This window comes from Rubripirellula tenax, assembly GCF_007860125.1.
GTDB classification, from domain to species: Bacteria; Planctomycetota; Planctomycetia; order Pirellulales; family Pirellulaceae; genus Rubripirellula; species Rubripirellula tenax.
This window is the reverse complement of the sequence record NZ_SJPW01000003.1, coordinates 866,793-982,135: the sequence shown is the minus strand read 5'-3', so window position 1 is coordinate 982,135 and position 115,343 is coordinate 866,793. Positions and strand designations below refer to the sequence as shown.

Below are 115,343 nucleotides of genomic sequence, written 5' to 3'. Positions count from 1 at the left end.
GCAATTTGTTGGTCACCGACGACAGCGGCAACTTCGCCGAGAACATCACGATTGCGTCGGACACCGAAAACCAGTTGTTTGTCATCACCGGCGTCGACCAAATCGTCACGTCCAACATCCCTACCGCGGTCGGAAGCGGAACAGACCGCGTGACGGTTCCGTTCGCAGACGTGATCGGAAGCGAAATCATTGTCAATTCGCTTGGCGGCAACGACTCGATCACGATCGATTTCGCGCCTGGTGAATTTGACAAGTCGATCACCGTCAACGGTGGCGACCCGGCAACCAGTGACACCCTGCGGATGGTTGGCGGTCAATTTACCGAGGCAACATACGACTTTGTGGACTCGTCCAACGGCAACATTTCGTTGGCGGGTGGGCCTGCGATCGCGTACTCGGACACCAGCAGCGTGGTCAGCACGCTGGTCCATGATCGTTTGCTGCTGCGGTACTCGGATGCGACCGAAACGATCACGCCGAGCGGCAATAACGCCGGCGAGCTCTTGATCGGATCGTCGTTCGGCGCAAGCGTGTCGGTCTTGATCCCCGCGGTCCAATTGACGATCGACGGAGGACAGGTTGGGTCCGACACAATCAACTTCCGAGGCACGATCGATCTGGCGGGCGCGGATTTGAACGTCGTTGGTGATGAAGTGACGCTTGATGGCGCGACCCTATCTACCACGGGTGACGGCAACCTCTCGATCATCGCTGACCGTAACTTCTTTGCGTCGAAAAACGCCGGTTTGTCGACCCAGAACGGCGACATCACCGTCGTCGGCAATCGCACGGCGGATGCGGCGGCGGGTGACTTTTCGGGAATCGAACTGCAACAGACCGTTGTCACGTCGATCACCGGCGACATCCGATTGGACGGGCGTGGCGGCGACGAAGTCGACGGCCAAGGAAACGCCGGCGTGCGAATTGCCGCCGACAGCCAAGTGACATCGACAGGTTTCGGCCCCTCGGCCGGCACGTTGACGATCGCTGGAACGGGCGGCGATGGCGCACGCATCAACGCAGGCGTCGAAATCGCGGATGCAGGTACTCGGATCAGCTCCATCGATGGCGACATCGCAATCACCGGAACCGGTGGCATTGGAACAGAGGACTTCAATCACGGCATTCGGTTGGTCGGCGGTACAGTCGAGTCAACGGGCACCGGTATCGAAGCGGCCAAGATCACCATCAATGGAGCGGCCGGCAACGGCGTTAGTTTCAATTGGGGAACGTTGATCCAAGGCGTCGACGCTCACGTTCAATCGGTGGTCGGCGACATCACGATCACCGGCACGGCAAGCGGAACCGGCGACTCGAATTCGGGCGTCGTGTTCAACGACGGCTCTTCGGTATCGTCAACGGGAACCGGATCTGCAGCGGCCGAAATTGTCGTCCGAGGTGTCGGCACCGATACGGCACTATCCGGTCGCGGCATCCAGTTCTCGGGAACGCCTGCGTCGATCCAAACTGTCGACGGAGTCGTCCAGTTGTTTGGCACCGCCGGCAATGCGACGAGCCAATCCAACGAAGGGGTCCTGATGCTGTCGGGATCGATCCTATCATCAGGCAACGGAGACATATTGGTCACCGGCCGCGGGAGTGGACAAGGCGGAACGGGGATCGGGTTACAGAATGGCGCGATCATTGAAGCCACCGACCGGGCCAACATTCGGCTCGACGGCCAAGGCGCTCTCGACACCGACAACGATGTTATTGTCGGTGTCGACGCCACGATCGGCTCGGCAACAGGAACCGGACGGCTGGACATCATCGCCGACGTGATCGACATCAGCGCTGCCAACTCGATCAACGGCGCCGGAAACTTGAACCTAACCTCACAAACCTCCGGTGCAACCATTGGCCTCGGCGGCGGTGTAGGCACCCTTTCGCTTGACGATACCGAACTGGCAAAATTGGCCGACGGATTTGCGTTGATCACGATTGGCAATGCGACGAGCGGCGCCGTTGACATCGACTCGGCGGCGTTTACCGATGCGATCACGATCACGGGTCAATCGATTCACATCAACGTGCTGGATGCGGTCGACAATCCCGTTACGCTTCGAGCCACAACCGGACCGATCACCAATTCGTCGGCTGGTGTCGACATCATTGGCGGCGATGTCACGTTGTCGGGAAATATCACGCCTGGCAGCTCCCCAGGAGTTCTGGACATCGATGGCCGTCTGATTCTCACCAACGACAGCTCCGTTGGGCTGGAACTTGAGGGACTCGTCGCGGGCACTGCCGTTGATCAACATGACCAGATTCGTGCCTCGCAAGGTGTCACGTTCGGTGCCCGAGTCAGCTTGGCGACCGCGTCGACCACTGGTTTTTTTCCGATCGCCGGTGATCAGTTTGTCGTGTTGGATCTAGCCGGAACCGAGTCCATCGTTGGTACGTTTGCGGGCTTGGCCGAAGGCGCGCTTTTGTCGAACTTCCTGGGCTCTGGAATGACGGCAGTCGTCTCCTACACGGGCGGCGATGGTAACGATCTGGTGATCAGCGTGCTTCCCAACGTGACACTCGCCATCGATCAAACATCGATCAGCGAAGCCGGCGGAATCGCAAACGTTTCGGCAACGATTGCCAATCCCGTCAGTGCCGACGTCGTCATTGACCTTCGATTCACCGGGTCCGCATCGAATCCTGCGGACTACGTTCTCTCGGGCACTCAAATCTTGATTCCCGCCGGTGAAGTCACCGCGTCGGTGGTCGTGACGGCGATTGACGACGGACTTGTTGAGTCGAATGAAACTTTGGTGGTCGATATTGTCGGCGTGACCGGTGGCGGGTTGCTGGGAATCCAACAGGTCGTCGCAGTCATCGCCGACGATGATTTCGTACAACCCGTGATCACATCCACCGTCGCGAACCCGACGCGTTTGTCGACCGTGCCAACCACCGTTGACTTCGGCCAATCCGTCACGGGCTTCACCCAAAGCGACTTGGTGCTCGCGGGCGCCGCCGTTTCTGATTTCACCGATCTGGGTTCGGGACGTTATTCGTTCAATCTGAATCCAACCGCGGATGGCGTCGTATCGGTCAACATTCGAAGCGGTGCTGCATTGGATTCCGGCAACAAAGTCACGTTGCCGTCCAATTTGTTTAGCTTGATCGTCGATCGAGTACCGCCGACGCCGATCATCAGCGGGCCGAGTCTGCGAACCAACTTGAACCCGATCGACGTGACGGTTGATTTTGGTCAACCCGTGATCGGTTTTGACAGCTCCGACGTGACGCTGGTCGGTGCAACGATCGGGCAAATGACGGACAACGGTAACGGACGCTTCACATTGACGGTCGACATCGTGTCCGATGGACTGGTTTCCATCGATGTTGCCGCGGATGTCGCCACGGACTTGGCCGGCAATCCGAATCGGGTGGCAACCCCTTACTCGGTTACCTACGACGCAACGCCGCCGACTCCGGTCGTTGCCGGCCCGAACTCGCCGAATCGAACCAACCCGTTCGAAGTGAGCGTCGTTTTTGGTGAACCGGTAACCAATTTGACAACCAACGATTTGGCGGTCACCGGCGGAACGGTACTCGACTTGGTCGACGATGGCGATGGTAACTTCACCGCAACAGTCCTTGCGACCAACGATGGAGACGTTACCGTCGCGGTCCCCGCGGCGGTAACGACCGACCTGACCGGTAACGCGAACGTTGCATCCTCGACTTTTATACTGCTGGTGGACACGACACCGCCTCAACCCTTGCTCAGTTCGGCCGAAGCGATCACAAACGCGGATCCGTTTACGGTTTCGATTGCCTTCGGCGAGCCCGTCAACGGATTCGATGCTTCGGATATCAGCGTCGTTGGTGGCAGCGTTGCCTTGCTTGAATCGCTTGGCGGTGGCAACTACACCGCAACGATTGATGCGGATGCTGATGGGATCATCGTGATCAATGTTCCTGGGGCTGCGTCCACGGACGACGCGGGAAATGAAAGCCTCGCTTCGGCGTCGATCAGCGTAACCGTGGATACAACGCCGCCGACGCCCGTCATCACGGGCCCCGCCGGCCCCATCGGTGATCCCACGTTTACCGTCACGGTCCAGATGGGCGAGACCGTCAGCGGGTTGGCGTTTCCCGATTTCAATGTCGGCAACGGGCGGGTGACTCGCATTCAAAATACCGGCAGCGGCAACTTCACCGTGTCGGTCGTTGCGCTCGCCGACGGCCCGGTGACCGTCGATCTTCCCGCCGCGGCCGTTGTCGACGGAGCAGGAAATCCCAGCAACGCAGCGGAGTCGTTCTCCATCATTGTCGACACGGCCGGGCCCGACTTGAGTATCCCCGCGTCGATTTCGGTCGAAGCGGATCAGTTCGACGGTGCCGCCGGCGACGGCGAAGCGATCGCCGCCTTCCTATCGGCCGCCATCGCCACGGATGTCGTCGACACGAATCCCACGATCACGCACAACGCCCCCGAAGTGTTCTTCCTGGGCGATACAATGGTGACGTTTACGGCGACAGATTCGCTGGGCAATACGACGTCCCAAGCAGCCATTGTTACCGTCGTCGACACGACCGCGCCCACGTTGACGTTGGTCGACGGTCCCGCGATCGAAGCCGATTCGCGAGACGGATTGACACCATCCAACGTCGTACTTCAACAACGGTTACGGTCCACTTCGGCAACCGATATCGCTGACCGCCAAGTCACGTTGACCAACGATGTAACCGAAACATTGTCGATCGGTGACAATACCGTCACATTCACGGCAACCGATGACGCGGGCAACGTGACGGTGGGATCGATCGTGGTAACCGTCGTCGACACGGAATCGCCCACCGTGTTCGCGCCGGCAGGTATTTCGATCGAGGGGAATGTGATCGGTGGCGTCGATGCAACCGATGCACAAATTACAGACTTGATTGCACTAGCGACGACAACGGACATTGTGGATGCCACGCCGACGCTGGCGAACGACGCGCCGACGATTTTCCCAGTCGGCGATACCGTCATCACGTTCACTGCCACCGACCAATCCGGAAACATCGGCACATCAACCACCACGGTCACGGTGACGGACACCACGGCGCCGACGCTGACGCCTCCGACGGACACGACGATCGAAGCGGACGCCGTCGGCGGCCTGGCCACCGACGGTGAAGCGTTGTCCACGTTCTTAAATTCGATTGGGGTCACGGACATTGTTGATCCCAGTCCGACGCTGACCCATGATGCCGACGGAGTTCTTTCGCTCGGCGTTCACACCGTCACCTTCACGGCGACCGACGCGGCGGGCAATATCGCGACGGCGGACATCACGATCTCGATCGTCGACACGACGGCGCCGATTCTGACAGCGCCGTCGACAGTGACGGCAACCGCGGCGAACGTCGATGGTGTCGATGCAAGCGAAGCCACGATCGCGGACTTCCTTTCACAAGCACTTGCCACCGACGTCGTTGACGCCGACATCACGATCGTAAGCGACGCACCGACCGTGTTCCCGATCGGCTCCACCTTGGTCACGTTCACGGCGATCGACGATGCTGGAAACCGCTCGACCGCGACGGGCAGCGTGAATGTGACCGCATCATTCGACTTCGGCGACGCACCGACGGCCGCGGGATCGGGTCTAGCAGCGTCGTATCCAGTTACGTTGGAACAAGATGGCGCTCGTCACATCACCGGACCGTTGTTCTTGGGAACATCAGTGGATGCCGAACCCGACGGATTGGCGTCCACGGGCCTGGACGCAGCCGGTGATGACGACAGCGGCGAAGACGACGAGGGCGGGATCATCTTCAACGCCTCGATCGTCACCGAGCAAGCGACCGACACAACAACAAGTTTGATCGTGACGTCTTCCTTGGATGCCGTCTTGGATGGCTGGATCGATTTCAATCGCGACGGTGATTGGGACGATCCGGCCGAACAAATCGTGACCAGCACGTCCGTCATTGCCGGCCGCAACGTGATCAGTTTCACCGTACCCGCCGGATCATCGATCGGATCGACGGCGGCTCGATTCCGAATCAGCAGCTTGGGTGGGTTATCGCCAATCGGCGCAGCCAATGACGGCGAGGTCGAAGACTATTTGATCTCCATCATCGACGGCGACCAATCGACGTCGGTCACGGCGGGAACAGCGGGCGTCAATCCGATCGTTCGATCGGACTCCAGTGGCGCGACCGTTCGCAGCGAATCCGTCACTCTGTTTGCCGTGTCGTCGACAAGCGTCGACACGCTTGACGTGATCGGCGACGACAATGATGACGTCGTCACGGTCGACACCTCCGACGGATTCGCAATCCCGGCGGGCGGGATTCGGCTGAACGGAAACAACGGCTTCAATCGACTTTCCATCGTCGGCGAAGGTGGCGTGTTCGATGCGACGAACGAGAAGTTGACGATCGAGAACTTCGGTACGTTTGATTTGGCCGACGAACTGCCTTCCACTTTGAAAATCGACGCGGCCGCCGTCGCACGGACGGCGCCGACATCAAGAACTTTGGTCGTGAAAGCGGACGTATCGGACACGCTTGAAGTTTTGGAAGCGAACAAGTGGCGACTGACCGGATCCGAGATCATTGACGGCACGTTCTTCTTGACAGCCGATACAACGGCGTCGGGTGGCGACGAGTATCTGAAGGTCAGCATCGCACGCGGATGGCAAAATTTCTTGCAACCGGCCGACATCAACAACGACGGCGAAGTCACCGCATCGGACGCGTTGCGAATCATCAACGAACTAGGGCGACGTCAATTCTCGGACGGCGTGTCCCAGGATCTCGTTGACCCCGGTTCGGTCGCCGAGTTCCCGGACGTGTACTTCGACCACAATGGGGATAACCGTGCGACCGCGATCGATGCGTTGCGAGTGATCAACCAACTGGCGCGGCAAGCGAATAGCGATTCGTCACCAGCCGATTTGGAATTGATTCCGATCCGCGAACTGATCCAGCGACTGGAAACGACTTCGCCCAGATCCGCCGACGATCCGCTGGCCGTATCGACGGGATCCGACAACGGCGTGGTCGGCGAGTTTGGGACACGCTTGGGCAATGGAAATCCGACGGCGGAACCGACGGGAATGGACAACGAATCGGCATCCTCGGAAGCGTCCGAGGACGCGGTGGATCAACTTCTATCGGACAACGCGTTCTTGTCGAGTATGTTTGGTTAACTGCCACACGACCGGTCGCGTGGCTTGATCCGAATCTTTCCCTTCATCCCACGCGACTTTGATGTCCCAGCCGGAACCAACGCCTCAACCCCTTCGCAGCATCCACACTTCGAACCTGCCCGAGATCCTTGATCACTTGGGCATTTCGGTGATGGTGACGACGTACCAAGCCGGACGCTTGGTGATGCTGCGTTCCCAGCACGGTTTGCTAAATACACATTTTCGGTCGTTCGACAAACCGATGGGGTTGGCGATTCGGGGGAATCGTTTGGCGGTGGGGGCAGCGACCAGCATTTGGGAGTTCCATGATTTACCCGCCGTGTGCACCAAGGTCGATGCCAAGGCAAATGAATCGGCGGAAACGCCTGTCACGCATGATGCCTGCTTTCTGCCGCGGACGACGCACTGGACCGGTGATATCCAAATCCATGAGATGGCGTGGGTGGATGAAGAACTATGGGTGGTCAATACACGTTTCAGTTGCCTTTGTCGTCGCAGCGATACGTATTGCTTCGATCCGGTTTGGCGACCGAAGTTCATCGATCGATACTTGCCGGCGGACTGCTGTCACTTGAACGGCTTGGCGATGCGAGATGACAGAGTCCGTTACGTCACCGCGCTGGGTGAAACCAATGAGCCCGGTGGATGGCGTGCCAACAAGCGAGACGGAGGTCTGTTGATCGACGTCGACACCGATGAAGTGATCACGCGAGGTTTGTCGATGCCACATTCGCCGCGCTGGTATCGAGATCGATTGTGGGTGCTGCAATCCGGTGAAGGCGGTTTCGGATTCATCGACGCGGCCACCGGGCGATACGAATCCGTCGCGACGTTGCCGGGATTCACGCGAGGTCTATCGTTCGCAGGGCCGCTCGCATTCATCGGTCTTTCCCAAGTCCGCGAGTCGGCGGTCTTCGGCGGCATCCCGATTGCCGAACGCGAATTAGAACAACGCACGTGCGGCGTGTGGGTGGTCAATATCGAAAGCGGCGAGACCGTCGCCTACATAAAATTCGAAGACGCCGTGCAAGAGATCTTTGCCGTCGAGGTGCTTTCGGCGCGTTATCCCGAACTAGTAAACGATGATCGCGACCTGCTGGCCGGTTCGTTCGAGCTGCCTGATTCGGCGCTCGCCGACGTGCCGCCCGAATTGAAAGACGAACGGTGTTAAGAGAAGTGCATTCATGAAACGATGAAGGCCGAGACGCGTCCCGGCCTTCATCGTTTCGAATCGCTTATTCAGCCGATACTTTTTTGAATGCTTTTGCGAATGCCTTGTCGGCAAATACCAACTTCAGCTTGGCTTCGTCGTCTTCGGCTTTCTCAACAGTACCTTTGCAACCATCGCAGCAGAACGCGACCTTCGTGCCGGCAACCGTGGTTGCGGTTTCCGGATTCAGATCGCGGCCGCTCATCGGACACGCTTTTTGTTCGTACTGCTTGGTGGCAACCAGTTGATGATTCGCCTTGGTCGCGAACTTCTTTGTGTTGGCAGCAAACTTGCCGGCACATCCGCCACAGCAAAAGTAGACTTTGCCGTCTTTGTAATCAGCCGACTTGCCCTCGGTCGCAGGTTTGGGCGCGACGACGCAGGTGACGCCTTCCAGATCGACGTCGCCTGCAACAACGGTCGCACCAGCGACCAAAAGGATTGCAAAGCAGCTCAAAATTTTCTTCATCATGTTTTTTTCTTCCGTAGGGTGGGTAGCAGTCGATGAGTGATTGTCCAACGAAGTCAAAACCGGCTTGCGAATTTCACCAAGCCAGCCCAGTGATGCACGACTTTTTTTGCCCTATCACCGACCGCGCAGCATAGGCGATTCAGGCCATTCACGCAAATTTATCCGTTGACTTCTAACAACATCCTCAAATAGCTCCGGGGTTCGGTTTGGTGCAACCCCAGCGTGTTTCCGAGCGTTTCCACCCTGTTTCTCGCTTCCTCCACGCCATTTTCATCGGCCGCTACCACCTCGATCTCCGCGAAATGGCCGACTTCATCGACATGATCGACCACGACGACGATGCCAGCTAAATCGGCGGAATGAGTGTCTGTGGCCGGTGGATCAAAACTCAGGCGGACTTTGCAAACGGTGGCGACACTGCGAAACCCCAAAAGAACGAGCAGTTCCTCCATGTTCGATCCGTCGATGTCGCCGGGGTCCAATCGCCATTCCAGTTCGCGGCGAGCCTTCACCGCACCGGGCAACTTGACGCCTTTGTAAGTCACCATCGGGACACCATCGACTCGCCGAACACGCAACGCTTCTCGCGTTTCGCCGAAATCACGACTCGGGTGGTTGTAGTACGTATCGCGATGCTGCTGGGTCGACGCCAACCGCCACCCCAAATCGTTCAACCGACCGATCAGTCCCTCGCGATCGTCGATGTGAAACTTCTGCTCGACTTCAAACACTGCACAGACTCCGTGTATCGGTTTTAAGGCTTGGCCGTCGGTACTTTCGTGACCCACGTCGGATTTCCTTCACTCGTGATCCACAACCTGGACGACTGGTCAACAGCGACGGCTTCGATCTGTCGCAGTTTCGGCAAGTCGGTCGCCGTGGGCAGCGCGGACAACTGATCGAGCAACGGCCTCGATTCGACGGCTGCATATCGAAACGCTTGAAAGTAATTGACGATCCAAAAGTCACCCGTCGCATCATCGAAGTCGGCTCCCGTCACCATGGGCACATTCAAGGTGGTCACTCGAGTTGCCACGACATCCATGGACGATGCAGGGTCGGCCGAAATGCGATCGGGCAGCGGGATGGTGTACACACCACAGTACGGCAAAGCGGACTTCGTCACCATCACAATCAAGCGCCGCTGTCGATCGACGGCAACAGCTTCGCAGTCTCGAGGACCGTCGGTATAGGTGACCCGCAACGATTGCAGAATCACATCGCTTCCGTCGCTGTCGAGTGACGGTTCGTCGAACAGGTAAAGCATGACAGACGACCGATTCTCACCGTTATCACCACAGTCGGCAACCAACAGTCGCGGCACCTCGTTGTCGACGTAGGAAACCATATCTTCCCAGTCGACGGCGGTTCGGATACCGGGAAAACGCAAATGGCCGACACTCTGTCCCGTCAAATCAAACGCGAACAATTCGGCTTTCCCGCCCGAATCGTTGTGCGTCCAAAAGACGCCGTGAGTGCGACGCGAGATCGCCAAACCACTGCTTTCGACCAACCGAGGTTCAACGACTCGGATCGGATCATGGAGGGTCGCCGGATTTTGCGCAGCGGATGGGAGCCCCCAAAGGGACATTACTGGCAAGACGGTTCCAACCAACCGTACGACCAAACTGCAATTCTGTTTCGACGGCATTCGCTGTACTATGAATTCGCACCTTGAAGCATAACCGAGCGTTGCGACCCTACGTCGCGATCCTGGTTACGGACTCTTACCCCGCAACGATACCTTGTCAGCATCCGATTCGCATCCGCATGATCAATCATCACCGAAAACGCGTTCGGCAGTCCGCAAGGGACTATGGATCGCGTTGGCGATCGCGTTTTTGGGCACGATTTTTGTAACACGGTTGAATCGATCAACGAATTCGTCGGCGACCGATCATGTAGCGGTCGGCAAGGAATTGCCGCAATTGGATTTGGTCGCCCTGGATTCGGGCAAAGCGATGAACGCGGATGAGATTGCGCCCGAGGGCACCGTCCGTTTATTGCATTTTTGGGGAACGTGGTGCCCGCCATGTCGAATGGAGTATCCGCACTTGGCCGAAACGGCGACCCAGCTTTCCGCGAATTCGAATTTTCGTTTCGTACCCGTGTCGTGCGAGTCGGGCGGCGGAGAAACGATGGGAGGGCTCGCACAGAAGACTCGCGAGTACTTCGCTAGCGAAAACATCAACAGCCCGGCATTGGCCGATCCTCGTGGACTGACCCGCCAAAGTGCGGTCGATCGGCTGGAACAACCGTCGCTCTATTACCCGACATCGATGTTGATCAGCCCCGCCGGAAAAATCGTCGGCGTTTGGGAAGGCTATACACCCGATGCGGTGGACGAGATCGCAGCCGCCGCGACTCAGCTTTTGACGGGACTGCAATCGCGGGAAGTCACGTCGCCCGAATGAACTCGGACTTACCCTCCCGTTTTTCGGAACGCGGACTTATCGTCCAGGTAAATTGTGGCCCATCTTGTCGCGTTTGGTGTCGAGATACTTTTGGTTGTGTTCGTTCACGTCCGAAACGATCGGGACCTGATCGACGACGCGAAGATCGAAACCTCTTAGGTTGAACGCTTCGGTTTTCTTGGGGTTGTTGGTCAGCAGGCGTACTTCGCTCAGTCCGAGATCCTTCAAAATCTGCAAACCGATGCCGTAGTCTCGCATGTCGGCTTTGAACCCAAGTGCATGATTGGCCTCGACGGTATCCATTCCCTTGTCCTGTAACGCGTAGGCGCGAATCTTTTGGGCCAACCCGATGCCACGGCCTTCTTGGGGAAGGTAGATCAGCGCGCCACGTCCTTCGCTGGAAATCATCTGCAGCGCCATGTGCAATTGGTCGCCACAGTCACATCGCAGCGATGCCACCAAGTCGCCCGTGAAGCAACTGCTGTGCATCCGAACCAACGCCGGCATTCCTTCGGCCGATAGATCTCCGAAGACCAACGCAATCGGTTCTTGAGCCTCGTAGTCGACCGCGTAGACAACGACGGTGAAGTTCCCGTACTTCGTCGGCAATTGAGCTTCGGCGCTTCTTGTGATCAGCTTTTCGCTGACTCGACGGTGGGCGATCAACTGTTCGATGCTGATGATCTTGAGGTTGTGTTTTTGAGCGATCGCACCCAACCCTTCCCGCGTCGCCCGTTCGCCCGATTCGTCCAAAATTTCACACAGCGCCGCGACGGGTGCGAGACCCGCCATGCGAGCCAAATCCATTGCGGCTTCGGTATGTCCGGCGCGTCGCAATACGCCGCCCTGCTTGGCCAGCAGCGGATACACATGCCCGGGCCGCACAAAGTCGTCGGCTTTGCAGTCGCCCGATGCCAGTGTGCGAATGGTTTCCGCACGTTCCGATGCCGTGATTCCTGTTTTCGCAGTGCGAATGTCGATCGGTGTCAGAAATGCGGTTTTTAACGGCGCGTCGTTCTGGACCACGACCGGATTCAATTCCAACCGCTTTGCGACGTCGGGCAAGATCGAGACGCACAACTGTCCACGTCCGGACAACATGAAATTGATTGCTTCGGGCGTCGCTTTCTCAGCAGCGCAAATGTAGTCGCCCTCGTTCTCGCGATCTTCGGCATCGACGACGATAACCACCTCTCCGGCGCGAATCGCTTCAACGGCTTCGGGGACGGTATTGAGTTCGACTGTCATAGTGGCTTTCCAGATTGAGAATTGACGACCGAGGTCGCCGACGGGCTATTATACGTCGGAAGTCCATTCATCCCACCGGACCACTTGTCGATCTATGTGTGTAACCCGAACTCAACATTGGTTGTTGGGCATAATGCTGCTTTCCGCGACATTGGCGCTAGCGAGCCGGATTGCCGTCGCAGACGAAGCCGCATTACCCGCCGCACCGAACCGTCCGATTGAGTCTACGGCCGACCAACGGTACTGCGACAACGACGGCAAAGCAGGCTTGTGCGACGTCCTTTCGCCGACTGGCCCGCCGCCCGCCGAAGGCTATCCGGCGATCATTGTGGTCCACGGCGGGGGATGGATGAGCGGCGACAAATGGACTGTCGAAGGCTACGCGAAGTTGCTTGCCAAGCAAGGCTTTGTGGTCATCAACATGAACTATCGGCTGGCGCCGGCGTTTAAGTTCCCGTCCCAGGTCGACGACGTTCGCGCAGCGATGCTGTGGGTCAAATCAAGTGCAAAGCGATGGTCGATCGATCTGAGTCGGCTGGGCGTGTTCGGGTATTCGGCGGGCGGTCACTTGACGGCGCTTGTGGCGTCATTGGCGGACGAACCGATCGAGCGGCAAACGGCGGCAAGCGATTGGCCGGCAAGCGACGAACGATGGAAGGACTTGCCCAAGATCCGCGCGATTTGCGTGGGCGGCCCACCGTGTGATTTTCGCACGCTGCCGGTCGACAACACGACGCTGGCATACTTTCTGGGCGGTTCACGTCGCGAGAAACCCGGCACCTATGTTGCCGCGTCGCCCACGGCACACGCATCACCCGATGATCCGGTCACTCAAATCATTCACGGCGACAACGATATCATCGTGCCGATAAAAACCAGCAAAGAATTTCACGCCGCGCAAATCGCGGCCGGCGTGGACAGCCGCATGCAGGTCATGCCCGGACAAGGCCACATGCTGACGTTCTTGAACCCAAAGACCAGCGAGAAGGTGGTCGAGTTCTTCTGCGACGTATTGAAATGAAGCTGGCCGTCGACTTCGTTAACGGCCATCCCCCATTGATCCAAACGCCTATTCCAGAATCATGTCGTCGACGGTTTGACCACCGGGAATCATCGGCAGCACGTGCTCTTGGTAAGGCACTTGGACGTCCAACAGATACGGACCTTTGTGCTCGATCATTTCGCGGATCGCGCCTTCCAGGTCCGCTTTCTTGCGCACCGTTGACGCGCCGCAACCGTAGCCGTGCGCGATCTTGACGAAGTCGGGATAGCGATCTTCGGCGTATTGATACCGATCGGCGCTGCTTTTACCCTTCGCTTCTTCGTGATGAATCGGGCCCAAGTAAGTGTGGGCGCGGTTGCGTTCCATGAAACGGTCTTCCCACTGGACGACCATTCCCAAGTGTTGGTTGTTCAACAGGAACACCTTGACCGGCAACTCTTCACAGAAGCACGTCGCCAATTCTTGGATATTCATTTGGAAGCTGCCGTCACCGTCGATATCGATCGACAGCGCGCCCGGGTGAGCCGCTTGGACTCCCATCGCCGACGGCAAACCGAAGCCCATCGTTCCCAAGCCGCTGCTGCTCATCCACGTGCGTGGACGACGGAACTTGAAGAACTGCGCCGCCCACATTTGATGCTGGCCGACGCCGACGCTGACATAGGTGTCCATGTCGGCGGTCATGTCGCTAAGCGTTTTGATCGCGTGTTGCTGCAAGATGCCGTCGAACTTCTCGTCATACTTCAGCGGATACTTCGCTTTCAAGTCGACACAATGTTTACGCCAATCGTCGATCTCGGGCTTTTGAACGATCTTGTTGACTTCCGTCAACACTTGTTTCACATCGCCGCGAACCGGGATGTGCGCCGTCTTTATTTTGTTCAGTTCCGAAGCATCGATGTCGACGTGAATAATCTTGGCGTCTTTGGCAAACGCTTCGATTTTTCCAGTGACGCGATCGTCGAATCGAACGCCCAGCGCGATCAACAAGTCGCAATCGCGAACGGCATAGTTCGCGTAGGCTGCGCCGTGCATGCCCAACCAATCCATCGAGAACTCATTCTCAGGCGGAACCGCACCGATGCCCATGACGGTGGTCACGGTCGGGATACCGGTCTTGTTGATGAATTCGCGTAGCTCTTCGCTGGCACTGCCGATGATGACACCGCCGCCGGCATAGATGACCGGACGCCGCGCCAATTTGACGGCCGCTGCAATTTGACGAACCGCTTCGGTCGCGACTTGTGGCGGTGCCGATTGGTATCCGGGCAGATTCATCGGTGGATCCATGTCGATGTCCGACAAGTCCGCCATCTGAACGTCCTTGGGCATATCCACGATCACCGGACCGGGACGTCCGCTTTGGCAAAGGTGGAACGCTTCCTTCATGATCCGCGGCAAGTCGCTGACTTTGGTGACCAAGTAGTGGTGCTTGGTGATGCCGCGACAAACTTCGACCATCGGCGTTTCTTGAAACGCGTCGCTGCCGATCGCCTTGGTCGGCACTTGGCCGGTGATGCACAGCAACGGAATGCTGTCCAGCTTGGCGTCGGCGATCGCCGTTACCAAGTTGGTGGCACCGGGACCGCTGGTCGCCATCACGACACCGACTTTGCCGGTGCTGCGTGAATAACCTTGGGCCGCGAAGGCGCCGCCCTGCTCGTGGCGGGGCAAAATCGTGCGGATCGAGCTACCGAAACGGGTCAGCGCCTGGTGCATCGGCATGCTGCATCCGCCCGGATAGGCGAAAAGTACGTCGACGCCGTGGTCTACCAACGATTTGACCAAAATATCGGCACCGGTGGTCACTTTGGGTTGGATAGCGGCTTTCGCAGTACTCATGTGCTCTTTTGAACAGAAAAATGCGTTGTGGTGGGGGAAAGTCGGTAAAAACCGACAAACAAGGGCTCGTCAAAACGGGAGACCGAAAAAACTGGCGTTTACGCGGCTGGCCGAAACTCCGAACCTACTCGCTAACGTAAGTTCGTGCCGAAACTTAGGCAATGGTTAAAACGGTTCTCGTCGATGACTACTTGGTTCAATTTGATCGCGATCGCCGGGGGGGGAGCCCTCGGATCGGTGGCTCGTTACCTGATCACCCTGGCCGCCATCGCGGTTCCCGGCGGGTCATCCATGATCGGCACAACGATCGCAAACGTGCTGGGTTGTGCGGCGATCGGGGGACTGATCGAGTACACGGCTGTTGAGGGGATGATGGCAGAGCGGGTTCGATTAGCACTTCAAGTCGGCTTTCTGGGCGGGCTAACCACCTTTTCGACATTTTCGTCCGAGTCGGCTTCGCTGGCGATCGACGGCCGTTTGACTGCTTCGACGGCGTATGTCGCGGCCAATATGGTGCTCGGATGGATCGTCTTGATCGGGGCCGCAGAGATGGTCAAAGGATGGAACGCATGATCGCCAAAACGCCCCAAAACCCCAGCCGCAACGTCACGACGGATTCTGGTGGATTTTGCCGATTTTACGGCTGCTTTCTGATCTCGGCAGCCTTGGTGATCGGAAATTGCCGGATCGTCGATGCCGCGACCCCCGAACCGACACCCACCTACTCGCAAACCAGACTGCTGCGCCCCGATGCGGCCCTCCGCGCCGTTGCCTTCGATGGCGGGTCGTCTGGGATCGCCGTGGGTGATCGCGGATCGATCCTTTTCACAACCGACGGCGGCGCAAGCTGGACTGCTGCGGAAAGCAACGCCGAGTGCCGCTTGGACGATGTCGTTTGGATTGGCCAGGATCGCGCGATTGCTGTCGGAGGCCACTATGACGCCATCACTCGGATCAGTCGCGGTGTCGTCTTGGTCACCGATGACCGCGGCGCTACGTGGCGACGGAGTCTTAACAATGACTTGCCGAGACTGCGCCACATCGAAATTCAAGAAGACCGAGCCCTTTCGGTCTCCGGCGACTGGTCGCATCCATCGCTAACCCGCCGCTTTGAAAGCCGAAACGGTGGCCGCGACTGGAACGCGACGGGAAGCGAATTTGCAGACTTACCCGTTGCTCCCGAACTGAATTCATCCGATCAATGGCTGGCTTGGGTACGAGCCACCACCGTTCACGCGCCGATTCGCGATGCGTGTCGCTTCGGTGACCACGCGGTTTGCGCGGTGGGTGACCACGGCGTGATCTTGACCAGCGATGATGACGGCAAGAACTGGACGATACGACACGGACAGGGACGCCGACCGGCGGTGTTGCTGGTTGCCGCCGATGCTCGCTCGGTGCCCTGGGCGCTGCTGGGCAGCGAATCGCTGGAGTCACGTCACCGAACGTCGTTGCTATTGGATGTATCGGATGCGAAACTTTCGGATCCCGCAAACGATTTCACCGAGATCGACTTGGCCGGACAAGCCGCCGTGATGCTGGGCGGTGCCGGCGCAGACCGATTCGCCACCGACGCCGACGACCGATTCCAGTCGGCGATGAAATGGATCGCCATCCATCGTCCTTCGGCTGTTGTTCTGGATCAAACGCTTGCACCGGAGACTCGAGACGCCTTTTTTGAAGCCGCGACTGCGGCCGGTGTCGATCGAGTAGCCGTCTACAGCACCGGGCAATCGATGTCGACAACGCTGCACCGCGACGCGCTGTTGCCCAAGTCGGGTGTGCTTGCCAGCGACTTGGCGAGCGATGCTTTGCAATTGGTGTCGCCCCAGCGGACCGTGACCGAATCGATCTCCATTCGCTTTCTCTACGACGCGAGTCCGTCCCGAAAAACGGGTGAATCCGTAGCATCGGGATTGCGACTTCATCCTGGACAACGAATCACCGACCGAGATTCACCGGCGTCTCGCCGACAATTGCAAATCGTGCAAGCCAGAATGAAGCAGTCCAAACGGATCGAACAATTACTGGCGCGATCACGATCGGATGATTCGCTTGCCAAGACTCTGGCGATGGCGCTAGACCAAACGGCCAAAGAAGATCAGTTTCGGTTCGCGTGGGCGGTCTTGTCCGAGACATCCACCGACGCGTCGGAGATCGTCGAAGCTCACAAGACCGTGCTGCGTGAAATCGCGACGCGATTCCCCCATCGATCGGCGGGCCAGTGGGCCAGATTGCGACTGGAATCGCTGAACCTAAGCCAAGAATGGAAACGACTGTCGTCGACAATGTTGGCCACGCAAGCGTTGACGCTCAACGCTTCGACCCAGAAGTCACAATCGGTTGCCGTATCGCCGTTTCAGTCCTTACCCGATCCGACATTCACCGCGGAAAATTCGATCGTCGACGCAGCCTCGATCGGCGCTTCATCGTTGGGCCAGGTTCGCCAAGTCTCGGCGACCACGCCGGTGTTCGTGCCTCAACCATCGCAAATCGATTATGCCCCCAACCCGGTGAAGAGTTCTATTGGCGAAGTGGATTTGGCTTGGGAGTTTCACCCGGCGGTCCTGTTAGGCGTCGAAGCGGCGCGGCGGCGAGGCGACGAGGCACCGTTGCAAGCCACCGACGATCAACCGGCCAGCATGCGATTGTTGGCTGATTCCAACGGCAGTTCCTGGTCGCCGCTGCTTCGCCAACGCGGGCCGCAAGTCATCACGGCATTCCGCACCGCCACGCCGCCGCACCTGGACGGCATCCTGGACGACACATGTTGGCGACAAGGCGATGCCTCGCGGCATTCATCGGTATCGGTGCGAATGTCCTACGACGATGATTACGTTTATTTCGCCGTCGAGTGTCCATCGGACGCGCTGCGTGACGACACGAGGGACGGCACACGGGACGGCGGAACATCGACATCGCGCGATCATGATTTGACGGGTTCGGATCGAGTGCGAATTTGCATCGACACCGACAAAGACCTGTTCACATCGATGCAACTGCAATCCACGCTGACGCGACGAACCCACGATTCGATCGACGGCAACCCCGCCTGGCAACCGACGTGGTACTTGGACGTTGCACGACAAGACGAGCGAACAACAATGGAGATCGCCATTCAGCGCCGCGATATCGTCGACTTGCCGATCGCAACCGATTCGCCCTTCGGCGAAAACAGTTGGTTCGTTTCAGCAAAGATCCTGGCCGCGATGAGCGTCGCCAAGGACGAACTGATCCCGGTACCGACGGATTGGATCCGCGTCGTGTTCCGCTGATCCGGCGCAGCGACAACTTGCCTGACTCGCTTGGACAACTCCCGCAGGAAAGACGAAAACGCCTGCTTACGCAAACAGGCTCAGCGGCGTGAGCCCGCTAAAGTTACTGAGGTTGGGCAGCACGTCAGCTAGATCGCTGTTTGAAACACCAAACCATGTGGCCAGTTCGGCGTTGTATTGGTCAACCGACGTCGTCGGGATCAACCGACCGCGACCCAAATCGATCGTTGATCCGTTGAAGGTCGGCGTCTTCAAGTTCGTTGGATAGTCGCCTCGGATGTTTCCACCGGCGATCTCGCCGCCCATCACGATATGGTTGCCGCCCCAAGCGTGGTCCGATCCGCTTCCGTTGCTCGATAATGTTCTCGCGAAATCCGAAGCCGTGAATGTCACGACATTGTCTTCGACACCCAACTCGACCGTGGCTTGATAGAAAGAACTCAGCCCGTTGCTCAGAATCTCCATGTAATTGTCATGATTGGTCAGCAAGCTGGCATGATGATCAAAGCTGCCAAGGTCGACGAAGAACACTTGGCGACGCTGCCCCAACCCAGTCCCACTTTCACGAGCACCAATGACCTGGGCAACTCGTTTCATCCTTTGGCTGAACGAGTCGGTATCGAATACCGTGTTGACCGTAACCGCGCTGACCGCATTGTTGAAATCCAACGCCGACTGCATCGAAAGCAAGTGCGACTGAGCCAACGTTTTCGACAACAGATCGTCGTACGTCTGACCCAACAAGCCGCTACGCATCACATTGAACGCCCGGTTTCGATTATTTGACGCATTTGCCGGGTTTGGCGAGTAATTGAAGACGCCCGTTGCACCGCCCGCCGAACCCGTATCGATCGAGTAGGGATTCACCGTGCTGCCGGTTTGAAACTTATTCACGCCGGACAACGAAATGTTCATCGAAATCGACGAGGGGTCATTCATCGAATACAGCAGGTCGGCCATCTTGCCGCCCCAACCCTTCAAGTGCGATCGGTCCTGGGGAACACTCGACATCCAGTGCCGTTGAAGATCCGAATGAGAAAACAGACCCACCGGCAAGTTCGACCGGGCCTGATAACTGGCGTAGTCGGTGGGCTCGATCAGCGACCCAACATTGGCAATGAACGACAATTTCCCGTTGTTGTAAAGGCCGCGGATTCCGTTGCCGCCGGTTGCTGCCGAATTCAGGTTACTGACCTCGTCGCCCAACCGAGGGTGAACCCCGAACGTTCGTCCCGATGGCCCGGCGATATCGAGCAACGAATCGGCACCCTGTTCAGGAATCGCAATGCCGTCGCCTGTGGGAACGCCATTGAGCGAACTACCACGGGCTTCGCTATAGCTTAGGTATTCGCTGCCCTTGGGAGCGAGCATATTGAACGAGTCGTTGCCGCCCTTGAGGAACACGCAAACGAGCGCCTTGTGGTCGGATGGTCCACTACCAGCGGCAAGCGTTTGCGTCGCTTGCAAATTCAGGAATGCCGAAACCAGCGACAGATTGCTCATCATGCCGCAGCCAACCGCCGCGGTTTTCAGAACGTTTCGTCGAGAAGTGCCGTCGTCTGATTTTCGATTGAATTGCATGGTCATCAAACCAGGAATGGATGTGCTGAAAATTGATTGAGTTGTCTACGATCGAGCTTCTACTTTTACCCCGACATCGCGGACTCACGTCGTCGGCCGTCGGCCGTTGCCGATGCCTTGCACCTTGCACCTTGCACCTTGAACCTTGCGAACATCGACTACTCTTCGATCATGCAGTTCGGCGACGTCAACACAGCGATCAATGTCTCTTCCAAACGAACCTCGGCATCCGATGCCGTACTTGCGTTTGCATACGTTTGCAGCGCACCGATGATGATGGACTTGGAATCCTCGTTTAGCGTTCCGTTGCACAATCGCAAGTCCAGATCTTGCAGCAAATCCCGCATCCCGGCGGGCGTGGCAACCATCGCCATCTCGTCGGCCAGATCGAAGGTGATCTTGTTAGTGAAGGTGTAGCCGTTGCCGTTGTACAACGTGTTGGAGATATTCCCGGCTCGCAACCAACTGATGAACTTGTTGGTTGCCCTGTTGGCAACCACCGCGTCCATGATCTGGAACTCGGGCGCATAGAGTCCTGAAGATGGGATCAGCCGCGAAGGTTGAAAGTCAGTGATATCGCCCGGCGGTTGAAAATCAGGCAGATAGAAGTTGAAGACGCTAGGCGACAGGTAGGGCTCCTGCCCAAAGTCGCTGTTGCTATACCGGATCATCATCGAACCAACGGGGCTGTCACTGGTCGGATTCAAGGCGCGAATCATGGCCGTCACACGCAACAAAGGTTCTCGCAGACGCGTAAACTCGGTTCCCCGTTCGGTGACTTCGACACGGTCGGGCAAGCGTTTTCGCGAGATGCGTTGGCCGCGTGAAAGTTCCGGATCCAACAAAATCGCCTTCAGCACCGCACGGAAATCGCCCTTTACGCCCGATCCATTGTCATTGAACGTCGTCGCCACGCGGCGAATGTAACTTCGCGTCGGATTCGACTTGACCATTCGCTGGATCAACAAGCGACTGATGAATGGCCCAACATTCGGGTGATTAAAAATCACGTCCAAGCCCTCGTCCACCTCCTGTTTTACCAAAATGACGTTGGCCGCCGTGTTGCTTAGCGTTGAGGGCATTTGGGTTGTCAGCGTTGACCCTAAAAACGTTTTTGCTTCTGGCGCACCGGGCGTTTCGCTGTAATTTCGATTGTTGTCGTGTTCGGGCGGGAAAATCAGCATCGGCTGATTGTGATTCCACATGCCGTAGAAGTTCGTGTTGGTGTTATTGTTCTTGAACCCCGTGAACAAACGTGCGAGCGACTTGATGTCTTCGTTGTCATACGTCGGAATCAATTCGCCTTGGCTCGTCAAAACGGGACGGCCGTCAACGTGCAGTTTGTACAGCCCGATCGAAAACAGCTGCATGATTTCGCGAGCATAGTTCTCGTCGGGAAAACGCTGGCCCGCGACGTTTGCCTTGCGATTGCCGATATGGCTGAGGTAGTTGCCCATGATCGGCGAATACGTCATCGTCGAAAGCAAATCGCGGTAGTTTCCGAACGCGTTGTCGACCAAAACTTCGTCGTAGTAGCGGACCGTCCCCAACCAGGTTCCGTCACCACTGAAATCAGCCGTCGTATTCGTAAACGAATCGCCAGCGGTCACGAAAATCTGTGATAGGGCCCAAGCAAAACGCTGGCGAAGCTGGTCGTCGCTTCGCAGGGCGATGTCCCACCACGCTTGGTTTCGATAACGGGGGACGTAGGCGTTGGTTTGCGTATTGGTAAGACCGTCTTGGCTTAGCATTTGTGAAACGGTTTCGACATGGCTGCGGACAAAGTTGCCCGACGAGGGGTTGTCGACCATATCGAACTGATCATCAATCCATTCTTCGCACGCGCGGCGGTAACCGACCTGTCGAATCCGACTCGCCAATTGGTCGATCCCTGATTCGGTCGGCCCAAAGGTTGCCTTGGACAAAAAATGGGCCGCTTTGATCTTGGCTTCGATCAACCGGGCTTCCGAAGCATTGGCGGCAACGAAGGTGCCTGCCTGGGATGCTGGCGAGAAGATCGCGACAGCCAGAACGAAAATGAAAGCCGCGGTGCAGAACCTAACCGAGAGACGCAACTGAGACATCGTGACTCCCATGCAATGCATGGCCTGGGCGAACGAGGATTCGGCCAGAATGACCGAAGCCAGAAAACTTTATTCGCCAGTCCTCGCTTAGGGTTCCCACAGAACCCATGTCGGGATGTGACGATCAGAATAGCGGCGAAATGATAAGTTCCCTCCCCAGCGAATACTATTACGAATCCCATGATTTTTTCGGAATTCGCCAAACGCCTTCAAAGGGAAAAACAAAGATAGTCTCTGCAGACTTCTATCCATTTCTCCCCCTCCCCAAACCGCTTAGCCACCATGCATCACGATGTCGAACCGTGGATCCTTGAAATGACGGGGGCTTCTCGCATCAGCCGATGGGAAAAACTGCAAACGCTTTGGAGCGGTTATGGACAAATTTGGCGAGTTTCATTGCAAGGTGGGCGGGCCGAATCGATGATCGTCAAACACGTTCGGCCACCGGTGGTGGAAAACCTACCCACGGAAGCGGACGGTGACGTGTCGCATCAACGAAAGTTGCGAAGCTATGAAGTTGAAGCGAACTGGTACGAACATTGGAGCGGAAAACTGACCGACGGCTGCCGGATCGCTGGCTGTGATGGAATCTCGCGTGCCGATGGCGGCATCGTCTTTTTGCTCGAAGACTTGGATGCGGCCGGCTTTGCGTCGCGTTTTTCGTCCGCCGACGCCAACACGGTAAAAGCCGGCTTGGAATGGTTGGCTCGGTTTCATATGCGTTTCCTCCACTGCCAGCCGGCGGGTTTGTGGGAAACGGGCAGCTACTGGCATCTGGCCACTCGTCGGCAAGAATGGCATGTGATGGCGGACCACCATCCGCTCAAACCGTTGGCAACCGCCATCGACGAACAACTAAGTCGGTGCCGCTTTCCCACTATTATTCATGGCGACGCGAAGACCGATAATTTCTGCGTCGCGCCGGATGGCAGGTCCGTCGCCGCGGTTGATTTTCAATACGTTGGCGGCGGCTGTGCAATGAAGGACGTCGTCTACTTTTTGGAAAGCGCAACGGGCGATTCGGATCGGCAATCTCAAGGCGATTCGCTGCTGGATCGATACTTTGCAGAATGCCGACGGCATTGGCCCGGCAATGGAGGTGAGTCCAGCGACGCAGGTGACTTCGACGACTTCGAATCGGAATGCCGCCGGCTTTATGTCTTTGCGTGGGCTGACTTCGAGCGATTTTTGGCGGGTTGGTGCCGCCAACCGATCGCGACACGTGGCTATCGATTCTCGATGATGCAGCGAGTGATGAATGAACTTCGCTGAGGTGAATCGCCTTGCACAGCCCGTTGCTACGGATGGACCAGCTTGATGGCTTCGATAACCGCTGCCGTGTCCACGTCTTCGACTTGGCCGCTGAGGGTTCCCAGAATTTGGATCGCTTCCTCGCGATAGCCTTGATCGCTGACGGGCGCGATCGCTTGATAGGCGGCCATCGATGCTTGCCGTGTCGGGCCTTCGGGGATCGAGAACGTGGCCAACCGGTTGGCGAGCGAAAGCGGGAACTCGTCAAACTTGAACGTTCGATTCATGGCGTTGTATCGCACGACTAGAAAATCGGCACCGACTTCGACAATCACCACTCGAAAATCGCTGGTGACTTCGAAGTCATTGCCAACCTGCAACGACTCGACACCCTTTTCGACGCCGCCACGATAGTAGGTTGCCAAATCGGCTAACTGATACAGTCCCTTAACGCGAATCTTTTGTTCGCCTTGCATTGGAAGTCGCTGCGTGGCTTCGGCGGCCGACTTCATCTCGGACCAATTCGGCTGGCGCAACAGACTGGTCACTCGTGCGATTTCGGCATCCGCTTTTGCGATGTCCGCTGCGGTGACTTCACTCGCGACTGTTGGTGCCGCTGTCATTCCGGCGGACATGCCACCGTCTTGATTCATGTCCTGAACCGATGCGTTCATTTGCTCTGCGGCGACCTCCGGTGCAACCGATGGTTGCAGTTCCGTGATCGACGGTTGCGGCGGTTCCATGTCGCCACCCATCTTTCCCATCACGGGATCGAATCGCCGGGGTCTGGCCGTGTCATTGTCCGGGTCGAGGGGGCGCGGATCGGCAACGGATGTCGATCCCGTGGTTGACCCCGCGGATGATCCAGGACCCGTCGAGATCGTCAGCGATCCATCCTTGCTTGTGATTGCCAGCGACCCAGGTCCAAAAAGCAAGAAATACGATAACACGCCGATGGCAGCCAACATCCCCAGCAAAAACGTTCCCATCATCAGCGTCCCCACCATCGAACGGCGACGTGTCTTGATCGGCCTAACCTTGCGGATGACGGGTGTGGCGATTGCTGCGGGTGCAACGTATTGCTGAACGGGTGTCGCCGCAGCGGGTCCCGACGGAGCGCCGAAAATTCCGGGCGGAATTGCGTTGGGCTCAGGCGTGGCAACGGGTGTTGGTGTGGAAGCGGCTGTGACCGGCGCCAACGGATTGCTCGGCGGCAGCATGCCGGCGAGCGGATCGACCTTCGCAGCGGGCGTTTGGGCAGCGGTTGTCGGACTGGGTGTCTCGTCAACCGCAATGATGCCGAAGCGTGCATCGAGTTCGGCTTTCTTGGCGGGATCCGCCAACGTGACTCGCGCGGCTTGAACCAATTGAGCCGCTTGTTTCCACAGCGCCGGCGGCGTTGCATCTTTCACCCCACGCAACCGAGCCACGGTGGCCTGTACCGCCGAGGCAATGGTCGGCAGATCTTGTTCACCGGCCTCAAGTCCAAAAATCTGGTAAGGATGAGGCGCTGAATTGGTATCACCAATTGGCAAGAGATCAGAAAGCTTTTGGGCCGACATGATGATGGAGGGGTTGCAGCGTCGAAAGGAATCAGCGGGAACTTAAGTTTAATAGACCGCGACACACCAGGTTCGGTTTTTGATGATGGGCGTGTCGAAGGTGAGCTGACAGCACCAGCGAGTCTCCGCCCGTCAAAATGACCGGAACGGTATCGTCCGATCCAGATGCTTGTTGCCACGACTCGATGTAACGCTGGGTCAGGCCGTCGATGGCGGCTGCCAAACCGACCAGGATGCCCGCGTAAATGGCATCGGCCGTGTTCGTTGCCGGAATCCGAACTTGATGGGGTTCGGACCAATCGATTTGAGGCAGGGCATCGGTGCCCATCGCTAGTGCTCGCGATTGCAGGCTCAATCCCGGTAAAATCGCTCCGCCGCAAAATCGGCCTGCTCCATCCACCCAGTCGACCGTCACGGCAGATCCGGCGTCGATGACGACCAGCGGGCCGCAGGAGCCCGAATTGGGTGAAGAATCTCTCGTGATGCGACGCGCCTGAAACGCACTGAGCAGCCGATCGATGCCCAGTCGGTCGGGAAAATCAACCGCAACCGGCATGGGCACGTCATGGTGGGTCACCAATTCGATGGACGCCGACGGTGCAGCAATTCGAACGGCGTCAACCAATCGATCAGCGGCGCGTTGATGCACCGATGCGATACGCCATTGCATGTCCTTGCACCCGAGCCGATCGCGGACCCAAGTGATCGCCGATTGATGCCAATCGGTATGGCTGATGACAATGGAATGATCAACGATCGCATCCCCTTGTTCGACGGCCAATTTGACCGCCGTATTCCCAACATCGACCGCGACCATGCATGCGGTCGACGTCACAGATCAATGTCCTTGGCTTGCAGGCCATCAGAAAGACCGGACGTCGGGCCGGCCAAGTGAGGCGGCAATCGTTTCGGTCGATCGGTTTCGATCGGTCGGACATCGGTTTCGCGAAGCAGCGTGACTTCTTCGCCGGCGGCGATCATCGCTTCGCGTCGTTTCTCGACACGGCCAGCGATCTCGGCAACCAATTCGGTTAGCCCTCGACCGACGACCGCACTGATCAGGTAGACGTCGTTCCCGGTCAGATGATGAAGCGCGGCGCGAACGTCTTCGGCGCCCGGCAACTCACTTTTCGTAACAACGATGATTTCTTCTCGCTCGGCCAACGAAGCATCGTACTGGGCCAACTCGGCTCGGATCGCTTGGTAGTTTTCGATCGGGTCGGTTTCATCCGTGGGTGCAGGTTCGACCAAGTGGACCAACAACCCGGCGCGTTCGACGTGACGAAGGAACTCGTGCCCCAGCCCAAGGCCTTCGCTGGCCCCTTCGATCAATCCGGGGATATCGGCCAAGACAAACGACTTTTCGCCCAAGTCGACGATGCCAAGGTTGGGGTGCTTGGTCGTGAATGGATAGTCGGCGATTTCCGGTCGCGCGCTGCTGATGCGGCTCAACAGGGTGCTCTTGCCCGCGTTGGGCATGCCCACCAAGCCGACGTCGGCGATCGATTTGAGTTCCAAGATCACCAACCGGACTTCACCGGCCGATCCTGGTTCACAGTGGCGTGGGGCTCGATCGTTGGCGGTCTTGAAGTGGGCGTTCCCACGACCGCCACGTCCCCCGCGGGCGACGACGAACGAGTCACCGGGTCGCTTCAGATCGCGAATCACGAAACCGCCCGCCGCGTCGATCACGGTGGTGCCCGGCGGCACGTAGAGAACTTGATCTTTTGCGCCCCTCCCGTAGCGTTTGGAGCCTTCGCCGGGGCCGCCGTTCTTGGCGCGATAGAACTGCCGGTTGGCCAGGGCCGCAAGCGAATTGACGCCCAACCGAGCTTCTAAAATGATGCTGGCACCGTCACCGCCATCGCCGCCATCGGGACCGCCACGAGGCACGAATTTTTCGCGCCGCATGCTGGTACAACCGTCGCCGCCCTTGCCGGCTTGCAATTCAATCTGGATGCGATCGACGAACATGAACGAGCCGGCCTGGGTAAAAACGAAGCGAAACTAGGGGATTCGCTTCATCATAGCCACAACCGACGCCAAACCGTAGAGCCGCCTAGCGGAAGATCCAACGGTAATCCAGACGCTCGGACAGCCCGTACTGCTTCAAGATGTACTGTTGTTCGCTATCGTTGGCATAGGCTGGAACGCCGAACAGAATTTGATCGTCAACCTGGTTCATCGAATCGCCGGGGCGATAGAAGTTCAGCTGCAAGGCCTTGCGACGGTACGGTGCCTTGGGGCCTTCGCCGTCTTGTTCGAAGGCATTGGTCAGTCCAAAGACTTCGACCGACACGAAGTCCAAGTTCGGGTCGACGTCTTCCCACGTTGCCACACCCCAGACGCCATCACCCGATTCGTCGGCACCGTACGGCACACTGACTCGCGTGATTTCGACCGAGTTATAAAGCGGCGCGGTGATCTGTTCGCGGACTTTGATTTTGTCTTTGACGGCCGGCAAAATGTTGTCGACATAGTCCTGATCGCTGACCTGGTCGCGAAGGACCAGCATCGGGAAGAACCGACGCGATTCGTAGTGAACTTCTTCGACGCGTTTGTAGATCGACACGCCGGCGACCTTGTCGGGCGCGGGACGCAGATCGCCACCGCGATAACGGACGCGGTAGACCATGTACCAAATCAGTTTGCGTTGCATCCGTCCGTCCGCGCGAGGCACATCCAAATACATATGACGCAGCGGCTTGAACGCGAACTCGAACGCATAAATCTCGCGACGCAGGATGACCTGCTTTGCCATTTCGACCAGGGTTCGGCTGCGCGGATCAAAGTGTGGCTCGCCGTCGGGATGGGTTGCCCCACCGAACTGGATCTCGGGGTGAGCTTCCAAGAGTGACTGCAGCGTTTGCGGGCCGTCGAATGTTTCGTCGGGCTCTGGTGCTGGCGGAATCACTTGCAGCACGCCCGGCGCGAAACGGCTCTCTTCCGTCGTCGATGGATCCTTCTTGGCACCGTTCTGTGCGGTCGCCGATCCGGCAATTCCGGTCACCACCAAGGTCGTGGTCAATACGATTTTAGAGATACGTCCGAGCAACATGTTTTACTACCGTCGTTTTGCTTTGCCAAAGGTTGGCCGGCTATCGATGCGATCGCACCTATTTGTGGTCGCTTGCTGATTGTACTTCGGAACTATCGTCGCGGCGTGGTTTTGCTCGCGAGATTCGGGTCTCGCCGTCAAGCACGTACTTTCCGCTGACCATTTCGCCATCGGCCGACTTTCGATCCAGCAACCGCAGCGAGCCACCCAGTTGGTGATCCGAACCGGCAAAGACCGACGCATTCCTGGACTCCATCGTGAACGTTGCCAGCACGCGCCGCCCCGAATCGTCGGACAAATGCATCAACGTCCACTGAATCGGCACGCCCTCAACCGCGCCCGTCGCGGCCACTCGCAGCACCCTCAGCCCCGTTTCGCCGACCCGTTCTTCGGCCGAAACGATATCAGCCAGTTGTTCGCCGAGGGTCTTTTTGATGTCTTCCTCAAACGCATCGAGCGTCCACTGGGATCCCTTCGGCAGCGTCGCGAGCGGCCGAAAATCGCACTGGGCGATGCTGCGGTCATTTTCGATCATCCGCATCATCGCCGCGCCGGGAACGTCCGACATCATTCGCCAGCGACGATCCATCAGCACGCCGATGCCCAGTTCATCGCTCTTCAAATCCACATAAAGGCGGTCTTCCGGAATCGGTGCCGTGGGGTTCACTTTCGTCTTGGATGCCGCCAACGCGACCGGTTGGGCCATCGGTTTGCGGACCATTTTGATCGTCGCCGAAACGTCAAATCCAGGTTCCGCTTTGCCGATTTCGCGAGTCTCATGGACCGCCATGGCCAGCCACGTACATGCGCCCAGCTTGCGATCGAACGTCAACTTGCCGACCGTTCGCACGATCGTGGGGACGCCTTCGATCGATCCGTCCACGTCACCGGTGAATTGAATTTTGGCTTCTTGGGCCGTGATCGAAACGACTTCCGCAACGACCTTGGACGCTTCGACCGACGACAGGCTGAGCGCCGCGGCGAGCGATTCCATCGACGGCGAATACTTTGTCCCCGTCGCAACCGCCTCGGTCGGCAGCAATCCGTCCAAGCCAAGGCTGGACGCCGGCGTCCGCAGCAGATCCAGCTCGTCACGGCGAAAATAATCGTCGACTGCGAAAACCACTTCGGGTGTCACGTCATGTCGAACGACCGTGCTGCGAACAGAATCTCGCAATTCGCAAACGGTATCGGTCTTGTTCAGCGTGCTTTTTCGCTCGGCCGTGTGGTAGTGCCGTTCTGCCATCACGATGGTCGGATCGTTGGCGTTTTTGCGCGTCACACGTTCTTCGTAGTCCAGCACAGCCTTGCTGGTGATCGGTAACTGGATCTCGCTTTCGCGCGACACCAATGCGTTCTTGGGAAGGTTGACGTTCCCTTCCACTTCAAGTTCGCAGCGAACACGAAAGAGGTTTTGCTTTGGATTGGGGCGCAGCATGACCGAGCCGGCGGCCGATCCCGCCGCCATTGCCGAACCTCCCAGCGGTGCCATGAAACTGGTGGCAGCAGCAGAAGCGGCGATCAAAAAGTGTCGGCGGTCGGTTGAGCTTCGAAAGGCTTTGGATTGCATCGGTAACCGGTCGGATGTTCGAGTCACAAAACAGCGGTTTCACCTACATCGACTGATCGGGCCAAATCGGTTGAATGGAAATTTTTTTACAACCCGCCTGATACACAACCCGCCACCCGCCCGACAACTCGATCAGCCGTCATCTCGCGGAAGGCCTCGCGGATCCCAGACGCACACATTGCCCGGTTTTGGCGCAACCTGACCTTTTGCTCTCATTTTGCGACTGCCAAATTTGCAATCGGATGCAAGAGTTACAAGGCCGTTTGGGTGATCCGGCTGCGTCCGGGACTCGCCGACCTTCGTCCAACAGCCGTAAACCCTGCGGTGCAAAGGGTTTGTTAGGAAAATCGCCGGGACTTTTCCGATTTGGGACGACTTTGGCCCAAAATTTCCTACTAGTTGTGGTGGTCAGTTGGGCATCCAGGTGCTCTCCATCGACTCGGACGAACTCAAATGGCCGTTTTCATTCACTCTGAATGGGGTGGGTGAAACGGATTGAACCGAGTTTTTTGGCGAACTTTCTGGATTTTCGGTTGGTCATGGCTCATAACTACGCGGATTAAATTGACGCGTAGTGGACAATGGAGTGGGCGGCAAGGAGCCGTCCATCGTGAACAGGGCAATCAGACGGCGGTGACCAAACGTGTCACGGCCATCACCGATTCCTTTTTCACACCCCTGAAACAAATCGCTCTACGGATTGAGCGACACCCGGGAAAAACAATCGGTAGACAGTCGAGCGATCCGCCGGGGTCGCAGGGAAACGGAATCGACGACCTACCAGGAACGGGAGAATTGGCGATGCACGAAGATTATCGCGACGTGAAAATCAAGGAACTACGAGACCAACTGACTCGCTTTGCCCCCAAGGCAAAGAAGCTCGAGCAGGCTAACCTTGCAGAAAAACTGTACGGCGAGATCGAAGCCGATCGCTCCTACGCTTTTGATTACCTCTGTTTCCGAATCACCAACTATCGACCCGAAAAGGCGACCCGGCACAGCATCGCCGAAGCCGATCTGAAGCACGATCTGCGACTGTTGATCGAAGACCTCAGCGATTCGGCCGACGTCGAAGTCAACGAGGCCGGCGAACCGGTTCACACGGTCGATGAACTCAGCAAGATGTTTCGGGTTTCCACCAAGACAATCAGCCGCTGGCGTGACGCCGGTTTGGTCAGCCGTCGAATGTTGTTCGGCGGACGCAAACGCGTCGGATTCTTGCACAGCAGTGTCGAGCGATTCGTCGCCGCCAATCGTGACAAGATCCGTCGCGGCGAACGATTCAGCCAACTGACCGAAGACGAGAAGAGCGAGATGATCGAACGGGCTCGTCAAATGGTCGAGGCCGGATCGACGTTGTCGGAAGTCACTCGTCAACTCGCCAATCAAATGGGTCGCAGCCCTGAAACGATTCGCTACACATTGAAAAATTTCGACGCCGATCATCAAACCGTCGCGATCTTCCCGAGCCATCGCGGTGTGTTGACCGAAGACGACAAGCGAGCGATCTTCAAACTGCATACGCACGGTGCGTCCGTGCCACAATTGTGCAAGCGATTCAACCGCACGCGGACCAGCATCGGACGCATCCTGCTGGATATGCGATTGGAACAGATTGGCGAATTGCCGCTGGACCATATCTACAACGAGGACTTTGACGACGTTTCGCGAGAAGCCGAATACCTTGGCCCGCTGCCCGAACCGGCTACGGCGCCGCGCAAGGTACGTGTGCCTGCGGGGCTTCCAAGTTACTTGGCGGCGCTTTACGACGTGGCCCTTTTGACACGCGAACAGGAATACCACCTGTTCCGTCAAATGAACTACTACAAGCACAAAGCGAGTCGCTTGCGTGACAGTTTGGAAACAGCCGAAGCCAACAAAACGGCGATCATGGACGAGATCGATGATCTTTACGAAGCCGCCGTGTTGGTCAAGAACAAGATCGTGCAAAGCAACTTGCGTTTGGTCGTTTCGATCGCCAAGCGTCACGTCGCCAGCACCGATGACTTCTTTGGTTTGGTGTCCGACGGCAACATGTCGTTGATTCGCGCCGCCGAGAAGTTCGACTATTCGCGAGGCAATAAGTTTAGCACGTATGCATCGTGGGCGATCATGAAAAACTTCGCTCGCACGATCCCCAGCGAGTACAAGCACCGCGATCGCTTCCGAACCACGACCGAAGAGTTGTTCGTGTCTCGCCAAGACGAACGAATGGATCCGTATGCCGAAGAAACGGTCCAGAAGACTCGCCAACGCGAGCTTTCCAAGATCCTCAATCGCTTGGACGAACGCGAGCAAAAGATCATCACCGCACGATTCGGCCTCGGCCGCGGCAGCGAACCGCTGACGTTGAAGCAAGTCGGTGAAGAAATGGGCGTTACTAAAGAACGCATTCGTCAACTGGAAGCTCGCGCATTGTCGAAACTGCGTGAAGCAGCCGACGAAGCCAAGATTGACATCGAATTGGGTGCATAAGGTCGACGCGGCTGATGCCGTGCGAGTCAACACGTCGCCGTAGGCAACGTCCGGCGACCGATTTCATGAAGCCGCGCTCGGGTGCTCCGAGTGCGGCCTTTTTTTTGGTAAGCTGTCGCCCAGTTCACCTATTCAATCACTCTATTCGCCTTGAACTCCCAAATATGGAAAAGCGTCATCTCGCGGGCACCGATCTGGACCTCCCCGTACTCGGATTTGGTGCCTCGTCGATCGGCGCCGAGTTCAGGAAGATTGATCTCGGCGACGCCTTGCAAGCCGTCCACGTCGCGCTCGATCGTGGCATGAATTACATCGACACCGCGGCGTACTACGGTCGCGGCATGAGCGAATTGATGTTGGGGCGGGTGCTGCCCGAGATCCCGCGCGACTCGTACGCGATCAGCACCAAGCTGGGACGGTTCGCGCCAGCCCACTTCGATTTCAGTGCTCGCCGAGTCGCCGAAAGTATCGACATCTCGTTGGAACGGATGCGGATCGATCACATCGATATTGTCTTCTGTCACGACATCGAATTTGTCGACCTGGACCAGATCGTCAATGAAACGCTGCCGGCATTGCGGAAGGAAGTCGAAAAGGGAAAGGTCCGGTACATCGGCGTCAGCGGTTACCCGATGAAGATGTTCACCGAAATGATTCGGCGAACCGACTTGGACGTCGTGCTGACGTACAACCACTACACCCTTCAAAACGACATGGCGCTGGCACTGGTCGAACCCTGCAAAGCGAAGAACGTGGGCCTGATCAACGCGGCCCCGTTCTCGGCGCGTTTATTGACCGATGCAACATTGCCCGTGTGGCACAAAGCAACGCCGGAAGTTCGCGAAGTCGCCGCCAAGGCCAGCGCGCACTGCAAAGCGGCGGGCACCGACATCGCCAAGTTGGCGCTGCAATACAGTTGCGCCAACAAGGAATTCGCAAGCTGTGTGACGGGTTCGGCCAACCCCGAACGCGTGTCCCAGTGGTGTGATTGGCTGGACGAACCCATGGACGAAACTTTGGTGGCAGAAGTCAAGAAAATTTTGAAGCCGATTCACAATTGGGTGTACGTCGAAGGACGCCCCGAAAACAACGACGCCTAGCAGCCTGCTGAAAAAGGGGTCTGACCCTCTCCGACGTTTCGAATTCACAATGTTTCAGCAACGTCTCCAGAGGGTCGGACACTTATTTTTCGCTCATTCCTAATTCCTTGACTGGGGCGTTTGTATTCCAACCTTTCACTTTCACACCGATCATTCACTGCCATGAAGTCTTGCATCACCATCAGCCTTGTCGAAGAAGCCCGCGGCGGACCGTTTGTCCTTTGGGATGGACTCGAAAAATCGATCGCCTTCGCGGCCGAATTGGGTTACGACGCGGTCGAGATTTTCGCGGCGGATTTTGCCGGCGGCCCTGAATCGATCGACGCGGCCGCGCTGAAATCGATGTTGGACAATGCGGGTTTGAAATGTGCCGCGTTCGGGACGGGTGCCGGTTGGGTGAAACATAAGTTGCAGTTGGCCGACCCCGACGCAGGCCGACGTTCGACGGCGAGAGACTTCGTTCGCACCATCATCGACTTTGCCGGCCAATTTGGGGCCAGCGCGATCATCGGATCGATGCAGGGGCCGAGCGGTCACACCGGCGATCTGGAAACGGCGCGAGGCTATCTGTGCGAAGCACTCCAGGATGGCGGTGCTCACGCGGTCCAGTACGGCGTCCCGCTGATCTACGAACCGCTGAACCGTTACGAGACGCGGCAATGCTGTACGGTCGCCCAGGGTGTATCGATGCTGGAGTCGCTGGCGACCGACAACGTGCGTCTGTTGTGCGACCTATTCCACATGAATATCGAAGAATCTAGCATCGCGGATGCCCTGATTACCGGTGGAAAACATGTCGGACATATCCACTTCGTCGACAGCAATCGCCGGCCCGTTGGACTGGGGCACATGCAGTTTGGTCCCATCATCGCCGCACTCAGGAAAATCGGATACGACGGCTATTTGTGCGCCGAGGCGTTTCCATTCCCCGATCCGCACGAAGCAGCCCGACAAACGATGCGGGCATACCGCTATTGGACCGGCACTTGATTGATATGTCGGCCGAATCGATCGCTGGGGTATAATCGGACGTAGGTTCCCCCGCTGCTCTCGTAGGTCCGATATGTCCATTTGCTGCCGAGCCATCATCACCGCCGCCATTTTGGTCGCCTGTGCCCCCGCGATGGCGGAAGAACAGGCGACCGGCAATGGCACGAAAGTGATCGACCAATCCAGCAGTGCAGCCTCCAAGGCCAAGGGCGAAATCAACTTTGACGATTTGAAATTTGAAATCGAAAAAGACGCCTCCTTTGCACCCGAGATGCTCTCTGACGACGTCAAGCAATTGGATGGCAAGAAAGTCAAATTGCGCGGCTACATCCTGCCGGCAACCCTCTTCAAAGAAACGGGCATCGACCAATTCGTGTTGGTGCGAGACAACCAGGAGTGCTGCTTTGGGCCCGGCGCAGCCCTTTTCGATTGTGTGATCATCGAAATGGAACCGGGCAAGACGACCGATTTTGTGACGCGTCCCGTCACTGTCGAAGGCAAGTTCAAGATCGATACCGAAAAGTACAAATATCCCGGTGGCGTGGGGCCAAAGGGAGCGAGCCATTTCGCGATCTTCAAGATCGACGGGATGTCGGTTAAGTAACGCCCTAGCGCAGAGAAAAAGTCGGAACCAATGGTTGATTCGGTCCGATGCTTTCACGCACCCGGCGACCATCCCGGTCGCGGCAGAGCGTGGATCTCGGGCTGATCGTCACCTCGCAACGCTTTGATTTTGTCAGACATCACGCGAACCGATTCCGCATCGACCAGCGGATGCAGTTTGACGCGGAACAATTCCGTCTCACCACCAGGGATTTCGACGACTCGGCCCTGCGCCTGTTCGAACGAATGAGTGTTGGGGTAATTGGTGGCAGGCTCCATCCCGACGACGTAGCCATCGCCTTCGGCGGCGGTGTTTTTCCACAAAATGAAACGGGGCAGTCCGCGAACGTTAACGGTCACCCCCAAGCCTGTCGCACCGTCGGCAGACTTCAACATCACCTTCGAATGATGATGATCGTCGGCACGCAACTTGGCGAAGTACACCCGTTCGGTATAACCCGACTCAGGCGCATCGAATTGGTTCCAACGGTCCATTTCGCCGGCCGACAATGAATCTTTGGGAGCAAGCGAATCCAGCGGCGCTTCGAAAGTCGCTCCTTCGCCAAGTACGGGCGAACCGATATTGATGTGATACAGCAGTTGAACCGTTGTCGGTGTGGTCAGATCGTTGGTGACGTCGTCCAGCAATTCGACGTCAGCGGTGCCGGCTTGAAAACGAATGCGACTCTTCATGCGAAGTCGTTTGATGAACAATCGCGACTCCAAGACTTCGCCGATAACCTCCAGTCGACCCGATGCTTCATCAAACTCGATCGCCAACGACGTGGCGGGCAAGTTTCCGATGCGTCCGTGCAGGGGATAGACGAGTCGGCCGCTGGAGTCATGTTCGGGTGCGCCGTTGCTTTCCAACCCACATCGGACGACCAGTTCATCGAAACCTTCGAGCCACCCAATTCCGTTGGGGTCAAATACGGGGACCAGCGACGGGTGGACCGGGCCGGCGACGGGTGAATTCCACTTAAACGCGATCCCACTGGCCTCCATTCGCCAAATCGACATACCGCGACCGGGTAAGATCATGGCTCGGACGCTGCCCGTATCGACTTCGATCACCTCGACTCGGTCGGCAGCACCGCCCGCGAAGTGGCCATGACGGACCGAGATCGAGCCGGCGCGAGTTTCGACGTCCATCGATAGCGGCGAATCGTCGCTCCATTGAATGGTTTCGGCGGGGTCGCGGCGGTTGCGAAGATTGACGGATTGTGTGGCCATGGTGAAAGAAATCGATGGAAAGAGGAATTCTTGTTGATCAAAATTGGTGGGCTTTGTTCCGGAAGGTTCGCTGATGCGACTTCTTGCCCGGTGCGCAGATGCCCAATAAAACAGACGCCTAATAAAACACCTGAGACCGCTGTCGGATACCGAACGGCAAAAATTTCACTCCTATACCTACACCTAACCTCCAACCGATAGAAGTCACGGCAACGATGAGCAACGTCAAACTCGATGAAGGCCTGATCCAAGGCGATAGCGTTCGTGCCCTGCTGGATTCGGCGATGAATGCCGGCGATGGCTTGCTGCGATTGACGCCGACTTGGGTTCCCCGTTCGTTCCTTCATCCGGGACGACGCATCAAGTTGCATCCCGGCGATTATTACCGATTCGGTGCCGATCGTGGTGGCATCGACGAACGATGGTTCGGCAGCACCACCGAAGCCGCCAACGAGGGGAGAGTCTGGCACGAGGGGCTCAGTTTCTGTTTGCACGATGGCAAAAAGTTCTTGCTCAAAGACGCGATTGCCGAACGTGGCGCCGACATTGTCGGCAAGAAAATTTTCGACCAGTACGATCGTTGGCCGGTGTACTCGAAGTTCTTCGACAACATGGGCCCGATCCCTCACCACATGCACCAATCGTTTGAAGACGCGAAGTTGGTGGGCCAGGAAGGCAAGCCCGAAAGCTATTACTTCCCGCCACAATTGAACAACGTCGACAATAACTTTGCCTACACGTTCATGGGATTGGAGCCCGGCACCCAGCCCGAAGACGTACGGCGATGTCTGGAGAACTGGAATGCGGGTGACAACGGCATTCTTGATCTCAGCCGTGCCTACCGACTCAAACGGGGAACCGGTTGGCTGATTCCGCCCGGTGTGTTGCACGCGCCCGGATCGCTTTGTACTTACGAACCCCAATGGGGCAGCGATGTGTTCGGCATGTATCAATCGATCGTCGAAGGCCGCTATGTGCCGTGGTCGCTTTTGGTCAAGGACATGCCTGAGGAAAAACACCAAGACCTCGACTTCATCGTCGGACAATTGGATTGGGACAAGAACGTGGACACCCACTTCAAAAACAGCAACTACCTTGAACCCGTCCGCGATGAAGACCGCAGCGGCGATGGGTTCGAGGACCTGTGGATCGTGTACGGCACGGTCGATGGCCGTCAATTGTTCAGCGCGAAAGAGTTGACGATCCAGCCCGGCGCGAAATGCACGCTAAAAGACCCCGGCGCCAGCAGCTGGATCACCGTGCAAGGTCGAGGCCGCATGGGCAAACTCGATCTGCAAACTCCGGCGATGATCCGCTTCGGCGAAAACACGTCCGACGAAGTTTTTATCTCGCACACCGCGGCAACCGGGGGTGTTGAAATCGAAAATCTTGGCACCGAACCGTTGGTCGGTCTGCGATACTTCGGTCCCGATACACACGGCAACCTGCCGAAGGCCGGAAGCTAACCCCTACGCCAGGCTGCCCCGCCTGACACGCAACAACCACGTCAGCGTAGAACGGCTAACGTACGCTCATCAACTTTCCCTCTCAACCGACAAGCATCGACATGACCAATCATCCCAACCAATTTCCGAAACTTCACAATGCGGCTTGGCCTGGCGTCGTCGGTAAGGGCGGCGAGGGGGATGATCCCTGCATTCCGCTGGACGAAATGTTGGACATGACAGCGGCGGCGGAAGTCGACGGACGTAAATTTGATGGCGTCGATATCTTCTTGTTCGATCCGCACGTTTCGATCGATGCCACCGATGCAGAGCTAGAAGCGTTGGCCGAAAGTGTTCGCAGTCGTGGACTGGTGATCGGCAGCGTTGTCGCGCCGGTGTGGGAACCGACCGGCGGTGGTTCGGCGGCGGGTGATCCCGATCAAGTCGAAGCGTTTTTGACGCAAGTCCGTAAAGGATGCACGATCGCCAAAAAACTGCGAGAACTTGGCGTTCGACCCTATGGCGTCGTTCGGCTGGACACAGCAACCTCGGTCGCCGATTGGGTCCAGGATCCACAAGCGAATCAGTCGAAGATCGCCGACACTTTGAAGGCGGCCTGTGATATCGCGGAAGAGTACGACGAGCGACTGGCGGCCGAAGGCGAAATTTGTTGGGGCGGGATGCAGTCATGGCGAAAGATGGTCGACCTGCTCGAACGGGTCGGGCATCCCGAGCGATTGGGTTTCCAAGCCGACATGGCGCACACGTTGTTGTATCTGCTGGGTTACAACGCGCCCGAAGACGCGATCTTGCCAAGCGATTTTGATTGGAACGACAAGTCCAAGAAAGCGGCGGCGCTGAAGGAACTGACCCACGCGCTGCGTCCTTGGACAATCGACTTTCACGTTGCTCAAAACGATGCCACCGTCCACGGCACCGGTTCGCATGACAAGACAGGTCGCCACTGCTTGCCCAACGATCCCAACGGCAAACTGGACATCGCCACCGATGCCGGACACTGGTTGCGCGACGAACATGGCGATGTGTTGACGACGTGCAAACACATTTGTTGGGACGGATGCATGTTCCCCAACGACGTGATGAAGAAGCCCGATACGTGGAACAGCATTCTGTCAGCGATGCTATCGGTCCAAGATGCGCATGGATGGAACGAGTAGGCTTGTCGCTTGAATCATGGGTCGGGCCGACACTCTCGTCATCTCGTTCCCGCTTTTGTTTTGACGACATTGCAGTCGTCGTTCTTCGAGATCTAAATCAGAGACTATGAAATCACTCAACATTGGCTTGATCGGTTACGGCTTCATGGGCCGGACTCACTCCAACGGTTACAAACGCGTCAACGACTTTTTCCCGGAACTGAAACATCGCCCGGTTCTGAAAGCCGTTTGCGGACGGAACGCCGAAAAGGTCCAAGCGTTTGCCGATCAATGGCAATACGAGTCGATTGAAACCGATTGGAAGTCGCTGATCGCTCGTGACGATATTGACGCGGTCGACATTTGCACGCCGAACAATTCGCACGCCGAGATCGCGATCGCTGCGGCCGCAGCGGGCAAGATGATCCTGTGCGAAAAGCCGTTGGCGCTGACGCCCGAAGAAGGCGTGCGGATGTGCGAAGCGGTCGAAAAGGCCGGCGTCGCCAATACGGTTTGGTACAACTATCGCCGTGTGCCGGCGGTAACCTTGGCCAAGCAATTGATCGACGAAGGCAAACTAGGAACGATCTATCACTATCGTGCCAATTTTTTACAAGACTGGACGATCAACGAAGATCTGCCCCAGGGCGGCGAGGCGCTGTGGCGATTGGATGCCGCGGCGGCGGGGTCGGGCGTGACGGGCGACTTATTGGCCCACTGTATCGATACCGCAATTTGGTTGAACGGATCGATCAAAGACGTCAGCGCGATGACGGAAACGTTTGTCAAAGAACGGATGCACAACGAGACGGGCAAGAAAGAGAAGGTCACGATCGATGACGCGTGTGCGTTCATGTGCCACTTCGAAAACGGATCGTTGGGGCTATTCGAATCGACGCGATACGCTCGCGGCCATAAGGCGCTTTACACGCTGGAAATCAACGGTCGCGACGCTTCGATCCGCTGGGACCTGCACGACTTGCACCGCTTGCAGTACTTCGACAACAGTGATGAAGGCCGGCTGAAAGGCTGGCGTTCGATCCACGTTTCGGACCATTCCGGCGACCAACCGTACATGGACAAGTGGTGGGTGCCAGGATTGCAAATCGGTTACGAGCACACGTTCGTGCACCAAGTCGCCGACTTCATCAGCTCACTGGAAAGTGGCGAAGCGATGCACCCGAGTTTCCGCGACGCGTTGGAAACCCAACAGGTTTGCGAAGCGGTTCTTGATAGTGCAAAAGAACGCGCCTGGAAAAACGTCTAGGCGACGACGCGATTCTTACGGCGACGGTGGCCCGCCACCATCGCGATTGCACCACCGAAACCGAGCGTGGCGAGGCTGGGAAAGTTCCGGATCGGTGATGGTCGAAACGACAAACAGGGGGGGGCGGAGACATCGGTACCAACCGAATGGAACGAGAAGACTGTAGAACGTGAACGATTCGCAAAGCAATATCTTGCTTCGCGATCGATCCGGCAATTTGGTCGATTGCCGTGATGGCTTTCACCCAATGGTCAGGCGGACGCCGCTTCGACGGGGGACACAGAAGCTTCACCCGAGCGACGGTCAACCAATCGCCACGGCAACGTCACCCAGAACGAACTGCCTCGCCCCAGTTCGCTTTGAAAGTCGACCTCGCCGCCAAGTAGCTTCGCCAATTCTTTGACGATCGACAGGCCTAACCCAGTGCCCGCATATTCGCGGGTCAGTCCTTCGCCGTCGAGCACTTTGCCGCTTTGGCGAAACTTTTCGAAAATGATCGGTTGATCTTCTTCGGCGATACCCACGCCGGTGTCGGTGACTTCCAATCGGAATCGCCCGCGATCAAGGTTGGTGATCGAAACAGTGATCATGCCTCCTTCGGGCGTGAACTTGATCGCGTTGCTGAGCAGGTTGTTGATGATCTGGCCAAGCTTGTTGGGATCTTGGAATGCGATCGGCAAATTATCCGGCAGCTTCATCGACAGCGAGATGTTTTTGTCTTCGCTAAGCGAATGGATCATGTCGCACTGGGCGGAAACCAAACGGGCCAAGTCAAAGTCGCTGCGTTTGACTTCCATTTTACCGGCTTCGACTTTGGCCAGGTCCAAAATGTCGTTGATCATCTCCAGCAGCAGCCGGCCACTCTTTTGAATGTTCGACGCATAGCGACGTTGTTTGTCGTTCAGCGAATCGATGCCTTGCAGGACTTCCGAGAATCCGATGATGCTGTTCAGCGGTGTTCGCAGTTCGTGGCTCATGTTGGCAAGGAAGTCGCTCTTGAGCCGGTTGGCTTCGTAGAGTTGCAAGTTCAGTTGTGCCAGTTGATCGACCCGCGCGTCGAGTTCTTCGTTGACCTCTTGGATCTGGTCTTGCGTTTCGGTCATGTGGCGAAGCATTCGATTGAACGCGTCTGCAAGTTCGCGGAACTCGTCTTCGGTTTCGATCACGGCGCGCTGGTTGGTGTCACCGTGGGTGATCGCGTCGCTGACGTCACGCAGGTGGTACATCGGGTACAGCACCAAGTGTCGCAGAATCCAGTGCAAGAAAAACAGCGTGACGGCGATGATCAACATACAAAGCGAAACAACGATGGCGCGAATCATCGTCGTTTGTTGCTGGGTTTGTTCGTACGGCATCGTGACTTTCATGACACGAAACGGGTACTGCATGGCCAACTTTTTGGGCGCCTCGTTGTTATCCAACGAAAACGTGCCAGGCATCGCGTGACACTGCATGCATTCGTGCGTCGAAAAGATCGGCGTGTAGTACGCATAGCGACCGTCGACGGGACCGACTTCGTCGTAGATTTGCGGCGCCATCGAAATCAAACTGGACCCGATCGGGCTCATCGGCTCGTTCTCACCCAGATCCAACGGCGTCGATACATCGGGTCGATTGACGGCGATCTGTCGCGCAAGTCGCTCGCGAAACTGGGTTTCAAGTTCTTCCAGTCGCGCGATCTCTTTGGGATCACTCGGCAACTCGATCGCCGGCAAGTTGGCGTACTTCACCGAATCGGTCAGCCCCAGGATCTCGTACTCGATGCTGGATTCCAACGTGTCGTACTCGTCGTCCAGCATGATGTCGCGGAGGCCGTTCAGGACTTCACGTTTCAGGCCGACTTGTTCCTGGGATTGATCAGCGGACCAAATCGCGTCGTTGTGCAGTCGAAGCACTTCGGCGGCGTAAAAGTCGCGGGCTCGCGTGCGGGTGGTGTTTTTGACCAGCTTTTGGCCCAGCATTTCCACGACCAAAAACGCCCCGAACATCAACACCATCAGCGCCGACCCGAAGAACAGAAGGCACTTCCGTTCCAGGCTCATCGACGAAAACAGGCCCTGAAGTAGGCGAATCATGTCTATTTGTCCGGTTGAACAGCGGCCGTCGTGGCCGGAGGGTCCGACCGGCCGATCGGCGAGGCTGAGGCGGGAGTCTGACGAATTTCCCGGTTTGATGGCACCCGAATTCCGTCGTCAGGATCGGCAAAACCCCACCTCGCTTCGCAACTATCGCATTTTAGCTAGAATTCGCTTCTTGCCGCTTCATTTTCGCATAACTAGCATGGGGAGTCTTCGCCTATCAAACTCGTTGGAAATTTCCCACCCGAACTTGGGCGGCCGCTTGATCCGCTGTCGTTCCCTCTAGCAATCCGCAGCCCGACTGTGGAGGAGTTATATCAAAGCCATGAATCGCACGATTCGTCAAACGTTCCAGTGGTCACTCGTCTGTGTTTTAACCGTGATGTTGGGTGCCAGCCCCGTGTCGGCCGGTTGGTTGCGTCACCATCTCAAACGCCGCAGCAGTGCCGTCTGCTGTGCACCGATGCCCGTATGCTCGGTGCCGGTTTGTCCAACCGCACCCGTTTTCCCACCTGCTCCGATCGATTGCTGCCCTTCGTCGTCGGCGATGTTCAGTCCTCCGGTTCATGTCGAGCCCGTCTATTCGGCTCCGGTTTACTCCGCTCCGATGGTTGGATCGCCCGTTTCGGGTTCCTCGTCGGGCTGTCAGTGTGACTATGGTTCCGTCGACGTCGGCAGCCCTGTCGAAATGGCGATGCCCATGGATTCATACGTCCCGATGGGCGAAACAATCATTGAAGACTACGCAACGCCAATGGTCGAATCGCCAATCATCAGCGACTCGTACGACAGCGGTACCATCCACGAAGAGTATCCATCGGCGGCGCAGCCGATCGAAATGAGCACCAGCGACACGACGCCGATCGCGTCACCGTCGGACTCGGCGACTCCGGCTGCATCGGTCGAACCGGCAGCCACGGTCGAACCACAAGATGAGCCAGCGGCGGAACCGACCCCTGATCCGGCGCCTGCCGCCAAACCAGAAATTCCTGCGGATGATTTGTTCGGCGCTCCGGCAGACAGCCCGGCCGCACAAGCACCCGCCGACGACCTCTTCGGAAGTCCCTCCGAGCCAGCCCCGGCCGCCGATGCCGGTGGAGACTTGTTTGGCGATCCGACACCGGCCGATGCTGGCGGAGACTTGTTCGGCGATCCGGCTCCCGCTGATTCGGCACCTGCCGATGCGGGAATGGACGATCTGTTCGGTGACCCGAGTGAAGGAGCCGCTCCCGCCGACGCTGGCGATGACCTGTTCGGAAATCCGCCTGCTGAACAAAAGCCAGCAACCGATTCGACGATTGATGATCTGTTCGGAAGCGAACCTGCCGAGCCTGCCGGCGAAAAGTCGTCTGACAGCGTTCTCGAGGACTTGTTCGGTGATTCAACGACCGAGACGACTGACGAAGCGAAGCAAGCGACCATCGAAGACCTATTCGGTGTAACCGAATCCTTCGAAGAGTTGCCTGCTCCGATTGCTCAGCCCGCGCCTGTAGCCAAATCGGCTGCGCTGCAAGTCGTTTCCAACGTTTCGGATTCGACGGACCCCATCGCCAACGCGAAAGTTCGTACTTGGATCGATAACACCGGCGACTTCCATGTCGAAGGCAAGTTGATCGAGATCAACGAAAGCAACATCCGATTGCTGAAGGCGAATGGCCGCACCTGCACTGTGCCCAATTCACGTCTTTGTGACGCCGACGCTGCTTACATTGCTTCGGTTCAAAGCAAACTGGCCCAATCCCGCGTTGCGATGTTGACCAGCAACAAGTAGATCGGACTTGACGATCGTGAGACAATGAACCGAGTTCGGCCGCGACGGCCGAGCTCGGTTTTTTCATGTACCAACGGTCTTGCTATGTTGCCTTCGCCTGTCGTCTGGGATTCCCATGCACGATGAAATCGTCCGCTTGATGCATTACGATCCGCGTTGGCGTCAAGAATTTGAACAGACTCGCAGCAGCATCTTGTTCAGCTGTGAAGGATGGGTCACCAACGTCGAACATGTCGGCAGCACCGCGATCTCGGGTTTGATCGCCCGCCCCACCATCGACGTCTTCGCAACCGTCCAGGACGATGAAGGAATCGAGCCGGCCGGGCGGTTGATCGAGGGGCTGAACTTTCGCGAACAATCGACGGACGATTGGAACCGCGATGCCATCACATTGATCAAACCCCGATCGCTGTCGCCCGAGACACCCGAGCCGACGCACCGTGTTTGGCTGGTCCAGGAGTCGTCGCCGATGTTGCGCCGAGCCCTTCGGATGCGAGATCATCTGCGTCAGCACCCCGAATCGGCGATTCGATACGAAGAAGCCAAAGTCGCCTGTTGGAAGGAATGCGATGGTGATCCACAGCGATACCGCTACGGAAAATCAATCTTTATTGCCCACTTGATCGACCAAATCGATGCTGCCGACGATGCGGGGGGTGGACATCGCTAGACCGGTCACAAGAACGAGCACCGAAAATTGACGGATCGGGGCATCGATCGGCAGAGCTTGGATATACTCGGCATACCACGTCTACTCCTCATCCAATGTCACTTGATTTATGCCTCGCAGCCGTCTCGGACCACTGGCGATCGAATCGAAGCTGGGCGATCACCCGTCGCAAAGCTGCGTTTGGCGTGCCATTCATGTGCAATTGAAGAAGGCCGTCGCGGTCAAAGTCTTTGCCACGCCGTTCGGCGGAACCCCCGAAGCCCGGGCGTCGTTCGCGAGCGAATGGGAACAGTTAAAGAAGCTTCAGCATCCCGCGATCGCAAAGTGTTACGGCGGCGGATTCGAGGAAAAGGATGCGTATCTTGCGCACGAACTGATCGAAGGCGAAACGTTGGCGTTGCAACTTGAACGCCGCGGACGCTTGTCGTGGGAAACGGTGCTCGACATGGCTGAACCCTTGGTCGCCGCCATCGAGTACCTGCACCAAAACGACATCGTGCATGGTCGGTTGGAATCGGACAAAATTCTTTTCGCCGGACTCAGCCCCGTCCTGATCGATGTTCGAATCGACCGTATCAATTCGTCGTATCGAACCAACCGACCGCCAACGGCCAAAGAATTGGCGATGCGAGCTCCGGAATTATTGGTCGATCCCGCAGCCGCATCGCGAGCGACCGATCTGTACGGCATCGGCGCGATCATGTATCTGTCGCTAACCGGGTTGCCGCCGGCCACCGGTGAAACCATCGAAGAAGTCTCCCAATCGGTAGCCAACGATCTACCGCCGTCGCCCGCAACGTTGGTTCTTGATTGTCCCGTGTGGATGAACAAGCTGGTCATGCAATTGTTGTCCAAGTCGCCGACTGATCGTCCCATCAATGCCGGCGCGGTGACATTGGCACTTGCCGAAGTCCGCAAGCGATCGATGTCTCGTTCGGGTGTCGCCGAACACGCATCAGCCGGTTTTAGTGCGCTTGCGGTAACCAGCCAACATGATCGCGATGTCGCCCGCGAATTGCTGGGACGCGACGCAATTGGCATGGACGAGGACGTTGTCGAAGTCCCCGCGTGGCACGACCGTCCGCTCGTCTTGATTACCGGATTGGTCGCGGTGGTGGCCATGTTCGCGTATCTGCTTTGGCCGCTGAACGAAGATCAAATGCGAGATCGCGCAGAGGATTTGCTTGTCCAACAGAGTCGCAATGCGATGAACCAAGCAAAGTCGTCTTATCTGGAACCGATGCTGCAGAAATTTCCAGATGGTGAACATGTCGATTGGGTCAAAGAACAGATCGATCGTGTCGACATGTATCAAGCCGAACACGCGTTGGAAGTCAAACTGAAACGCAACCTGCCGCTACAGAATGAAGCTGAACGCTTATACGCCGAAGCAAGCCGATACGAACGATTTGGCGATGCGGCCACGGCGTTGGATCAATACCGATCGATGCAAACCTTACTTGGTGGCGATCCCCAGTACCGGCCATTCGTCAACTTGGCCCGTCGCCAAATCGCACGGATTGAATACGAGGGTGTCGATGCCGATGAAGCATCACGAATGATCGCCGCAAAGCTTGCCGAAGCGGACGAGTTGATGCGAGACGGGAAGGTCGTTCCGGCCCGCAAGATTTGGTACAGCATCGTGGAACTCTACGGCAACAACGACAACGTCGCGCCGCTTGTTGAAAAAGCACAAGCGTTACTGGCCGGCAACAGCAACACAACAGAAAGCGATTGATGGACGACCAGACCGACGAGCCCATCGAAGCCACCGTTGTGGAGGCACGAATCGTCGAAGAACCGGCTAAGTTCCTCGACAACAAGTGGGCCGTGATTGCGATCTTATTTGCCGTGACGGGGTTCCTGGGCATTCCACTGCTGTGGATGAACAAGAGTTTCTCGACCTTGGAAAGAGTCTTCTGGTCGATCGTCGTGACGATCTACACGTTGCTGTTGCTCGCCGGTGCGGCGGCCGTTTGCATGTGGAGCTACCGCCAAATCACCGGTGGTTAGGAACCAGCGAAACGTGCGTCACCGAACGCAGCGATACACAAAAGCAGGCGGCAAGTTTTTCCAGACCGTGTGACTGCGTTCAACGTGCGGGAACGTCTTTCGCAGTCGCCGCGAGAATCGCATCCCGGCGGGCAAGACGACGCCCTGCCAATACGCGAACGTTGCGAATTGGCCGCCGGGGGCCAGAACTTCCAACATGGCATCCATGATTTCCATTTGCAGCAAATCGGAAAACGACGCCCACGGCAAACCACAAACGATCGCATCGACCTGGTCGATCGATTCCTTGCGGCACAGATCGACGACGTTGGCAACACTGTCTTCGTAAACCGTAACACCCGGACAACGCTCTCGTGTCCGCTGGGCCAGATCGGCCGATCGTTCGATGGCAAAGAACTTGGCGTCGGCGTGCTTTCGCTTCAGCACGGCTTCGGTGAACACGCCCGTTCCCGGTCCAAACTCGACGATGTTCCGTGCGGTGTCCCATTGAAACCAATCGACCATGGCATCCACCAAACCGGTGCTGCTGGGCGCGACCGCGCCGACCTGAGTGGGGTTGCGCAGGAAATTTTTCAGAAACGTAACGCTGTCGGCCATGGTCATTTTTCGTTGGCAATCGAAGTGGTGATGCCGTCAAGGGTATCGGATAAACCAACACCTGTGAGGTACCATGGGCGAATGCGAGTTCCCCAATCACACGGCTATGGTTCGAATCGTCGCTCACCCGTTGGTGCCAACATGACACCGATGATCGATGTCGTTTTTCTGTTGATCATCTTCTTCTTGGTGTCCAGCCACCTGGCCCGCCAAGAGAATCATCTTCCTCTGGATCTTCCCATCGCGGCCAGCTTTGACCCTGTCGATTTGGAAAAAATGCCGCTGACGATCAGCGTCGATGCGGCCGCCCGAATCTTGGTGGGCGGCAATGTGGTCACGGCCGATCAACTGAGGCCGATCCTAGGCGACCTGCTGGCCCGATCGGGCGCCGACGCCGCGATCCGAATTCGCTGTGAAGGTGCGGTCCAGTACCAATACGTCGAACCGGTCCTGCGGGAAGCCGCGATCGCCGGGGTGACGGATGCCGCAATCGCCGTACGCGAGGAATCCACACCATGAAGTTGCCCGGAGGTTCCGATCGCCAGCCGATGGAGTTGAAGATGACGCCGATGATCGACGTCGTCTTCTTACTGTTGGTCTTCTTTGTTTGGACCAGCAGTTTTGAGCTGCCCGAGTTTGATTTGCCAAGCTCGATCGCCCAACCGCCGGCCGGGGGTGGTGAGACTCAAACGGAATCGGCGCCCACTGAAGCCTTCGACGAAATTGTCATTCGATTGAACATGCAAGACGCGGCCATGGTAATCGACTTCGGCGGCGAGCAACTGGGAAGCCCCGCCGCACTGGGCGAACGATTGTCGAAAATATTGGCGCTCGGCGTTCAGCCTCCCGTCATCATTGATCCAGCCGATGACGTCACGATGAAGGACGCCGTTTCGATCTACGACGCCGCTCGATCGGCGGGCGCCGATCGTGTCCTGTTCGCCGCCGACCCATCGTCTTGAACCATGAAGTACTCGAACCTCGCCGTTGTACTGACTCTCGTCGTTTCGATGTCCGTGGCCGCCCCTGCCGCCGATTCGATCGTCGGCCGAACGAGCGACAATGCGACGGCCGACTTGGTCGACGCACTCGTCGACCGTTCGCGTTTCGACGAAGCCGAAGCGCTTTGCGATCGTTTGACTGGTGTGGATTCCGATCCGCTGGGTGACGGAGTCGCAAGAGCGGCAATCTATCAATCGCGAGTGCGGACGGCACGCACCGTGGCTGGGGTTTCGTTCGACGCCGCCGCCGAGGTCGCCGCGTCGGAACCCGTCGCACAGTTACTGGCGTCGTATCCAGACCACCCGAGAAGACTCTTTCTGGCTTCCCAGGAATTGGCGGTCCGACGTGCTGCTGCAAGGTTCGCGGTGACAGCGTTGGCCGTCGATCCGAACGCCGCATCGCATGCGGGCGAAGTAACATCACGCCTGTTGGCATCCACTTCCGCGATGGACGGGTTGGCGGACCAGGTTCGCGCGAAACGCCAATCGGTGCAGCGGGATCGCAGTATCGACAACGTTGCGTTGGCAGATGACCTGCTGCGTTTGGAACAAGAGTTGTTAGTCGAAACGGTCTCGATCTCACTACTGCAGGCCGAAGTTTTTTCCGCGCTACCGAACGACTCGTCACATTCCGATGGCATCGCCGCCGCGACGAAGGCCGAGCAAGCCGCCGATGAAGCTATCGCCAGACTGTCCGCCGAATCGACGGCTCGGCGGGAAATCAATCGACTGAGAGTCGAAGCGATCTTGCGGTCGGGCGATCGGAAACGTGCTTCGGAATTGTTCGCGAATCTTAGCCGTGAATATTCCAAGCCGTTGCCGCCTGCGATGGTCGCGGTCGCCGCACGAATCGAATTGGCAGGCGATGAATTGGTCGCCGCCGGAAAAATCGTGAACTCGTTTTACGGCGACGATCTGATGAACGCACCTCCGTCGGTCGAAATGGATTTGGTGCGACTTCGCTACTTGCTTGAAAAGATGCAAACCGGTGACGGCAACGCGCGTCAAGTTGCCCAGTGGATCGAAATGATCGGCCGACGTGGTGGCCCGTACGCAACCCGTCGTGCCGAAGCGATTTCGTTGGCGCGAATGCGATCCGGTGGATCCGCTGCCACCGTCGAAGCTTCCTTGATTGCCGCCCAGGGTCGTGACTGGTTGCGACGAGGCGATGCGGTTCGCGCCGCCGAATTGCTTGCCGCTGCTGCATCCGCCGAAGCCGATCCCGATGCTTCAATCCGACATGCATTGGAAGCCGCTGCCGCATGGTCTTCGATTGATGAAGCCGAGAATGCCGCAATCGTTCTGGCAGCAACGGCGACGAACAAGCCGTCGGCCACGGACGCTGCAAAAATACACATGCACTCGGTCTTGATGTTCTCGAAGTTGGACGATGCGGCCGCGAGACAAGATGCGATCATTGATATGTTGCGAGACCATCTCACGAATTGGGCCAGTGGCGAAACCGCCAACGCGGCACACCAATGGTTGATCAAGATCCTTGACGCTGACGAAGACAAATCGAAGGCCGCAGAAGCTTCGTTGATTCGCGCCGACGCGTTGACGCCGACGGAATGGAATCGTGCTCTCGACCTTTGGCAAAATGCCATGCTTTCGACGCCTTCGGATCGCCTTGGCGAATTCTCCGAACACGTCGCGGCATCGTTCAAGCCGGCTTCAAAGATTCCGAGCGCCGCTTCGGTCTACAGAGTGGCGATCGCGACGATGGGCGATCGAGAGTCGTTGCGGATTGCGGAACCCTTGACAAAGGATGGCGATGATTTTTTATCCGCGGTCATTCGTTGCCGCGTTTCGGGCCAATTCAATTTACAGACTCCTGTTCCCGCCGACGGACTTTCGGCTGCAACGCGACGTTGCTTGATTCGACGTTTGATGCAGGATGGCATTGAAGATCCACCACTGCGAAAACCGATTGCTCAGTGGATCCAGCGATGGCCGGAAGCCGACGATTCCGTTCTCGATCAAGCGACTCGCTACCTCTGGCTGGCCCGTCCAGACGATGCCATCCGCGTTCTTGATGAACACATCGCGACCGATCCGAACACGAGCGAGACGTTGTTCGCGGCGGCTGAATCGTTGGCGGCGTCCACCGATATACGTGCAAGAGAAAAAGCGATCGATTATCTGGATCGCGTGGCCGCGGGCAGCCCCAGCGGCAGCCCGTCGTGGCACCGTGCAAAAACTGCCGCGATCGAATTGCTGGTTCCAATGAATCGAGGTGACGAGGCAAAGCGTCGCGCCGATTACATTCGATTGACGCTACCGACGATGGATGCACAAACGAAACGGCGATACCAAAGCCTCAGTGATTCGGTTGGGAAAGAAGGATCTCAATGAACCACACCATTCCCAATTCTCTCCGATTCGCCGTTTTACACCATCGCATCGGATCGGCTTTCCAACGAATCCCGTACGACCACTTTGATTGGATGTTCGAAGATGGCGATTCCCTTACGACTTGGTCGTCGCCTGTGATCGCGGATTGGTCCAGCGATTTCGGAGTCACTTGCGACCAACTACCGCCACATCGGAAAGAGTACATCGACTACGAAGGGCCCATCAGCAACGATCGCGGCGAAGTTTCTCGGGTGCTAGGAGGCACATATCTTGCCATTGACCGATCGGCGGATCGCTTTGCCGCTCGTTTGATCGTCGATCCGAAACGATCCGTTCATCCGTTGGCCATGACCGACGGCGAAGTCATTTTTCAGCGGATGGTGGATGAATCGGGACGCGATGACGTACTGAAGCTGGCGGGTTGGTCGATGGTTTGCCTGCGCGGACGATACGATACAAACTGATGCACCGGCCCTCGTGGACGAAACGCGGTTTTTGATGCTTCACCGGTGTACCCCGACAACAGTACGGCGCCGTTGTAGGTCATGACCGATGCGACAACGACGGGGCTGATGTCGTAGCGCGGGTCCTCGCTGGGGATGTTGACCAACGCGATCGGCCCCGAATCGGTCAGGTCCCATCGGATGTCGATATCACCACGAGCCGCTTCTTTGGTGATGCCGGTCAAGAACTTGCTCAGCGGCAGCGGCAGCGAACCGGCTCGTAGATTTTCGACGCGGAACGCAAGCAGGTTCGGCTCCTCGGTCAACACAACCACAAACTCGCACGAGATGACCGTATCGATGCGACCATGCTTGTAGCGAACGGCCGCCAAGACACGATCATCCTCGATGACGATGCGAGGCTCACGTGCGCCCAGCGCCGCCAGTCGTGGAAACTTCTGAGGCAGTTCTTCAATCAACCACGCGTTGATTTGCTCGTCACTGAATGCGGCTCGCCAAGAACCGATCTTTGCCGCATCCGAACGGAGCTGTTGGACTTCGGCCTGCAATCGACGGCTTGCCTCGACCGTGCTTGTCGAGCCTTTGTTGGATGCGGCCGTGTAAAACTCGGGGACAAATTGCGATTGTTGGAGAGCCCAGAACGTGGCGCCGGCACAAATCGACGTGACAGCGATCACTCCCGCGACGATCTTCTTGGTCCAACTTCGCATCACAATCCTTCATATACAGAAACGACGGATAACTCAGAACCTAAGTGGTCGCGGTAACCAACTTCGCACTCGCTCGGCGACGCCCGTTGATTCCGGCTGTTTGGCACCAGATTCATTGACTTGGCTTGTTACTTCATCCGGCGGATGAACCAGCAGGAACCGGGCCCAATGATTCTGCAGCAAACGGGCGGATGGCGTCAGATTTCCTCGTTGTAAACCTTGGACCGCCAAGAACGCTTGGCTTTGGAGCTCCGCACGTTCCTTTGCCAACGGAAACTGGTCATGCAAACGGATGTCATCGATCCAAACGCGACCGCCCGACAAGCTGTCGATCGTCAAACGAACGGATTCAGTACGATTGGGATCGATGAAGTCGGCTTCGAGCACGATCGATCGCGCCCTCCACTTACCATTGCACGGTATCTCGACGTCGGCGCTTTGTCGAATCGGCGAACCGTTTTGCGTCGCCTCGATGGAGACTCGTAAACGGTGTACGGCACCTTCAGGTTTTAGTTCGCCGCGACACGCCATCGATACGGCCAAGCGGCCGCTTTCCGGTGGAGTCACCGTTTCGCTGACCAGCCACGTCCTCGTCGATACCGTCGCATCGGTCGTCAGCAGCACCGACTGGTGTCCCTCAACCGCTTCGCCTTCATCGACGCGGACGCATTGCGGCGGATGTTGCGCATGCAGCCAACCGACCAAACCCATTCCGCCGGACTGTTCAAAGCTGCCGTTGACCAATCCATCGTACGCACGTGGGTCCCCCAGGATGCCGATTCGCTCGACAATGGAGGTGATTCTTTGTTTGATCTTCTCGACAACGACCGGTCCGCCGGCTGGAACCGCCGTCCAAGCTAGGACGGGTGATGTCAATCCATCGCGGCGCAGGACGACGACTTCGCCCGCGGGTAGCTCCATCCGAATTCGATCCGGCGGATCGGATGGTAATCTCGTAATCGACACGTCGCCACTGACAACTTCCCATTCCTGACCAGGGACAGAGTCGATCGCGATTAAGTTGTTCCACGGAGCCAGCGAGACTACCGACACATAGGACTTTGATTCAGAAACTGAAGTCGATACGTGCAAGCGAATATGTTGCGATGATGGATCTGCGGCATCCAGCGATTTGGAGTGGTGGATCGGCATCGATTCGAATCCGACCAATACGTTTTCGAGTCGCGGTAGCAGCAACGGATATTCGATCGGAAGCTCGACCATCAATACGGTGGGATCTATCGAATCAAAAACCAATATCGCGTCACGATCCAGCGATGGATAGCAAACGGACACCGCCGAACCGTCGTCACGTTGGCCGATTGCCGCCGCGATCGGCCGGTCGTGTGAGGATGGCTTCGCTGCACTCAAACGCTGTTGAAAGAGTGAGCGCATCGTTGTTCGGTCACGACGGGGAAGTGCAAGAGACTCGAGCGGTGTGATCTCGGCTTGCGGCGGCAGTATCGCCGTCATGTTCGTTTCAACGAGCCATCGAACGTCGGCCGGCGAATCATTGCGCACACTTTCGAGGGCATCAGACTGTTTTTCTGGTGCAAGTAGTTGTTCCCCGGAGTTCCCGGTGAAACGAAACAGCATTCCCGCGAACGCTGGTTCATCGTGCCATTGATTGGCAATGTGGGTAGCGACGTTGGCGGATTCTGGCTGTGCTAATGCGTCGACGGTAAGGAAAACTGGCATTTGGTTCTTTTTCGCCAACTGCATCAGCAGGGGGCCGCGAACCTGATCATCGCCATCGAACCAAACGGGATCGAAGCCATGGCCGGTATCGAACAAAGCACGATGACCGTCGCATGCGACGACAGCGACGCTGTTCATCCCGTTCACAGCCGCATGGTCGCACAATCGTTCGGTAGCGATCCAAGTGCGATAGAAGCTGATCGTTCGATCGCTGCAGTTGCCAACCGTATCGCGTTGTAACAGATCTTCTGTCAGCCGGTTGAACCAATCGAATTGGTTCAATCGCAATGCGGCAGCTCGATGTATTGGTCGGTCGACGTTCGCGTTAGCAATCCGTTCCGGACCCGCTTCGATGCGAATGGATTCGAAACTGACATCAACTTCTTGATTCAGATTCGTCAACCAGATCTGGTCATCGCCGCTGGGATAGTAGACGCAGGTCTGCGTCAGCCACCCGGATCGTTCTTCCGATTCATCCAGATTGGCGTCATCGTCTGGCGCCAAAACGAATGACACGGGCAAGTTGTTTCGGTACTCGCCAGAGCCGACTTCGATCTTCATCGACCCGGCAAGGTCCGCCGGATAACGCAGCGTGATCTTGTGCGGCATGTGGCGATTGGCAACGGAAAAATTCGTTTGAAATACGGTTTGGGCCGCTAACACCGAAACGGTCTCGCCATCGTGATCGCGCGAGGTCAATTCGCTGACGACACCCGTATCACCCGAGATCAATCGTGTTGCTTGCTTGGGAATCCATTGATCGACCGACCAATGCGATTGCGAAGGTTGGATCAACTCGACCGTCGTCCAAGAGGTGTTCGCCGTCGGCGGTGCGTTAGACAGATCCGTCGACGGCATGACGGCCAATGACTCGGTTGCGGCGACCAGTGGTGGGGCCTTTCGGCGCAGTCTTGACCACAGCTTGTCCTGTTCCGTTTCGATCTCGCAGCGAAATTCGTAAACGCCTTCGTCGCGAAGGATTCCATCCTCGATCGCCATGGGCAATGAGTTGCCGTGTTCGTCAATCGAAACAGTCTTTTGGCCGGAATGAACGGTTTGACCGCGACCGACCTCGTAGAAACTGTAAGCGAGTGTCAGTGTTCGCGACGGCGGTTGATGCAAAGCGTTGACTGCCACAACGATGCCGTGGTGTTGTCCGGCATGCATGATCCCGTGATCCGCCTCGCTCGCAATCCGCAGCGCGTCACCGGATTCCCGGCCCAGCGACCACGTCGATGTTGCGGATGTCGTGGGGGACTCCCCTTTGGATTCAATCGTCTCGCCAGCGACCAAGCGTCGAACGGCGACTTCCATGACTCGGTTGTCACTGGCGCTATGCGACGGGCTTGTTGCCAGCTGTTTGATTCGCAGAACAGCATCAGGGGAACAACGAAGTCGGAACCGAACTCCTCCGTCGCCGGTCGGGTTCCGAGGCGAGAAACGGAACCTGCTTTGGTCTTCGGATCGTTCGATGGCACCGACGGTTTGCGGCGCTGCGCAGCGATTCTGGACGTCAATCAATCGGCCCGTTTTTCCATCCACAACTTCTGCTTGCAGGTCCCACAAGGTGGGGGTTGGCGATTTCCATCGCCAATTCAAGCGGATATCGACAATGTCATCGGTAGATGTAGCGATATCCGAGGCCGAAGCAACGGAAACGCAAGCGAGCGACCCAAGCAATGCCATGGTAATGGCAAACATCGCGCGCTCGATCATGGATCGGCGCGGCACGTGCGACGAGGGGCATAGACTTCCGTGTCCAGCCGTCATTGTCTTGCCTGTGTTGGCGATGCGAGTGAAAAGCGGGGCGGTTCGCCACCATCTAGCGGCATTGCCAATGAAACAGCCCGGTCAGTCTGGCAACACTACTGGGTAGGCGAGGCCCAGGTAAAGAGGAAACACCGTCACTCTGGTGCAGGGGGCCTGCAGGCACGCCAATCTTTCTTGGATCCAGGTTCCGTTTTTGGTCGGGCTACGTCACCCGAAACGCGACCGCTGCGCTGCCCATTGCCACTAGGTCACTTTTGGGCTTCGGGGCGAGGGATTGGGCCGAAAATCGAGAAAAAGCTTGCGCGGGAACATCGTCGATTCGGCACAACTGATACATCCATCCCAATTTGGCCATGATTTGATCGTGCACAGTCACATGCAAATTTGCATGCATGGGGGGTGGGACTACGATCGAAGTTGGTTTCCTATCCGATTTGGCATCCCAGCTCAACTCTCCCAAGCACCGAATTTATGACACGCGTTTCGTCATCTCGTCGTTATCTGCAACGTCCCCATTGGTCGCTGACCGCTCTTGAAACTCGCGTGATGATGGCAGCCGACGCCGGCGCCGCCGTTGCCGCGCCGGCGAATATCGTCTGCGAAGTCGCGTCCACCGTCGCCCCATCCGACCCGACGACCACCAGTGATGTCGTCGTGTTTGTCGACTCGGCCGTTGATGAATTGACCGACGTCGCCCAGCCGATTGCTTCGGGCGCTTCACTGGTGCTGATTCATTCCCAGTCCGATGGCGTTGCCCAGATTCGCGATTACTTGGCCGATCATCCAGGCGTCCGCCAAGTTCATATTCTGTCACACGGTGCCGACGGCCAACTGCAACTCGGCGCCACCAAGCTATCAGCCGCCAACTTGAAGATTCACGCCGGCGACATCCGCGCCTGGGGCGAGACACTGGACACCGCTGCGGACATCATGCTGTATGGCTGCGATGTCGCGTCCAGCGACGTCGGCAAACAATTTGTCGCCGAGATCGCGAGACTCAGCGGCGCCGACGTTGCCGCTTCCACCGACCGTACCGCCAATGCGCTGCGTCAAGGCGACTGGGAACTGGAATACCACGTCGGTTCGATCGAATCGGGCATCGCGTTGTCGGATCAAGCGATGCGATCCTACCAGGGTCACCTGGGAATCGAAATTCGCGCCGCCGGATCGATCGGCAACGAAGAGATGCAACTGCAAATCGGCAACCAAATCGTTCAAACGTTTACCGTCACCAACGATGGTGTCTTTGGACGCAACTATCAGTCCTACTTTGCCGACATCGACGGCGCCGACATTAACGATGTTCGAATCAATTTTGTCAACTCGCAATACGATCCGGCCAACAACATCGACGGTAACTTGGGGATCGATTGGATCCGTGTTGACGGAACTCAATACGAAACCGAAGACCCCAGCACGTTTTCGACCGGAACATGGGTGCCCGGTGTGGGCATCACGCCGGGTTACAAGCAGTCCGAGATCCTGCACGCCGACGGTTACTTTCAATTCAGCGGCCCGTCCAACCCAGGTACCGGCGACGGTTCCGTGATCCGCATTTTCGCATCGGGCGATACCGGCAACGAACGAATGCAGTTGCTGATCGATGGCCAAAACGTTGCCGCGTTCGACAACGTTTCAGCCTCAGGCGGCGTGTTCACGTTCCAAGCGGATTCGACGGTAACCGCCGATCAGGTTCGCATCGCGTTTGATAACGACCTGTATGCACCGCCGGTCGACCGCAACTTAAACGTCGATCGTATCGAGATCGATGGAGTCACGTTCGAAACAGAAAACCCAGCCGTGTTCAGCTCCGCCGGTTACGTCGAGGGCGTCGGCATCACGTCAGGTAACCTGCAACAAGAGACGCTCTTCACCAACGGTTACTTTCAATATTCCAACAACGGTTCTGGTCCCGTCAACCCACCTGTTGATCCGCCTACCATCGACAACGGCTTGATCGGCTATTGGAAGCTGAACGAAGCATCCACCACATCACCGATCGTCGACTCGTCGAGTAACGGTAACAACGGATCGGCGCTCAACTTTGTCGCGCCCAACGGACCAACCAGCGATGTACCAGAAATCGACGGTGCTAATCCTGGTGCGTTCGACTTCGATGGCGTTAACGACGTGATACAGGTCGGCGAAAGCGAGTCGCTTCGTTTGACCGAAGGCACCTATTCGCAATCGCTTTGGATTCGGCCGACAAGCGGCACCAATGTCTTCCGCGGTGTGATCGGCTATCAAGCCGGTTCGACTGCCGGACAACGCTATCCGTTTGTCTACACCTACGGCGACGCGATCTATGCCGGGTTCGGAACCGGTGGGAACACGTGGAAAGGCGTCATCGCTGACAACGTGTTGGACATCGGACAATGGAATCATATCGCGGTCACGTTTGACGGCACGGCGATGACACTGTTCGTCAACGGCGAACAAGTTTCTGCCAACAGCAACTTTGCCGGTTCGCGTCCGACGACCGCCTATGGCCGATTGAACATCGGCGCGGTCAACAACAACTTCCTGGGACAAATCGACGAAGTCCGCATGTACAACCGATCGCTGACGTCCTTGGAAGTTGACGTGCTTAGCGGTACCGGCACCGTCACACCGCCTCAAACCGGCCCCGGCGAAATCGGATTGGCCAGCACTCAAGTTACCGTCAATGAAAACGCGGGCAGCGTTTCGATCGGACTGCGACGGACGGGCGGCACCAGCGGAGCAGCTCAGGTCTTCTATACCACGCAAGACGGATCGGCGGTCTCGGGTGTCGATTACTTCGGCATCGAGTCGGGCGTGGTTAATTTTGCCGATGGTCAAGAATTCGGCACGATCAGCATTCCGTTGATTGATGACGGCAATGACGACGGCGACATCTCGTTCGGCGTATCACTGTTCCGCGTCGAAGGCGCCGTCCAAGGTCAACCACGAACCGCCCAGATCACGATTGTCGACGATGAATCGGGTTCGGGTTTGATCGGATACTGGAATCTGAACGAAACGTCCAACAGCGGCCCGATCCTTGATTCGTCAGGGTTAGGTAATAACGGCGTCGCGACCAACTTCGCCGGAACCACCGGTCCGATCACCACGGCACCCAACACCAACTTCAACAACCCCGGCGCATTCGCCTTCGACGGAGTCAACGACTCGATCGAAATCGCCGAAAGCGAATCACTACGGTTGACCGAAGGTTCGTACAGCCAATCGCTTTGGATTCGGCCGACCAGCGGGACCGACGTGTATCGTGGCGTGATCGGTTACCAAGTCGGCAATTCGATCGGCACGCGTTATCCGTTCATCTATACGTACGGCGATGGGCTGGCCGTCGGTTTCGGCAGTGGCGGAAACACATGGAAGGGCGTCTCCGTCGACAACGTCTTGACCGTTGGCGCGTGGAATCACGTCGCGGTATCGTTCGACGGTACGTTCATGCAATTGTTCGTCAACGGCGAAGTCGTCGGCACCAATAACAACTTTGCCGGCTCGCGACCGACGACTGCCGTGGCGCAGTTGTCGATCGGCAAAATCAACAACCAGTTCGTCGGTCAAATCGATGAAGTCCGCATGTACGACCGTGCGATCAGCGGCGGCGAAGTCAGTGCGTTGATCGACGGGGCTGCATTGCCACCACCGCGAGTCGTCGGTTCGCTTAGCACGCAAACGATCGCCAGCGGATTCCTGCAACCGACGACCGTCGAACAACTTCCCGACGGACGATTCTTGGTCGCCGAACGGGCCGGCATCATCCGCCTAGTCAACGCCAACGGAACCGTTGCCAGCACACCGTTCTTGGACATTCGTGACATGGTCAACATGGTCGGTAACGACCGTGGATTGATGTCGATCGCGATCCCGCCGAACTTTGCCCAAACGCGCCAGATCTATTTGGCCTACACCTATGATCCACCGGAAGTTCAAGGATTGAGCGGCAACGGTGGTCCCGATGGTGAAGGCGGACGCGTCGCCCGAGTGACTCGCATGACCGTCAACGCTGACTGGACGGTGGCCGATCGCAGCAGCGAGGTCGTCGTGGTCGGTACCAACAGCACCTACCAAAACATCGGTCAACCCAATCGTCGTCCGCTGGCAAGCGATCCTCAATCAGGCCTCGACGCCAACGGAAATTATATTGCCGACTTCATCGCCAGTGATGAGTTGAGCCACACGATCGGCGATATGGAATTCGGTTCCGATGGCGCGCTTTACATCTCGACCGGTGACGGCGGTTCGTACGGTCGCGTTGATGCGGTCAACTTGCGAGCCCTGAATCTGAACAGTCTGAACGGCAAAATCTTGCGAGTCGATCCGGTGACCGGGCTTGGACTTTCGGACAACCCGTTCTTTGACGGCAACTCCGCCAGCAACGCCAGCCGCGTGTACTCTTTGGGCCTTCGCAACCCGTTCCGATTCGCGATCAACCCCAACGACGGCGAGGTCTTCATCGCAGACGTCGGTTGGCTTAACTGGGAAGAACTGAACACCGGTCGTGGCAAGAACTTTGGTTGGCCCGCGTACGAAGGAAACGGTTTGACCGGTGGTGATCGAGGCAGTTACTCGTCGCTGCCCGGCACTCAGGCATTCTTAAACAGTGGCGTCGAAGTGACGCCGCCGATTTGGACGCGCAGCCATTCATCGGGTGCTCGCGCAATCATCATGGGCGACTTCATCCAAGGCGGCCAGTATCCCGCAAGCCTGCAAAACGCATTCATCTTCACCGACATTGGTGACCGAGTGCTTCGCGCCGGACGTATCGATGCCAGCGGCCAGTTGATCGACATCGTGCCTGTTTCGTCCAATGCCGGCTTCATCACCGACATCATGCGAATGGCCGACGGATCGCTGGTCTATACCGACTTTGTTTCGGGAACGATCGGCCGGTTGATCTACAACGCGTAACGTTGCATCAACGAATGAACAAACCAACAGGTGTCGCGAGCAACGCTTCGCGGCGAGGCAAAAGGTTATCCTAATGCTTCCGAACACTCGAAGTTGGAAGTCCCATCGTTGTGAGCAAACCCAATCCATCGAGCGCCGAGCGCGTGGAATCGATCTTCTTCGACGCGCTCGATTTGCCCACCAGCGATCGAGCAGCCTTCGTTGAACAGGAATGCGGCGGAGACGACGATTTAAAGTCGAAAGTCAACGCCTTGCTGGCTGCCGACGAAGCAGCCGGTGGCGACGAGTTTTTGGAATCCGCTTTCATCGGCAAGCAGTTCGTCGACGAGGTCGCCGTCCCGTCGTCGGTCGACGAATCGCCCGACGGTGACGGTGAAACACATCGTTTCAAAGTCCTTGCTCGACATCAACAGGGTGGATTGGGCGAAGTGTTGATCGCGCTCGATCAACAACTCGGCCGCGAAGTCGCGATCAAGCAGATCCAACCGAAATGGCAGAACAATCCCGAAGCTCGCAAGCGATTCGTTCAAGAAGCCGAAGTTACCGGGCGGTTGGAACACCCCGGAATTGTTCCCGTTTATGCGATGGGAACCTGGCCCGATGGACGCCGTTTTTATGCGATGCGATTCATTCAGGGCGGCACACTCAAGCAAACCATTGCCGACTACCACAACTGCGATCTTCATGACACACCATCTGTGAAACTACTTGGGCTGCGTCAATTGCTGGGTAAGTTCATCGATGTTTGCAACACGATCAGCTACGCCCACAGCCGCGAGATTCTGCACCGCGACATCAAGCCAGCCAACATCATGGTCGGTCCCTATGGCGAAACACTGGTGGTGGATTGGGGATTGGCGAAGTTGCTCGATCCGGCGCAAAGCGAGTCCATGACCCAAGTGTTCATGGACGAGATTCGACAAAACAACGAGGACGACGATTCGGCACCGTCACATGCTGTCGGCACCGTGGGCACGCCCCAGTACATGAGCCCCGAACAGGCCGACGGCCGGATCGACGAAATCAGCACGCGAACGGATATCTATTTGTTGGGATCGACGCTGTACGAAATTCTGGCGGGACTGCCGCCACACCGTGACGACTCGATCAAGCGACTGTTGCCTCGCATCGTCGCCGGAGACTTCCCACGGCCTTCTGAAATCGTCGCCGATGTTCCACCGGCGCTGCAGGCGATTTGCTTAAAAGCCATGTCGCGATTCCCGTCCAATCGTTATCGACGTGTTTCCGACTTAGCGACGGACATCGAACGATGGTTGGCGGACGAACCCGTTTCGGTCCATCGCGATTCACCGTCGGTGCGGATCGGTCGGTGGATTCGTGGGCACCGCACGCTGGCCTATTCGGCGGCCGTTGCGGCGACGTTGGTCACGGTCGGATCGATTTCGGGCTCAGCAATCTGGAACACATTGAAGGCGAAACAGTTTCGCATCGAAAGAGAGAACAATGCCAATGCGATGGCGCTCGATGCCGTATCGGCAAGACGACTGATCGAACTTCGGACGTCGGCCCAAGGTGCAATCAATCTGGCGAAAAAGGAAGTCGCTGCCGACCGATTCTCATCCGCATTGAGCGTGCTCGACCGCGCGATCGACTCGCTGGACGAAGAAACCCAGTTACGCGAAATCCAAGACGAAACGGTTCAGAAGGCGATCGAGCTGAGCCGCATCGTCGACTTCTATCAATACGCAGACGAAACGAGTCTTTACAACGTGCTTGCGCGTGACAGTCGTTCGATTGCGGCTTGTCGCGCATCGCTGGAATCGCTTGGTGTCTGGGATCATCCCGACTGGTGGTTTCATTTGCCGGCGAGCGACCTTTCGCCGGAACAAACAGACCGACTTCGTTGGGATGTTTACCAACAGTGGATGTTGCTGGACGCGATGCTGATCAAGACCGCCGGAACCCGGCTGACGGGTATCGGCAGGATCACTTCAAGCGGCGGACTATTTGGTGCAACACGGCGATTTTTGCGGACGAACGAAGGGAAAAGCGAATGCCAATCGGCGGAAGTCGTCAGCCAGCGGATCGAAATGTTTCGACGTTCCGAGGCCGCCCACTGGTATCGCCGCGCGGCCGAGTTTCGGTTGATGAAGGGGTCACGGTTGGCCGCCAGCGAACTTGGATTGACCCAGACTGCGACCGATTCGCACGGCTTGGGTGTGCTGTCGATGATTGCGGCGATGGACCCAAATTTCGAGCTATTCTTTCGCAATTACCAAGGTGACGATTCCTTGGTCACGTCGCGAGACTTGTTCCTTCGCGCGTCGACCCAGCGCCCCAATCATTACTGGACCAGTCTGGCGCTCGCGCAGGTCGAGTTTCTGATGGCCCAGCGAGACGGTGGCAATGACCCCCGCCAATTCGACGCCGCAATCCAGGCCATCGGGCGATGCATAGCAATGGATCCGCAGAAGTGTTTTGCGTTCGCCGATCGTTCGTCGATCTATCGCGCCCAAGCAAGGTTGATCGGACGATTGCCGGCAGCCGATTCGCAGTTCGATGCGGCCGACCGCAAACGCCGAGCCGCAGAACTTCGCCGCTGGAGTTTAGCGGACGCGACAGAAGCCGATCGGTTGTCACGCAACCAAGTCGAGGGCGAACAACCGTGGGTCGGTTGGCAACACGGATTGGCGATCTACGATTCGGGTTCCGAAGACGCCGCATGCGTCGAAAGAGCGATCGATCGGTTCATCGAGACTTCGAAATTGACTCTCGCGTTAGTTCCGATTGTCGATGCATCGTTGGTCCGCGCCGATGATTTGAGAGGACGTGAAGAAGCGGCTGATGTGGTCGAAACGATGGCCGATCGATTGGCCGATGATGCAAAGTATCCCGCGTTGCTGGCGTCGATTCGATTGGGTCAAAATCGATTGGACGAATCGCGACGGGCTGCTGAAACGGCGCTGCAGCGATCACCTGATTCGGCCCACGCACATGCCGTGGCGGGACTGCTGGAATTGCAAGACGAACGACCCAGCGCCACACAGGTCGCCGCGGCGGGGGAACATTTCACCGCCGCAAAGAGAATCGATCCCAATCATGACTGGGTCAATTGGGGTATCGGGAAGTGTTTCGAACACCGCAATCGACTCGCCGAAGCAATGACGGCGTATCGCGAAGCCTTTGCCAAAGGGCGAACGGCCGACCATCGGGCGGCGGCCCTGCTGGGACAAGCAAGAGTCTTGGGTGCGACCCAGCGGTACGAGGAATCGAAAACGTTGATTGAGCGCGCACGCGTATTGGAACCGGCGACCGATTTGATGCTGACCGTCATTCGACCGCTGGGGATGCGCTACGGGTCACTGCAAAAAGTTGCACCGGAGGACCCGAAACTGCCGGCGATGAAAACCTTTTTGGAAGCGTTGGTGAAGATTCCTCGCGCCAGTGAATTTGAAGTCCCCATTGACAGCGAGGGGCCATTCCGGGCGGCTGTGCTGAACGGTGGGTTTGAACTCGGGTCGACCCGCTATTGGACCGACGACGCGGGCGGTCGTGTCGTTCGAGACGACTCGCATGACGGCGATCAATGCTTGATGATTCCAGCGGCAAGCGGTGGAAACGTCACTCAAGTGTTCCCCGTCCAACCGGCATCCGAATACAAGATCGAGGTTTGGATGAAGACGGTTGATAGCCGTCCGGCGACGTGTCGCGTTTGGATCGACGCAGCGAAGGTCATCGAAGTCCAACCGGCGGCTGATCAGTGGACCGTTGCCAAAGGGGATTTCCGAACCACCGACCAGACTTGGCCGCCTGTGAACGATGCCGAGCTGCGGATCGAGGTTTCGGGGGCAGGCGGGATTAAGCTGGACGACGTCCAGGCCTGGTGGACCCCGGAGTAGCAGGGAAAAACTTTTTGAAAAACGTTTAAGGGGTTTCCGGCGAATTGCCGCAGGTTTGGGTGAGGCGGCCAAACGGGTCGCCAACTTCCCGCAAACGCCCAAATCAGAGAAATCCCATGACTCACTCGATCACCATCACCACCGTCGCTCGCACCGTTTTCGCCAGCCTGGCTTTGGCCGCTGTCCTTTCCATTTCCGCTTCCACCGCGTCGGCTCAATCGGCCGGGTCTTGGGTCGACATCGGCAAGGGATTCGCCGGAGCGGGCGGATCGGCGAACGGCCCGATCTCGATCGTCAAGAGCCGCAGCAGCTCGAAGAACGGAATGCAATTTGGCCACGGATTCGCACTGGGTGCCGGCCCCAACGGCTTGGCGATCAGCAACTCGATCGGTGCCGGAGCCGGACCGGGCGGCGTGGCTCACAACATGAACCTGAACATCGGTCGAGGCGGCACCCACTTCAGCCATGGCGGTGTGACCAGCACCGGCGGCAACCGCCGAGTCATCTCGGGCGGCCAAACGGGGATCCAAAATGGGCGAGTTTACGGCGGCAGCCAATCGACCGGCTTCGGCCAGAACACGAACGCCTGGTCCAACAGCCACACTCGCCAATGGGGCCAACCGACCTACCAAACCTTCCCCGTCACGAACGGATCGATCAACACCGGATCCAACCACCGAGTCTTCAACCACCGCTAAATACTGACTCAATACCCCTCCGGTCTTCGTCACTCTCGGGTGGCGAAGACTTTTCGCAGTTCCAGCATTCGTTCCAATAAAACTTGCCACACCTTTACCAAGAGCCATCCCATGAAACGCTTTCTTATCGCCGCCGCCTTGCTGGCTTTCACCACAAACACGTTGCCTGCCCAAGATGCCCCGGCGCCGCCCGTGGCGGAAGCTCCCGTTGCCGACGAATGGGGAATGACGCTGACCGAGATGCCAGAACTGTTGCGGATGCACCTGCCGCTGCTTCGCCCCCACAAAGGAATGGTGGTCGAGAGCGTTGCCGAGGGCAGTCGAGCCGCCGAGTTGGGCCTGCGGGTCGGCGATATCCTTACCGAAATCGACCAACGGCCCGTTCAAGCGGCTTCAGATCTTGGGAATGCGAACCCGCGAATCGGATTGATGGTGATCCGACGCGGCGTTCCAAAAATGTTGGTTGCTGGCATGGGGAACCGGCCGGGAGCGATGCTGCCCAACGTGAACCGGTTCCCAGTCATCCAGCCCAACCGACCCGCGATGGGCCGCAGCTTCTCGCCCTTGGGCACGTCGCCGGGAACCCGTTCATCAGCGTCCTCGTCGGTTTCCTCGTCCGTTTCCGGTAACGGAGAATCGGTTTCGGTCAGCCAGAACGGCGACCAAATCATGCTGGACATCGCATCGTCGGACCCCAACGTCGGACGCGTCCGAATGAGCGGCACGATCGCTGAAATTCAGGACCAACTTGAAAACGGCGAACTGAGCGACGGCGCCAAAGCCGCGGTACGCCGTGCCCTGCGGGGCACCCCTTGAGGATTCGCCAACCAGAGGATTCGCCAACCCTTTGCCCAGAAAGACCTTTCGCATTGCGACGTCTGATCACACTGAAATGACCAGAAAGCGACGAATCACGTTTTTACGTGGAATTTCTTAAGGGTCCAACCGACGCACGACGCAGGTTTGACTGACACTCCCCGAGTATGCTGACATACATCCCCAATTTAACCCCATGAGATCCAGACCATGCCTTTGAAAATCATCTCACGAAGTTCCGCCCTCGCCATCGTCGCTTCGCTGTCGTTGGCTGCCTCCAGTGCTTCGGCCCAGACATCGTACCCAGGTCAGATTGGCGTCGGCGGCCCAGGACCGATCCAGGGAGCCCCGGTTTATGGCGGAGGCCCAATCAGCGGTGCAGGCCCTATCAACAGCGGTGGATGGTACAACCCCGAAATCTACAACTCGGGTCGCCAGGTTTCCGACGTCCAGTACGATCCCTTCACCGGCCGCGTGATCGTTCGGACGGACAAGAACACGGTCCGCGAAAGCGTGCTGGACCCGAACCGGACCTATGCCGACCCCGGTTCGTATCAACAAGTCAATCGCTACGAAACGGATGTGAACGGTATCCAGTGGCATGTCACGGGGACCCAGTGGACTTCCAACGGAGTGCCGCACGGAAACCTTTCGCGGCGACAAGTCGGTGGCGTCCATCACGGCGGCGGCATCATTGAAGACCGAAACGAAAACGTGACCTACAGCACCCAGCCAGGCGGCCAGACCCCAGGTGCCCAACCCGGCCAAAACCGACCGGGACAACCGGGCTATGGCGTCTATCCTGGCCAAGTCGTTTACCCCGGCCAAGGTGGAGTCATCGAAGACCGAAACGAACACGTTCAGTTTTCCACACCCACAACGGGTGCGCGTCGGCCTAGCCAACCCGTTCGCCGCAACACGATTCTGCCCGGCAACCTACGCTCGCTTGGACGCAATTTGAATCCATTCAAGTAGCCTTCATGGCGAATCGCTAAAAACGGTTCACCGTACGACGGAACGACCACCCAACGCCGATCCTGCCCAGGATTCGGCGTTTTTTCGTTGACGCAGCCCGACACGGTGACACGGTGAATCGGTGACACGGCGAATCGGCGAATCGGTGAATCGGTGACACAGCGAATTGATGAGTCGATGACGGTGTCCGAAAAAACTTCAAGAAAGCGTTAAGGGGTTTGGCCAAGGTTCTCGCATGACTCCCATGAAAGCCAACTGTGACTTTCAGACTCAAAAACGACTCACTCAACTTTCTTTCAAGGAACCTTACGATGACCCGCATCACCACCTCGATCGCCCTGGCCGCCCTTTGCTTGTTCGCCCTTAGCATGTTCGCAGTCGACGCAAACGCTCAAGTCACCGCCAGCAGCTACTCCAACGGCGGCACTGCGATCGCCAACGCAAGCGGCCGCGGCAACACCCGTCTGAACGCGACCGCCGTCGCCCGTAACGGCGGATTCGCTCAAGCCAACATGTTCGGCAGCGGTCGCAACGGTGGCTTCGCAAGCGGAAACAGCACCGCCATCGCCAACGGTGGCGTCGCTATCGCCAACGGCCGATCGATCGCGAACGGATGGGGTGCTCGATCGCACGTCAACTCGACCGCTCAATCGACTTGGGGTGGCGTCGCCCGATCCAACGGCCAAGCCATCGCCAACGGAACCTGGTCCAACGCCCGTGCCAACGCGAACGCACGAGCCAATTGGGGACAAAACAGCTTCAGCGGTGCCCGTGCCATCGACAACCAATACTACAACCCACAACCGATCTACCAACCGGCCGTCCAACCGACCTTCGGATGGTAATTTGTCAGCCGACCGCACGATCGATTCCGTCCCTCGCACTTGCAAAAGGTGCGAGGGTTTTTCATGCGCGGTCGGTGGCGGGCGTCAGATGTTATGTTGGTGGTCCAACGTTCGCCATCGATTGCCCCGACGAAATCTCGAGTAGCCGCCATGACTGATTCGCCTCACGAAGTCTCAATTCTGCTTCAGCGGGTTAAATCGGGCGACGAGTCGGCCAAGGAAGCGTTGTTCACCGAACTGCAAAGCGAGCTGCGAGGAATGGCGGCGGCGCTGATGAGTCGCGAACGACCCGATCACACGTTGCAGGCGACGGCGCTGGTGAACGAAGCCTGTTTGCGGTTGCTCGATTCCGACGCGGTCGCCAATGCCGCCGACCGACGTTACTTCTTCGGAATGGCGAACCGCGCGATGCGACAAATTCTGGTCGATAACGCCCGAGCCCGACGGACAACCAAGCGAGGCGGCGAGTACACGCGTGGCTCGTTGGATATCGTGCTGGACAATTTCGAAGCCAGCAACCAATGTGACTTCGTCGATCTGGAAGCGTCATTGGACGAACTGGAAAAAGACTCGCCTCGTCAACGCGAAGTGATCGAACTGAGGTTCTTCTCGGGGTTGTCGATTCCCGAAGTTGCCGAAGTCTTGGACGTTAGCGTGGCCACCGTCGAGCGAGATTGGCGACTGGCACGAGCCAAGCTGTACCAGAGTCTTCGGGGCGAGTGAACGAACATCAAAATGCGAGAACATACGACCCAATTACGCGTCCGCTACGACGAATGTGACCCCATGGGGTTGGTGCATCATTCGCGGTACTTGCAGTATTTCGAAATCGGTCGGACTGAGCTGCTGCGCGCCAGCGGCGGTCGGTATCGGTCGATGGAGGAAGCGGGCCAGTTCGTGGTCGTCGTCCGCGTCGATTGCCGGTATCGCAGTTCCGCCAAGTACGATGACCTGATCGATATCCACACGCGGATCGCGAAAGTCACCGCCGCCAAAATCATCCACGACTACTCGATCACTCGCGACGGCACCGCACTGGTCGAGGCAACGGTGACGTTGGGAGTCATCGACCGTGACGGTAAACTGCAACGCGTCCCCGAAGAACTGCAAAAGTTGTACGCCAACACCGTTTAGCTCCCCACCGGCCCCGGTCATTGGCCCAACGTCTCCCACAAGTCCGATCGCACCTTGCCGTTTTCATCTTCCCCCGACGATTCTTCGCCTAGTTTCAGTGACGCCGGCTGCTTTGCGTCCGATGCCGAGACGCAGTTGTTGGGTGTGATCGACATCAGCGGTCGCGATGGGCCCAACGGTCACGACGGACAAAACTATTACAACTCGCCCGCCACACCGGGCACACGCGGGATGCGCGGCGGCGACGCGACCGATGCGGTCCCCGGCCAGCACGCCGGCGCGGCCCAATTGGTACTCGATTACCAGCGCGGTGACCGGTCCAGCGGTGTGCTGGCCATCGACGGTGAAGTCCAACCGGCCGGGCAAACACGATCGGCCTTGCGTGACCAAATTGCGATCGGCAACGAAGGCTATCTGTACATTCGCGGCACGGGGGGCAAAGGCGGAAACGGAGGACGCGGCGGCGACGGCGGCCCCGGCAGCCAAGGGTATCGTGGACGCAACGCGACTCGGTTCACGTCCGGGTCCAACGGCGGACCCGGTGGCGATGGCGGTGATGCAGGCGAACCGACCGACGGAAAACCGGGCGGCAAGGGTGGCGTCGCCATCGTTTCGGTCGACGAAGCAAACACGGGCCTATTGATGTTGGTCAAAGGCAACCTGGTCGGCGGCGACTTGGGCTTCGCCGGCAAAAGTGGTCGTGGTGGACGAGGCGGCCCCGGCGGAAAAGGCGGCAGCAGCTATCACTGGACCGAAACAAGAACGTACCGCGATTCAAAGGGCAACACGCAAACGCGGACCATCATGCGGTCCAACCCGGGCGGCATCAACGGCCCGTCCGGACGCGATGGATCGACGTCGCGGTACCGCGCCAAAGACGCGTGGTCGGGCAACGATGGTCGATTCCAAATCGTTGTCACCGATGCACGCGGCGGCAGCCGAACGTATGACTCGCCGTACGACTTGGATCTGGTCACGTTCGACGTCGCCAGCGAGTACACCGTCTTAGAACCCGATTCCCTGGTTTCGATCGACAACCTTACCGTTCGCAATTGCGGCGGAATGCCAACGCCGCCCAACTACACCGTTCGTATCTTCTTAGAAAGCGACGACTGGCTGCTCGTCAAGAGCGTCGATTTAGAAATCAAGCAATCGCTTGCACCGGAGGAAACGTACACGTTCGACACGATCGGCATTCGATTGCGATTGGGCGACTACGTCGTCGACGATCCCCGCAAGCGATCGTTCCGACTGCGACATCCGGTGTCGCCGCAAGCGAGTCTCGAGAGCGGTATCGGGCGTCCGTTTCGCAACTTCGAAAATGGCGAAGACCTGCACGTCCGCTTTCCCATCGAATTGATGCCGATCACGTGTTTGAACAGTTTGGCGCCGGGCGAATCGACCCGAGTCATCTGGGGCGTCACCAATGTTGGTGACGAGACGTTCGACCAGAAGTATCTGTATCGCGCCGTACGATCGCACCTTCGGTTGTTGGGCGGTGACTTGGACACCAACCAAATCGTTTTCTTCGGCACCGATGATGCGGAATTCGACCTGCTATCCGGGGCCTATGAAAATCGCGTCGGCGAATTGGCACCCGGCGCGACCACGGTCATCGAGACGCGGATCGGCATCAAAGATTCGGCCAACGCGATTCCGTATCAAGGGTTCGCTCTGGGCGTCGACTTGGATTTGCAACGACCCAAGTCGAGCGACGACCGCGAAAAGTATCGCCGGGTCGATTATCGCAAGACGTTCATTCGAGTTTCCGAACGTTACCTGCGCGAAGACGGCTCACGTTTCTTGCTGATCGCCAACGAAAAGACGACGACCACCGACATCGACAAATGGACCCAGCTTGCCGATTACTTCGGCAGCAGTTTGGATGTGTGGGATGTTTCCTATTATGGATTCCTTGACTTGGTCCGCGCCGTCGATCACGACAAATCGCTGCTGCAACAATGGTCGGGGATGACCATCATCATTCCCAATAACTATTACGAGACACCCTCGGGATCGACGGTCGCTTTCAAGCAGTTGGCCAAGAGTCAGTTCCTGCGGGCGGCGGCCGACCATGACATCAATTTTTACATCGTCGGCGACTCACGAACGGGCGGCGAAGCGATGCTGGGCACGTCCTTGATTCCGGTCAGCGACGAAAAGAAGCCGAGTCAGTTGAAGACGCAGCGTGAATTTTTGAAAGCGGTCAGCAAGTGGAACAAGTACGTCGCCCGCAGCCAGGAAATCGTCGGCGGCGTGACCGGCGGCGCGCAAGACTTGGCCGACGTGTCGCTAGGCGCGGTTCACGAATTCGACATCAATCGCCGGACGATTCTTTTTCAACCGAAGGCCGAGTGGCTCGAGGAGGAAGCGAAACGATTGCAACGCAAACTGTCCAAAGACGATCCGCTGCACCGCTGGATCATCGTTCACCGCTATGACACCGGCGACACCGATACGGAGTGGGGATTCTTCAAACGTCGTAAGATCGGCAAACTGGAAGTGCGCCGAACCCTCGATGCAACCAAGGGGTCGGCGGTGTTGTTCGAAGTCGACGGAATTGACGCGATCGATCGTGACTTCATCACCAGCAAAGCTAACAAGCACGGCATTTTCTTGGCATTGAAGTTCGAAGACAAAGTCGATCGTTTCATTCGATTGGTCAGCGAACGGACGTTTCCCCGCTACAACGAACAATACATCGACCGACCGATGACCGACGACGAAGTGCGCCAAATCGGTGGCGAGTTGGTGGATTCGATTTTGACGGATCTGTTCAATGAACAACGCGTCGCCCGGACGTGCCGAACATGGGGCCGCGGCGGCGTGCGCAACATCATGCCAAAGCTGAATTACTTGGCCGAGCGATCGCTCAACTACGGCGTCACGTATCGCCAGATGCTCGAAAACGAAGTCAGTCTGGGGCTGCTGTATGAATTGATTGCCAACGTGCGATACATGGCGGTAAAGTCAAAAACGGTTTGGGATCATGCTTTCATTCCTACGTCGTTCTTCAAACGAAGTCGCGCCGTGTCGAATTACATGATGGACCGATCCGATCGGATCGCGACGAACATCTTTGGTCGCTACCCGAGTTGGTGGGACCGGATCACGCACGCCGGCGACGACTACGACCCGTTTGGCAGTTCGGCAAAGAAAGAACCGCAGGGCATCGCCCGCAAGACCGCGGATGATCGGATCGCCGCGATCGAGAAAACGCTTTACGCGGCCAAAGTCGGCATCGAGAAGTACGCCACCGCGCAAGACCATCCGGGGCTGACGTACGACCCGGAATTGTTGAGCGAACAGACGCGGGTGATGACGGGCAAGCAGTACGACGAACTGGTTCAAACCGAAGCCACGGCGACTCGATTACGGTACGAAACCGAGAAGGCGGTCAGGGCCGAGCGATCCGATTTGCTGGTGCCCCTGCAAACGCCGCAGGCGATCGAGACTCAAACGCAAGTCTCCGTCGCGACGCCAACTTGAATGTCTCAAAAACGGTTTGCCCACATTCCATTTAACGTGCCGATCCCCGTTACAAATCTCGCCGCTTGATCTCGGTGATGCCCAACAGCGATGCCGTGCCAAGCACCGTCCACTGAAGAACATCAGGCACGGCCGTTCCCATCATCAAGCCAATCGAAATCGTCGACGCGACGATCACCATGGTCGTGATGTAGTTGCCGACAAAGTTCCATCCGACAAGCGAACCCGATGTGACTCGCCCAATCGAAAAGGCAATCAACCCGTACACACTCATGGCTGCAAGAACGCTGAATCCGAGCGCCGCGAATGTTGTCGGCTTCATCAACAGCCAAGCCATCATCAGCGAAACGAAACCGCCGGCCAAGCCGATGTACACACTACGATAAAAGCGATTCAAGTCGGGCGCACAATCGAACCCGCCGCAATGTTTGCAACCGGCGATCACGCGACGGTTGTAGGTGATGATTTCATACATCGGGTGAAACACCCACCAAAACGGCCTTGAATCGAAGATCGGACTCAGCCATCCCCACCGACTGGCCAGCAGATGGGTCATCGCTTTCAAGCCATAGATCGTCTCGCCGGTTGCTCGGTCGAACAGCGGTATCTCGTGCCGCCCCCGATTCAAGTCGATGTTGGCGGTCAGCTCTGGTGAAGCCGTAGCAAACCCGACTCGGTTTTCCGGCTTCAACAGTCCCCAGACCACAAACCCGTAGGTGTAGAGTCGGCACATCGGACAACTGTCGTCGTAAACAATGACTTTATCGTTAGGCATGGGTCACGCTTTCAAGATCCGTTTCGATCGAAGAAAGACAGAACTTCGATCGTTGAATTCCTCTCCCTTTTCCTAACCGCAATTTCGTCCTTTCGCTAACCAACCAGGCATCGAAACCTTTCCGTCCAAGAGTTGGCAAACCCAAGCAAGACAACTGCCAGTAGACGACCCATCAGCGGCAATTTGGCTTTCGGGACGCTTTTTTTAGCTAGGCACGAAGATTTAGCAGTCGAAAACGAGAAAATCGGCGAAAATCCCACCCAAACAACTTGCCCAGCCCAGCTGTTTTGATATCGTGTAAAAGCCGTCCAAGTGTTAACAATTTTCAAATCCAGACTTCACAGAAACTTTTGAGACTGGAATTAACATCTTTTGTAGCGATTTTATCAGCTTAACATTTCTGCATTGGCATATTTTCGGTTCTTGAAACCGTCGCCTTTTCAGGCTTTTTACGGGAATTTCAATGAAATTACTGAGTGTTTTCGCCGCCCTCTTCTGCGTTTCGGCCGTGGCACTGCCCGCCAATGCCGACATGATTACCATCACAGCCCTTGATGTGCGTGGAACCGGGGTTTTCGGCCATGATCTCAATGTCAGTGGCGTTACCGTCAATGGTAACGCCCCCTCAGCTACAAATAGCTTGGCCAATCCCCTCGACATCGTGCTGACCTATTCCAACTTGAATTTGGATGGAGATGCCAGTGCCAATGACGCTGTCACTTTTACAATTCGTGGAACGCGTCCAACGGGGAATGTGACAGCGATGAACCAAGGGCTTGATGCCGGATTTGGAAATTTGGACGGTCTTACGGTCAGTGTGGTCAATGTTTCAGGGACCACGACGGACCTCGGAAACAACATCGTCTTCGATGGATTCACAGGAGCCAATGTCGCGGCTGGTTTCAATGGTGCGATTGACAAAGCCGCTTCGATCAACGGGACAGTTGTTGACCTGATTTCCGCTGCGACTGGTTCGTTCCAGTTCATTCAGGGACCGATTGATTTCGCGTTGACGCCGACCCTGGCGTTCACCGATCCGGTTGGCAATACCAACAGTGCGGGCGGAACGCTTGTTGCGCGTCACTACGATCTACAGTTCAGCACCGTCGCTGTTCCCGAACCATCGTCATTGGCCCTCGTCGGCCTGGCTGGCGGATTGATTGCGTTACGCAGCAGAAATAAGCGATCGGTCTAAGGACTGTGGTTTGTTTCAAACTTTCAAACGCAAGTCATTTGACTTGCGTTTTTTATGCGCCGAGATCAGTGAAAAACAGTAAGCGACAATGAGCCGGAGGTAGCTTCCGAGACACTTCCCCGGTCCGTTTTCATGGTCGAGAGTGAAACAGATGTCCCAATCGCTCTACGATAGGTTCCGGATGACGTGAGTGAGGCTACGTAGACACAAACGAGAGTTCCCGACATACAATCTAAGAAAACGAAATTGGATGGAACCCTCAACAGCCATGGGCATTACAGACCTTTCCGCTGCCGCGGCACTTGCCGAGCTTGTTCGTTTTCCGTCCGTTAGCGCTATAAGCAACGCGGACGTATCTGAACGGGTTCACCAGTGGCTGGCTTCAATGGGTTTCGCGGTTGAGGTCACGGAGTATCGTGACGAAGCTGGTGTTGCGAAAGTCAACTTGGTGGCCCGACGTGATCCGCAATCCCGGTCGGCATCGACGACCGGTGGTTTGGCGTACTTTTGTCATACCGATGTTGTCCCGGTTGCCGATTGGAACGGACCCGGCGGTGATCCGTTCGAAGCCGTCGTTACCGACGATCGCATCTATGGACGCGGTTCTTGTGACATGAAGGGCTCACTGGTCAGCATGATGCAGGCGGCCAGTCGGATCTCGGCGGCCGATCAAACGGCGCCACTTTGGATCGTGTGTACGGCCGATGAAGAAGTCGGTTTCGAAGGGGCCACGCATATGGTCCATCACTCGCCTGCGTATCGTGAAATCGTCGAATCCCAACCGTTGGCTATCATCGGTGAACCGACAGGTTTGCGAGTCGTTCATGCCCACAAAGGCATCACCGGCTTTTCCGTTACCAGCAAGGGCCGCGCCGCCCACAGCAGCACCGACGAGGGTGTCAATGCGAACATCGCCATCACGCCCATCATGGAATTGCTTTGCGAACTTGCCGAAACGACGCGAACCGATCCTTCGCTGGCCGATTCACGGTTCGATCCGCCGCACTTGTCTTGGACGTTCGGCATCAGTGACGGATGTACGGCCGTCAACATCACCCCCGGCCGTTCGGTTGCGTGGTGCAGCTTGCGACCGATGCCCGACATCAATGGTGAATCCCTGATCGCTCGGGTCGAAAGTGAAGCCCTTCGTCGTGGCTTGACGTTTCGACGATTCAAGGGCGGGCATCCGGTTTGGATCGAACCCGATGCGGACTGTATCGAATCGATGTGCCAGATCGCAGGTGGTCCGCCGATGACCGTTTGCTACGGGACGGATGGTGGCGAATTTGACGAACTCGATCAACGGGTCATCTTCGGCCCCGGCAACATCGCCCAGGCGCACACGACCGACGAATGGATCAGCCTGGACCAACTGCATCGCGGGACGGAACTTTACGCACAGGCGATCCGACGATGGTGCATGCAAGACTGATGGATGCACAATGACGGTCGGCTACTCGCCCGACGTTTGCATCCCCAGTTGTCGCATCTTCCGATACAGATTCGATCGGTGCAGTCCCAATCGGCTGGCGGCTTCGGTCATGTTCCCGCCGCTGGACTCGATCGCCCGTTCGATGTGCGAGACCTGGAACAGTCGTGTCGACTCGCTCAGTTCGATCGGCATGTCGATGCGAACAGTACCGCCCAAACGATTGTTGGCCGTACCGGCGATCCCCAAGTCTTCGGATTCGATCAGGTCTTCGCTGGTCAAATAGCACACCCGCTCGATCGTGTTTCTCAGTTCGCGAATATTGCCGGGCCACATGTGGTTTTGCAATGTCGACTCGGCTGCGGGGCTCCACTTGGGAACCTGTCGACCGATCTGGTAACAGAACTTTTCCAAAAAATGGTCGGCCAACAGCAATACATCGTCGCCTCGATCTCTTAGCGGCGGAAGCGTCAGCGACACGACGTTCAATCGGAAAAACAGATCCTCGCGGAAGCGGCGTTCGGCGATCAGATCTTCGAGCGGTTGGTTGGTTGCCGCGATCACGCGCACATCGACGGGAATCGTTTGTGAACCGCCGACACGAACGACGACTTTTTCTTCCAAGACTCGCAACAGTTTGGCTTGCCCGCCCGGACTCATGTCACCGACTTCGTCCAAAAATAGCGTGCCACCGGTCGCCATTTCGAACTTGCCGACGCGAGTTTGGTGAGCGTCGGTGAAGGCACCTTTCTCGTGGCCGAACAGTTCACTTTCCAGAAGCGTTTCGACCAGTGCGGCGCAATTCACGGCGACGAAGGGTCCGCTGCGACGGTCGCTTTCGTAGTGAATGTTGCGTGCCAGGACTTCTTTGCCCGTCCCGTTCTTTCCCAGTACCAAGACCGTCAAATCCGTCTTCGCGACTTTGGAAGCGCTGCGGCGGACGGCTTCGATGGACGCGTGGCTCCCAATCAACGGCGTCGATGATGCGGCGTCATCGACCAAGCGATCACGAGACTCGACCAATCGGCGCCGCGTCTGCAACGACTCGATCGCAACGGCCGCGTGGGTTGCCAAATCAGCTAGTAGTGCGGCATCGGAATCGTCGAAGTCATCATCGACCCGATTGATCGCCTCGAACACGCCGATCAGTTCTTCGCGGCGCAACATGTCTTGGCTGCGCGACATCGGCACCGCAACAAGCGATCGTGTTTGAAAGGCTAGCGTCTTGTCGACCCTACGGTTGACGCGTGATTCGTCGTCGCTGCCAGCGTTCCAGATTTTTGCTTCGCCGCTTCGCAGCACTTCACCGACGACTCCCGCATCGTCGGCGACTTCCAAGAACTTGTCTTCGATTCCAAGTGCCGGTCGGCCGACCAATTTGCTGCGTCGACGATCCCACAAAAAGATGCTGGCCCGCTCGCAACCCAGCAATCGCGTTGCGGTGTCGGCAATCTTGGCAAGCAGCGCTTCGACGTCATCAAGCTGTTGCCACTGGGCCGCCGCGGAGAGGACGGCCGACAACTGGTCGATCCGACGAGCCTGTTGTGATCCGTTCATTGCTTGACCGAGCATGCCGGCAAACAATTCGGCCGTCTTTCGAATCTGGTCATCCGTTCGATCAGAGTCTTTGATTTGGACGACCAACGCAGAGGTCGTCGCTTGTTGAAAGATTGGCGAAATACACCAACCGCTGGAAAAGGTTGCCCCGGGCGAAGGGCCGCTGGCACGATCCAGGACTTCGCCGATCAACCGCTCGGGCAGTGCGGAAGTATCGCCCGACCACGGACCGGCTTTCCAGACGCCACGACACTGGGTCACCAGACCGCCGGCAACGCCACCCATCAGTCGAACACACTCCGGGATCGCTGACCGGACGATCTCTGGACCCGAAGAGTCACCCGTGACGGCAGCGGCCATCGCCGAAGCCGAGCCCCGCTCGGACGAATCGGAGGCGCGAGATGCTGACTCGGAGGACGATGGGGATTCATTCACGGAGCTTCTCAACGATGAAAAAGACGAAGGGGACTCATTCGTTCTACTCGCGTCGGCACGCTCGAGGGCATCGGTCGAAGTAGAAAATGGCGGCATGGTGAAAGAAGTCAGTCAAGGTAAATAGACGAAAGGGACGGTTTGGCGGTATGTTGGGCCCTCACTCGCATTCGATTGCCCAACCAACCAGGAAACGTCTTACATGCAATTCGCCGGAAAAAAGGGACTCATTCTAGGGGTCGCCAATGACCACTCCATTGCCTGGGCAATCGCAAAACAAATCATGGAAGCCGGTGGGGAATGTGGTTTTACCCACTTGCCGGACCGACCCGACGACGAGCGACAACGCAATCGCCGACGTGTTTCGCAACTGACGGATCATTACGAGAACGCAAAGTTTCTCGTACCAATGGATGCGCAGAATGACGACGATATCCGCACTGTTTTCGAAAAAGCCGCCGAAACATTTGGAAAGATCGACTTTTTGCTGCATTCGATCGCCTTCGCTGATCGCAATGACCTGGCTCGCGACACCGTTTACACGTCGCGCGACGGCTTCAAATTAGCGATGGACGTCAGCGTGTACACACTGATCGCCTGCACAGCTGCAGCCAAAGAAATCATGAATCCCGGCGGGTCAATCGCCACGATGACGTACTTCGGTGGCGAAAAATGTGTCCCCGGCTACAACGTGATGGGCATCTGCAAAGCCGCTCTCGACGCGACGGTCCGCTATTTGGCGTATGACATGGGACCACAGGGAGTACGCGTCAACGCACTTTCCGCTGGACCCGTTCGTACACTGGCCGGACGAGCTGCCGGAGTCGAAGAAATGCTAACCCTCTACGAACACATGGCTCCGCTGGGCCGAAACGTCAGCCACGAAGAAGTCGGCCGAACCGGTGCGTTCTTGTTGAGCGACAACAGCGAAGGAATCACCGGAGAAATCCTCCACGTCGACGGCGGTTACCACGCGATGGGCAGCCCCGGTCGTCTGCTGAACAAGCTGAAAAGCTAAACGTCAAATTGCATTTTCACATCACTGATTCCCTAACCCCTTAATCCTAACGCCATGGTTCGCACTGCCAGCACGATGTTGCCCCTCGGCACGACCGCGCCCCGATTCGAATTGCCCGACACCGACGGAAACGTCGTTTCGTTGGATCAGTTCGAGGGCAGGAAAGCGTTGCTCGTGATGTTCATCTGCAACCACTGCCCGTTTGTAAAGCATGTTGCCGATCAACTGGCCAGCCTGGCCGACGATTACACATCCCAAGGCGTCGCCGTCGTCGGTATTAGCAGCAACGATGCCGACAATTATCCCGACGATTCGCCGGCCGCGATGGCCAAAGAAAAGGCGGAACGCGGTTACTCGTTCCCCTATCTGTTTGATGGCGATCAAAGCGTCGCAATCGCGTACTCGGCTGCATGCACGCCTGACTTCTTCCTTTTCGATGCCGACAAGAAGTTGGTGTACCGCGGCCAGCTCGATTCCAGTCGTCCGAAAACGGATATTCCCGTCACGGGGGAAGACCTCCGCGCGGCAATCGACGCCGTCGTCGGGGGCCGACTTCCCAGCCCCGATCAACGACCATCGATCGGCTGCAACATCAAGTGGAAAGAAGGCAACCAACCGCAGTACTTCAATCCGCAAGGCACTGCGTGAACCCGCCCTATCTGCAAACCTTGACATTGCAGCTGGCCATCGGTGCGGCCGAATTGGATGACCTACTGCGTCATCGACACGTCGATTGGTTGGTGGGGAAACAGCGGGCCGACGGAGGATTTGCCGGTCGCGAAGGCGAAAGCGACCCATACTACACCGCGTTCGCGCTGCGAGCACTCTGGATCGCCGGCGGCTTGGATGAACCGATCGGCAAGCGAGCCGCCGCGTTTTTGAGGACGCGACTGCAACGACGCGAATCGATCATCGATTTGATCTCGCTGATCTTCGCGGCCGCGATTTGTGAAATGGCCGTTGGCGAGGTCGTGATCAGCGATGATGACCACGATTGGCGTGCCAACGTCGCTGCCATGTTGGAAACGCTGCGTACCGACGACGGTGGTTTTGCGAAAACACCCGAAGGACGCGCGGGCAGCACCTATCAAACGTTCTTGTCGGTCCTGTGCCATCAGTTGATCGAAATCCCCGTCAACGACGTCGACGCCATCGAACGATTCTTGGCATCACAGGCGCACCCGGACGGCGGATACTTGGAAATCCGCGCCGCGAAACGAGCGGGCGTCAATCCGACCGCCGCGGCCATCGGCACACTTAAAGCAATCGACCGGTTGAACGTGGCCGATCATCGCAACACGATCGAGTTCCTGTCGGAAATGCAGACCGACGAAGGCGGCTTGTCCGCCAACACGCGGATCCCTTTCGCCGACCTGTTGTCGTCGTTCACCGGATTGTTGACGTTGTCCGATTTGGAAGCCGCGTCACGAGTCAACATCGACTCGGTTCGCCGCTATGCTTTGGCGATGCAATCCCCCGAACCCAACTCCGGTGGATTCATTGGTTTTTCTCTCGACCAAACCGCCGACGTTGAATACTCGTTTTACGGTTTGGGTACGCTCGCGATGTGTGAAATCCTTTCAAGCTAAACTCATGAATGCACCCTCCACGTCACCATCGTTGATCGTCAAGAATCTCTCGAAGGCCTTTCCCACTGCAGGCGATCCCTTGCGAGTGCTTTCGGACTTGAGTTTAGAACTCGCCAGCGGCGATTCGTTGGCGGTTGTCGGCCCCAGCGGCAGCGGCAAAAGCACGCTGTTGCAGATCCTGGGCACTCTCGATCGCCCCGACACGGGAACGGTCACGATCGATGGGGCCGATCCGTTCGCGCTCGCCGAAAAGGAACTCGCACAGTTTCGCAACCAGAAGATCGGCTTCATCTTTCAAGACCACCATCTGTTGCCTCAACTAACGGTTATCGAAAACGTACTGGTTCCCGCGTTGGCGTTCGGCAAGCCATCGCCCACCGACATTGGTCGTGCGAACGACTTGCTCGGCGAAGTCGGATTATCGGGGCGACTCGGTCACCTGCCCGGTGAACTATCGGGTGGTGAACGGGAACGAGTCGCTATCGCCCGGTCGCTGTTGATGCAACCGACGTTGATCCTGGCGGATGAACCGACGGGAAACCTGGATCGCAAAACCGCCGACTCGGTGTCCGAACTGCTGTTACGACTTCAACAATCCGTTGGCGCGATCCTGATCACGGTCACCCACAGCGAATCCCTGGCCTCCGCCATGGCCGATCGCAAAGAACTGGTCGAAGGCCGTTTGGTTTAAGTGAGCCGATGGCCCGTGAAGCCACGTATAGTGCAAGTGGACCCGGACGTTCTCTTAAGCGCCGCTGCATTCCATCAACCATCCACCTAACTCGATCGCGAAGTCCATGCCCGACCTGCCAAACGGCCCCCACGGCAAGTGGCGTACGACTTGGGGAATCATCCAGAACCCACGGCGACTGTTCAACAAGTGCGTCCAACAGTTCGGCGACCCATTCCTGATGCGAGCCATCAACGGCAACGTGGTGGTGACTGACCGACCCGATTTGGTTGAACAAATCTTTCGTGCCGACCCCGACACGTTTTCCGTTTTCGCCAGTGAAGGAATTCGTCCGATCTTGGGCGCGGGTTCGTTATTGATGATGGAAGGACCGCCGCATCGTGCGGAACGCAAACGCGTCGCGCCACCATTGCACGGCGATCGCATGAAAGCGTATGGCGAAGCGATGCAGTCGATCGCGTTGGCAACCGGTCGGAACTACAGCGACGGGCGCGAGTTTACCGGGATTCGATTGGGCACGGAAATCTCGCTGGATGTGATCCTGCAAACGGTCCTGGGCGCCGACTCGAACCAATTGATGAACGAGTTTCGCCATTCCACGCGAGGCGTGTTGGATCGGTCGCTGCCGATCCTGTTCTTTTCGCCCAAAACGCAGTTTTCGCTGCTGGGGTTCAGCCCGATGGATCGTTTGCGAGTCGTCCAGGCGAAGTTGCGGGAACAGATCAAACAAGAAGTTCAGCGGCGCGGCGATTCGATCCACTCCCGTGAAGACATCTTGTCGATCCTGGCACGGCCCACCGAATCGGATCCCGAAATCGATTTCGAACATCTCGCCGACTCAATCGGCACGCTGCTGTTTGCCGGACACGAGACCACCGCCGTCTCGATTGCATGGTCGCTTTACCACCTGCATCGAAACCCCGATTGGCTGGACAAATTGCGAGCCGAACTGGACCAGTGCGACATGAGTCCCGAGTCATTGGCGGCGATGCCGCTGCTTCGTGCGATCGTCCAAGAAACACTTCGCTTGAACCCGATCGTCACGGAAGTGCTTAGAACCCTAACGCGGCCGATGGAACTTGGCGGTTACCGATTGCCGACCGGTTTCTCCATCGCCGCGGCATCGTGCTTGACGCACTATGACGAATCCATTTATGCGTCACCGGAAACCTTCGATCCCGGCCGCTTCATCGACCGAACCTACACGCCGTCACAGTACTATCCGTTCGGCGGTGGCAACCGGCGATGCGTCGGCGCCGCGTTCGCCACCTACGAACTTGCGATCGTGTTGGGCACACTGGTTCACAACTATCGTTTTGAACTTCTGGATAAAGTGCCCGTTGTTCCCCGTCGCCGCAACGTCACGATGGGGCCGTCGACGGGTGTCCGAATGCGAATCATTCCCAACTGATGGGATGCCACGTCCACTACGCCGCGTCGCCCAGATCCATTCGCTTTCCGTAACGACGAATCATCTGGTCCCGAAGCGCGGCAACGTCTTCGGCATCGAGTTCCGGATCCTCGTCAATCAATTCCTGGGCCATCGCCCGCGCGACGGCCAAGATCTCGACGTCGCGATTCAAGTCAGCGATTCGCATCGGCGGCATGCCGCTCTGTTTCCGTCCCAGAAGATCGCCGGGGCCTCGCAATCGAAAGTCTGCCTCGGCCAATTCAAAACCATCGTCTGTTTGTTCAAAGACCTTCAGTCGCTCGTTTTCGTCCGGCGATCGTTCGCCGTCGGTAAAGACGCAAACGTGACCGGCGTGGGCCCCCCGCGCGACGCGTCCGCGAAGTTGGTGAAGCTGCGCCAGCCCGAAACGTTGCCCACCCATGATCGTCATCACCGTCGCGTTGGGCACGTTGATTCCGACCTCGATGACCGTCGTGCTGACCAAGACCTGTGTCCGTCCCGCCGCAAACGATTGCATGATTGCTTGCTTTTCGTCATTACTCATCCGACCGTGAAGCAAGCCGACTCGGTAATCCGACAGCGCTCCGTTGCACAAATCCTCGTACACCGTTTCGACCGACGACACGTCTTCGGCCTCGACATCCTGGTCTTCCGCGGCCGAGACTCGTGGTGCAACAACGAAAGCTTGTCGGCCTTCGTCCAGCCGCTCGCGAACGAACGACCACCATCGATCCTTCCATCCGTCGTGCGACAAATACGTGTTGATCTTTCCGCGACCGGGCGGCTTCTCGCGAATCGTACTCAGCTCGACGTCGCCAAACATCGTCATCGCGATCGATCGCGGAATCGGTGTCGCCGACATCACCAACGAATGCGGATCGAGCCCACCGCTGCGCAGTTGAACCCGCTGGTTGACGCCAAATTTGTGCTGCTCATCAACCACACACAAACCCAGTCGGTGAAATTCGATGTCACCGTACAGAAGTGCCTGGGTCCCGATCAACAGATCGATCTCGCCGTTTGCGGTTCGCGTGAACACGTCACGTCGATCGCCCGCCGACAGCGAACCGCAAAGCAGTCCGATACGAACCCGGCTGCCTTCCAGCATCTCGGAAAGCGTCTGAAAATGCTGGCGAGCAAGTACTTCCGTCGGTGCCATCAACACCGCCTGATGGCCTCCGGCGACAGCCAACATCATCGCGTACACGGCCACGACGGTCTTACCGCTGCCCACATCCCCCTGCAGCAATCGATTCATCGGAAATTGTCGAGACATATCAGCGCGAATCTCGTCGATCGCCAAACGTTGATCTCCGGTCAACGTGAACGGCAAACGATTTGTGATCCGAGCGTCAATCATCGCCGACGAAGGCAGTGGTGGTGCATGCAGATTCGTCGTCGATCGCCGACGTTTCATCGCCAATGCCAGTTGCATCACGAACAATTCTTGAAAAACCAAACGCGTCCGCGCCGTCATCATCAAGATTTCATTGTCCGGCAAATGAAGCTGACGTAGCGCCTCATCGATGGGCGGCAAGTCTCCGAAAACCTGAATTCCCCGTTCTCGCAACCGCTCTGCCGCGGCAGCACGCAACGAAGCCGGCATGACTTCCGACAACTTGCTCGTCAACGACAAATACGTCTCGGCCAAGTTGCGAAGCTCGGCCTGCTTGACGCCCTCGGTCAACGGATAAATTGCCATCATCCGCGGCTCGGGAAGCTTTTCGGTGACATCCAACAAGGTGACCTTGGGATGCACGAATTCCCATCTCAGTCCGTTCAATCGCGGCGAACCCGAAATGATCACCCGCCGACCCAACGTCAACTGATCGGCTCGGAACGCTTGATTGAAAAACAAAATGCGAATCGCACCCGACGCGTTCTCAACGATCGCACCGAACACCGACTTGCCGGGCGTCCGAGAAGTGATTTCAGTGTCCGTGATCGCCCCCAGCAGTGACGCCGGCTCACCGTCACGCAGTTCGTCCACCTTCGCCGGTGGCGCGGGACGTTCATAATCGCGAGGAAACAAGAACAACAGGTCCTGAACCGTCCGCAAGCCCAACTTCGCCAGCCTGCCCGCCCGCGCACGACTCATCCCGGGTAACGTTGCGATCGTTGTCGACAACGTTGGCCCAGACGGTTCGCTCGTTTCGGAATCGGAAGTCGTCATGATCAAATCGTAAACGATTCCCCCGATCGCTGTCGCTTCCCCTAACGGCCCGAATCTTGACGATGGATCGCGGCAAGCGACGGACGATCGATCGCCAAAGCTCCCAAGCCCGCCGCGTTTTTACCCGCAACGGCGGCTGCCAATCGTGAACAGCGGCGAAACGGATAGCCGTTGGCAACGCCCAAAAGAAACGCACCATGAAACGTGTCCCCGCATCCGGTTGTATCGACCACACGGTCCGCGCAAACCGCCGGTTCGTGCCATCGGTCACCGTCACGCGTCGCGAACCAACTGCCCCGTTCGCCTGCGGTCACGCCGATCAAACCTGCACCAAAGTCACTGGCCAAAGAATCGACCAATGCTGTCGCTCCCAAGTTTGGATCCGATCGCGAATGTCGTTGGTGATGCGCCGCCGCGAAGTGCTGGGACACGATCAAGACTTCACTGGCCTCGACCAACGGCAACACTTCATCACGATAGCGATGTGCCCCACCATCGAATGAAATGATCGTGTCGTTTTTCTTGGCAACATCGACGGCTTGCAAACAGGATTCAAGATGACGACCGTTGCAGTGGAAGACTCGCGACGAGGCAACCGTCGTGGCTAGTTCCTCTGTCCACGATAGTTCTCGATCGCTGCCCGGCGAAAACACGATCGTTCGCGAACCCGATGGTCGGCAAACCCAAACGGTGGCAATGGACGCCCGTTGATCGTCCGTAATTTCCAAGCCGTCGCAGAACACACTTGCATCACGCAGATGCGACAAAATGCTAAGCGAGCCAATGTCGTTTCCCAGCCGATCGGCAAGCGCCGTTCGACCACCCATCATCGCTGCGGTTGCCATAGCCACCGCGACGCCGCCGCCCAATCCGATTCGCCGATCGTCGGCCCGAACCACCGATTCTTCCACCGGCAACGTTTCCACGACCATCAATACGTCCAGAACAGCGACGCCGATACCGAAAACGTCAATGGTTTTGATGGGAGCATTCATGGAAACTTGTGAACCGATTGTGGACGAACCCGATCGACGAACGATCGGTCAATTCAAACTTTGACGGACCACGGTCTGGCTGTCTTCGATGAAGAAGTCGTTGAAGTCCGCCGACGCATCGGCCGTGCCTTCCAAATCATACTCGTCGGACACCAGCGTGCCGATGTAGGCTTGAATCCGGTTCGCTCCGTCGGGCGTCGCGTGATGCGTCGCGATCTCGCTGGCAAAGTTGATCAAGTCATAGACCCTCGCCTTACTGGGCAAGATTCGCTGACGTTTGTCGCTGAGCGCTTCGATATTCGACAACCCGTACAGTTCGCTTAGGTTGCCCGCGATCCCTCGCAGGCGTCCAAGCACACCTTCGCACAAAAGTTGCTTGTCACGTTTCGCTTTTTCCAGCGTCGTCGCAAGCGTCAGGCATTCGTGAACCGATGCCCACGAACTTTGACTCGACTCGAATCGTTGACGCAGCGCCACGTAACCGTCCCCATTGTCGAACGACTCGATCGCACGCGAAATGCAGTGATCCATTTGTTTTCCGACGGGCACATCGCTGCGAAAAGTTCGCGCATATCCGATCATGCCGTTGCTGCACACCAACCGCATCATCGACAAGAACAGCCGTGGATGCCCGTATCCGTCGATGGGGGTTTCCAAACAAAACCGATCGCGAAACTGGTCACCGCCGATCGCGAATTGGCGTGAACCACCACGTGGCGCATGAGTGCTGACGACCAACCCCTGGTGGTAACGGACATCCGTCCCGCCGAACCGAGTGATCAGATCGACGACTTCGTCATGCCGAATGACGGGCTTCTTGGGACTGGTCACGGCCAACAGATCTCGCTTGCCCCGTCCATCGGTATCGGTGTGGTTGGCGATGCAGAATCGGAATGACGTGTCCGAGTTGACTTCGCCGATGCGTTGAAAAACTTCGGACGGCGTAAAGTAACGAAAGACGTTCTCCGCGATCCCAAAACGGCTGAAAAACGAACGCCAGAATCGACGTGTCGCGGTCACCGGTTGGCCGTCGATGCGCAAGTCCTTCAGCGATACTTTTCCCGCTTTGGTTTGCTGTACCCGGTCGACTTGCAAGTCGGCAACGGTGGCAATGCCGTAAGTGAAGCGTGGTTTTGCGTTGGTGGTTTCGGATGCTGTGTTCATCGAATTCAATTCCAGGTTACGAAAATCAGATGTTGGATAGATTGAGAGACGTTGGGCCGCAAATTCAAGCGGACGGAGTGAACCATGGATGGCGTTGGCGACTGCGATGCATCGCGATCAACGGCGGCAACTTCACGTCTGCCTTGGCAACTCGGCGGCGTGCGATCATCGCCATTTCATCCAATCGTGCGTTCGCTCGGATGCTTCGCCAACCGTCATCGGTCCACAAATACTGTTCTTCCGGCATCGCCGTCCGCATCATGGGGTGCCGAGTATGGCGACATTGAACGACTTGTTTCTTGGGGACGCGATGAGACGTTCTCAGCACACGACCCGCCATCTGGATCGTGGTACCTTTTCCGCTGGGGCGGCAGAACACGGTTTTCAGTTCGGGACAATCGAACCCTTCGGTCAGAATCGCCATATTGATCAGCACATCGAATCGGCCCGCGACAAAGTCAACCAATTGCCGATCACGATTGCTGGTCGCCGTCACGACTTCGCTGCGAATGCCTCGGTTGCTAAGCATTGCCTGCAGTTCCTCGCACTCGACCCGGCGGTGAAAGAACACCAGTGACTTTCCCCATCGATCGGGATCGCTTGACAGCAAGTCGGCGACCACGGACGGCGTGTACTCGGGGATCGTGTAGTGGTGGTACTGACTCAAATATCCGTCGGCGATCAACGCCGCGATTCCCGCATCGCGGATGACTTGATCAAAACACAATTTGATGCGATCGGTGCGATAGGGCGTCGCCGACAATCCGAGCGTCCACGTCGGGCGAATCTTGCTGTGCAGATTCGCCATGCTGGTGGCGGCGTCGTGTTGCGCTTCGTCGACGACCAACAAGTCACAGGGTGGCGGATCTTTGTCGAACATGCTGATCAAGTGCATCTTGACGCCAAACCGCCGAAGGACATTTTCGGCTTCGGCTTGCGACAACAAATTCCGTCGCATCGCCACCCATCCGACTCGCGAGCCGGTCGTCCGTTGAATGAACGCCGCAGCCGCCAAACCCATCACCGTCTTGCCGCTGCCCGTGGGACTCTCGATCAAGACACTCGAAGCCGCGGGACTGGTCCGATCGCCCACGCGAAATTGTCCCGCAAACATTTTGATCGCCGATTCGATGATTCGGCTCTGGTAGTCGCGTGGCTGCAAGCCGCTCAACGCCCACAATCCCGCAAGGGTCCCACCGATTCCGCCGGCCATCGTTTGGATCGGGCTCGGGTCAAAATTGGCGGTCGTATCGGTGACTGCTGGGTTCACATTTTTCATCAATCCATCGCTCCATGGTTCGTGAATGCCAGCCATCGATGGCCGACTTTTTTGTTCAACGAAGACCAGTGTTTCCGACCGGTGTGACACGTCTGGTCCAAGAGTCTGCAAAAACCGATGCGATCAAACCCTGAGCGAAACCAACAGCCGACCGCCTGTTACTTGGCGTCGCGATCCGCCAGCGATAGGATAGGTGGCGTTCTATTCGCCATTCACAACCACCCCGGTGGGTTCTCCATGGAAGACCAGCAACGTCACTACTTGAACAAGCTTGCCTACGAAATTGATTCGTGGGACTTGAAAGTCGCGTTGGAATCGGACGACAAGATTGTTGTCGTCGACGCACGCTCGCCCGACGCGTACCGACAAGGGCACATTCCCGGCGCGATCAATATTCCGCATCGAACGATGTCAATGGAAACGACGTCGATCGTCGACAAGGATTCGCTGGTCGTCACCTACTGCGATGGCATCGGGTGCAATGCATCGACGAAAGGTGCGTTGCAAATGCTGAAGCTCGGATTCCGCGTCAAAGAACTACTCGGCGGACTGGACTGGTGGAAGCGAGATCAGCACCCCGTCCATTGCGAGGGATCATCGGATGGACAGACGAACTGCGGATGCGGGTGAAACGGCAATGACAAACGTTCGTATCGCTCTGGCCAATGTGCGTAGCCCAGCGACACCCGAAGCGTCGATCGAAATCGTTCTCGACGCGATGCTAAACGCATCGGCAGGGAATGCGTCCGTTGTTTGCTTTCCCGAATGCATTCTTCCGGGCTATCGTGCAGGCACAACGGGAACGGTTCCAGAAACCGGATGGCTGGAAAACGCCTGGTCGATCGTTGATCGAAAGGCAGCCGAGCTGAACCTTTGCGTCATCCTGGGGACCGAGCGACGTGTCGTTGATGATGCCCTGATCACAGCGCGCGTTACTCATTCCGATGGCAGTCACGGTGGGTTTCAAGACAAGGTCCAACTCGACCCCTCCGAGGAAAACGAGTACGCCGCCGGCGTGGGGCGGCGACTCTTTCAGTGTGGGCCGCTGACATTCGGAATCGTCATCTGCCATGAAGGATGGCGGTACCCCGAGACCGTTCGCTGGGCCGCCCGTCATGGCGCACACGTGGTCTTCCATCCGCATTTCGAAATCGTTTCGGATCCCAATTTTCGACCGCGCCAGTTTGCGGATCCTGCCAGCACTTTCCATGAAAAAGCAGCCCTGTGCCGCGCTGCCGAAAACACGTGCTACTTCGCAACCGTCAACTGCGCCCTCCGTGGTGCCGTGACAACATCCGCCATCGTCGATCCCGAAGGCGAACTGATGGTTCACCAACCCTACGGCGAAGAAGGAATTCTGTTTGGCGAAGTAGAAACCGAGCGGGCCACCGGTTTCCTTGCGGGACGATTGAAGGGACAGGCCTAACATGCAGAGCAGAGGATCTGCGTGACAAATGCGATGATCGTTTCTTGCAACGACGTGCGCGACAGGGCCAAAAAGGGAAGCTTCAAATGACCTTCAAGCCAGCAGCGGGAACGGCGGAGAGCTTGACCAGCAAAACTGCTTGCCCAAGTCAGAAGAGGCTATTCAGTCCAGGCAATCCATGGCACGCGTCCGGGCAGTCGCAAAGCATCCCCGCGGTAATGTCGCATTTGCAAAGCCGCTTCTCTTCGGTGTTCGGATCAAGCACGCTAAGATGCAGAACTTACTGCTACCTCGTTGATGCGGCTTGGCGAGATCGAGTGAATCTGCCTGGCGTGTAACAACCGTTCGCTGGAACAGAAAATAGAATCCATGAAATCTGACGGAAACCAATCGAGTGCGCTGCCTCCCAGAGACGCACACAAGCGAGGATTGCACCGGACCATGACCCTTGGCGGGGCATACGCAACCCGAAACTACACCATCAAGCACCTTCAAGACTTGAAAGGGAAAGCCGTTCTCACCGAGACGATGCCCTTTACGACCGACGAGGCAGTCGCGGCGGAAGAGGCGGGCATCGATACGCTCAAAGTCAAGTTTGATCCTGGGAATCCGGCCGGTGCCATTGCGATCCGAAATGCGGCGCCGAATACGTTCATGACGTTCTGTATCGGGCTGACAAAGATTGCGACCGCGGCGGAAGCCGTCCGTGCCGGCTACGACGCGATGGAAGCCGGCGCCGATGGAATCATGTGCCAATGGGGGCCAGAGTTCATTCGCGCTGTTTCGGACGCTGGAATTCCTGTTGAAGCTCACGCCGGGCTGGTGCCCCGTTTGAGCACCTGGACAGGAGGCCTCAAGGCAGTCGGCAAAACCATCGAACAGGCGATCTGGATATTCGAACAGATCCAGTCGTTCGAAGCAGCAGGAGCCTGGGCGGTCGAAGTTGAAGTTGTACCGGCCGAGTTGCTTGCGCAGATTTCGAGTCGCACCCGTTTGGTCACCTCGTCGATTGGCGCGGGCAGCGGCGGTGACATTCAATTCATGTTTGCCGAAGACATCCTTGGCAATCACGCGCCTCCCTATCCACGACACACCAAGCAATACCGGGACCTGTACAAGATGGAGCAGGCAATGCAAGTGGAGCGAGTCGAGGGGTTCCGCGACTATATCGATGATGTCAAAGGCGGCAGGTTTCCAGGGCCCGAACATATCGTCAAAGCACCGAAAGGACTGATCGACCAGTTTCTCGCCGCAGTTGACGGGGACCAGCGAGATTGACTCGCACGGTTGAGCGGCAGCGCATCTGTGCCCATTGCGGGACCGAGCGAAACGCAATATTTCGCAAATGCCTACCGCCATCGACTTTGTTTTCTCCGCCTCCTCGTTGCCCTACGGCTTCAGCGGAAATTGGGGACTGGGTTTAGCGGGCTTCGATCGTCGCCGATGCTTCGATAGACTAGATGCCTTCACCGCTGATGCTCCTTGCAGCAAGGTGGTGATGAACCGGATGATGTCTCGGCGTTATCCACATCGTTTTCGGGCGCCGAATCGGCAAGCGACCGAAAAACGCTTCGGGGCTGTAGCTCAGTTGGTTAGAGCTGGGGACTCATAATCCCTAGGTCGCGGGTTCAAGTCCTGCCAGCCCTATTTAGTGGAAACCGCCAGCGGTGGGATTGGCTCGGGACCTTTTGGTTCCTTGCCGACGCTTCGCTGGCGGTTTTGGTTGATGCGGGACGACGTTCTCTTACTCGAATCGTGAACCATGAATCAATGGACGGTAACGATGAACGCCGACGATGATCATCGAACGCCGCTGAAAGACAGACTATCGTTAGGTGCGATTTGCCTGCTTATCGTTGGGTTGCCGATCAGCGTTCTTATCTTGATGAATCTGCTCGGGGTCTTCGTGGGCCGGGTGATTGTCATCGTGCAGCATTATTTCGCAGCTTGACCCCTTTGCGTTTCGATTCTATTTCAGCAGACGACTGAGAAATTCCAGATCGGAATAGCTGTCGCGTTTGCCGTCGAGCGCGTCCACGATACCGTCGGCTTGCCGGACAACAACAAGTTTTGCGTCCCGGCTGATGAACAATCGTTGCTTGCCCGCTCCGGCGGCGAACACGATGTCCGAGGGAATCTTCGTTGTGTTGGTCAGGTCGTCCGAGCCGAAGCGAATCTGGGGGATCGAACGTCGCGTGGCCGGTTTCACCTTGGTGTTTAGCCAGAACGTCAATCCGTACGCGGGGTTCGCGTCATTGCCGACAAAACACTGGTCGAGTTTCGATTGCGGGATGATCGACGTCCCTTCCCACGTTCCACCCAAGCGAATCAATTCGCCAAACTTTGCCCACTCGGTGGCTGTCAACGCCGCGCCCGAGGGCAGGTGCGGATGACCGTCTTCATCGCTTCGCCAACGCGCGTAATCAAGGCCGATCGGCTTAAAGATGCGGCGAGTCAAATATTCGAGCGGGCTTTCCGACGAGCCACCGGACTTGAGTTTGCGGCGCATCAATTCGCCGAAGCATTGAAAGTGGGCCGGGCCGTAATTGAACTTCTCGCCCGGCGGTGTCAGCGTCGGGTTTCTGATTGCCGATGCGTAACTGGGCACTTGGCCACCGTCGCTACTGCCAGGGCTGATCCCGCTGGTCAGGTCCAAAAGTTGGCGAACGGTGATCTTGGATTTAAGCGGATCGTCCTTCCACTCAGTGATCGTATCACTGACATTCTCGTCAAGCGACGCGATCAAGCCGTCTTCGATCGCGGCGATCGCCATCACGCCGGTAAAGCTCTTGGTACCGCTGGCCAGCTCATGTCCTCGGGTCGCCGAGCCCCCGTTGGGATAGTCGGCGTAGATCGGTTTGCCGTCGTACATCACCAAGAAGGAAATCCCCTTCTTGGACGCACTGTATTGGGCGGCGGCGAGAACCGATTGCTGCGAGATCGGCGCCGCATCGGGGATGTCGCCGACAAAGTCCGCTGCTTGCCAGGGTTTGCCCGCATCCGTTGACGGTCCCTGGCGATTCACGGCCTTTTCCATCACTGCGCGAAACTCGTCGATGGACAACGCGCCGTCACCATCTTTGTCGAACTGGCGAATCAGAAAGGGTCGATTGGCTTCGCTGGCGGTGATGCGACCATCGCCGTCTTTGTCGAACGAATCGAACCGCGACTCGATAAACTGCCCTCGATTTTGAGCGTCTGCCGGGCACGAAACGATCGCAATGCCAATGCATGAAACGAGTTTTACAAGAAATCCAAACCGACCCATTTTCAGCTCACTTTTCTGAAAGAACGACATCTCGGAATTGAACCCCAAGTGCCCACGAAAGTTCCGCGAGTTCGTTCGAGAGGGGCACTTCGCGCCGTGAAGGGTTCGTCAGCGCGGCTAGGGGTTGGACGCGTTCCAGTCAGCATCGAGACGCCGAACGTGATCGACGAAATCCAGCATTGGCCGACTGAGCAGCGTTCCCTTTCGCCACATGAAGACAATGTTGCGTTGTCCCAGTTGTTTGGTAAGCGATCGTGAAAGAAGGTTTTTGCACAGCGTGCCTTTGCCTCGCCCGGCCAACACTCCGACGCCCATGCCCGCGGCAACGCACGCAATCGTGAATGCGCTGTTGTCAGTCTCGATCGCAATCGTGGCACTCAGACCATCGCGATGCAACGCTTGTTCGAGTGTGTCGCGACCGTGAGTTCCGACCGTGGTGACGACGAGTTCATGCTTGACCAGTTCTCGTAGGCTGCTTGTGCCCGATTTGGCGAACGCATGTTTCCTAGCCGCGATCGCCAGAAAGTCAACCGTATAGGCACGCTCGTAATGGATCCGCGGCGAACGCTGGTACGGGCCGGGCTCCAGCGTCAACGCGATGTCGGTTTCATCAGCAAGCAAACGTTCTTCGGCGCGTTGTTCGTTTCCCTGTCGGATGACAAGCTGGTTGCGATGGCGTTTGCGAAACGCTGCCAATGGCAAAGCCAAGTCTTCCATCATCATTCGCGTACCGACGACCAACCGGATCAGCCGCTCGGCTTGGGAGTTGTCGACGTGATCGAACGTCGATTCCAGGTGAACCAAAACTTGGTCCACTTGATCGAACAGCCGTTTTGCTGAATCGGTCGGCTGCACCTGACGGCCGACCTTCTCGAACAGTTTGACTGCGTAGATCGACTCGAGCGAGCGAATGTGCTGCCACACCGACGGCACCGACATTCCCGATGCCTTGGCAGCCGATGCGTACCCGCCGTGCTGCATCACCAACCGGAAGGTGTGCAAGTGAGAGACGCTCAGGTCTTCGACACGACCACGCGGGGGCGATATTTTCATAAAGGAATTTCGAACGATTGTTATCGACTATTTAATGGTGATTCATGGCATTAAAGATACAATCTTGGCCAATGTCCACTCGCAGTGGCGAAAACCTTCCTCCTGTGTCTCTTTTTTTGAAGAATCCCACATCGCTATGGCTGCTTATTCGATCGCCCTGTTGCCCGGTGACGGGATCGGCCCCGAGTGCATGGACGCTACTCGAATCGTTCTCGACCAGTTGGTTCAGGAGTTTTCGGGCTTGGATTTGAGCTTCAAGTCTCACCGAGCCGGCGCGGAACTGTTTCGCGAATCCGGCGAAACGCTGCCCGATCAGGTGCTCGCGGAATGCTTGGCGGCGGACGCGGTGCTGTTGTCGGCGATCGGGTTGCCCGATGTACGCTATCCCGATGGCACCGAGGTTCAACCCACGATGATGGTGGGACTGCGCCGCGCGTTGAACGTGCATTCTGCCGTTCGGCCGGTCAAGCTTTACCCGGGTGCGCCGTGCGCCCTGAAAGAGACCGGGCCAGGGATCGACTTCATCATCATTCGCGAAAATCTCGAAGGACTATTTGCTTCGTTTGGCGGCGGTGCCAAAGTCGGCAACGAAGTCGCCACCGATACGTTGGTCGTAACGCGGAAGGGTACGTCGCAAGTTTCAGACTTCGCATTTCGATTGGCCCAGCGTCGTAGCGGACGCCCCAGCGATGGAAAGAAGATGGTCACCTGTGTGGACAAAGCCAACGTGTTCCGCAGCATGGCCTTTTTTCGCGAGGTGTTCTTTGACGCCGCGAAGGCCTATCCCCAGATCGATGCCAACGCGGTCTACGTGGATGCGATGAGTCTGTACATGGTTCAGAACCCGTGGGACTTTGACGTCTTGGTGATGGAGAACCAGTTCGGCGATATTTTGTCGGACCTAGGCGCCGGCTTGGTCGGCGGACTTGGTCTGGGCCCATCGGCCGAGATGGGTGAAGAAAACGGATTATTCCAACCGTCGCACGGCACCGCGCCGCAATTGGCTGGACGGAACGCTGCCAATCCGATGGCGACGATTCTATCCGCCGCCATGATGCTAGATTGGCTGGGGGACAAGCATAGCGATCCGGTGTGCCATGACGCGTCCATTGTGCTTGAAGGCGCTGTCGCCAAAGTGCTTGCTGATGGCAAAATCCAAACACGAGACGTCGGAGGCACGTCATCGACCACCGAAGTCGCTCAAGCGATCGCGCAAGCATTGTCGCATTGCACCGCAACGTCCGTTTGATCGCGTCCCCCTAACCCTTCCCCGCCTTCGAGATGTCCGTCATGAATTACTCACACTTGGTCCGATCCGCGCTTGCGGCGACCGCACTCGTCTGCTTCGTACTTTCGCCGACCACACGGGCGCAAGACAACGCCCTTGGCACCCAGGACATCGTGCTGGAAGCGACCGATTTCTCGATCGACGGCACCGCCTACTATTTGGATCAAGGCAAGTGGCTGGCGATTCATCCCGAACGCAATAAGTCTGCGAAAACTCAGTCCGCGTTTCCGTCGGCAAGTGGCAAGTATCACGTCACGCTCGAGGCGGTCGGCGAGAGCGACGGTCGGGCGACCTATCAAGTCGCGATCAACGATTCCCAGGTGGGTGATTTTACGTGCCCGATCAGCCGCCAAACGTTCGAAACGGGACCCCAGTTTCACCACATGTGGCGTGACATCCGAGTCGGCGAAGGCGACGTTGTCACGGTCAGTTCACAGATCGCGTCTGCCGATGGCAAAGAGTTCAGTCGGGCACGCGTGGCCAGAATCCGATTCACACCTGCGGACGCCGCGACCGTCGCAGCAGTCAAGACGCTGGGTATGAAGGCTCCGTCTAAAACGTCGCACGGCGAGGCACTGGTTGGGCCACGTGGTAATGACGGCGACGGTTCCGTCGTGATCAGTGGCGAAGCAAAGCAATGGCACAAGGTCACCTTGACCCTTGACGGCCCATTTGCACACGAAGGCGATAACCGGCCCAACGCGTTCACGGATTTGGCGTTCAACGTCGCCTTCCAACACGAAAGTGGATCGCCGAGCTACACGGTTCCCGGCTACTTCGCCGCAGACGGAAACGCGGCTGAATCGTCCGCGGAGTTCGGGACAATGTGGCGAGCCCATTTGTCGCCCGACAAAGTCGGACGGTGGACGTACACGATCTCGTTCAAGCAAGGCGCGGGCGCGGCGATTGGCGACAACGCTGGAACGGCGATCACTCTGTTCGATGGCACGCACGGTGATTTTCAGATCGAAGACAGCGACAAGATCGGCCGCGACATGCGCGCAAGAGGGCGTCTGCAGTACATCGGAAAACACTATCTGCAGTATGCGGGATCGAAAGAATTTTTCTTGAAGGTGGGGCCCGACGCACCCGAAACGATGCTCGGCTATCAAGACTTCGACAACACGATCGCTCGCAAGTCCGGTGTTCCCCTGAAGTCATGGAAGCCTCACGTTGGCGATTGGCAATCGGGTGATCCGGCCTGGAAGAACGGCAAGGGCAAGGGACTGATCGGTGCCATCAACTACTTGGCTAAAAAGGGATGCAACACGTTTTCGTTCTTGACCTACAACGCAGGCGGAGACGGTGACAACGTTTGGCCGTTCGTCAAACGCGAAGACAAACTTCACTATGACTGTTCCAAACTTGACCAATGGGGTGTGATTCTGGATCACGGGACGGCAAAGGGAATGCACCTGCACTTCAAAATGCAAGAGAACGAAATGGACGACAATCGCCGAGGTCACGGCGACCAAGCGGGACAGGTTCCCGAATCGCTTGACGGCGGCAAGACCGGAGTCGAACGCAAGCTGTATTGTCGCGAGCTGATCGCTCGATACGGGCACGCGTTGGCGTTGAACTGGAACATCGGCGAAGAGAACACTCAAAGCAGCGACGAAATCCGCGACATGGTCAACTACATTCACGACACCGATCCGTACCACCATCCGATCGTTCTGCACACGTATCCCAACCAGCAGGACAAACAGTACACGCCCTTGCTAGGTGACCAGTCAAAGTTGACGGGCGTGTCGCTGCAAAATTCTTGGAACCAAGCTCACGGGCGAACCCTAAAATGGGTTCGCCAATCCGCCCTTGCCGGCCGACCGTGGGTGTGCGCCAATGACGAACAGGGCCCCGCAAGCGACGGAGTCCCCGCCGACCCCGGTTACCAGGGCAACGACGGGACCGGAACGCAAGACGGCAAGACCTACACGGCTCACGACATTCGCAAACTATGTCTTTGGGGTACGCTGATGGCCGGCGGCGGCGGTGTGGAATACTACTTCGGCTACAAACTCCCAGAGAACGATCTGGTCTGTGAAGACTTCCGAAGCCGCGACACAAGTTGGGATTATTGCCGAATTGCGGTAACGTTCTTTGCCGACAACGCGATTCCATTTGCGGAAATGACGAATGCCGATTCGTTGATCGGAAACATCAAAAACGGCAACTCGAAATTTTGTTTCGCCAAGCAAGATGAAATCTATCTTGTCTATTTGCCGAATGGTGGCGAAAGCAGTTTGGATCTGAGTGACGCAAACGGCGCGTTCACCGTCGAGTGGTTCAACCCGCGAACCGGCGGCGGCTTGCAACAGGGTACCGTCGGCCGAATCGCCGGAGGCAAGCGAGAAACCTTGGGCCCACCGCCCGTGGATCAAGACCAAGACTGGCTGGCGGTCGTGCGGAAGTCCGCAAACTGACGTTCACAGAGCGGTCGAGTTCTCGAGAGAAAACTTCGGCTGTTCGAGTTCCGATGGCCCCCCCTTCGCCAGCGTCTTGCGATAAGATCGACGGACCGTCGATCCGTGTCGCGATCGACTTCAATGCTAGGAATGCTGAGCAAGGATACTGTTTATGAAACGTGCGCTATTGGTCATCGACGTACAGCGCGAGTACTTTGAGGGCGCTTTTCCGATTCGCCACCCGGTCGGTCATTTGGGATCGATCTTGGCGGCGATGGATTCCGCCGCGAAAGCAAAGATTCCGACGATTGTCGTTCGTCACCACCAACCCGATCCCCAGTCACCCGTGTTTTGTCACGGCAGCGACATGTGGCAGTTGCACGACGAAGTTGAATCACGTCCGCGTAGCGTGTTGATCGACAAGCAATTGCCCGGATCGTTCACGAACACTTCGCTAGACGATTTTTTGAAAGCGAACGAAATCGAAACGGTTTCGATCGCGGGATACATGACACAGGTTTGCTGTGACACGACCGCCCGCCAGGCGTTTCACCGCGGATACAAAGTCGAGTTTTTGAGCGACGCGACGGGAACACTTGACGTCGCCAACAAAGCCGGCAGCGTCACGGCCGAACAACTACACGAGTCGATCTTGGTTGCCCAGCAGATGTTCATCAGCGATGTGATCGACCGCGCCGAGTGGACCTCGCGAATTGAGGGCTAATGCTTCGGTACGATGAAAGATTTCGATTCCCTTGAATGTTTCGCAATCTAGTTGGCGAAACCTGGGGTCGGGGCGGCGTTCTTGATCACCTTGGCGGCTTCGGTCAAGAATCCGGGCTGATCGACCAACTCCATCACGGCCGGATGGCTGAGCAATTTCATCGCCATCGACGGCGTTAGGGAGTTGCCCGACTTCAACATTTCTTGGACGTCGGGATCCGTGTTCAGTTGATTGACAAGTCGTTGCACGGAAGGCTGTTCACGCAGCGTCTTGATTTCCGGTGCATCTAATAGTTCTTGCATTTTGACCGGATCGCGAAGCACTTCGGCGGTTCGTCCGAATTCTTCGACCTTGTTCAGCTCCGGCACCCATTCCAACGGATTGTATTTGACGATGTATGGCCCGACCACGCTTGAATGTGTCGCTGCGGCCGTTTTCAAAATCACGTTCGATGCGAATTGGCTTTTGCCTTCTTTGGCATCACCTTGAGCCGCACGTTGCTTCTGCATCGGTTCGACGACCAACATGCCGCCCAAGAAGAACACCAGACCGGCGACGCCTTGCAACATTCCGAACGTAAAGCCCAGGCGACGGTTCCATCGATCCAGCGATGACCGACGGCGGACCATCCGCCCGAGGATGAACCATAGGCACAGCATCACAAACATGCCGATCGCTGCTGCGACGATGCCGATACTGAGAAATCGGTTTGCCAATCCCGTCGTACCGAAAATTTCCGAGAACCGATAAGCGTTCTCCATCCCGATTTTTGGTGCAAAGGCGATTGCCGCAGCAAGCGCGACGACCGATGCGAATATCGAGAACACGCCGCTGCGATAACCGGCAAACGCGGCGAAACCGGCGACCATCAACATGGCGGCTGCGACGAAGTCCCGCTGAACAAGGAAGAACGTTGCGGGACCGAAGAATACGAGCGTCCAAAACAATCTTGCCTTCATGGACATCGAGTTGTTCGGAACGACGGGTTCTTCGTAGTACTGGACCGTTTGCATGTTTGGCTCGCGAGAATCGTGAATGGGTCGGTTGAAAGCTAGGTCATGCAAAACGGTGTGGCTGGCAAGCCAGTCGTGGGTTCCTTGACGAACAGCCATAGAGATTGGGGTCGTGACGGTTGTGCCGTCGATGCCGCTTTTGCGCCGTTGGTCGGTCAAGCTATGTCTTGAGGGTCGAAACGGCCGAACCTATCTCTTGGACACGATGCACCCAAGGATGGATGAATCTGAACGATGAAAACGAATACTCTCGCGGTCTGCCCATTGAATTCCCCGTTCGCGGTCATAACGCCGCTGGTCTGGATGACATCGCTTTTGATCTGCGTTGTCGTTTCGGGCACGGTCATGGCGGCTGATCAAGCAGACATTGACGATGAGGTCGGCATGACCGCCGAAAAGGATTCGCAGCCGAAGTTCGTCGATGGCCGCTTCATCATTCCACCGATCCAAGGTCGCTCGACGGCATTCGAGGGCATCGGAAATGGAAAGACACCGGACGGATTCCGCGAGGGCGAAGAACGTCCCCTGCAAGCGTTACCCGAATCGGGAGCCGACCGGGCTGGTAATTGGTCTTGGTCGATGGCCGACTGGGCCGCACCGAACACCTACTCGAACCCGCGATACTTCGAAGACCGGATGCTTGAACGGCACGGGCACGAGCGGTTCGGGATCGCTCAACCCCTGGCAAGTGGCGTCCGATTCTTCGCCACGGTGCCGATGCTGCCCTACTTGATGGCGATCAGTCACCCCTGCGACTGTGAATACACGCTGGGCTACTACCGCCCCGGATCCTGTGCCCCGCGGACGTTCCAGCGTCCGCCGTGGGATCGACGAGCGATCATCGCCGAATCGGCCGCGGTGGCGACCGGGATGATTGTCCTGCCGTAGAGTGACTTCCCGTAAGATAGGCAAGGGGAAGGTCTTCCGCGGGTTTGACCGGTCGGATACAGTCATCGGTGAAACCCTTTATTCTCGAAAGAGCCCTCGCCCGCCATGATGTTCTACGCGTTAACCCTGATTGTGGCCGCTAGCCGTTTTTTGCCTCATCCGCCCAACGTCGCCTGTGTCGGTGCACTCGGATTGTTCGCCGGATGCTATTTGGCGGGACGTCGCGCCTATTTGGTGCCCGCAGCAGTTTTGCTGGTGAGCGACATTGTCGGGCATTTGCTTGGGATTCCCGGCATGGGGTTCTATTCGCCAATCGCGATGGCCAGCGTTTACGCAGGCGCCACGTTAGCCGTGCCGGTGGGACGCTGGCTTGCACGCCATCAGTCGTCCGGCGGGATAGGTAAAACGGTTCGAACCGCGGGTGGTTCGCTGGCCGCATCGACTCTGTTTTTCTTGATCAGCAACTTGGGCGTTTGGCTCGCGGGCTGGTATTCGATGACCGCCATCGGGTTGCTGGCTTGTTACGCGGCCGCGATTCCGTTTTTCGGTTATACGGTTGCTGGTGACTTGATCTTCACGACCATCCTGTTTGCTGCTTGGCAATTTTCAGTTCGCCCGTCTTTGGTGCCCTGCAAGGTTCCCGTTTAAGTCGGATGTTTCGGCGGGCACGCGCGGTGAACGGCTCGTTTTGCAAAACGCCGCCAGGGGCCGCAACTGGTGGATGACTATCCACGCCCAAGGTGCTCGCGATGTCTGATTTTTTTGAACGCAGTTTGATCATTCACGAACAACTGCGTGGCAAGATGGGAATCCAGTCGCGGATGCCCATTCTGACCCGCGATGATCTTTCGGTCGCCTACACTCCCGGCGTCGCGCGGCCTTGTGAAGTGATCGCGGCCGATCCGATGCGAGCGCGGGACCTGACGATCAAACGCAACACGGTCGCCGTGGTTAGCGACGGGTCTGCGGTTTTAGGCTTGGGCAACATTGGCCCGTATGCTGCAATCCCGGTCATGGAGGGCAAGGCGATCCTGTTCAAAGAGTTTGCCGGAATTGACGCGTGGCCGATCTGTTTGGATACCCAAAACGTCGACGACATTGTCGAAACCGTCAAACGCATCGCGCCGGTTTTCGGTGGCATCAATCTGGAAGATATTTCGGCGCCACGGTGCTTCGAGGTGGAACAACGGTTGCAGTGTCTGGACATTCCCGTCTTTCACGACGACCAGCACGGAACCGCGATCGTGTTGTTGGCTGCACTGATCAATTCGGCCAAGGTACTAGGCCGCAGCTTGATCGATCTGAAAATCGTCATCAACGGCGCCGGCGCGGCGGGCACGGCGATCGCAAAGCTGCTGCGTTGTGTCGGGCACGACCCCAACGTTTGTGTTCCCGTCAAAGACGTGATCGTTTGCGATTCACGCGGCGCGATTCATCGGGACCGCGATGATCTGGCCGGTTACAAACAAGAACTGTTGGCGTACACCAATCGGCAATCGGTCGCGGGCGGTTTGAAGGAAGCACTTGTGGGCGCAGACGTTTTCATCGGCGTCAGCAAAGGCAATCTGCTAACCGCGGCTGATATCCGCACAATGAACGACAACGCGATTGTGCTGGCGATGGCCAACCCGATTCCCGAAATCATGCCCGAGGAAGCCCACGCGGGTGGCGCCGCGATTGTGGGCACCGGTCGCAGCGACTTTCCGAACCAAGTCAACAACGTGCTGGTTTTCCCTGGAATCTTCCGCGGTGCCCTCGATTCGGCGGCGCATTCGATCACCGAAGAGATGAAAGTCGCCGCCGCGCGTGCCCTCGCTGCCTGCGTCGAGCAACCCACGGCTGACAAGATCCTGCCCGATCCGCTGGACCGAACCGTCTCGCCGCGGATCGCCGATGCCGTCGCAAAAGTGGCTGCGAACGACTAGAAACCCATCTGTTGCAACATGTCGGCGATGCGACCCAGCTCCATCGTCAATCTTGGGTGCGATTCTTCGAACGAAGTCGCCGCATCGGTAACGTTCTCGCTAAGCGATGTATCGGTCTTCGCTCGCTGCTGTATCGCGACTTCGATTTCTTTCATCGTCGCTTGCAATCGCTCGACGTCGCCGGGATCAAGTTGGTCGGCATTGGCTAGTTCGCGGTGGACGCTCGCAAGCGCGTCCGTCAACTCTTGATGACTCATTTTTACTTCAACCTTGTTGGGAAGCCTGATGTGCAATCTCGCGGCGCAGCAGATCTGCACTCTTGCGATTGCTTTTCCAAAAGATGTCGAACAAATCGCCCAACACCGGAATCGCTCCGATCACGAAGTCGATCAGAGCATAGATAAACATCCACCAATACACACGCTTGCGAGCACCCGCCCGGTGTGCCTGTAAGATCAAAAAACCGTGCGATACCAAACCCGCCGCATCACCAATACCAGGAATGAACCCCAGGATGCTGTCCCAGCCCAACCGAATTCCAAGAAACGGAATGGTAATGATATCGTCCATCAAACGAGCCAGCCCATCGGCCCGCATTTGAATCTCGTTCAGACGTTCTTTCTCATTCATGGAAGCTCGCGGTCGGTGACATCCTTTCCGACGCCGTCAAGGACATCGCGCCGCCGTGACACCGGCAGTCCTTTCACTTTACACTGTGCGACGACCGTTGCGGAATCAACCGACGGAATCAAACCGCGGAATCGACCATGCGCCGAATCATCGACCTAACGCTGCCCATTGACGGCAACCTGCCCAATGCCAGCGTCGAACCTCATAAATCAATCGACCGCGACGGCTGGCGGGCCACCATGCTGCGGCTGTATTCGCATTGCGGCACGCACATGGACGCGACTTGCCACTTCTTGCCCCATGGCCAGTCGATCGACGAATTGAATCTAGAGGCTTGCTGTGGAATCGCGACGGTCGTCGATCTGTCGCCCGCCGAGCCGTCCCAATCGATCTCTGTGGAAGAATTTCATCGTGCCCTCGGACGCGATCTTGCGCCCGGCGAACGCCTGCTGATCCGAACGGATTGGTATCGACGTTACCGGGCGGCTGAGTATCGCGACCGATTGCCTCGCATCTCGACGGAATTGGCGAATTGGTTCGCTCACCACCAAGTCCGTCTGGTCGGCGTCGAGCCGCCATCGGTCGCGGACGTCAACGATCTATCCGAAGTCACCGAGATCCATCACATTCTCTTCAAGGCCGGCATTGTCATCATCGAAGGCCTCGCTCACTTAGACCAAATCGGCACTGATCGATGTCAATTCATCGCCCTGCCGCTTAGGATTGTCGGTGGCGATGGATGCCCCGTCCGCGCGATCGCCATCGTGGGTGACGGTGAACCCGATCCCGTTTCGGCGATGGGGTTTCAAACCATCACAAATACGGAAACGCACTGATGAACCAAGACGTACGCGGCCCGTTGATCGGTTGCATCGCGGATGACTTCACGGGTGCGACCGATGTGGCCGGATTGATGCGCCGCAGCGGGATGCGCGTCGTCCAGTGTTTCGGTATCCCTGCGAATGCAAGTTTGGTCGCAGGCTTTGACGCCGTCGTTGTGGCATTGAAGTCGCGTTCGATCGCCGCCGATCAGGCTTGCCATCAATCGTGTGATGCGGCCCGTTGGCTCGCATCGATCGGAACCGAGCGATTTTTCTTCAAGTACTGCAGCACGTTCGACTCGACCCCCGATGGCAATATTGGCCCCGTCGCCGAGGCGTTGATGGATCACTTGAATGTGCAGCAAACGATCTTTTGTCCTAGTTTCCCCGAGAACCGACGAACGGTTTTTCAAGGTCACTTGTTCGTCGGTGACGCGATGTTGAACGAGTGCGGCATGCAACACCATCCGCTGAACCCGATGACGGATGCAAACCTGGTTCGTGTATTGGCGGCACAAACCCAACGAGCCGTGGGGCGAGTCGGTCGACCGGTGGCGGGCAACGACTTTGGTGCAACGCTTGCAGCGGCGGCGCCGATGGTCATCGTTGATGCGATCGACAATGACGATCTGCACGCCATCGCGGTCGCCGTGGCCCATCATCGGTTGGTCACCGGCGGATCGGCGATCGCCGGACACATCGCCGACGTACTGATGAAACGCCGCTCGTCACCAAGAGTCGATGCTGGCACCGTGCGAACGCCAGCCGATGCGACCATCGACGGGCCGGCTGCCGTGCTGGCCGGTAGCTGTTCGACCGCGACACAGGCTCAGGTGCAAGACTTTGCGCGCGACCATGAGCATCTGACGCTCGATGTCGTTTCGGCGTGTGACGGCGTAGACGTGCTTGGCGCGGCAAAACGGTGGGTGGACGCGCAGACATCGGGTCGGCCGGTTTTGATTTCGACAACGGTGGACCAAGAAACACTTGCGCAGATCCAGCAATCGTCGACTCGCGAAACCGCTGCGGCGATGGCGGAATCAATGTTGGCCGAATTGGGTGCCTACCTAGTCGACCACGGCATTCGCCGCCTGGTGGTGGCCGGCGGTGAGACATCCGGCGCGGTGGTTGAACGACTGGGGATCGAAGCGATCGAAATCGGTGACGAAATCGCTCCAGGCGTCCCGTGGACGTACTCGCAAGGCACGCCGCGAGTCGCCTTGGCCCTAAAATCCGGGAATTTCGGCAACGCCACGTTCTTTCGCACCGCCATCGATGGGATTGCGGGGCCAGAGTCCGCCTAGTCGAAACGAACTCTTTCGCGATCGATCGTGTCAGACCAGCAACTGATCCGCGACTTCGGCGAGACTGTGGCTAGCTTTCGGCGCGATTCCTTTTCAAAGACGATGCATTGAACGACGCGAACATTTCGGCGACCGATCTTCGATCCTATCGGGTTGGCGTCGTCTTTGCGATCTTGGCCCACGTCTGTTGGGGATTCTTTCCGCTGTATTGGCGGATGCTGCGAAGCGTTTCCGCTGTCGAGCTGACCGCTCACCGAGTTGTATGGTCGTTCGCAATTTTGACCGTGCTGACGGTCTCGGTACAAAGATTGCGACATCTGGTTTGGCGACGTCATCCGCGTTGGACGATCGCGATCTACGCAGCCGCCGCGGTGATGATCGCGATCAATTGGCTTGCGTTCTTGTACGCTGTCGGCACTGACCGAGTCCTACAAGCGTCCCTGGGCTACTACATCAACCCGTTGGTCAATGTGCTGCTAGGCGTCGCCGTCTTGGGCGAGCGACTGAAGCGTTCACAGATAATCGCCGTGGTTTCGGCAGCCATCGGTGTCGGTGTGATGGCGGTTGCAGGCAGCGGCATGCCGTGGATTGCCTTAACGCTGGCGTTGTCGTTCGGTAGCTACGCACTGTTGAAGAAGAAAGCGACGCTCGGTGCATTCGAAGGCTTGACGCTAGAAACCGGCATGTTGCTTCCGATCGCGTCGATCTACTTGATTGCCACCTCTCAATCCGATCCGTCGTCGTACACTTCGGCGACTTGGAGTCTGCTGGTGCTAGGCGGCGCCGTCACGATCACGCCGCTCGCATTGTTTGCCGTGGCAGCCAAGCGTGTCCCGCTGTCAACGATTGGTATCCTGCAGTACGTCGGTCCGACGCTTCAGTGGATCGTCGGTGCGATAATCTTGGGCGAACCCATCAGCACGTCCCAGTTCATCGGGTTTGCATTCGTTTGGGCGGGCGTGATCGTGTTCATTGCCGGAGACAAGATCGGCCATTGGGCAAAGCAAATGTCGACCGCAGTCGCTGACCGCGGGGCCTGAGCATTGCGTCGACTGGATCCGACGGCTTCGCCCTCGATGTTTAGACTCGTTGTGGGTTGTCGAGCCAATCGGTTGATCACCCGCAATGCGTCCAACGCCGACACTTCGCCTTCGCCTGTGACATCAAAGTAACGACCCACATTCCGCGTCGGCGGTACCGCGGGTAATGTCGCGCGACTGATCTGGTTGATGACCAGTAGGGCGTCCGCCGCTGTGACCGCGCCATCGTCGTTGACGTCGTAGATATCGTTGGGATTCTGGAAAGGAAAAGGATTGTCGCGGATGACGACCGTCGCCGCGTCCGCGGTGAAGCCGTCCGCGCTGGCCGTGATGGTGACCGTCGAATCGTTGTCGATGATCAAATTCTCCGTCGCTTGCAGTGCGAAACCCACGCTCGATTGACCCGCAGCAATGGTTACCGACACGGGCACGCTCGCTCGCACGGTCGTGTTCAAGGTCAACGCGACCGTTACCTCGCTGGCCAGATTGGCTTGACCACGATCAACGGTCATGGTCGTCCGTTGGCTCTCGTAAATCGAATTGTCCGCTACGTTCACGACCAATCGCGTGGGTTCCGTCATCCGGAACCCGAGGTCCCGGAAGATCCCGACTTCGACTGCGGATAGCGACCGGGGCGCAACAACATCGGGGCTGCCTGCCGAACGCATCAAAGCGTTGTCGTAGACCGGGTTCTCGTCATCCAAGTGGCTCCAACTGCTGCCCTCGACGAATTTTTTGGGCGAGAACAGACCTACGGGCTTGCCGCCGTTGACAGCCATCGCGTTGGGACCGTTGAAGAACAGCCCCCGATCCGGGCTGGCGCCGCCAAGTTTGACACGGTCCCACAACGCCGCGTCGAGGACGAAGGACGACGAATCAATGACGGGGCTGCTCAAAGCATCCGACAAATAGCGATCGAACTGGGACCATACGCCGGGACTGCCCGCAGCGTTGCCGTATCCGTCTTCGCCCGCAAGCGTGACGTCACTTGCGAAGCCGAACGTGTGCAGAATCTCGTGAAATAGGGTGCCGAAAAAATCTTCTTCGTTCGCCATCGCGCCCGCGGGATCGACGCCGGTGTACCACGTCACCGCCCAGTTGACAGTCACCGATCCATCCGAAGTAGCGCCGTTCAAGTCGACGCCATCGATGACTTTGCGGCGAACGACTTCGGTTTGCCCGAATCCGGGGGTGCTGCTATCGCTGAACTCGCTTTGCGCGGACGCGATCGTATCGGAGGCTTGGTCTTCTTCGGACAACACGTTCAATTGAATCGTGGCTGTGTGATCGAACCACTGACCCAATTGATTGGCGGCCGACTGCAACAGGTCGCGGCGGTATTGCCCTTGCACGGCATCTTCGAAACCGATCCCCGACCCGATCTCGCCGCCATAGTTGAATTCAAAATCGACGGCCATCAGTTCGCGTGACTGAAGTCGTTCGATCGCCAGACCGCGCCGCTGTCGCAGCGATGACTTCGGTTTGGCAAAAAGCGTCGCGATGATCCGAGGATTCATGTCAGTTTCGGCGGTTGGACGAGAAAGAGTACTCGTATCCAGTACTCCAAAACGCCGTTCGACCTTGCGCAGAAAATCGACAATCATCGAAGAAAAATCTGCAGGCACCAAACCGGCTAACGGCGGTTTGCTTCGAGTCGGCGTTTGGCGCGTGACAGTCGTTTCTCAGTCGCGCGGGTCGGATCGGCTTCGTGGCTGGCAGTGGCCAAGTCGAGAAGTCGCTTTGCCCACCGTTTTTTCGCAACCGGGTCGTTCGCGTCGACGGCGATCGAATGAGCGTTCTTTGCGAACAAGTCGACGATTTCGTTAACTGAAACGTCAAGTGGACGCTGCTGGAGATACGCCTCGGAAATCGGCCAACCCTGTTCGGCGATACGGAGGCCTTCATCCAATTTCCCTTGATCTGCCAAGCAACTCGAACGACCCGAATAGGCTTCGACCAAGTACTCTTGAGTCTCGAACAAGTCGGCGGGGTCTTCGTCCCGCCGGTCGATCGCGATGCACTGTTGGGACCAAGTTTGCAGTTGGCTGAATTCCTTGAGAGCCGATTCGGTCGCTTCGCTGTCGTAGTATGCGACGGCGATGTCGTTCTGGATCATCAGTCGCGATACGCGTTGATAGTAGCTGATCGTGTCGAGCGCCCCGATCCGTTGGTGGGATTCAAGCGATCGGACGTAATGCGGGATCGCGGCGGTGTCGCCGTCACGATCCGAAACCGCATGCCCAAAATCACGGAAGATGTCACTGGCCAACACTGCCACGTCGATGTCGGTCGGATCATCGGCCAGCATTTGGTCGGCCAACGTTCTAGCCTGCTCGAGCGTCGGCCACATCTCGGGCGTCGGTTCCATCTCGTAGCGCACACGTGCCTGGCCGGCCACGATGCGCAGTTGCAACAACCGAAGCGGCTTCGTCTCTCGTTCGGCCAAACCGATTTGCCGCAACGATTCCGAGGCCAACGAAAGATGTTCTAACGCCCGGTCCCACTGCTGCGATCGTTGCAAAGCCAGCCCCAATCGTGCGTGCGTCTCGGCGCGATAACGCAACAGTTTCGCATCGCCGCGATCTTCGATCATCGACAAACTGTGCGCCGCTTTTTCGAGCAAACGAATTTGAATCTCGTCGGTTTCGAACTCGTCGGCATCCAGTTCGTCGTAGGCGGTGAAAACGACCGTCTCCATCGCTTGAAGCGCGATGTCCCGATCGAGCGCCGATTGTGCGGCTTGATAACGCGTTTCGGCATTGGCTGCCGCCAACTTGATCGCGGCGGCCGATGCGATCGCGGCAATCACGACGGCCGAAATCATCGTCACTCCCAGCGTCGCCGCCGCGGCGGGATGTTGCTTCAGCATGCGCCGAACCCGAGTCATGACGCCCACGGGTTTGGCGATCGTCGGGTTGCCGTCGACGAAACGTTGAACGTCGTCCGCCATGGCCGCAGCCGTGTCGTAACGATTTCTCGGATCCTTGGACATCGCCTTCAAACAGATGTTTTCGATCGCGATTGGGATTTGATCATCCAGCGATCGTGGCGACTTGGGTTCATCGTTCAGAATCTGCCAGAGAACCATTCGCACGGTGCCGGCGAACGGAGCCTGGCCGGTCAACAATTGATACAGAACACAGCCGAGTGAATAAATGTCGCTGCGCGCGTCGATCGCACGAGCGTCCTCGATTTGTTCGGGGCTCATGTAGGCCGGCGTTCCGGCGATGTCGCCCGTCCGTGTCAGATCGGAATTGCCATCCGTTTCGCTAACCAAACCGAAATCGGCGACCATCACTCGGTCGGTGTTTCCCTCGTCGATCAACAAGTTCGATGGCTTGATGTCGCGATGGACCAGCCCCGCTTGATGAGCCGCGTCGACGCCGCGTGCGGCTTGCTGGATCCACTTCGCCGCCTGGATCGGCATCACCTTGCGACCATCGCGGGCGAAATCCGCAAGCGTTCGTCCGCTAAGCAGTTTCATCACCAGCGCGGGCGGAAACTCGTCCGACGCTGCCGAAATGAATTCGTAGACCGGCAAAATATGATCGTGCCGCAACTCGGATGCGACACGCGCCTCGCGTTTGAGTCGTTGTTGAGAATCCGCATCGCCGGCATTTTCAAAACGTAACACCTTCAACGCGACCGGCCGATCAAGATCGCTGTCCCAAGCCTCGAACAACACGCCGCTACCGCCACTGGCAATTTGACGAAGTACTTCGTACCGTCCGATCCGCCCGATGCCTCGCGAAGTCATTGGCGGAAGCGGAAACCTCATCGTGCTTCTATTTGGCGTACTTTGGCCGGTCGGCGACTTGGGAAGTTGACCTTGATTCAGACGAACGGTGTATTCGCTTGCCGAAAGCGTCCTGGACGAACCACTGGCGTCTTCGACCCACGCATCACTCGACAAGTGATCAAGCAACGACTGGCACCCCGCACAGTCTTCGATATGAGATCCAATCGTGGCGCTCAGATCCTCGGGCAGCGTATCGTCGAGCAGCCGCTGCAAGTCTTCGACGCGAGGGCATGACGAATCGGTCATCGAATCGCTCCCGCGTCGATCGATTCGAGCGTCGTGACAACATCGCGAAGACGCTTCAGCAAACGGCTCTTGGCGACATACACGTCGGCCAACTTCATCTCCAATTGTTTGGCGACGTCGCTGGCGGAACATTCCTGTTGAACCAGCAACTCGTAAACCATCCACTGTTGCTCGTTGACTCTGGTGCGAACGAGTTGCTCGGCTTGGCGGACGAGTTGGCGTTGGTATTCTTCATCGATGCGTCGGCTCAGATCATCCCAGCTCTTCGGATCGCCGACGCTGGACAGTCCGGCCGGGCCGTCGGGCAAACGGGATATCCGGCGGCCCAAATCTTTGGCCGCGTTGACGGTCACGGTCTTCAGCCAACCGCGAAAGCTTCCTACCGAACGGTCGTACCGGAACGTTTGCATTTTCTCGAGCAGCTTCATCAGCACTTCTTGAGTCACGTCCGCCGCATCGCTTTCCTGCAGCCCGGATTGCCAAGCCCAAGCGTGAACCGCCGGCGCGTATTGTTCGACGAACTCATTCCAAGCGTCGTCAGACGGACCGGCCGCCAATCGACCCAGCAGCGTCGGGCTGGTTTCGTCAGAGAAATCGCGTGGCATCTTGATCTTTGGTTTGGCCGAATGCGGGGACGTGTCGTTCGACGCGCCGCGGTGGATTGTGACTCAAAGTGTGGGACCGAGCCATCACGCGGCCGCAACAAACATTCTGATTTTCTTGAATTGTCGCGCAAGGTTCACCGCCCCAGTCTCGTAACCCTTGCGAACCGAGGCTGGTCTCGGTGCTCTTCAAAACTCTTTTGCACAAAGAAGCAAGCCATGAAGCGATTGCAAAAACACCGCCCCGGAAAACAGAATCGTCGTTGGAATCTCGAAAAGCTGGAAGACCGGCGGTTGATGATCGCGTCGGCAATCGCCCCGATCGATGTGGTGGACACGACGGATTTCTACGGCCCCATCCAGATCGCCCCCGTCACCGCGGGCGCTACGAACGTTGCCGCCAGAACGGGTTCGAACGACCGCGTCGCTCGCATCGTCGATGGGACACGAACCAGTGACTATGCCGCGGTGGGAGTCGTCGGTGATCAAGCCAATGGCCCCGGATGCACCGGCACACTGATCAGCCCGACGCACGTGCTGACCGCCGCACACTGCAGCGTCACCGATCGTGGACGACCGATCTCCGACACGTCGGGAACGTTCACCGTCGGCGGCCGAACCTATCAAACCGAGCGAGTTTTTGTTCATCCCGGCTACGACAACAACTCGCTGGCCAACGACATCGCTATCTTCCAACTTCGCGAACCGGTGGTGGGCATCACGCCCGAACAAATCTCGCGATCCGCGCCGACCGTGGGCCAGCAATTGACTCTAGTTGGCTTCGGTGCCGGCGGAACCGGCGCCAGCGGACATACCGGCGACTTTGGCACCAAGCGAGTCGGGCAAACGCCGATCGACCGTGTGACGGCGACCGAGATTCAATGGACGTTCGCACCGGGCGAAAGCAACACCGCGCCGGGTGACAGCGGCGGCCCCGCGTTTGTGACGGTCGGCGGCGTTCGCTATCTGGCCGGCGTCACATCCTACGGCGAAAACGACAACGCGGGCTACGGCGATCAAAGCGGCGATACGCGAGTCGACGCGTTCGCAAGCTGGATCGATTCCATCGTCGGTTTGCAGGTCATCGATCCGGTGGACCCCGTCGATCCAATCGATCCAATCGATCCAGTGGATCCACTGGATCCCAATCGAGACGATCACGGCGACCGTCTTGCGGACGCGACGCCAATCGATCTAGGCAGTGGCGAGCGAGCGTCCTTGGATGCCATACTCGAAGTCGAAGGGGATCGCGATTTTTTCTCATTCGACTTGGCCGAAGCGAGTGAAGTTTCGTTGGCACTGTCGAGCAACGGTTCGGACGTCGACACGTACCTACGGCTCTATGACGCGACCGGCAACTTGATCGGCGAGAACGACGATACGGGTCGATCACTCGATAGCGCCTTGGCGACGCGACTGGCCGCCGGTCGTTACTACTTTAGCGCCGGTGGTTACAACGACGGAGAAGAAGGCAACTATCGCGTTGAAGCCCAAGCAACGGTTTCGCAAACCTCAGACGGGGGCGGCGATGTTGACATCGATCTCGACGAACGAGGCCGAGGCCAAATCGAGTCGCAATTGATTGCCGGTCAAACGACGACGCTCACTTTCGAAGCCGTCGGCTCAGGACGCACCACCATCAACGCGTCGGCCCAGTCGCGCGGTGTCGATACAGTGATGCGAGTGCTCGACAGCAGCGGAAACGTCGTCGCGATGAACGACGACTATGGTCGCGGATTGAATAGCCGCGTCGACTTCCAAGCGGTCGCCGGCGAAGTCTATTCCGTCGAAGTCTCGGAATACAGCGGCGATGCGGGTGACTTCCGATTGACGATCAACAATCGCACCAGCCGCAGTGTGTCACAGCGTGTGTCTCGTGGTGCTGCCAACGACGAAGCGATTTGCGGATTCGTCTACGGGCCGGTGCTGGACATGGACTGGGTCTAGTCCAGTCGTTGATTGCGTAGCCTTCTGTTTTGGCTCGCGTTCACTTCACCCGCCCTCGGAAGTGCCGGGCCTTTCACTTGTCATCACCACGAAAGCAACTGATCGTGACAAAAAACTTCATCGTGGCGTCGATTTTGTTAGCCAGCTGCGTGATATCAACCCGATGGGTGCCGGCTGGTGAAAAGTGGAAACGCCCCAGTCGTGACCCACACGATGATGTGTCGTCCGCAACGATTGCCGATGCGGCGATGCGGTTGCTTGACTTGAATGGCGACGGACGCGTCGATCCCTCCGAAGCATCCGTCGCCATCGAACACGCCGCCCATTGGCAAGGAGGCGACAAGCAAGTCTCGCATCGCGAATTGGCTCGGTACGTTCGTCAATCGTCCGCCATGGAACGCCGCGAAGCCGAGTCGCTGTTGCGGCGTCATGACAAGAATCGAGATCGTCGATTGTCGAAATCGGAAATCAACAGCGCCGACAATGCGTTCTTGATCGATGTGGATCGCGACGGCGATAAACGGGCCTCGGTCGACGAGATCGCGTTGTCGCTGCGATACGGTGGACTGTGGTCGGCAAGTGACACGCATTCGATCAACGAAGAAATGCGAATTTGGATGCGAGACGATGCTGACGGCGACGGAAAACTGTGTCGAAGTGAAGTCTCACTCGAAGACTGGCAATCCATCGAGATGGCCGATGCGGACCACGATGGGCTGGTCGATGCAAATGAGTTGGAAGTCGACCTGCGGGGCAATTTTTGTGAAACATCGTTCACCGTCGACGGCAACGTCGCCACAATGGTTGGGACGATCGGTCCTTCGACGCCGGCAGGTGTGTTGGATTTGATCGTCAATCATCCCTTCGTTGATACGATCGTGATGCGGTACGTTCCCGGTTCGATTGACCAGCACGCCAACCGGATCGCTTCGGAACTGATTCATCGGCATCGCTTCACCGCCATCATTCCTCGGCAAGGCTTGATCGCCTCGGGAGCGACGGATTTTTTCCTTGCCGCGACCCAGCGGATCGCGCACGTCGACGCTCGCATTGGCGTTCACGCCTGGGCGGATATCGACGGATCAGCGACCCGCAATCGCGAGGCGGAAGAGCATCAGGCGTATCTGTCCAGCTTTGCCGAACTCGACATACCCGCCGACTTCTACTGGTTCACGCTCGACGCCGCACCCGGCGACGGCATGCACTGGATGACCGAAAGCGAACGGCGACGTTTCGGAATCGACTCGCCACCGAAACGCTGATCGATGCCTTCCAATGCTGATCCTTCGCCGCGAACTTACCGATCAACGGAATGTTGGTTATACGAATCGGTGGCCGTCAGTGTTTGACCTTGCAGCTTGATCGCCAGCGATTTGGCTTCGGTGAGTTCCTTCGCAGTGAAGAACTTGATTTCACCCAGATACTTTGATTCAACCTGATTCTTAGCGGCAAGTGTTTGCCAACCCATGCCGTCAATCAAGTGCCACGCAACCGCTTGGGCGACACGTTGTGAAACGTCGCCGGCAGCCAGCTTTTCGCACAGCACGGCGATCGCCGATTGATCGGTCACTTGTTCCAGCGGGACCAAACGGTAGGCCATCCGCGGATTCGGTTCGGGTTTGCCATGTTCTAAACAGACGGTCGTTAACTTCATCCGCATCGTCTTGCCCGGTGGGATTCGCATGAAGCCACCGACTTGGCCGCCCTGTTGTCCCGCGCCTTGAGCAAACCCTTGACCGGGGCCCCCGCCTTGCCCCTGCACTCCACCGCCCACCGATTGCCCGCCTTGGCCACCGCCAGCGCCCTGTTGCCCGCCTTGCCCTTGCCCGTTTCCGAATTGAGCCAGCACGGGCACCGCGGCGACCGCCGCCGGCAAACGCAAAGCGATCGGCGCGTCGGTCAAGTTCTTCAAGACCACCCGTGCCTCGGTCGAGTCGGCCGGAATGAAGGTGGCCTCCACCGTTTGCGTATCGATCGCTGCGAACAGTTCCACCGACGTGACAACATCGTCCGCCGTGGATGTTTGTTGGCACATCACGGAAACGCAGATCATTGCCGCGCACAACAGTTTACTTTTTCGCATCAAGGTGTCCCCGAGGTCGGAAAATGAGATCCACAAGTTTTTGCCGAGACCATTCGACATCGCAGATTCCGTACCAAACCGAGAACCCTCGCCATTTGCCGCGTTTGAACGATTCGGATCGGTCCGCCGACGCGGCGGAATCGAACACCTGCATCGTTTCGCTACAACCGAGATGCGACGCAGCCGCTAAAATATTGCTAAACGACTCGCACGGCCCCTCCCCCGACCTGTTTCTCGAAGAATCAACCAACGATATGCGAAAATCAATCGCCTTGACCGTCATCGGATTCCTTTTCAGTTCCACACTTGCGCCTTGTTCGAATGGCCAGAGCAGCGTCGACGTCAAAGAACGACTTGAACAATACGTTGAAGTTGAATTGACGACGGACGTGCAATCGCTGTCGGAAAAACAGAAAAAGATGATCGGCTTGCTGATCGAGGCCGCAAAGATCATGGACGGCTGTTTTTGGTACGAAGCGTACGGCGAACCGTCCTCGCTTCTGAGTGAAATCAAGGACGCCGACACAAAGCGTTTCGCGGTCATCAATTACGGACCGTGGGATCGGTTAGCTGGTAACGAACCCTTTGTCGACGGCGTTGGGGCCAAACCGAAGGGCGCCAACTTCTATCCCATCGACATGACCAAGGACGAATTTGAAAAGTCGGAACTGGTCGGCAAAGACGGGCTCTACACATTCTTACGGCGGAACGAAGACGGGACGCTGAAATCCGTTCCGTATCGCGACCAGTTTGCCGACGAAATGAATGCGGCGTCAAAGTTGTTAAAAGACGCAGCCGCCCTGGCCGACGACGCGGGGCTTCGACACTATTTGTTGCTAAGAGCCGATGCGTTGTTGACCGATGACTATCGACCCAGCGACGTTGCGTGGCTAGAAATGCACGGCAACACCATCGATGTCGTGATTGGCCCAATCGAAAACTATGAAGACCAACTGTACGGGTACAAAACGGCTCACGAAGCCTATGTGTTGATCAAAGACAAACAGTGGAGCGAGCGATTGGCGAAGTACGCCGCATTCTTACCCGAGCTTCAACGAACCCTGCCCGTCGCCGACGCATACAAACAGGAAGAACCGGGGACGGACACCGAACTGAACGCTTACGACGTCATCTACTACGCCGGCGATTGCAATTCGGGATCGAAAACGATCGCGATCAATTTGCCCAATGACGAAACGGTGCAGTTGGAAAAAGGCACGCGTCGCTTACAACTGAAAAACGCGATGCGAGCCAAGTTCGACAAGATCTTATTACCCATCGCCGATGTTTTGATCGCCGATGACCAACGAGTCCATGTGACCTTTGATGCGTTCTTTAGCAACAC

The 115,343-nt window shown here is 57.4% G+C and carries 85 protein-coding genes, 1 tRNA gene and 1 pseudogene (2 of these 87 cut by a window edge); 55 read left to right on the top strand and 32 right to left on the bottom strand.

What is annotated here, in order from left to right; translation table 11 throughout:
* Positions 1-7,145, top strand: partial view of an Ig-like domain-containing protein gene (locus tag Poly51_RS14285; protein ID WP_186775548.1) — the 3' portion only. The gene continues 2,962 nt to the left of window position 1, outside the view; 7,145 of the gene's 10,107 nt are visible here — the last part of the coding sequence; its start codon lies beyond the left edge, outside the window; the stop codon is at positions 7,143-7,145.
* A gap of 61 nt (positions 7,146-7,206) precedes the next feature.
* The gene (locus tag Poly51_RS14280) at positions 7,207-8,316 is read left to right on the top strand and encodes a TIGR03032 family protein (RefSeq protein ID WP_146458425.1); all 1,110 of its coding nucleotides are present in this window, start codon (positions 7,207-7,209) and stop codon (positions 8,314-8,316) included.
* A 64-nt stretch (positions 8,317-8,380) separates the two neighbouring features.
* Here the strand turns inward: Poly51_RS14280 and Poly51_RS14275 are convergent, their stop codons facing one another.
* From Poly51_RS14275 to Poly51_RS14265, 3 genes are all read right to left on the bottom strand, one after another.
* Positions 8,381-8,827, bottom strand: coding sequence for a hypothetical protein (locus Poly51_RS14275; protein WP_146458424.1), 447 nt, complete (start codon positions 8,825-8,827; stop codon positions 8,381-8,383).
* A 158-nt stretch (positions 8,828-8,985) separates the two neighbouring features.
* Complete coding sequence (gene cyaB, locus Poly51_RS14270) at positions 8,986-9,558, bottom strand: class IV adenylate cyclase (protein WP_146458423.1); 573 nt, start codon at positions 9,556-9,558, stop codon at positions 8,986-8,988.
* 23 nt (positions 9,559-9,581) lie between these two features.
* A complete protein-coding gene (locus tag Poly51_RS14265; RefSeq protein WP_146458422.1) occupies positions 9,582-10,427 on the bottom strand; it encodes a hypothetical protein in 846 nt (281 codons plus the stop codon).
* A 145-nt stretch (positions 10,428-10,572) separates the two neighbouring features.
* On the opposite strand from Poly51_RS14265, the gene Poly51_RS14260 reads away from it, so the two are divergent.
* The gene (locus Poly51_RS14260; RefSeq protein WP_146458421.1) at positions 10,573-11,241 is read left to right on the top strand and encodes a TlpA family protein disulfide reductase; all 669 of its coding nucleotides are present in this window, start codon (positions 10,573-10,575) and stop codon (positions 11,239-11,241) included.
* Between the two features lie 36 nt (positions 11,242-11,277).
* On the opposite strand, the gene ribA is transcribed toward Poly51_RS14260, so the two are convergent.
* The gene (gene ribA, locus Poly51_RS14255) at positions 11,278-12,489 is read right to left on the bottom strand and encodes a GTP cyclohydrolase II (RefSeq protein WP_146458420.1); all 1,212 of its coding nucleotides are present in this window, start codon (positions 12,487-12,489) and stop codon (positions 11,278-11,280) included.
* Between the two features lie 133 nt (positions 12,490-12,622).
* Here ribA and Poly51_RS14250 point away from each other — a divergent pair, with 133 nt between their 5' ends.
* On the top strand, positions 12,623-13,510 hold the full coding sequence (locus Poly51_RS14250; RefSeq protein WP_186775546.1) for an alpha/beta hydrolase: 888 nt from the start codon (positions 12,623-12,625) through the stop codon (positions 13,508-13,510).
* 48 nt (positions 13,511-13,558) lie between these two features.
* Here Poly51_RS14250 and ilvB read toward each other — a convergent pair whose 3' ends face one another.
* The gene (ilvB, locus tag Poly51_RS14245) at positions 13,559-15,334 is read right to left on the bottom strand and encodes a biosynthetic-type acetolactate synthase large subunit (protein ID WP_146458418.1); all 1,776 of its coding nucleotides are present in this window, start codon (positions 15,332-15,334) and stop codon (positions 13,559-13,561) included.
* Between the two features lie 183 nt (positions 15,335-15,517).
* On the opposite strand from ilvB, the gene Poly51_RS14240 reads away from it, so the two are divergent.
* Both Poly51_RS14240 and Poly51_RS14235 read left to right on the top strand, forming a co-directional pair.
* Positions 15,518-15,907 carry a fluoride efflux transporter FluC gene (locus Poly51_RS14240; protein ID WP_146458417.1) on the top strand — a complete coding sequence of 130 codons (390 nt, stop codon included), beginning with the start codon at positions 15,518-15,520 and terminating at the stop codon, positions 15,905-15,907.
* Positions 15,904-18,609, top strand: coding sequence for a hypothetical protein (locus Poly51_RS14235; protein WP_146458416.1), 2,706 nt, complete (start codon positions 15,904-15,906; stop codon positions 18,607-18,609). The genes Poly51_RS14240 and Poly51_RS14235 overlap by 4 nt, the downstream gene beginning before the upstream one ends.
* A 66-nt stretch (positions 18,610-18,675) precedes the next feature.
* On the opposite strand, the gene Poly51_RS14230 is transcribed toward Poly51_RS14235, so the two are convergent.
* Both Poly51_RS14230 and Poly51_RS14225 read right to left on the bottom strand, forming a co-directional pair.
* Positions 18,676-20,190 carry a DUF1501 domain-containing protein gene (locus Poly51_RS14230; protein ID WP_222435861.1) on the bottom strand — a complete coding sequence of 505 codons (1,515 nt, stop codon included), beginning with the start codon at positions 20,188-20,190 and terminating at the stop codon, positions 18,676-18,678.
* A 158-nt stretch (positions 20,191-20,348) separates the two neighbouring features.
* Entirely contained in the window at positions 20,349-22,274 is a 1,926-nt protein-coding gene (locus Poly51_RS14225) for a DUF1800 domain-containing protein (protein WP_186775545.1), read from the bottom strand.
* Between the two features lie 282 nt (positions 22,275-22,556).
* Between Poly51_RS14225 and Poly51_RS14220 the strand changes: the two genes are divergently transcribed.
* Positions 22,557-23,546: a phosphotransferase gene (locus Poly51_RS14220; RefSeq protein WP_146458413.1), complete on the top strand. Its 990-nt coding sequence runs from the start codon at positions 22,557-22,559 to the stop codon at positions 23,544-23,546.
* 26 nt (positions 23,547-23,572) lie between these two features.
* Here the strand turns inward: Poly51_RS14220 and Poly51_RS14215 are convergent, their stop codons facing one another.
* The 5 genes from Poly51_RS14215 to Poly51_RS14195 form a co-directional block, all read right to left on the bottom strand.
* On the bottom strand, positions 23,573-25,087 hold the full coding sequence (locus Poly51_RS14215) for a hypothetical protein (RefSeq protein ID WP_146458412.1): 1,515 nt from the start codon (positions 25,085-25,087) through the stop codon (positions 23,573-23,575).
* 31 nt (positions 25,088-25,118) lie between these two features.
* Entirely contained in the window at positions 25,119-25,922 is an 804-nt protein-coding gene (locus Poly51_RS14210; protein ID WP_146458411.1) for a type III pantothenate kinase, read from the bottom strand.
* Positions 25,919-27,061, bottom strand: coding sequence for a GTPase ObgE (gene obgE / locus Poly51_RS14205; RefSeq protein ID WP_146458410.1), 1,143 nt, complete (start codon positions 27,059-27,061; stop codon positions 25,919-25,921). Before obgE ends, Poly51_RS14210 begins: the two co-directional genes overlap by 4 nt.
* 85 nt (positions 27,062-27,146) lie before the next feature.
* On the bottom strand, positions 27,147-28,145 hold the full coding sequence (locus tag Poly51_RS14200) for a hypothetical protein (protein ID WP_146458409.1): 999 nt from the start codon (positions 28,143-28,145) through the stop codon (positions 27,147-27,149).
* Positions 28,146-28,203: 58 nt separating this feature from the next.
* Positions 28,204-29,715 carry a hypothetical protein gene (locus Poly51_RS14195; protein ID WP_146458408.1) on the bottom strand — a complete coding sequence of 504 codons (1,512 nt, stop codon included), beginning with the start codon at positions 29,713-29,715 and terminating at the stop codon, positions 28,204-28,206.
* 801 nt (positions 29,716-30,516) lie between these two features.
* Here Poly51_RS14195 and Poly51_RS14190 point away from each other — a divergent pair.
* The 4 genes from Poly51_RS14190 to Poly51_RS14175 all read left to right on the top strand — a co-directional run bounded on the left by Poly51_RS14190 (position 30,517) and on the right by Poly51_RS14175 (position 34,884).
* Positions 30,517-32,190: a sigma-70 family RNA polymerase sigma factor gene (locus Poly51_RS14190; RefSeq protein ID WP_146458407.1), complete on the top strand. Its 1,674-nt coding sequence runs from the start codon at positions 30,517-30,519 to the stop codon at positions 32,188-32,190.
* A gap of 164 nt (positions 32,191-32,354) precedes the next feature.
* On the top strand, positions 32,355-33,290 hold the full coding sequence (locus Poly51_RS14185) for an aldo/keto reductase (RefSeq protein ID WP_146458406.1): 936 nt from the start codon (positions 32,355-32,357) through the stop codon (positions 33,288-33,290).
* Between the two features lie 162 nt (positions 33,291-33,452).
* The gene (locus Poly51_RS14180) at positions 33,453-34,280 is read left to right on the top strand and encodes a sugar phosphate isomerase/epimerase family protein (RefSeq protein WP_146458405.1); all 828 of its coding nucleotides are present in this window, start codon (positions 33,453-33,455) and stop codon (positions 34,278-34,280) included.
* Between the two features lie 73 nt (positions 34,281-34,353).
* Positions 34,354-34,884, top strand: coding sequence for a DUF3299 domain-containing protein (locus Poly51_RS14175; RefSeq protein WP_146458404.1), 531 nt, complete (start codon positions 34,354-34,356; stop codon positions 34,882-34,884).
* A 53-nt stretch (positions 34,885-34,937) separates the two neighbouring features.
* On the opposite strand, the gene Poly51_RS14170 is transcribed toward Poly51_RS14175, so the two are convergent.
* The gene (locus tag Poly51_RS14170) at positions 34,938-36,116 is read right to left on the bottom strand and encodes an aldose 1-epimerase family protein (protein ID WP_146458403.1); all 1,179 of its coding nucleotides are present in this window, start codon (positions 36,114-36,116) and stop codon (positions 34,938-34,940) included.
* A gap of 215 nt (positions 36,117-36,331) precedes the next feature.
* Between Poly51_RS14170 and Poly51_RS14165 the strand changes: the two genes are divergently transcribed.
* From Poly51_RS14165 to Poly51_RS14155, 3 genes are all read left to right on the top strand, one after another.
* Complete coding sequence (locus Poly51_RS14165; protein WP_146458402.1) at positions 36,332-37,582, top strand: hypothetical protein; 1,251 nt, start codon at positions 36,332-36,334, stop codon at positions 37,580-37,582.
* 101 nt (positions 37,583-37,683) lie between these two features.
* Positions 37,684-38,739: a sugar phosphate isomerase/epimerase family protein gene (locus tag Poly51_RS14160; RefSeq protein ID WP_146458401.1), complete on the top strand. Its 1,056-nt coding sequence runs from the start codon at positions 37,684-37,686 to the stop codon at positions 38,737-38,739.
* A gap of 106 nt (positions 38,740-38,845) precedes the next feature.
* On the top strand, positions 38,846-39,985 hold the full coding sequence (locus tag Poly51_RS14155; RefSeq protein WP_146458400.1) for a Gfo/Idh/MocA family protein: 1,140 nt from the start codon (positions 38,846-38,848) through the stop codon (positions 39,983-39,985).
* Positions 39,986-40,236: 251 nt separating this feature from the next.
* On the opposite strand, the gene Poly51_RS14150 is transcribed toward Poly51_RS14155, so the two are convergent.
* Positions 40,237-42,060, bottom strand: a complete 1,824-nt coding sequence (locus tag Poly51_RS14150; RefSeq protein WP_146458399.1) for a sensor histidine kinase — start codon at positions 42,058-42,060, stop codon at positions 40,237-40,239.
* Positions 42,061-42,388: 328 nt separating this feature from the next.
* Between Poly51_RS14150 and Poly51_RS14145 the strand changes: the two genes are divergently transcribed.
* The 4 genes from Poly51_RS14145 (at position 42,389) to Poly51_RS14130 (ending at position 46,517) form a co-directional block, all read left to right on the top strand.
* Positions 42,389-43,834 (top strand): SHD1 domain-containing protein, encoded by a 1,446-nt coding sequence (locus Poly51_RS14145; RefSeq protein ID WP_146458398.1) that lies wholly within the window; start codon positions 42,389-42,391, stop codon positions 43,832-43,834.
* Positions 43,835-43,949: 115 nt separating this feature from the next.
* Positions 43,950-44,504 carry a GrpB family protein gene (locus Poly51_RS14140; protein ID WP_146458397.1) on the top strand — a complete coding sequence of 185 codons (555 nt, stop codon included), beginning with the start codon at positions 43,950-43,952 and terminating at the stop codon, positions 44,502-44,504.
* Positions 44,505-44,613: 109 nt separating this feature from the next.
* Positions 44,614-46,242: a serine/threonine protein kinase gene (locus tag Poly51_RS14135; protein WP_146458396.1), complete on the top strand. Its 1,629-nt coding sequence runs from the start codon at positions 44,614-44,616 to the stop codon at positions 46,240-46,242.
* Entirely contained in the window at positions 46,242-46,517 is a 276-nt protein-coding gene (locus Poly51_RS14130) for a hypothetical protein (RefSeq protein ID WP_146458395.1), read from the top strand. Before Poly51_RS14135 ends, Poly51_RS14130 begins: the two co-directional genes overlap by 1 nt.
* Positions 46,518-46,535: 18 nt before the next feature.
* Here the strand turns inward: Poly51_RS14130 and Poly51_RS14125 are convergent, their stop codons facing one another.
* Positions 46,536-47,114, bottom strand: coding sequence for a class I SAM-dependent methyltransferase (locus Poly51_RS14125; RefSeq protein ID WP_246114494.1), 579 nt, complete (start codon positions 47,112-47,114; stop codon positions 46,536-46,538).
* A gap of 30 nt (positions 47,115-47,144) precedes the next feature.
* Here Poly51_RS14125 and Poly51_RS14120 point away from each other — a divergent pair, with 30 nt between their 5' ends.
* Genes Poly51_RS14120 through Poly51_RS14105 form a run of 4 tightly spaced genes read left to right on the top strand, consistent with a single transcriptional unit; the run spans position 47,145 to position 50,934 of the window.
* Entirely contained in the window at positions 47,145-47,633 is a 489-nt protein-coding gene (locus tag Poly51_RS14120; protein WP_315853669.1) for an ExbD/TolR family protein, read from the top strand.
* A complete protein-coding gene (locus tag Poly51_RS14115; RefSeq protein WP_146458392.1) occupies positions 47,630-48,076 on the top strand; it encodes an ExbD/TolR family protein in 447 nt (148 codons plus the stop codon). The genes Poly51_RS14120 and Poly51_RS14115 overlap by 4 nt, the downstream gene beginning before the upstream one ends.
* 3 nt (positions 48,077-48,079) lie before the next feature.
* Positions 48,080-50,470 (top strand): hypothetical protein, encoded by a 2,391-nt coding sequence (locus Poly51_RS14110; RefSeq protein WP_146458391.1) that lies wholly within the window; start codon positions 48,080-48,082, stop codon positions 50,468-50,470.
* Complete coding sequence (locus tag Poly51_RS14105) at positions 50,467-50,934, top strand: hypothetical protein (RefSeq protein ID WP_146458390.1); 468 nt, start codon at positions 50,467-50,469, stop codon at positions 50,932-50,934. Before Poly51_RS14110 ends, Poly51_RS14105 begins: the two co-directional genes overlap by 4 nt.
* Here Poly51_RS14105 and Poly51_RS14100 read toward each other — a convergent pair.
* Both Poly51_RS14100 and Poly51_RS14095 read right to left on the bottom strand, forming a co-directional pair.
* Complete coding sequence (locus tag Poly51_RS14100) at positions 50,841-51,644, bottom strand: hypothetical protein (RefSeq protein ID WP_146458389.1); 804 nt, start codon at positions 51,642-51,644, stop codon at positions 50,841-50,843. The two genes, Poly51_RS14105 and Poly51_RS14100, sit on opposite strands and share 94 nt — an antisense overlap.
* 33 nt (positions 51,645-51,677) lie before the next feature.
* Positions 51,678-55,043, bottom strand: coding sequence for a hypothetical protein (locus Poly51_RS14095; protein ID WP_146458388.1), 3,366 nt, complete (start codon positions 55,041-55,043; stop codon positions 51,678-51,680).
* 540 nt (positions 55,044-55,583) lie between these two features.
* Here Poly51_RS14095 and Poly51_RS14090 point away from each other — a divergent pair.
* The 9 genes from Poly51_RS14090 to Poly51_RS14050 all read left to right on the top strand — a co-directional run bounded on the left by Poly51_RS14090 (position 55,584) and on the right by Poly51_RS14050 (position 71,828).
* Entirely contained in the window at positions 55,584-60,011 is a 4,428-nt protein-coding gene (locus Poly51_RS14090; RefSeq protein WP_146458387.1) for a DUF4347 domain-containing protein, read from the top strand.
* A gap of 110 nt (positions 60,012-60,121) precedes the next feature.
* A complete protein-coding gene (locus tag Poly51_RS14085) occupies positions 60,122-63,871 on the top strand; it encodes a protein kinase domain-containing protein (RefSeq protein ID WP_186775544.1) in 3,750 nt (1,249 codons plus the stop codon).
* A gap of 116 nt (positions 63,872-63,987) precedes the next feature.
* On the top strand, positions 63,988-64,569 hold the full coding sequence (locus Poly51_RS14080; RefSeq protein ID WP_246114493.1) for a hypothetical protein: 582 nt from the start codon (positions 63,988-63,990) through the stop codon (positions 64,567-64,569).
* A 111-nt stretch (positions 64,570-64,680) separates the two neighbouring features.
* Positions 64,681-65,385 (top strand): PDZ domain-containing protein, encoded by a 705-nt coding sequence (locus tag Poly51_RS14075; RefSeq protein ID WP_146458385.1) that lies wholly within the window; start codon positions 64,681-64,683, stop codon positions 65,383-65,385.
* Between the two features lie 210 nt (positions 65,386-65,595).
* Positions 65,596-66,360, top strand: coding sequence for a hypothetical protein (locus tag Poly51_RS14070; RefSeq protein WP_146458384.1), 765 nt, complete (start codon positions 65,596-65,598; stop codon positions 66,358-66,360).
* 311 nt (positions 66,361-66,671) lie between these two features.
* Complete coding sequence (locus Poly51_RS14065) at positions 66,672-67,205, top strand: hypothetical protein (RefSeq protein WP_146458383.1); 534 nt, start codon at positions 66,672-66,674, stop codon at positions 67,203-67,205.
* A 150-nt stretch (positions 67,206-67,355) separates the two neighbouring features.
* Complete coding sequence (locus tag Poly51_RS14060; RefSeq protein WP_146458382.1) at positions 67,356-67,928, top strand: sigma-70 family RNA polymerase sigma factor; 573 nt, start codon at positions 67,356-67,358, stop codon at positions 67,926-67,928.
* A gap of 12 nt (positions 67,929-67,940) precedes the next feature.
* Entirely contained in the window at positions 67,941-68,339 is a 399-nt protein-coding gene (locus Poly51_RS14055; RefSeq protein WP_146458381.1) for an acyl-CoA thioesterase, read from the top strand.
* 54 nt (positions 68,340-68,393) lie between these two features.
* Complete coding sequence (locus Poly51_RS14050) at positions 68,394-71,828, top strand: DUF7932 domain-containing protein (RefSeq protein WP_146458380.1); 3,435 nt, start codon at positions 68,394-68,396, stop codon at positions 71,826-71,828.
* A gap of 49 nt (positions 71,829-71,877) precedes the next feature.
* Here Poly51_RS14050 and Poly51_RS14045 read toward each other — a convergent pair whose 3' ends face one another.
* Positions 71,878-72,603 carry a hypothetical protein gene (locus Poly51_RS14045; protein WP_146458379.1) on the bottom strand — a complete coding sequence of 242 codons (726 nt, stop codon included), beginning with the start codon at positions 72,601-72,603 and terminating at the stop codon, positions 71,878-71,880.
* Positions 72,604-73,066: 463 nt separating this feature from the next.
* Here Poly51_RS14045 and Poly51_RS14040 point away from each other — a divergent pair, with 463 nt between their 5' ends.
* Together Poly51_RS14040 and Poly51_RS14035 are read left to right on the top strand one after the other, a co-directional pair.
* Positions 73,067-73,798 carry a PEP-CTERM sorting domain-containing protein gene (locus Poly51_RS14040; RefSeq protein ID WP_146458378.1) on the top strand — a complete coding sequence of 244 codons (732 nt, stop codon included), beginning with the start codon at positions 73,067-73,069 and terminating at the stop codon, positions 73,796-73,798.
* 250 nt (positions 73,799-74,048) lie between these two features.
* Positions 74,049-75,230: a M20 family metallopeptidase gene (locus tag Poly51_RS14035; protein WP_246114492.1), complete on the top strand. Its 1,182-nt coding sequence runs from the start codon at positions 74,049-74,051 to the stop codon at positions 75,228-75,230.
* A gap of 21 nt (positions 75,231-75,251) precedes the next feature.
* On the opposite strand, the gene Poly51_RS14030 is transcribed toward Poly51_RS14035, so the two are convergent.
* Positions 75,252-77,219 (bottom strand): sigma-54-dependent Fis family transcriptional regulator, encoded by a 1,968-nt coding sequence (locus Poly51_RS14030; RefSeq protein WP_246114491.1) that lies wholly within the window; start codon positions 77,217-77,219, stop codon positions 75,252-75,254.
* 199 nt (positions 77,220-77,418) lie between these two features.
* Here Poly51_RS14030 and Poly51_RS14025 point away from each other — a divergent pair, with 199 nt between their 5' ends.
* From Poly51_RS14025 to Poly51_RS14005, 5 genes are all read left to right on the top strand, one after another.
* A complete protein-coding gene (locus Poly51_RS14025; protein ID WP_146458377.1) occupies positions 77,419-78,234 on the top strand; it encodes an enoyl-ACP reductase FabI in 816 nt (271 codons plus the stop codon).
* A 54-nt stretch (positions 78,235-78,288) separates the two neighbouring features.
* The gene (locus Poly51_RS14020; RefSeq protein WP_146458376.1) at positions 78,289-78,882 is read left to right on the top strand and encodes a thioredoxin family protein; all 594 of its coding nucleotides are present in this window, start codon (positions 78,289-78,291) and stop codon (positions 78,880-78,882) included.
* Positions 78,883-78,902: 20 nt separating this feature from the next.
* On the top strand, positions 78,903-79,823 hold the full coding sequence (locus Poly51_RS14015) for a prenyltransferase/squalene oxidase repeat-containing protein (protein WP_246114490.1): 921 nt from the start codon (positions 78,903-78,905) through the stop codon (positions 79,821-79,823).
* A gap of 4 nt (positions 79,824-79,827) precedes the next feature.
* A complete protein-coding gene (locus Poly51_RS14010; RefSeq protein WP_146458374.1) occupies positions 79,828-80,514 on the top strand; it encodes an ABC transporter ATP-binding protein in 687 nt (228 codons plus the stop codon).
* A 106-nt stretch (positions 80,515-80,620) separates the two neighbouring features.
* Positions 80,621-81,925, top strand: a complete 1,305-nt coding sequence (locus Poly51_RS14005; RefSeq protein ID WP_146458373.1) for a cytochrome P450 — start codon at positions 80,621-80,623, stop codon at positions 81,923-81,925.
* A 16-nt stretch (positions 81,926-81,941) separates the two neighbouring features.
* Here the strand turns inward: Poly51_RS14005 and recG are convergent, their stop codons facing one another.
* The 4 genes from recG to Poly51_RS13985 all read right to left on the bottom strand — a co-directional run bounded on the left by recG (position 81,942) and on the right by Poly51_RS13985 (position 87,572).
* Positions 81,942-84,098: an ATP-dependent DNA helicase RecG gene (recG, locus tag Poly51_RS14000; protein WP_146458372.1), complete on the bottom strand. Its 2,157-nt coding sequence runs from the start codon at positions 84,096-84,098 to the stop codon at positions 81,942-81,944.
* 41 nt (positions 84,099-84,139) lie between these two features.
* The gene (locus tag Poly51_RS13995; RefSeq protein WP_146458371.1) at positions 84,140-85,093 is read right to left on the bottom strand and encodes a carbohydrate kinase family protein; all 954 of its coding nucleotides are present in this window, start codon (positions 85,091-85,093) and stop codon (positions 84,140-84,142) included.
* Positions 85,094-85,141: 48 nt separating this feature from the next.
* On the bottom strand, positions 85,142-86,257 hold the full coding sequence (locus tag Poly51_RS13990; RefSeq protein WP_146458370.1) for a DUF932 domain-containing protein: 1,116 nt from the start codon (positions 86,255-86,257) through the stop codon (positions 85,142-85,144).
* Positions 86,258-86,321: 64 nt separating this feature from the next.
* Positions 86,322-87,572, bottom strand: coding sequence for a DEAD/DEAH box helicase (locus Poly51_RS13985; RefSeq protein WP_246114489.1), 1,251 nt, complete (start codon positions 87,570-87,572; stop codon positions 86,322-86,324).
* 81 nt (positions 87,573-87,653) lie between these two features.
* On the opposite strand from Poly51_RS13985, the gene Poly51_RS13980 reads away from it, so the two are divergent.
* The 5 genes from Poly51_RS13980 (at position 87,654) to Poly51_RS30435 (ending at position 90,913) form a co-directional block, all read left to right on the top strand.
* Positions 87,654-88,166, top strand: coding sequence for a rhodanese-like domain-containing protein (locus Poly51_RS13980; RefSeq protein ID WP_222435859.1), 513 nt, complete (start codon positions 87,654-87,656; stop codon positions 88,164-88,166).
* Positions 88,138-88,962 (top strand): carbon-nitrogen hydrolase family protein, encoded by an 825-nt coding sequence (locus Poly51_RS13975; protein ID WP_222435858.1) that lies wholly within the window; start codon positions 88,138-88,140, stop codon positions 88,960-88,962. Before Poly51_RS13980 ends, Poly51_RS13975 begins: the two co-directional genes overlap by 29 nt.
* Before the next feature lie 369 nt (positions 88,963-89,331).
* Positions 89,332-90,240, top strand: coding sequence for a 3-methyl-2-oxobutanoate hydroxymethyltransferase (locus Poly51_RS13970; protein ID WP_146458369.1), 909 nt, complete (start codon positions 89,332-89,334; stop codon positions 90,238-90,240).
* A 295-nt stretch (positions 90,241-90,535) separates the two neighbouring features.
* Positions 90,536-90,609: transfer RNA gene (locus tag Poly51_RS13965), tRNA-Ile, on the top strand.
* 136 nt (positions 90,610-90,745) lie between these two features.
* Positions 90,746-90,913 carry a hypothetical protein gene (locus tag Poly51_RS30435; RefSeq protein WP_186775543.1) on the top strand — a complete coding sequence of 56 codons (168 nt, stop codon included), beginning with the start codon at positions 90,746-90,748 and terminating at the stop codon, positions 90,911-90,913.
* Between the two features lie 18 nt (positions 90,914-90,931).
* On the opposite strand, the gene Poly51_RS13960 is transcribed toward Poly51_RS30435, so the two are convergent.
* Together Poly51_RS13960 and Poly51_RS13955 are read right to left on the bottom strand one after the other, a co-directional pair.
* Positions 90,932-92,230, bottom strand: coding sequence for a serine hydrolase (locus tag Poly51_RS13960; RefSeq protein ID WP_186775542.1), 1,299 nt, complete (start codon positions 92,228-92,230; stop codon positions 90,932-90,934).
* A gap of 117 nt (positions 92,231-92,347) precedes the next feature.
* Positions 92,348-93,283: a LysR family transcriptional regulator gene (locus Poly51_RS13955; RefSeq protein WP_146458367.1), complete on the bottom strand. Its 936-nt coding sequence runs from the start codon at positions 93,281-93,283 to the stop codon at positions 92,348-92,350.
* A 136-nt stretch (positions 93,284-93,419) separates the two neighbouring features.
* Here Poly51_RS13955 and Poly51_RS13950 point away from each other — a divergent pair, with 136 nt between their 5' ends.
* The 3 genes from Poly51_RS13950 (at position 93,420) to Poly51_RS13940 (ending at position 97,700) form a co-directional block, all read left to right on the top strand.
* A complete protein-coding gene (locus Poly51_RS13950) occupies positions 93,420-94,532 on the top strand; it encodes an isocitrate/isopropylmalate dehydrogenase family protein (RefSeq protein WP_146458366.1) in 1,113 nt (370 codons plus the stop codon).
* Positions 94,533-94,573: 41 nt separating this feature from the next.
* Entirely contained in the window at positions 94,574-96,994 is a 2,421-nt protein-coding gene (locus Poly51_RS13945) for a DUF5060 domain-containing protein (RefSeq protein WP_146458365.1), read from the top strand.
* Positions 96,995-97,148: 154 nt separating this feature from the next.
* Entirely contained in the window at positions 97,149-97,700 is a 552-nt protein-coding gene (locus tag Poly51_RS13940; RefSeq protein ID WP_146458364.1) for a cysteine hydrolase family protein, read from the top strand.
* A gap of 47 nt (positions 97,701-97,747) precedes the next feature.
* Here Poly51_RS13940 and Poly51_RS13935 read toward each other — a convergent pair whose 3' ends face one another.
* Positions 97,748-98,812: a CvpA family protein gene (locus tag Poly51_RS13935; RefSeq protein WP_146458363.1), complete on the bottom strand. Its 1,065-nt coding sequence runs from the start codon at positions 98,810-98,812 to the stop codon at positions 97,748-97,750.
* 135 nt (positions 98,813-98,947) lie between these two features.
* On the opposite strand from Poly51_RS13935, the gene Poly51_RS13930 reads away from it, so the two are divergent.
* The 3 genes from Poly51_RS13930 to Poly51_RS13920 all read left to right on the top strand — a co-directional run bounded on the left by Poly51_RS13930 (position 98,948) and on the right by Poly51_RS13920 (position 101,526).
* The gene (locus Poly51_RS13930; RefSeq protein ID WP_146458362.1) at positions 98,948-99,601 is read left to right on the top strand and encodes a hypothetical protein; all 654 of its coding nucleotides are present in this window, start codon (positions 98,948-98,950) and stop codon (positions 99,599-99,601) included.
* Positions 99,602-99,706: 105 nt separating this feature from the next.
* Positions 99,707-100,249: a DUF6580 family putative transport protein gene (locus Poly51_RS13925; RefSeq protein WP_146458361.1), complete on the top strand. Its 543-nt coding sequence runs from the start codon at positions 99,707-99,709 to the stop codon at positions 100,247-100,249.
* 101 nt (positions 100,250-100,350) lie between these two features.
* Positions 100,351-101,526 (top strand): NAD(P)-dependent malic enzyme, encoded by a 1,176-nt coding sequence (locus Poly51_RS13920; protein WP_146458360.1) that lies wholly within the window; start codon positions 100,351-100,353, stop codon positions 101,524-101,526.
* Here the strand turns inward: Poly51_RS13920 and Poly51_RS13915 are convergent.
* Both Poly51_RS13915 and Poly51_RS13910 read right to left on the bottom strand, forming a co-directional pair.
* Positions 101,523-101,783, bottom strand: coding sequence for a DUF4404 family protein (locus tag Poly51_RS13915; protein ID WP_146458359.1), 261 nt, complete (start codon positions 101,781-101,783; stop codon positions 101,523-101,525). The genes Poly51_RS13920 and Poly51_RS13915 overlap by 4 nt on opposite strands.
* 7 nt (positions 101,784-101,790) lie before the next feature.
* The gene (locus Poly51_RS13910) at positions 101,791-102,156 is read right to left on the bottom strand and encodes a DUF4112 domain-containing protein (protein ID WP_146458358.1); all 366 of its coding nucleotides are present in this window, start codon (positions 102,154-102,156) and stop codon (positions 101,791-101,793) included.
* A 137-nt stretch (positions 102,157-102,293) separates the two neighbouring features.
* On the opposite strand from Poly51_RS13910, the gene Poly51_RS13905 reads away from it, so the two are divergent.
* From Poly51_RS13905 to rarD, 3 genes are all read left to right on the top strand, one after another.
* Entirely contained in the window at positions 102,294-102,992 is a 699-nt protein-coding gene (locus Poly51_RS13905) for a cyclase family protein (RefSeq protein ID WP_146458357.1), read from the top strand.
* A complete protein-coding gene (gene otnK / locus Poly51_RS13900; RefSeq protein WP_146458356.1) occupies positions 102,992-104,281 on the top strand; it encodes a 3-oxo-tetronate kinase in 1,290 nt (429 codons plus the stop codon). The genes Poly51_RS13905 and otnK overlap by 1 nt, the downstream gene beginning before the upstream one ends.
* A 107-nt stretch (positions 104,282-104,388) precedes the next feature.
* Positions 104,389-105,321 (top strand): EamA family transporter RarD, encoded by a 933-nt coding sequence (rarD, locus tag Poly51_RS13895; RefSeq protein WP_246114488.1) that lies wholly within the window; start codon positions 104,389-104,391, stop codon positions 105,319-105,321.
* 77 nt (positions 105,322-105,398) lie between these two features.
* On the opposite strand, the pseudogene Poly51_RS31310 reads toward rarD, so the two are convergent.
* The 3 genes and pseudogenes from Poly51_RS31310 to Poly51_RS13880 all read right to left on the bottom strand — a co-directional run.
* Positions 105,399-105,833: pseudogene (locus tag Poly51_RS31310) on the bottom strand (dockerin type I domain-containing protein); the annotation flags it as partial.
* 1,121 nt (positions 105,834-106,954) lie between these two features.
* Positions 106,955-109,366: a serine/threonine-protein kinase gene (locus tag Poly51_RS13885; protein ID WP_186775541.1), complete on the bottom strand. Its 2,412-nt coding sequence runs from the start codon at positions 109,364-109,366 to the stop codon at positions 106,955-106,957.
* The gene (locus Poly51_RS13880) at positions 109,363-109,971 is read right to left on the bottom strand and encodes an RNA polymerase sigma factor (protein ID WP_146458353.1); all 609 of its coding nucleotides are present in this window, start codon (positions 109,969-109,971) and stop codon (positions 109,363-109,365) included. The genes Poly51_RS13885 and Poly51_RS13880 overlap by 4 nt, the downstream gene beginning before the upstream one ends.
* A 216-nt stretch (positions 109,972-110,187) precedes the next feature.
* Here Poly51_RS13880 and Poly51_RS13875 point away from each other — a divergent pair, with 216 nt between their 5' ends.
* Together Poly51_RS13875 and Poly51_RS13870 are read left to right on the top strand one after the other, a co-directional pair.
* Entirely contained in the window at positions 110,188-111,915 is a 1,728-nt protein-coding gene (locus tag Poly51_RS13875) for a DVUA0089 family protein (protein ID WP_186775540.1), read from the top strand.
* A 104-nt stretch (positions 111,916-112,019) separates the two neighbouring features.
* Positions 112,020-113,177 (top strand): hypothetical protein, encoded by a 1,158-nt coding sequence (locus Poly51_RS13870; RefSeq protein WP_146458351.1) that lies wholly within the window; start codon positions 112,020-112,022, stop codon positions 113,175-113,177.
* A gap of 35 nt (positions 113,178-113,212) precedes the next feature.
* Here the strand turns inward: Poly51_RS13870 and Poly51_RS13865 are convergent, their stop codons facing one another.
* Positions 113,213-113,998, bottom strand: a complete 786-nt coding sequence (locus Poly51_RS13865; protein WP_246114487.1) for a hypothetical protein — start codon at positions 113,996-113,998, stop codon at positions 113,213-113,215.
* Between the two features lie 23 nt (positions 113,999-114,021).
* Here Poly51_RS13865 and Poly51_RS13860 point away from each other — a divergent pair, with 23 nt between their 5' ends.
* Positions 114,022-115,343, top strand: the 5' portion of a protein-coding gene (locus tag Poly51_RS13860; protein ID WP_222435857.1) for a dipeptidyl-peptidase 3 family protein. Its footprint extends 544 nt past the window's final position; the window shows 1,322 of its 1,866 coding nt (coding positions 1-1,322); it begins with the start codon at positions 114,022-114,024; the stop codon falls past the right edge of the window.

Bases quoted from the DNA above. Each gene is read 5' to 3' on its own strand.
- Poly51_RS14165 (WP_146458402.1), top strand. From the start codon at position 36,332: ATGAGCAACGTCAAACTCGATGAAGGCCTGATCCAAGGCGATAGCGTT.
- otnK (WP_146458356.1), top strand. From the start codon at position 102,992: ATGAACCAAGACGTACGCGGCCCGTTGATCGGTTGCATCGCGGATGAC.
- recG (WP_146458372.1), bottom strand. From the start codon at position 84,098: ATGACGACTTCCGATTCCGAAACGAGCGAACCGTCTGGGCCAACGTTG.
- Poly51_RS14195 (WP_146458408.1), bottom strand. From the start codon at position 29,715: ATGCAATCCAAAGCCTTTCGAAGCTCAACCGACCGCCGACACTTTTTG.
- Poly51_RS14080 (WP_246114493.1), top strand. From the start codon at position 63,988: ATGACTCACTCGATCACCATCACCACCGTCGCTCGCACCGTTTTCGCC.
- Poly51_RS14100 (WP_146458389.1), bottom strand. From the start codon at position 51,644: ATGCGAAGTTGGACCAAGAAGATCGTCGCGGGAGTGATCGCTGTCACG.
- Poly51_RS14130 (WP_146458395.1), top strand. From the start codon at position 46,242: ATGGACGACCAGACCGACGAGCCCATCGAAGCCACCGTTGTGGAGGCA.
- Poly51_RS14040 (WP_146458378.1), top strand. From the start codon at position 73,067: ATGAAATTACTGAGTGTTTTCGCCGCCCTCTTCTGCGTTTCGGCCGTG.
- Poly51_RS13955 (WP_146458367.1), bottom strand. From the start codon at position 93,283: ATGAAAATATCGCCCCCGCGTGGTCGTGTCGAAGACCTGAGCGTCTCT.
- Poly51_RS13935 (WP_146458363.1), bottom strand. From the start codon at position 98,812: ATGGCTGTTCGTCAAGGAACCCACGACTGGCTTGCCAGCCACACCGTT.
- Poly51_RS13920 (WP_146458360.1), top strand. From the start codon at position 100,351: ATGTCTGATTTTTTTGAACGCAGTTTGATCATTCACGAACAACTGCGT.
- Poly51_RS14005 (WP_146458373.1), top strand. From the start codon at position 80,621: ATGCCCGACCTGCCAAACGGCCCCCACGGCAAGTGGCGTACGACTTGG.
- Poly51_RS14060 (WP_146458382.1), top strand. From the start codon at position 67,356: ATGACTGATTCGCCTCACGAAGTCTCAATTCTGCTTCAGCGGGTTAAA.
- Poly51_RS13925 (WP_146458361.1), top strand. From the start codon at position 99,707: ATGATGTTCTACGCGTTAACCCTGATTGTGGCCGCTAGCCGTTTTTTG.
- Poly51_RS13910 (WP_146458358.1), bottom strand. From the start codon at position 102,156: ATGAATGAGAAAGAACGTCTGAACGAGATTCAAATGCGGGCCGATGGG.
- Poly51_RS14095 (WP_146458388.1), bottom strand. From the start codon at position 55,043: ATGTTTGCCATTACCATGGCATTGCTTGGGTCGCTCGCTTGCGTTTCC.
- Poly51_RS14220 (WP_146458413.1), top strand. From the start codon at position 22,557: ATGCATCACGATGTCGAACCGTGGATCCTTGAAATGACGGGGGCTTCT.
- Poly51_RS13940 (WP_146458364.1), top strand. From the start codon at position 97,149: ATGAAACGTGCGCTATTGGTCATCGACGTACAGCGCGAGTACTTTGAG.
- Poly51_RS13960 (WP_186775542.1), bottom strand. From the start codon at position 92,230: ATGGGTCGGTTTGGATTTCTTGTAAAACTCGTTTCATGCATTGGCATT.
- Poly51_RS14135 (WP_146458396.1), top strand. From the start codon at position 44,614: ATGCCTCGCAGCCGTCTCGGACCACTGGCGATCGAATCGAAGCTGGGC.
- Poly51_RS13975 (WP_222435858.1), top strand. From the start codon at position 88,138: ATGGACAGACGAACTGCGGATGCGGGTGAAACGGCAATGACAAACGTT.
- Poly51_RS13875 (WP_186775540.1), top strand. From the start codon at position 110,188: ATGAAGCGATTGCAAAAACACCGCCCCGGAAAACAGAATCGTCGTTGG.
- Poly51_RS14225 (WP_186775545.1), bottom strand. From the start codon at position 22,274: ATGTCTCAGTTGCGTCTCTCGGTTAGGTTCTGCACCGCGGCTTTCATT.
- Poly51_RS14235 (WP_146458416.1), top strand. From the start codon at position 15,904: ATGATCGCCAAAACGCCCCAAAACCCCAGCCGCAACGTCACGACGGAT.
- ribA (WP_146458420.1), bottom strand. From the start codon at position 12,489: ATGACAGTCGAACTCAATACCGTCCCCGAAGCCGTTGAAGCGATTCGC.
- Poly51_RS14145 (WP_146458398.1), top strand. From the start codon at position 42,389: ATGAATCGCACGATTCGTCAAACGTTCCAGTGGTCACTCGTCTGTGTT.
- Poly51_RS14105 (WP_146458390.1), top strand. From the start codon at position 50,467: ATGAACCACACCATTCCCAATTCTCTCCGATTCGCCGTTTTACACCAT.
- Poly51_RS14025 (WP_146458377.1), top strand. From the start codon at position 77,419: ATGCAATTCGCCGGAAAAAAGGGACTCATTCTAGGGGTCGCCAATGAC.
- Poly51_RS13950 (WP_146458366.1), top strand. From the start codon at position 93,420: ATGGCTGCTTATTCGATCGCCCTGTTGCCCGGTGACGGGATCGGCCCC.
- Poly51_RS14045 (WP_146458379.1), bottom strand. From the start codon at position 72,603: ATGCCTAACGATAAAGTCATTGTTTACGACGACAGTTGTCCGATGTGC.
- Poly51_RS13980 (WP_222435859.1), top strand. From the start codon at position 87,654: ATGCGATCAAACCCTGAGCGAAACCAACAGCCGACCGCCTGTTACTTG.
- Poly51_RS14115 (WP_146458392.1), top strand. From the start codon at position 47,630: ATGAAGTTGCCCGGAGGTTCCGATCGCCAGCCGATGGAGTTGAAGATG.
- Poly51_RS14170 (WP_146458403.1), bottom strand. From the start codon at position 36,116: ATGGCCACACAATCCGTCAATCTTCGCAACCGCCGCGACCCCGCCGAA.
- Poly51_RS13995 (WP_146458371.1), bottom strand. From the start codon at position 85,093: ATGAATGCTCCCATCAAAACCATTGACGTTTTCGGTATCGGCGTCGCT.
- Poly51_RS14035 (WP_246114492.1), top strand. From the start codon at position 74,049: ATGGAACCCTCAACAGCCATGGGCATTACAGACCTTTCCGCTGCCGCG.
- Poly51_RS13905 (WP_146458357.1), top strand. From the start codon at position 102,294: ATGCGCCGAATCATCGACCTAACGCTGCCCATTGACGGCAACCTGCCC.
- Poly51_RS14175 (WP_146458404.1), top strand. From the start codon at position 34,354: ATGTCCATTTGCTGCCGAGCCATCATCACCGCCGCCATTTTGGTCGCC.
- Poly51_RS14090 (WP_146458387.1), top strand. From the start codon at position 55,584: ATGACACGCGTTTCGTCATCTCGTCGTTATCTGCAACGTCCCCATTGG.
- Poly51_RS30435 (WP_186775543.1), top strand. From the start codon at position 90,746: ATGAACGCCGACGATGATCATCGAACGCCGCTGAAAGACAGACTATCG.
- Poly51_RS13930 (WP_146458362.1), top strand. From the start codon at position 98,948: ATGAAAACGAATACTCTCGCGGTCTGCCCATTGAATTCCCCGTTCGCG.
- Poly51_RS13945 (WP_146458365.1), top strand. From the start codon at position 94,574: ATGAATTACTCACACTTGGTCCGATCCGCGCTTGCGGCGACCGCACTC.
- Poly51_RS14230 (WP_222435861.1), bottom strand. From the start codon at position 20,190: ATGCAATTCAATCGAAAATCAGACGACGGCACTTCTCGACGAAACGTT.
- Poly51_RS13970 (WP_146458369.1), top strand. From the start codon at position 89,332: ATGAAATCTGACGGAAACCAATCGAGTGCGCTGCCTCCCAGAGACGCA.
- Poly51_RS13915 (WP_146458359.1), bottom strand. From the start codon at position 101,783: ATGAGTCATCAAGAGTTGACGGACGCGCTTGCGAGCGTCCACCGCGAA.
- Poly51_RS14185 (WP_146458406.1), top strand. From the start codon at position 32,355: ATGGAAAAGCGTCATCTCGCGGGCACCGATCTGGACCTCCCCGTACTC.
- ilvB (WP_146458418.1), bottom strand. From the start codon at position 15,334: ATGAGTACTGCGAAAGCCGCTATCCAACCCAAAGTGACCACCGGTGCC.
- Poly51_RS14120 (WP_315853669.1), top strand. From the start codon at position 47,145: ATGCCGTCAAGGGTATCGGATAAACCAACACCTGTGAGGTACCATGGG.
- Poly51_RS14075 (WP_146458385.1), top strand. From the start codon at position 64,681: ATGAAACGCTTTCTTATCGCCGCCGCCTTGCTGGCTTTCACCACAAAC.
- Poly51_RS14125 (WP_246114494.1), bottom strand. From the start codon at position 47,114: ATGGCCGACAGCGTTACGTTTCTGAAAAATTTCCTGCGCAACCCCACT.
- Poly51_RS13865 (WP_246114487.1), bottom strand. From the start codon at position 113,998: ATGCGAAAAAGTAAACTGTTGTGCGCGGCAATGATCTGCGTTTCCGTG.
- Poly51_RS14065 (WP_146458383.1), top strand. From the start codon at position 66,672: ATGACCCGCATCACCACCTCGATCGCCCTGGCCGCCCTTTGCTTGTTC.
- Poly51_RS14160 (WP_146458401.1), top strand. From the start codon at position 37,684: ATGACCAATCATCCCAACCAATTTCCGAAACTTCACAATGCGGCTTGG.
- Poly51_RS14020 (WP_146458376.1), top strand. From the start codon at position 78,289: ATGGTTCGCACTGCCAGCACGATGTTGCCCCTCGGCACGACCGCGCCC.
- Poly51_RS14275 (WP_146458424.1), bottom strand. From the start codon at position 8,827: ATGATGAAGAAAATTTTGAGCTGCTTTGCAATCCTTTTGGTCGCTGGT.
- Poly51_RS13985 (WP_246114489.1), bottom strand. From the start codon at position 87,572: ATGGCTGGCATTCACGAACCATGGAGCGATGGATTGATGAAAAATGTG.
- Poly51_RS14280 (WP_146458425.1), top strand. From the start codon at position 7,207: ATGTCCCAGCCGGAACCAACGCCTCAACCCCTTCGCAGCATCCACACT.
- Poly51_RS14055 (WP_146458381.1), top strand. From the start codon at position 67,941: ATGCGAGAACATACGACCCAATTACGCGTCCGCTACGACGAATGTGAC.
- Poly51_RS14155 (WP_146458400.1), top strand. From the start codon at position 38,846: ATGAAATCACTCAACATTGGCTTGATCGGTTACGGCTTCATGGGCCGG.
- Poly51_RS14180 (WP_146458405.1), top strand. From the start codon at position 33,453: ATGAAGTCTTGCATCACCATCAGCCTTGTCGAAGAAGCCCGCGGCGGA.
- Poly51_RS14250 (WP_186775546.1), top strand. From the start codon at position 12,623: ATGCTGCTTTCCGCGACATTGGCGCTAGCGAGCCGGATTGCCGTCGCA.
- Poly51_RS14150 (WP_146458399.1), bottom strand. From the start codon at position 42,060: ATGATTCGCCTACTTCAGGGCCTGTTTTCGTCGATGAGCCTGGAACGG.
- Poly51_RS14140 (WP_146458397.1), top strand. From the start codon at position 43,950: ATGCACGATGAAATCGTCCGCTTGATGCATTACGATCCGCGTTGGCGT.
- Poly51_RS14215 (WP_146458412.1), bottom strand. From the start codon at position 25,087: ATGTCGGCCCAAAAGCTTTCTGATCTCTTGCCAATTGGTGATACCAAT.
- Poly51_RS14200 (WP_146458409.1), bottom strand. From the start codon at position 28,145: ATGTTGCTCGGACGTATCTCTAAAATCGTATTGACCACGACCTTGGTG.
- Poly51_RS13990 (WP_146458370.1), bottom strand. From the start codon at position 86,257: ATGAACACAGCATCCGAAACCACCAACGCAAAACCACGCTTCACTTAC.
- Poly51_RS14010 (WP_146458374.1), top strand. From the start codon at position 79,828: ATGAATGCACCCTCCACGTCACCATCGTTGATCGTCAAGAATCTCTCG.
- Poly51_RS14190 (WP_146458407.1), top strand. From the start codon at position 30,517: ATGCACGAAGATTATCGCGACGTGAAAATCAAGGAACTACGAGACCAA.
- Poly51_RS13885 (WP_186775541.1), bottom strand. From the start codon at position 109,366: ATGACCGATTCGTCATGCCCTCGCGTCGAAGACTTGCAGCGGCTGCTC.
- Poly51_RS14110 (WP_146458391.1), top strand. From the start codon at position 48,080: ATGAAGTACTCGAACCTCGCCGTTGTACTGACTCTCGTCGTTTCGATG.
- Poly51_RS13880 (WP_146458353.1), bottom strand. From the start codon at position 109,971: ATGCCACGCGATTTCTCTGACGAAACCAGCCCGACGCTGCTGGGTCGA.
- obgE (WP_146458410.1), bottom strand. From the start codon at position 27,061: ATGTTCGTCGATCGCATCCAGATTGAATTGCAAGCCGGCAAGGGCGGC.
- Poly51_RS14240 (WP_146458417.1), top strand. From the start codon at position 15,518: ATGACTACTTGGTTCAATTTGATCGCGATCGCCGGGGGGGGAGCCCTC.
- Poly51_RS14070 (WP_146458384.1), top strand. From the start codon at position 65,596: ATGCCTTTGAAAATCATCTCACGAAGTTCCGCCCTCGCCATCGTCGCT.